General features: G+C 65.4%; 102 protein-coding genes and 5 pseudogenes (2 of these 107 cut by a window edge). 60 read left to right on the forward strand and 47 right to left on the reverse strand.

The features are described 5' to 3' along the window. On the forward strand, window positions 1-1055 hold the 3' portion of the coding sequence (locus FCN77_RS21750) for an SLC13 family permease (protein WP_137323944.1). Its footprint begins 202 nt before the window's first position; 1055 of the gene's 1257 nt are visible here — the last part of the coding sequence; its start codon lies beyond the left edge, outside the window; the stop codon is at window positions 1053-1055. 49 nt (window positions 1056-1104) lie between these two features. On the opposite strand, the gene FCN77_RS21755 is transcribed toward FCN77_RS21750, so the two are convergent. Continuing rightward, the gene (locus FCN77_RS21755; RefSeq protein ID WP_137323945.1) at window positions 1105-1746 is read right to left on the reverse strand and encodes a GntR family transcriptional regulator; all 642 of its coding nucleotides are present in this window, start codon (window positions 1744-1746) and stop codon (window positions 1105-1107) included. Window positions 1747-1930: 184 nt separating this feature from the next. On the opposite strand from FCN77_RS21755, the pseudogene FCN77_RS27840 reads away from it, so the two are divergent. After that, window positions 1931-2428, forward strand: a pseudogene (locus FCN77_RS27840) (alpha/beta fold hydrolase); the annotation flags it as partial. A 97-nt stretch (window positions 2429-2525) separates the two neighbouring features. Continuing rightward, on the forward strand, window positions 2526-2654 hold the full coding sequence (locus FCN77_RS27430) for a hypothetical protein (RefSeq protein ID WP_302646255.1): 129 nt from the start codon (window positions 2526-2528) through the stop codon (window positions 2652-2654). 46 nt (window positions 2655-2700) lie between these two features. Here the strand turns inward: FCN77_RS27430 and tcuA are convergent, their stop codons facing one another. From tcuA to FCN77_RS21775, 3 genes are all read right to left on the reverse strand, one after another. Next, window positions 2701-4170 (reverse strand): FAD-dependent tricarballylate dehydrogenase TcuA, encoded by a 1470-nt coding sequence (tcuA, locus tag FCN77_RS21765; protein WP_137323947.1) that lies wholly within the window; start codon window positions 4168-4170, stop codon window positions 2701-2703. Window positions 4171-4345: 175 nt separating this feature from the next. Continuing rightward, window positions 4346-4768 (reverse strand): universal stress protein, encoded by a 423-nt coding sequence (locus FCN77_RS21770; RefSeq protein WP_137323948.1) that lies wholly within the window; start codon window positions 4766-4768, stop codon window positions 4346-4348. Window positions 4769-4860: 92 nt separating this feature from the next. Beyond that, complete coding sequence (locus tag FCN77_RS21775) at window positions 4861-5559, reverse strand: GntR family transcriptional regulator (RefSeq protein WP_254678682.1); 699 nt, start codon at window positions 5557-5559, stop codon at window positions 4861-4863. 282 nt (window positions 5560-5841) lie between these two features. On the opposite strand from FCN77_RS21775, the gene FCN77_RS21780 reads away from it, so the two are divergent. The 5 genes from FCN77_RS21780 to FCN77_RS21800 all read left to right on the forward strand — a co-directional run bounded on the left by FCN77_RS21780 (window position 5842) and on the right by FCN77_RS21800 (window position 11580). Beyond that, window positions 5842-6960 (forward strand): PrpF domain-containing protein, encoded by a 1119-nt coding sequence (locus FCN77_RS21780; protein WP_137323949.1) that lies wholly within the window; start codon window positions 5842-5844, stop codon window positions 6958-6960. A gap of 36 nt (window positions 6961-6996) precedes the next feature. After that, complete coding sequence (locus tag FCN77_RS21785) at window positions 6997-8094, forward strand: ABC transporter ATP-binding protein (protein WP_137323950.1); 1098 nt, start codon at window positions 6997-6999, stop codon at window positions 8092-8094. Beyond that, on the forward strand, window positions 8091-9878 hold the full coding sequence (locus FCN77_RS21790; protein ID WP_137323951.1) for an iron ABC transporter permease: 1788 nt from the start codon (window positions 8091-8093) through the stop codon (window positions 9876-9878). The genes FCN77_RS21785 and FCN77_RS21790 overlap by 4 nt, the downstream gene beginning before the upstream one ends. A gap of 37 nt (window positions 9879-9915) precedes the next feature. Then, the gene (locus FCN77_RS21795; RefSeq protein WP_137323952.1) at window positions 9916-11028 is read left to right on the forward strand and encodes an ABC transporter substrate-binding protein; all 1113 of its coding nucleotides are present in this window, start codon (window positions 9916-9918) and stop codon (window positions 11026-11028) included. A gap of 276 nt (window positions 11029-11304) precedes the next feature. Then, on the forward strand, window positions 11305-11580 hold the full coding sequence (locus tag FCN77_RS21800) for a hypothetical protein (RefSeq protein WP_137323953.1): 276 nt from the start codon (window positions 11305-11307) through the stop codon (window positions 11578-11580). A gap of 224 nt (window positions 11581-11804) precedes the next feature. On the opposite strand, the gene FCN77_RS21805 is transcribed toward FCN77_RS21800, so the two are convergent. From FCN77_RS21805 to FCN77_RS21820, 6 genes and pseudogenes are all read right to left on the reverse strand, one after another. Further along, window positions 11805-13958, reverse strand: coding sequence for a site-specific integrase (locus FCN77_RS21805; RefSeq protein WP_137323954.1), 2154 nt, complete (start codon window positions 13956-13958; stop codon window positions 11805-11807). A gap of 158 nt (window positions 13959-14116) precedes the next feature. Then, a complete protein-coding gene (locus FCN77_RS26105) occupies window positions 14117-15184 on the reverse strand; it encodes a site-specific integrase (RefSeq protein ID WP_175417352.1) in 1068 nt (355 codons plus the stop codon). Between the two features lie 98 nt (window positions 15185-15282). Next, window positions 15283-15663, reverse strand: coding sequence for a hypothetical protein (locus FCN77_RS26110; protein WP_175417353.1), 381 nt, complete (start codon window positions 15661-15663; stop codon window positions 15283-15285). Between the two features lie 385 nt (window positions 15664-16048). Then, on the reverse strand, window positions 16049-16252 hold the full coding sequence (locus FCN77_RS26420) for a hypothetical protein (protein WP_217496178.1): 204 nt from the start codon (window positions 16250-16252) through the stop codon (window positions 16049-16051). 95 nt (window positions 16253-16347) lie between these two features. Beyond that, on the reverse strand, window positions 16348-16983 hold the full coding sequence (locus FCN77_RS21815) for a hypothetical protein (RefSeq protein ID WP_217496179.1): 636 nt from the start codon (window positions 16981-16983) through the stop codon (window positions 16348-16350). Between the two features lie 58 nt (window positions 16984-17041). Further along, window positions 17042-17995 (reverse strand): annotated as a pseudogene (locus tag FCN77_RS21820) (ParB/RepB/Spo0J family partition protein); the annotation flags it as partial. 505 nt (window positions 17996-18500) lie between these two features. On the opposite strand from FCN77_RS21820, the gene FCN77_RS27135 reads away from it, so the two are divergent. From FCN77_RS27135 to FCN77_RS21835, 4 genes are all read left to right on the forward strand, one after another. Further along, complete coding sequence (locus FCN77_RS27135) at window positions 18501-19019, forward strand: transposase (protein ID WP_254678683.1); 519 nt, start codon at window positions 18501-18503, stop codon at window positions 19017-19019. Continuing rightward, the gene (locus FCN77_RS27140; RefSeq protein WP_254678684.1) at window positions 19016-19723 is read left to right on the forward strand and encodes a transposase; all 708 of its coding nucleotides are present in this window, start codon (window positions 19016-19018) and stop codon (window positions 19721-19723) included. Before FCN77_RS27135 ends, FCN77_RS27140 begins: the two co-directional genes overlap by 4 nt. Before the next feature lie 642 nt (window positions 19724-20365). Then, on the forward strand, window positions 20366-21688 hold the full coding sequence (locus FCN77_RS21830) for an ISL3 family transposase (protein WP_175417334.1): 1323 nt from the start codon (window positions 20366-20368) through the stop codon (window positions 21686-21688). A gap of 20 nt (window positions 21689-21708) precedes the next feature. Further along, window positions 21709-22533, forward strand: coding sequence for a hypothetical protein (locus tag FCN77_RS21835; RefSeq protein ID WP_137323957.1), 825 nt, complete (start codon window positions 21709-21711; stop codon window positions 22531-22533). A 247-nt stretch (window positions 22534-22780) separates the two neighbouring features. Here FCN77_RS21835 and FCN77_RS21840 read toward each other — a convergent pair whose 3' ends face one another. From FCN77_RS21840 to FCN77_RS27150, 3 genes are all read right to left on the reverse strand, one after another. Beyond that, window positions 22781-23092, reverse strand: a complete 312-nt coding sequence (locus FCN77_RS21840) for a hypothetical protein (protein WP_137323958.1) — start codon at window positions 23090-23092, stop codon at window positions 22781-22783. Between the two features lie 263 nt (window positions 23093-23355). Beyond that, window positions 23356-23622, reverse strand: coding sequence for a hypothetical protein (locus tag FCN77_RS27145; protein ID WP_254679085.1), 267 nt, complete (start codon window positions 23620-23622; stop codon window positions 23356-23358). Then, on the reverse strand, window positions 23552-23821 hold the full coding sequence (locus tag FCN77_RS27150; RefSeq protein WP_254679051.1) for a ParA family protein: 270 nt from the start codon (window positions 23819-23821) through the stop codon (window positions 23552-23554). Before FCN77_RS27150 ends, FCN77_RS27145 begins: the two co-directional genes overlap by 71 nt. Window positions 23822-24219: 398 nt before the next feature. Here FCN77_RS27150 and chvE point away from each other — a divergent pair, with 398 nt between their 5' ends. From chvE to FCN77_RS21870, 5 genes are all read left to right on the forward strand, one after another. Continuing rightward, the gene (chvE, locus tag FCN77_RS21850) at window positions 24220-25344 is read left to right on the forward strand and encodes a multiple monosaccharide ABC transporter substrate-binding protein (RefSeq protein ID WP_217496180.1); all 1125 of its coding nucleotides are present in this window, start codon (window positions 24220-24222) and stop codon (window positions 25342-25344) included. Window positions 25345-25444: 100 nt separating this feature from the next. Then, entirely contained in the window at window positions 25445-26974 is a 1530-nt protein-coding gene (mmsA, locus tag FCN77_RS21855) for a multiple monosaccharide ABC transporter ATP-binding protein (protein ID WP_137323960.1), read from the forward strand. A 5-nt stretch (window positions 26975-26979) separates the two neighbouring features. Then, a complete protein-coding gene (mmsB, locus tag FCN77_RS21860; RefSeq protein WP_137323961.1) occupies window positions 26980-28293 on the forward strand; it encodes a multiple monosaccharide ABC transporter permease in 1314 nt (437 codons plus the stop codon). Between the two features lie 44 nt (window positions 28294-28337). Continuing rightward, window positions 28338-28547, forward strand: a complete 210-nt coding sequence (locus FCN77_RS21865) for a hypothetical protein (protein WP_137323962.1) — start codon at window positions 28338-28340, stop codon at window positions 28545-28547. Window positions 28548-28562: 15 nt separating this feature from the next. Further along, window positions 28563-28772 (forward strand): hypothetical protein, encoded by a 210-nt coding sequence (locus FCN77_RS21870; protein WP_137323963.1) that lies wholly within the window; start codon window positions 28563-28565, stop codon window positions 28770-28772. Window positions 28773-28868: 96 nt separating this feature from the next. Here FCN77_RS21870 and FCN77_RS21875 read toward each other — a convergent pair whose 3' ends face one another. The 3 genes from FCN77_RS21875 to FCN77_RS21885 form a co-directional block, all read right to left on the reverse strand. Then, on the reverse strand, window positions 28869-29900 hold the full coding sequence (locus FCN77_RS21875) for an aldo/keto reductase (protein ID WP_137323964.1): 1032 nt from the start codon (window positions 29898-29900) through the stop codon (window positions 28869-28871). Between the two features lie 8 nt (window positions 29901-29908). After that, window positions 29909-30781, reverse strand: a complete 873-nt coding sequence (locus FCN77_RS21880) for an NAD(P)-dependent oxidoreductase (RefSeq protein ID WP_137323965.1) — start codon at window positions 30779-30781, stop codon at window positions 29909-29911. Between the two features lie 157 nt (window positions 30782-30938). Then, window positions 30939-31256, reverse strand: a complete 318-nt coding sequence (locus tag FCN77_RS21885) for a DUF3040 domain-containing protein (RefSeq protein ID WP_137323966.1) — start codon at window positions 31254-31256, stop codon at window positions 30939-30941. A gap of 202 nt (window positions 31257-31458) precedes the next feature. On the opposite strand from FCN77_RS21885, the gene FCN77_RS21890 reads away from it, so the two are divergent. Continuing rightward, on the forward strand, window positions 31459-32172 hold the full coding sequence (locus FCN77_RS21890; protein WP_137323967.1) for a hypothetical protein: 714 nt from the start codon (window positions 31459-31461) through the stop codon (window positions 32170-32172). Next, window positions 32153-32791 carry a response regulator transcription factor gene (locus FCN77_RS21895; protein WP_137323968.1) on the forward strand — a complete coding sequence of 213 codons (639 nt, stop codon included), beginning with the start codon at window positions 32153-32155 and terminating at the stop codon, window positions 32789-32791. The genes FCN77_RS21890 and FCN77_RS21895 overlap by 20 nt, the downstream gene beginning before the upstream one ends. A 44-nt stretch (window positions 32792-32835) precedes the next feature. On the opposite strand, the gene FCN77_RS21900 is transcribed toward FCN77_RS21895, so the two are convergent. Further along, window positions 32836-34506 (reverse strand): GAF domain-containing sensor histidine kinase, encoded by a 1671-nt coding sequence (locus FCN77_RS21900; RefSeq protein WP_137323969.1) that lies wholly within the window; start codon window positions 34504-34506, stop codon window positions 32836-32838. A gap of 374 nt (window positions 34507-34880) precedes the next feature. Here FCN77_RS21900 and FCN77_RS21905 point away from each other — a divergent pair, with 374 nt between their 5' ends. Continuing rightward, window positions 34881-35918 carry a glycosyltransferase family 4 protein gene (locus FCN77_RS21905; RefSeq protein WP_137323970.1) on the forward strand — a complete coding sequence of 346 codons (1038 nt, stop codon included), beginning with the start codon at window positions 34881-34883 and terminating at the stop codon, window positions 35916-35918. A 17-nt stretch (window positions 35919-35935) separates the two neighbouring features. Here FCN77_RS21905 and FCN77_RS21910 read toward each other — a convergent pair whose 3' ends face one another. Beyond that, the gene (locus tag FCN77_RS21910) at window positions 35936-37285 is read right to left on the reverse strand and encodes a phosphoribosyltransferase (RefSeq protein WP_137323971.1); all 1350 of its coding nucleotides are present in this window, start codon (window positions 37283-37285) and stop codon (window positions 35936-35938) included. Window positions 37286-37657: 372 nt separating this feature from the next. Here FCN77_RS21910 and FCN77_RS21915 point away from each other — a divergent pair, with 372 nt between their 5' ends. The 7 genes from FCN77_RS21915 to FCN77_RS21945 all read left to right on the forward strand — a co-directional run bounded on the left by FCN77_RS21915 (window position 37658) and on the right by FCN77_RS21945 (window position 44974). After that, a complete protein-coding gene (locus FCN77_RS21915; protein ID WP_137323972.1) occupies window positions 37658-38401 on the forward strand; it encodes a GAF and ANTAR domain-containing protein in 744 nt (247 codons plus the stop codon). A 256-nt stretch (window positions 38402-38657) separates the two neighbouring features. Next, window positions 38658-39680 (forward strand): LacI family DNA-binding transcriptional regulator, encoded by a 1023-nt coding sequence (locus tag FCN77_RS21920; protein WP_137323973.1) that lies wholly within the window; start codon window positions 38658-38660, stop codon window positions 39678-39680. A gap of 91 nt (window positions 39681-39771) precedes the next feature. Continuing rightward, window positions 39772-40947, forward strand: a complete 1176-nt coding sequence (locus FCN77_RS21925) for a sugar ABC transporter substrate-binding protein (RefSeq protein WP_137323974.1) — start codon at window positions 39772-39774, stop codon at window positions 40945-40947. A 69-nt stretch (window positions 40948-41016) separates the two neighbouring features. Continuing rightward, the gene (locus FCN77_RS21930) at window positions 41017-42042 is read left to right on the forward strand and encodes a carbohydrate ABC transporter permease (RefSeq protein WP_137323975.1); all 1026 of its coding nucleotides are present in this window, start codon (window positions 41017-41019) and stop codon (window positions 42040-42042) included. 160 nt (window positions 42043-42202) lie between these two features. Continuing rightward, window positions 42203-42955, forward strand: a complete 753-nt coding sequence (locus FCN77_RS21935; RefSeq protein ID WP_254679052.1) for a carbohydrate ABC transporter permease — start codon at window positions 42203-42205, stop codon at window positions 42953-42955. Between the two features lie 112 nt (window positions 42956-43067). Continuing rightward, window positions 43068-43856 carry a ThuA domain-containing protein gene (locus FCN77_RS21940; protein WP_137323977.1) on the forward strand — a complete coding sequence of 263 codons (789 nt, stop codon included), beginning with the start codon at window positions 43068-43070 and terminating at the stop codon, window positions 43854-43856. Then, window positions 43853-44974: a Gfo/Idh/MocA family protein gene (locus tag FCN77_RS21945; RefSeq protein WP_137323978.1), complete on the forward strand. Its 1122-nt coding sequence runs from the start codon at window positions 43853-43855 to the stop codon at window positions 44972-44974. The genes FCN77_RS21940 and FCN77_RS21945 overlap by 4 nt, the downstream gene beginning before the upstream one ends. Window positions 44975-45000: 26 nt before the next feature. Here FCN77_RS21945 and FCN77_RS21950 read toward each other — a convergent pair whose 3' ends face one another. Further along, the gene (locus FCN77_RS21950) at window positions 45001-45405 is read right to left on the reverse strand and encodes a hypothetical protein (protein ID WP_368074296.1); all 405 of its coding nucleotides are present in this window, start codon (window positions 45403-45405) and stop codon (window positions 45001-45003) included. 137 nt (window positions 45406-45542) lie between these two features. Between FCN77_RS21950 and FCN77_RS21955 the strand changes: the two genes are divergently transcribed. The 5 genes from FCN77_RS21955 to FCN77_RS21975 all read left to right on the forward strand — a co-directional run bounded on the left by FCN77_RS21955 (window position 45543) and on the right by FCN77_RS21975 (window position 51648). Then, window positions 45543-47960, forward strand: a complete 2418-nt coding sequence (locus tag FCN77_RS21955; protein ID WP_137323980.1) for an HAD-IC family P-type ATPase — start codon at window positions 45543-45545, stop codon at window positions 47958-47960. A gap of 131 nt (window positions 47961-48091) precedes the next feature. Continuing rightward, window positions 48092-48268, forward strand: a complete 177-nt coding sequence (locus FCN77_RS21960; RefSeq protein WP_137323981.1) for a CsbD family protein — start codon at window positions 48092-48094, stop codon at window positions 48266-48268. A 182-nt stretch (window positions 48269-48450) separates the two neighbouring features. Then, window positions 48451-49398 (forward strand): ABC transporter ATP-binding protein, encoded by a 948-nt coding sequence (locus tag FCN77_RS21965; protein ID WP_137323982.1) that lies wholly within the window; start codon window positions 48451-48453, stop codon window positions 49396-49398. 2 nt (window positions 49399-49400) lie between these two features. Beyond that, window positions 49401-50651, forward strand: a complete 1251-nt coding sequence (locus tag FCN77_RS21970) for an ABC transporter permease (RefSeq protein ID WP_137323983.1) — start codon at window positions 49401-49403, stop codon at window positions 50649-50651. A gap of 13 nt (window positions 50652-50664) precedes the next feature. After that, entirely contained in the window at window positions 50665-51648 is a 984-nt protein-coding gene (locus tag FCN77_RS21975) for a CapA family protein (protein WP_137323984.1), read from the forward strand. Here FCN77_RS21975 and FCN77_RS21980 read toward each other — a convergent pair. The 13 genes from FCN77_RS21980 to FCN77_RS22035 form a co-directional block, all read right to left on the reverse strand. After that, the gene (locus FCN77_RS21980; protein ID WP_137323985.1) at window positions 51645-51851 is read right to left on the reverse strand and encodes a hypothetical protein; all 207 of its coding nucleotides are present in this window, start codon (window positions 51849-51851) and stop codon (window positions 51645-51647) included. The two genes, FCN77_RS21975 and FCN77_RS21980, sit on opposite strands and share 4 nt — an antisense overlap. A 69-nt stretch (window positions 51852-51920) precedes the next feature. Further along, complete coding sequence (locus FCN77_RS27155) at window positions 51921-52100, reverse strand: hypothetical protein (RefSeq protein ID WP_254678685.1); 180 nt, start codon at window positions 52098-52100, stop codon at window positions 51921-51923. An 87-nt stretch (window positions 52101-52187) separates the two neighbouring features. Further along, a complete protein-coding gene (locus FCN77_RS27160) occupies window positions 52188-52649 on the reverse strand; it encodes a hypothetical protein (protein WP_254678686.1) in 462 nt (153 codons plus the stop codon). 36 nt (window positions 52650-52685) lie between these two features. Next, complete coding sequence (locus tag FCN77_RS21990) at window positions 52686-53564, reverse strand: CPBP family intramembrane glutamic endopeptidase (RefSeq protein WP_137323986.1); 879 nt, start codon at window positions 53562-53564, stop codon at window positions 52686-52688. An 85-nt stretch (window positions 53565-53649) separates the two neighbouring features. Further along, window positions 53650-56373 (reverse strand): magnesium-translocating P-type ATPase, encoded by a 2724-nt coding sequence (mgtA, locus tag FCN77_RS21995; RefSeq protein ID WP_137323987.1) that lies wholly within the window; start codon window positions 56371-56373, stop codon window positions 53650-53652. Between the two features lie 44 nt (window positions 56374-56417). Next, on the reverse strand, window positions 56418-58511 hold the full coding sequence (locus tag FCN77_RS22000) for a S8 family serine peptidase (RefSeq protein WP_137323988.1): 2094 nt from the start codon (window positions 58509-58511) through the stop codon (window positions 56418-56420). Window positions 58512-58655: 144 nt separating this feature from the next. Next, window positions 58656-60488 (reverse strand): FAD-dependent oxidoreductase, encoded by a 1833-nt coding sequence (locus FCN77_RS22005; RefSeq protein ID WP_137323989.1) that lies wholly within the window; start codon window positions 60486-60488, stop codon window positions 58656-58658. Window positions 60489-60535: 47 nt separating this feature from the next. Next, window positions 60536-61372, reverse strand: coding sequence for an aldo/keto reductase (locus tag FCN77_RS22010; protein ID WP_254678687.1), 837 nt, complete (start codon window positions 61370-61372; stop codon window positions 60536-60538). After that, the gene (locus tag FCN77_RS22015) at window positions 61369-62205 is read right to left on the reverse strand and encodes a sugar phosphate isomerase/epimerase (RefSeq protein WP_137323990.1); all 837 of its coding nucleotides are present in this window, start codon (window positions 62203-62205) and stop codon (window positions 61369-61371) included. Before FCN77_RS22015 ends, FCN77_RS22010 begins: the two co-directional genes overlap by 4 nt. After that, window positions 62202-64286, reverse strand: coding sequence for an FAD-dependent oxidoreductase (locus FCN77_RS22020; protein ID WP_137323991.1), 2085 nt, complete (start codon window positions 64284-64286; stop codon window positions 62202-62204). The genes FCN77_RS22015 and FCN77_RS22020 overlap by 4 nt, the downstream gene beginning before the upstream one ends. A gap of 3 nt (window positions 64287-64289) precedes the next feature. Beyond that, window positions 64290-65414, reverse strand: a complete 1125-nt coding sequence (locus FCN77_RS22025) for a Gfo/Idh/MocA family protein (protein ID WP_137323992.1) — start codon at window positions 65412-65414, stop codon at window positions 64290-64292. Window positions 65415-65482: 68 nt separating this feature from the next. Next, the gene (locus tag FCN77_RS22030) at window positions 65483-66856 is read right to left on the reverse strand and encodes an MFS transporter (protein WP_217496181.1); all 1374 of its coding nucleotides are present in this window, start codon (window positions 66854-66856) and stop codon (window positions 65483-65485) included. Window positions 66857-67014: 158 nt separating this feature from the next. Further along, the gene (locus FCN77_RS22035) at window positions 67015-67845 is read right to left on the reverse strand and encodes an IclR family transcriptional regulator (RefSeq protein WP_137323993.1); all 831 of its coding nucleotides are present in this window, start codon (window positions 67843-67845) and stop codon (window positions 67015-67017) included. A gap of 252 nt (window positions 67846-68097) precedes the next feature. Here FCN77_RS22035 and FCN77_RS22040 point away from each other — a divergent pair, with 252 nt between their 5' ends. From FCN77_RS22040 to FCN77_RS22065, 6 genes are all read left to right on the forward strand, one after another. Beyond that, entirely contained in the window at window positions 68098-68994 is an 897-nt protein-coding gene (locus FCN77_RS22040) for a LysR family transcriptional regulator (protein WP_137323994.1), read from the forward strand. A 176-nt stretch (window positions 68995-69170) separates the two neighbouring features. Further along, window positions 69171-69491: a YciI family protein gene (locus FCN77_RS22045; protein ID WP_137323995.1), complete on the forward strand. Its 321-nt coding sequence runs from the start codon at window positions 69171-69173 to the stop codon at window positions 69489-69491. 12 nt (window positions 69492-69503) lie between these two features. Continuing rightward, window positions 69504-70607, forward strand: coding sequence for an alcohol dehydrogenase catalytic domain-containing protein (locus FCN77_RS22050; RefSeq protein ID WP_137323996.1), 1104 nt, complete (start codon window positions 69504-69506; stop codon window positions 70605-70607). Beyond that, window positions 70604-72271, forward strand: a complete 1668-nt coding sequence (locus FCN77_RS22055) for an FAD-dependent oxidoreductase (protein WP_137323997.1) — start codon at window positions 70604-70606, stop codon at window positions 72269-72271. Before FCN77_RS22050 ends, FCN77_RS22055 begins: the two co-directional genes overlap by 4 nt. 364 nt (window positions 72272-72635) lie before the next feature. Beyond that, window positions 72636-72866, forward strand: coding sequence for a hypothetical protein (locus FCN77_RS22060; RefSeq protein WP_137323998.1), 231 nt, complete (start codon window positions 72636-72638; stop codon window positions 72864-72866). Window positions 72867-72999: 133 nt separating this feature from the next. Continuing rightward, on the forward strand, window positions 73000-73239 hold the full coding sequence (locus FCN77_RS22065) for a hypothetical protein (protein WP_137323999.1): 240 nt from the start codon (window positions 73000-73002) through the stop codon (window positions 73237-73239). Between the two features lie 90 nt (window positions 73240-73329). Here the strand turns inward: FCN77_RS22065 and FCN77_RS22070 are convergent, their stop codons facing one another. Further along, a complete protein-coding gene (locus tag FCN77_RS22070; RefSeq protein ID WP_137324000.1) occupies window positions 73330-73896 on the reverse strand; it encodes a type 1 glutamine amidotransferase domain-containing protein in 567 nt (188 codons plus the stop codon). A gap of 289 nt (window positions 73897-74185) precedes the next feature. Here FCN77_RS22070 and FCN77_RS22075 point away from each other — a divergent pair, with 289 nt between their 5' ends. Further along, complete coding sequence (locus FCN77_RS22075; protein WP_254678688.1) at window positions 74186-74698, forward strand: hypothetical protein; 513 nt, start codon at window positions 74186-74188, stop codon at window positions 74696-74698. A gap of 62 nt (window positions 74699-74760) precedes the next feature. On the opposite strand, the gene FCN77_RS22080 is transcribed toward FCN77_RS22075, so the two are convergent. The 4 genes from FCN77_RS22080 to FCN77_RS22095 all read right to left on the reverse strand — a co-directional run bounded on the left by FCN77_RS22080 (window position 74761) and on the right by FCN77_RS22095 (window position 79489). Then, window positions 74761-75417 (reverse strand): response regulator transcription factor, encoded by a 657-nt coding sequence (locus FCN77_RS22080; protein ID WP_137324001.1) that lies wholly within the window; start codon window positions 75415-75417, stop codon window positions 74761-74763. After that, entirely contained in the window at window positions 75414-77255 is a 1842-nt protein-coding gene (locus FCN77_RS22085) for an ATP-binding protein (RefSeq protein WP_254678689.1), read from the reverse strand. Before FCN77_RS22085 ends, FCN77_RS22080 begins: the two co-directional genes overlap by 4 nt. A gap of 127 nt (window positions 77256-77382) precedes the next feature. Continuing rightward, the gene (locus FCN77_RS22090; protein WP_254678690.1) at window positions 77383-78063 is read right to left on the reverse strand and encodes a response regulator transcription factor; all 681 of its coding nucleotides are present in this window, start codon (window positions 78061-78063) and stop codon (window positions 77383-77385) included. Beyond that, on the reverse strand, window positions 78056-79489 hold the full coding sequence (locus FCN77_RS22095; RefSeq protein WP_254678691.1) for a sensor histidine kinase: 1434 nt from the start codon (window positions 79487-79489) through the stop codon (window positions 78056-78058). Before FCN77_RS22095 ends, FCN77_RS22090 begins: the two co-directional genes overlap by 8 nt. 350 nt (window positions 79490-79839) lie before the next feature. Here FCN77_RS22095 and FCN77_RS22100 point away from each other — a divergent pair, with 350 nt between their 5' ends. Then, complete coding sequence (locus FCN77_RS22100) at window positions 79840-80313, forward strand: sensor histidine kinase (protein ID WP_137324004.1); 474 nt, start codon at window positions 79840-79842, stop codon at window positions 80311-80313. Between the two features lie 90 nt (window positions 80314-80403). Further along, entirely contained in the window at window positions 80404-81768 is a 1365-nt protein-coding gene (locus FCN77_RS22105) for an LssY C-terminal domain-containing protein (protein WP_137324005.1), read from the forward strand. A gap of 64 nt (window positions 81769-81832) precedes the next feature. On the opposite strand, the gene FCN77_RS22110 is transcribed toward FCN77_RS22105, so the two are convergent. Continuing rightward, window positions 81833-82768 carry a threonine/serine dehydratase gene (locus FCN77_RS22110; RefSeq protein WP_137324006.1) on the reverse strand — a complete coding sequence of 312 codons (936 nt, stop codon included), beginning with the start codon at window positions 82766-82768 and terminating at the stop codon, window positions 81833-81835. Window position 82769: 1 nt separating this feature from the next. Beyond that, complete coding sequence (locus tag FCN77_RS22115) at window positions 82770-83567, reverse strand: IclR family transcriptional regulator C-terminal domain-containing protein (protein ID WP_137324007.1); 798 nt, start codon at window positions 83565-83567, stop codon at window positions 82770-82772. A 271-nt stretch (window positions 83568-83838) separates the two neighbouring features. Between FCN77_RS22115 and FCN77_RS22120 the strand changes: the two genes are divergently transcribed. Further along, a complete protein-coding gene (locus FCN77_RS22120; protein WP_137324008.1) occupies window positions 83839-85167 on the forward strand; it encodes an MFS transporter in 1329 nt (442 codons plus the stop codon). A 69-nt stretch (window positions 85168-85236) separates the two neighbouring features. Here FCN77_RS22120 and FCN77_RS22125 read toward each other — a convergent pair whose 3' ends face one another. Both FCN77_RS22125 and FCN77_RS22130 read right to left on the reverse strand, forming a co-directional pair. Continuing rightward, window positions 85237-85710, reverse strand: a complete 474-nt coding sequence (locus tag FCN77_RS22125; RefSeq protein WP_254678692.1) for a hypothetical protein — start codon at window positions 85708-85710, stop codon at window positions 85237-85239. Between the two features lie 9 nt (window positions 85711-85719). Next, entirely contained in the window at window positions 85720-87639 is a 1920-nt protein-coding gene (locus FCN77_RS22130; protein ID WP_137324009.1) for a primary-amine oxidase, read from the reverse strand. 122 nt (window positions 87640-87761) lie between these two features. Here FCN77_RS22130 and FCN77_RS22135 point away from each other — a divergent pair. After that, a pseudogene (locus tag FCN77_RS22135) lies at window positions 87762-88357 on the forward strand (TetR/AcrR family transcriptional regulator). 127 nt (window positions 88358-88484) lie between these two features. Next, window positions 88485-89444, forward strand: a complete 960-nt coding sequence (locus tag FCN77_RS22140; RefSeq protein WP_137324010.1) for a helix-turn-helix domain-containing protein — start codon at window positions 88485-88487, stop codon at window positions 89442-89444. Between the two features lie 32 nt (window positions 89445-89476). On the opposite strand, the gene gdhA is transcribed toward FCN77_RS22140, so the two are convergent. After that, window positions 89477-90814: an NADP-specific glutamate dehydrogenase gene (gene gdhA, locus FCN77_RS22145; protein ID WP_137324011.1), complete on the reverse strand. Its 1338-nt coding sequence runs from the start codon at window positions 90812-90814 to the stop codon at window positions 89477-89479. Window positions 90815-91017: 203 nt separating this feature from the next. On the opposite strand from gdhA, the gene FCN77_RS22150 reads away from it, so the two are divergent. Then, window positions 91018-91707, forward strand: coding sequence for an AmiS/UreI family transporter (locus tag FCN77_RS22150; RefSeq protein WP_137324911.1), 690 nt, complete (start codon window positions 91018-91020; stop codon window positions 91705-91707). On the opposite strand, the gene FCN77_RS22155 is transcribed toward FCN77_RS22150, so the two are convergent. Further along, complete coding sequence (locus tag FCN77_RS22155) at window positions 91684-93159, reverse strand: APC family permease (protein WP_137324012.1); 1476 nt, start codon at window positions 93157-93159, stop codon at window positions 91684-91686. The genes FCN77_RS22150 and FCN77_RS22155 overlap by 24 nt on opposite strands. Before the next feature lie 299 nt (window positions 93160-93458). On the opposite strand from FCN77_RS22155, the gene FCN77_RS22160 reads away from it, so the two are divergent. Beyond that, window positions 93459-94868, forward strand: coding sequence for an aldehyde dehydrogenase family protein (locus FCN77_RS22160; RefSeq protein WP_137324013.1), 1410 nt, complete (start codon window positions 93459-93461; stop codon window positions 94866-94868). A gap of 30 nt (window positions 94869-94898) precedes the next feature. On the opposite strand, the gene nagB is transcribed toward FCN77_RS22160, so the two are convergent. The 3 genes from nagB to FCN77_RS22175 are packed head-to-tail and all read right to left on the reverse strand — an operon-like array spanning window position 94899 to window position 98257. Further along, window positions 94899-95717, reverse strand: coding sequence for a glucosamine-6-phosphate deaminase (gene nagB, locus FCN77_RS22165; RefSeq protein ID WP_137324014.1), 819 nt, complete (start codon window positions 95715-95717; stop codon window positions 94899-94901). Next, on the reverse strand, window positions 95698-96993 hold the full coding sequence (locus tag FCN77_RS22170; protein WP_217496182.1) for an N-acetylglucosamine-6-phosphate deacetylase: 1296 nt from the start codon (window positions 96991-96993) through the stop codon (window positions 95698-95700). The genes nagB and FCN77_RS22170 overlap by 20 nt, the downstream gene beginning before the upstream one ends. Beyond that, a complete protein-coding gene (locus FCN77_RS22175) occupies window positions 96983-98257 on the reverse strand; it encodes a PTS transporter subunit EIIC (RefSeq protein ID WP_217496183.1) in 1275 nt (424 codons plus the stop codon). The genes FCN77_RS22170 and FCN77_RS22175 overlap by 11 nt, the downstream gene beginning before the upstream one ends. Window positions 98258-98443: 186 nt before the next feature. Between FCN77_RS22175 and FCN77_RS22180 the strand changes: the two genes are divergently transcribed. From FCN77_RS22180 to FCN77_RS22195, 4 genes are all read left to right on the forward strand, one after another. Beyond that, a complete protein-coding gene (locus FCN77_RS22180) occupies window positions 98444-98674 on the forward strand; it encodes a glucose PTS transporter subunit EIIB (protein WP_137324015.1) in 231 nt (76 codons plus the stop codon). Next, complete coding sequence (locus FCN77_RS22185) at window positions 98671-99186, forward strand: PTS glucose transporter subunit IIA (RefSeq protein ID WP_254678693.1); 516 nt, start codon at window positions 98671-98673, stop codon at window positions 99184-99186. Before FCN77_RS22180 ends, FCN77_RS22185 begins: the two co-directional genes overlap by 4 nt. A 5-nt stretch (window positions 99187-99191) precedes the next feature. After that, a complete protein-coding gene (locus FCN77_RS22190) occupies window positions 99192-99911 on the forward strand; it encodes a GntR family transcriptional regulator (protein WP_137324016.1) in 720 nt (239 codons plus the stop codon). Window positions 99912-100032: 121 nt separating this feature from the next. Continuing rightward, a complete protein-coding gene (locus tag FCN77_RS22195) occupies window positions 100033-100890 on the forward strand; it encodes a prephenate dehydratase (RefSeq protein WP_137324017.1) in 858 nt (285 codons plus the stop codon). Here FCN77_RS22195 and FCN77_RS22200 read toward each other — a convergent pair. Continuing rightward, complete coding sequence (locus FCN77_RS22200; protein ID WP_137324018.1) at window positions 100872-102797, reverse strand: FAD-binding monooxygenase; 1926 nt, start codon at window positions 102795-102797, stop codon at window positions 100872-100874. The two genes, FCN77_RS22195 and FCN77_RS22200, sit on opposite strands and share 19 nt — an antisense overlap. Before the next feature lie 222 nt (window positions 102798-103019). Between FCN77_RS22200 and FCN77_RS22205 the strand changes: the two genes are divergently transcribed. From FCN77_RS22205 to FCN77_RS22250, 10 genes and pseudogenes are all read left to right on the forward strand, one after another. Continuing rightward, window positions 103020-104531, forward strand: a complete 1512-nt coding sequence (locus FCN77_RS22205) for a fumarylacetoacetate hydrolase family protein (RefSeq protein WP_137324019.1) — start codon at window positions 103020-103022, stop codon at window positions 104529-104531. Continuing rightward, a complete protein-coding gene (locus FCN77_RS22210; protein ID WP_137324020.1) occupies window positions 104528-105253 on the forward strand; it encodes a GntR family transcriptional regulator in 726 nt (241 codons plus the stop codon). Before FCN77_RS22205 ends, FCN77_RS22210 begins: the two co-directional genes overlap by 4 nt. Window positions 105254-105262: 9 nt before the next feature. Next, complete coding sequence (gene hpaE / locus FCN77_RS22215) at window positions 105263-106777, forward strand: 5-carboxymethyl-2-hydroxymuconate semialdehyde dehydrogenase (protein ID WP_137324021.1); 1515 nt, start codon at window positions 105263-105265, stop codon at window positions 106775-106777. A 51-nt stretch (window positions 106778-106828) separates the two neighbouring features. After that, window positions 106829-107914, forward strand: a complete 1086-nt coding sequence (gene hpaD / locus FCN77_RS22220; RefSeq protein WP_137324022.1) for a 3,4-dihydroxyphenylacetate 2,3-dioxygenase — start codon at window positions 106829-106831, stop codon at window positions 107912-107914. Between the two features lie 2 nt (window positions 107915-107916). Next, window positions 107917-108702 (forward strand): 2-oxo-hept-4-ene-1,7-dioate hydratase, encoded by a 786-nt coding sequence (gene hpaH, locus FCN77_RS22225; RefSeq protein ID WP_137324023.1) that lies wholly within the window; start codon window positions 107917-107919, stop codon window positions 108700-108702. Next, window positions 108687-109520, forward strand: a complete 834-nt coding sequence (locus FCN77_RS22230) for an HpcH/HpaI aldolase/citrate lyase family protein (RefSeq protein WP_175417355.1) — start codon at window positions 108687-108689, stop codon at window positions 109518-109520. The genes hpaH and FCN77_RS22230 overlap by 16 nt, the downstream gene beginning before the upstream one ends. Before the next feature lie 51 nt (window positions 109521-109571). Continuing rightward, on the forward strand, window positions 109572-111077 hold the full coding sequence (locus FCN77_RS22235) for an NAD-dependent succinate-semialdehyde dehydrogenase (RefSeq protein WP_137324024.1): 1506 nt from the start codon (window positions 109572-109574) through the stop codon (window positions 111075-111077). A gap of 65 nt (window positions 111078-111142) precedes the next feature. Continuing rightward, window positions 111143-112539, forward strand: a pseudogene (locus FCN77_RS22240) (MFS transporter). 204 nt (window positions 112540-112743) lie between these two features. Further along, window positions 112744-114922 (forward strand): annotated as a pseudogene (locus FCN77_RS22245) (transglycosylase domain-containing protein). Window positions 114923-115296: 374 nt separating this feature from the next. Then, window positions 115297-115343: the 5' portion of an ammonium transporter gene (locus FCN77_RS22250; protein ID WP_254678694.1), read on the forward strand. Its footprint extends 1336 nt past the window's final position; only the first 47 of its 1383 coding nucleotides appear in the window; its start codon is at window positions 115297-115299; its stop codon lies off the right edge, out of view.

A 115343-nucleotide genomic window follows, 5' to 3' on the forward strand; every position in this document is an offset into this window, starting at 1 on the left:
TCAGCATGGCCCAGCGGAACGGGACCATCGACATCATCGTCCAGAACTGCGTGCGCCTCGTCAGGGGAAAGACGATGCTGCTGCCCTGGGTGTTCTTCCTGATCGCAGCGGCGCTGACCTCACTGGGCACCTTCTCACCGGCCGCCGTCGCGCTGCTGGCACCGGCGGCAATCGGATTCGCCTATGAATTCCGCATCCATCCCGTACTGATGGGCGCGTTCATCATCAATGGAGCACATGCGGGCGGCTTTTCGCCGCTGTCCGTAGCTGGCGTGCTTGTACACGACATCGCCCTTAAGAACGGCTTTCCCGTCTCCCAGGGCGCACTCTTCATGGCCAGCTTCGCCCTCAATCTCATTCTCTCCGTACTGACAACTGTCCTGTTCGCCCTCATCGGCCGGCTCCGTGACGGCGAAGGCGGCCACCGTGCTGACCTCGACGGCCCCCGCACCACCCGTCCCCGCGGCCAGCAGATCCTCACGCTGGCCCTGATCGCTGTGATGCTCGTGTGCACCCTGAGCTTCCACATGCCGATCGGTTTTGTTGCCCTCTCCGCCGGACTCCTGCTGGCGCTGGTCAACGTCAAGGAACATCAAACGTTCATCAGCGGCGTCTCCTGGTCCACCGTCCTGCTGGTGGCCGGCATGATCACCTACGTCTCCCTCCTCCAGCACGTAGGAGTCATCGATACCCTCGCCGAGCAGGCCCTGGCACTAGGTGCACCGCTGCTCATCGCACTGGTCCTCTGCTACGTCATCGGCGTAGGATCAGCCTTCGCCTCCTCCACCGCGTTGCTGACCGCATTCATCCCCCTGGCCGGCCCACTGCTGGCCACCAGTTCACTGAGTGCCTCCGGAACGGTCGCAGCGCTGGCTATCGCCGCCACCGTGGTGGATGTCTCGCCGTTCTCCACCGACGGTGCGCTCGTCGTCGCCAACGCCCGCGACGACGACAGGCAACGCGTCTACAAGCAGCTGATGGCCTACGCCGGGGGCGTGGTCCTGGTGGCGCCGGCCCTCGCCTGGGCCCTGCTGGTACCCGCCGGCATCATGTAACCGTCCCGCCCCGGCGATCCGCAGCCCTATACTCAAAGATCGGGCCGGTCTACAGGTGGTCCGGGTCCGCGGCGTACATCTTTAGCCGGATCTCCAACGCTTCGTTCATGTGTCGTGCGGCGATGGTACCTGCCGCTTGCGCGTCACCCTTTTCGATGGCAGCTGTCAGCGCCTCATAATCGGCAAGCACCGCCGGCCATCTGCCCGGGTAAGTCAACGTCGTCAGGGTGTATCGGCGAACCTGCTGATCCAGGCCGGTCAGCAGGCGCACCAGTGACGGGCTGTGGGCCGCAGCCCAAATAAGGGTGTGGTACTGCCTGTTTGCTTCGGCGAGGGATTGCCCCTCGGTGGGATCGAGATCAAGCATGCTCTCGAACTTGGCCCGCAGCATTCTGACGTCCAGGTCCGTCCGCTTCCGTGCCGCTTTGGATGCGGCTGCCTCTTCGAGGACGATCCGGGACTCGTAAATGTCCACGATTTCCTCGGCCGTGTGTGTCCGCACTGCAAGCGCCTTGCCGCGGCGTTCCAGTAAGCCGTCCTGCTCCAGGCGCTGCAGGGCCTCCCGTACCGGCGTGCGCGAGGCCCCGTATCGCTGGGTGAGCTTCACCTCGGTCAGGGTCTCGTCGGGGGAAACGGCCGAACTCAGGATGTCCTCCCGCAAGCGGCTGTATACCGACTTGTCTATAGCCAACCCATGCTCCTAGCCGAGTTTTCGGTGCCCTTTGCCAAACTACATGTTGCCCGGATTCCTTTTGCGTAACCAGCAGTATACATTTGCATCCATTCCGGAACGGCCGGAGCGGACGAACAGCAATGCCCACGAAGGGCGGAAGGGGGGCGAGGTGGCGCCACGGGTCCTTTTGGTGCATGGCAGTATGCTCGGCGCTTGGTACTGGGAATCGACGATCGACGAGCTCGCGCACTACGGAACCGAGGCTGTGGCGTTCGATCTGCCAGGCCATGGCGAGGACCAGTCACTGCGAGGTTCAATTACTGCCGCGGACTACGTCAGGGCAGTTGTAGAGCAGGTGGACGCGGCCCCGTCCCCGGTGATCCTGGTAAGCCACAGCATGGCCGGTCAAGCAATCGCCGCGGCGGCCCTGCAGCGGCCCACCCGGGTCAAGCACCTGGTGTACTTGAGCGCCCAAGCGCGAGCCTTCGGTCAGTCCTGGGCCGACACGCTGGACCCCGGCATCCGGGCAGCCTATGAGGAGTCTGCTGCGGAGCGCGGAGACGGCAGCTATGTCGTGCCTGAGAAGGTCGTTACCACCCGCTGGCTCTCCTCACTGGCTCCGGACGCGCCGTTGGCCCGCTCCATCCGTTCCCGTCTCACTCCCCAACCGGCCGGCCCCCCCCTTCGAGCCTTCCGACTTCGAGCCTTCCGACCTTTATGCCGGATCGCTGGCCGATATACCAGTGACGTATATCTGGCCGGTAGACGACAGGCAAAATACCGAACGACGTATGCGCATGTCGCTGTCCAACCTCCCGGCGGCGACCCGCCTGGTCAGAATCGGCGGCGACCACTGCGCAATGCTGACCAACCCGAGGGAGACCGCGGCCGCCATCAACGACGTTTCCACCAGGCACCCGGGCTAAAAGCCGGTTCGCGTTCCCGTCGCCGGCACCCGGCCCCGGCCCCGTCTCAGGCTACGGATCCGGCCCGTCTGCCGAAAACGGCACCCGCGGCAAGTCCGCTGCCGCCCGGGTAATTGCCGCTAAACAGTCCTCCGAGGGCTTCCCCGCACGCCAACAGACCCGGAACCGGGTTGCCTGCACTGTTCAGCACCCGTCCGTACGTGTCCGTCTTAAGCCCGCCGAAAGTGAAGGTCACCCCGCAGGTGACAGGGAAGGCGTAGAAGGGTGGCGTGTCCAGCGCCAGCGCCCAGTTGCTCTTACGCGGCTCCACCCCGGATGCCCTGCCGTCTTTGATGTTGGGGTCGAAAGGTTTCGTCGCGTCGATCCGGGAGTTGTAGTCACCGACCGTGCGCTCCAGCACCACGGGGTCAATACCCGCTCTCGCCGCGAGGGCAGGAAGCGAATCTTCCCTCATCACTGATACCCCGGGCATGTCGTACTCCTCCGCACGGAGCATTGGGCGGGTCGTTGCGTCGAATATCTGAAAGGCTACGGAGCCTGGCTGGTTGAGGATGTCCTGTCCGTAGCGCGCATACGTGTAATTGCGGAAGTCAGCGCCTTCGTCGATGAAGCGTTCACCGTTTCGGTTGGCGACTATGCCCAACGGGTATCCGCCGCGGGTCAACTGATTGGTCAGTTCGAAGTTGCTTTCGTTCTCTGCAAACCCTGCATCCCACGCGACGCTGTGGCAGGTAGACCAGTCCCCGCCCTTAGCTGCCCCGGCGTCCAGTGCAGCAAGAATCATTTCCCCGGTGTTGCCGGGAGTTCCGCGTACCTTGGCGTTCTGCCAGCCTTCGCCGAGGTAGCGCCGACGCATTTCCGGATTGGCCTCAAACCCTCCCGAAGCCAGGATCACAGATTGGGCCCGTACCTCTCCACTTTCACCCGTGTCAGTCCGGTAGCCGGCCCCGACCACACGTCCACCGTCAATGATCAGACCGGTCCCGGCGTGACCGTAACGAACAGCAACGCCGGCACGGGCGGCGGCCTCCCTATGGTCTTCCATCAAGCCTTTTCCGCCACCGACGTTGCCGATGTGCAGGCCGCCCCAAAACAGAAATGATCCGTCCGGCCGACTGTAGGCCTGACGTTCATACATCAGCCGGTATTTCAGGCCCTGCCGCTGGAGCCAGCGTAGGGTTCCATGGCTTTCTTCGACCAGTACGCGGGAGAGTTCGGGGTCATTACGGCCCTCTGAAACTTTCTCGAGATCCGCGAGGTAGTCTTCCGCAATGTACGGGGGAACCTCCGTGGCGGAATGTCGTTCGTCGGGCTCAATGAAGTCGGTGATGTCGGCGAGACCCCCATGCGGAATGCGGGTGGCTCCGGCGGTGTAGTAGCTGTTGCCTCCCGCGAGGTCTCGAACGGCCTTCTCCAGCAGCACCACGGAGCGTCCCCGCTCGGCCGCCGCCAGCGCGGCCGTAAATCCGGCGTTGCCGCCGCCAACGACCAGCACGTCAACCATCTTGTCCATCATTCGTTCCTCCACATCGGTTGTATGAATACCACTGTATACAGTCGTATTCTGCTGGTCAAGGTACGGTGCCTGGACGTGAATGACGGTTAACGGGCGCAGGGAACCCGACCGGTGTGCGGTCAGGCTCCCTGCAGATTTTCGGGACGAGCGGCCGCTGCTGCGGCCGTGATGGGGATCAGTCGGTCTTGGCTACGTATACGTCGCATGGCGCGTTGTGGGCGACGGTGTTCGCGACGCTGCCCAGTACCCGCCCCAGGCCTTGCATCCGGCGGTTCCCGACGACAATGAGCTTTGCAGCCAGGCGCTCGGCTTCTGCGATGAGAACCTCGTGGGGTCTTCCCAGTGCGGCGGTATAGGTGGTGGCGACGCCGCTTGCTCCCAATTGGGTTGCTACACGCTGTGCAACCTTTGTGGCCTCGGCCGCATTAGAGACCGTCCAGTCCTCGCCTGCTATTTCCACCACCTCGGTCTTGTCGCTAGCGTAGGCCGTCACGACATTCAGGGTTGCGCCCATGCCTGCGGCCAGGTCCGCTGCAGTGCGGGCAGCCCGCATTGCCGTCTCTGATCCGTCGACTCCGACAATAATGATTCCGGACATGGTAAATCTCCTCTAGCTCGAACGTGGTTCTGCCGCCCGCCCCCTTGGGACAGGCCGGTGCGATGAAACGGCGGCCAGCATGGACTGCGCCGCTACGGAGCGGGGATCTCCTGCGCATCGATATACATTTCGATGCGAATGTTCTTTGCAACTTCCAGGTGGGCGCTGGCGATCCTCCCGGCCCTGTCTGCATCACGGTCCCGGATAGCGGCAACCAGCTCCTCGTGCTCCTTGAGGACCTGGTTCCAGCGGGCAGGCGTGGAGAGTGTGGTCCCGGGATAACGGATGAAGTGCACCAGGATGCGGTCCAGCAGGTCCAGCAGCGCCGCGCTGTGGCTGGCAGCCCAGATGCGCTCGTGAAAGGTGCGGTTGACCGCGGCGAGCTGTGCGGCGGTGGCTTCCTCGAACTTCAGATCGACCATGCTTTGGTGGGCACGTTCGATCAGCATGAGATCCATGTCCGTGTGACGCAGCGCGGCGGTCTTCGCCGCAGCCTCTTCAAGGAACGATCTGACCTCGTACAGGTCCAGCATTTCCTCGGGCCGGTACTCCCGGACCTGCATGCGGGAGCCGATGCGCTCCACGAGCCCTTCGGTTTCGAGCCGGCGCAACGCTTCGCGGATCGGAGTGCGGGACACGCTGTATTTTTTGGCCAACGCATTTTCCACCAGCTGGGCCCTGGGTGGAAGCTCCTGGGCAATGATGGCGTTTCGAATCATCAGGTACGGACTCATCAGTGCCGGATTGCTCATCAGGTTCTCCTCTTCAACGGTGGCGATGGCTGTGCACATAAAGCCGAGCTTGGTTCAAACGCCATACATCCCGTGGATATTTTAACACGCGGTATACATTCAGGACAGCCTGTGGACATGACGCATTCTAGACGACTCACCAAAGATCTCATTTTGGTAACGAGAGTGTCCCAAGCCACATTTTCGTTGCCCACTCACTCCAAACGGTATACATTTAAGCGAAAGCGAGAACATTCGACCTAAAATGTATCGCAACTGACTGAATAATCGACAGGTCGCAGTGACGGTACGCACGCACCAGTCGTCATATAGGAGGTACCCATGACCAGTCCAACCGGCACCGTCGCCGTAGGAGGATCGGACGCGTCGTTAAGCTCGGTGACCCAGGTCCCGGCGACCCTCGTCCGTGGCGGAACCAGCAAGTGCTGGATATTCCGCCAAAGCGACCTGCCGCCCGATACTTCAGAGGTGGAACGGCTGCTGGTCCGCACCTTCGGTTCACCGGACCTGCGCCAGATCGACGGAGTTGGCGGTGCGTCCTCCACGACCAGCAAAGCAATCATCGTCGACGACGAAAAAGCTGCAAATGGCATCGTCGAATATCGATTCGCCCAGATTGCCATCGACAACCCGTCGGTGGAGTGGGACAGCAACTGTGGCAACTGCGCGACCGGCCTCGGGTTGTATGCCCTGCACGCGGGGCTTGTCCTACCGACTGAGGACGTTTCCCGCGTCACGATCGTCAACACGGTCACGGGGCTCAGCCTGGTGTGCGAGATTCCCACTCCCGGCGGACAGGTCCCGGCCTATGGAGCGCGACAGCTCCCAGGGCAGCACTATCCCGGGGTCCCGGTGGACATCATCTTCGAACAGAACAGCTGGTCAAGCTTCGGTGCCGAATTCCCCAGCGGCAAACCCTTGGACGAGGTCACCCTAAGAGGAAACACCTACCGCGCAACACTGATTGATGCCGGGGCGCCAGCGGCCCTCTTCGACTCCCGAGATCTAGGAGCGACCGGCCAGGAAGGCGCGGAGGACCTTCAGCACCTGGTCGACTTGGCTCCTGAACTTCGCGCCGCAGCCGCAAAACTCATGAACATCCCGGATCACCTCACCTCCATTCCCAAAGTCGGAATCATCGGACCCCCACCTGCAGGCGAAACCGGCGTGTCCGCGCGGATGATATCCATGGGCGCCCTGCACCCCGCCATCGGCCTGACCAGCGCAGTAGCGGTCGCCGCAGCCTCGGGGCGCCAAGGTTCCGTGGTGGACCAATACCTCGTCAGGCCGGAACATCAGAGCGATCCCAACGGCCTGGTGATCCACATGCTTAACGGCGTCACCAGGTCCGCGCTCAACACCCCAGCCCCCACCAAAGTCTCATTCCAGCGATCCGCCCGGGTCATCAGCGAAGGAACGGTCCTCGTCCCGGGTGACTGACCGGGCGAGAGATCCTCACATTCACAAGGACGTGTCATGAAAATCAGCATCCAGAATCTGCAACTCAAATACGGTGATTTCGTCGCCATCGAAAACCTCAACCTCGATATCGGAGACGGTGAGGCACTGGTACTCCTGGGCCAATCGGGCTGCGGCAAGACCAGCACCATGCGCTGCCTGGCCGGTTTGGAGGAGCCGAGCGCCGGCAGGATCATCATCGATGACGTCGTCGTATTTGATTCGGAAAAAGGCATTAACCTGCCTCCCAATAAGCGCAACGTCGGCATGGTCTTCCAGTCCTACGCCGTTTGGCCCCACATGACCGTCTTCCAGAACGTTGCCTATTCCCTGAACCTGCAGAAACTCTCCAAGAAAGGGGTCAAGGAACGCGTGACGGAAGTCCTGACGATGGTCGGACTGGAAAAATTTGCCGAGCGTGGCGCCAGCCTTCTGAGCGGCGGGCAGATGCAGCGCGTGGCCTTGGCCCGCAGCCTTGTCATGCGCCCCAGCGTGCTGATGCTTGACGAGCCTCTCTCGAACCTGGATGCAAGGCTTCGTGACAGACTCCGCGTCGAACTTCGTGAAATCCAGCTGCGCCTGGGCCTGACATGCGTTTATGTGACGCACGACCAGCACGAAGCCTTCGCCCTGGCCGACCGCATTGCCCTGCTGCAAGGGGGCAAGATCGTTCAGATCGGAGGCCCGCGCGAGATGTACGAAACGCCGGCCAGCGCCTCCATCGCCCACTTCCTCGGCGTCTCCAACGTCATGGACTGCGAGACTGTCGCCGCCGGAGACGGTTCCTCGTCCGCGACGGTCGCCGGACACGACTTCACTGTTCACTCCTCGCAACGCATCCCCTCCGGCACCCCGGAAATGAAGGTATGCATGCGGGCGGAAGACCTCCAGATCAGCGCCCAGCCCAAAACTGCAGCCAACGCGTGGAAGGGGAAAGTCATGGTCGCCGGGTTCCAGGGCAACGATGTCCGATACGCCGTCGAACTGGACAGCGGTCTTGAACTTGACGCCCTCGGAACGGTCAAGCGCGGGGAACAACACGAAGTGGGGGACTCCGTCTGGGTCACCATCGAGCCCGGTCAGGTCCAGATCCTCCCCGCGGAGGTGCTCGTATGAGTATCAAAACGCCTCTGGCAGCCCCCACCATCGCAGCCGGGGAACGGAACACCGGACCGGCACGCCACCGCCGCGTCAAAGCACTGGCAAATCTGCGCAAAAGCACACCTGCGATGATCATCATCGCAATACTGAGTGTCCTGGTAGTGCTCCCGCTGGCGCTGGTCCTGCTTGCTGCGTTCTCGGACGCAGTTCCCCGCCCCGGAAACATCTCCCTCGGCGGACTGACCCTTGAGAACCTCGTGCTCCTGGCCACTCCCGAGGCCCTCGGAGCCCTCGGCAATTCGCTCATGGTAGGCGCCGGTTCAGCGGTCGTGGCACTGATCATCGGTGCGTTTCTCGCGTTCGTCTGTGCACGCACCGACGCCCCGATGCGCAAGTTCATCTTCTTCATCGGCATGGCTCCCATGTTCATTCCGGCACTCGTCGGGGCCCTGGCCTGGTCACTGCTCTCCTCCCCCAGCGCCGGCTACCTCAATATTCTGCTCCGGGACCTGGGCGTGGACTTCGTCATCAACATCTACAGCCTGTCTGGCCTGATCTTCGTACTCGGCATTTTTTACGCCCCGTATGCTTTCCTCCTCATGCACAGCTCGTTGTCCATGATGAACGCGGACCTCGAAGAAGCCGCGACAGTCCATGGGGCAACACTGAAGACCATGTTGCGGACAGTCACCCTCCCGTTGGCGCTGCCGGCTGTCCTCGGGTCAGCAATTCTCGTTTTCGCCCTGACCATGGAAAACTTTCCCGTCGCCCAAGTGATCGGTAACCCGGCAGGCATCGACACACTGCCCACGTACATCTACCGGCTGATGAACGCGACACCGGCCAAGAGCAACCAGGCAGCCAGCATCGCCATCGTTCTGACCGCAGCCCTGCTCATCATCACCGTCGTTCAGCAGCGCATCATCAACAAACGTAAGTTCACCACCGTGACCGGAAAAGGTAACAGGCCCCGACAAGTACCGTTGCGGAACCTGCGCTGGCCGTTCACCATCATCGCCCTGGCCTACTTTGCGGTCGCGGTCATCCTTCCGATGCTTGCACTGCTGACAGCCTCAATGCAGGCCACACCGTTCGTCGCCTCAATTCCACAGCTCTTTGAAACCGGGGCGCTCAGCTTCTCCAAGCTCGGTGACGTCCTTATCTCCCACGATTTCCAGCTCGCTCTGCGCAACAGCGTCCTCGTGGCGATTTTCGCCGCCGCGGCAGGGACAACGCTGAGCTTCGTCGCCTCCTACGTCCGCTACCGGACCAAGTCCCGCGGCGGCCAACTCATCGAGCTGATAGCCATGACCCCGCTGGCGGTCCCCGCCATCGTTATGGGGATCGGACTGCTCTGGACGTGGCTGCTACTGCCCGTGCCTGTCTACGGAACACTGGCCATCCTCGCCATAGCCTGTGTGGCAGTCTTCCTGCCCCAGGGCTACCGCGGCATCTCGGCCTCGATGCTGCAAATGGACCAGGACCTGGAAGACAGCGCCGTCATGCTCGGTGCCCGCCGGGCGAAAGCCATCATCTCCGTCACTCTTCCACTCATGCGCGTCGGCATCACGTCCTCATTCCTCCTCTTCCTCATGCTCTCAATGAGGGAGCTCAGCGCCTCAATCTTCCTCTTCACATCCAATACCCGGATCCTCTCGATTCTGGTATTCGACAACTTCGACAACGGACAAAGCCAATCCGCCGCCGCGGTCAGCGTTCTGTACATCGTCGTCATCGCCGTGCTGGCCGTGATCGCCCAAAAAGTGGGCGCCGACCGCAAGCTCGACACCATCAAATAGAGCTGCTCCACCCAAAACAGTTGAAAGGGTCTACACAATGAAGTTAGCGTCCAAAATCCCCCTGATCGGAGCAAGCGTCCTTCTCTCCCTGGGCATGGCCGCCTGCGGGACACCCCAAAGCAGCAGCGTCGTCACTGCCACTGCCGAAGTCAAAACCGACGACGGGCTCGTCATCAATGGCGAGTCCATCACGGACAAGGCGACCTATGACAAGGCCAAAACCCAGACGCTGAGCCTCTACTCGGGCTACACCGAGTCATCCGAAAGCGCACTCGTCGCTGCCTTCACCAAGGACACCGGCATCAAAGTCAACGTCGTGCGATTGACCCCAAACAAACTCGCAGAACGCGTCCTGTCCGAACAGGGCGCCGGCAAGCTCGGGGCTGACGTGATCCGCACCTCGGACTACCGGATCGCGAAGTCCCTGGAGGACGCCAAAGTCTGGCAGACCTACGACGTCCCCGGCGCCGCGCAGTTCGAGGACGTCTCGGTCGACGGCGGACAGTTCACCCGGATGTTCAACTCCATCTACACCATCGGCTACAACACCCAACTGGTAAAGGAGGCCGACGCCCCCAAGTCCTGGGCCGACGCCGTCAGCGGAAAATATCAGGGCAAGCTCGGCATCGTCCAGGGCGGCTCAGGTGGCAGCACCGCGGCGCTGAACCGGTTCATGGAAACAAAGATGGGCACGGACTACTTCCAGAAGTACGCGGCACAGAAACCCACCATCTACGACTCCCTCGGCGCCGAAGCCACCGCCCTCGCCCGCGGCGAGGTCGCCGTAGGAACCGTAACGGTCAGCGGAACCAACATCTCCGCAGTCCAGGACAAAGCGCCCGTAAAGTTCATCGTCCCGGAAGAAGGCCTCGTCGCCTACGACTACTACCTCGGCATGGCAGCCTCAGCAACGAACGTCGAGGCCGCCCAGGTATTCATGAATTACAACCTTTCCAAGCACGGACAAAAGGTCTTCGCCCAACTCGGCGAATACCCCGCCCGAACCGATGTTGAACCCCCCACGATCATGGGCGTCCAGCTCCCTGCAGTCGACTCCGGCAAGGTCTACCGCATGCCAAACACCGACGCCACCACCTTTGGCAAAGAAGACCTCGCCAAGTGGAACAAGGTCTTCGGCTACAGCAAGTAACCGCCGATAGCCGCCCAGGCCATTTCGGCCCGGGCCGAAAGACGCAGTGGGGCGGCGAATGATGATCACCGGGATCATCGCCAATTCGCAACGCGCGCCGCCCCACTGCACTGACCCGCCACCACAAGAGCAACCGCATGAACTGAGTCCAGACGGTCAGTCCGGGGCGCAGAGCATGCAGCCCACCCCTCCCTTCGAGGAGCAAAGTCTCAACAGCGAGAGCCCTGCCGGGTCCCCGCGGCTGATGTCCAAAGCTGCCAACTGCAAGGATCACCCATGACTACGCATTCGCGCGTCCCCCTGCCGCGAGCAACAACCCCGTCACTGGAACCAGTACCCAACTGGACCAAGCTCTCCCGCAACGACGAGATCGAAGTGTACGAAGACGGAAAAATCGTTGCATCCGGGACAGTCGACATGATGGCCTTGGACGGATCTCTCTTCTGGCTCCTCCAAGACAGCGGAAAAGGCCGCGCCCTATTTCTCCACGGCGACGGGTTGCTTGTCCGCAAGCATTGCCGCCCGCATACTCACAGGAATTCCCGGTCGTGACGCCACCATCGCTTTGAAGATCCGCAACCGCGATCAGTGACCATACCTGTCCCGGGTCCAGCAGATATCCGGCTATCGCGCACCGCCACGAACGAGGAAGCCAGGACGCCGAGCGCTTAGAAGGCCTGACGGGAACCACTCCGGGCCGACAATAAGGGTCCTCCCGGGGCCAAAAGGACCTGACACAGTCAGCCCGGCGCTTGCGCTGAAGAGCAAGCCATACGTCAGGGTGATGGGAACGTCGGGAGGCCAAGGGACACCTGTGTCCTCATTTGTACGAGCTTGTCCCGAGCGGCGTTCAGGCTGATCTCTATCCCTTCGAGCTCACCCAGCCATCCGCGTTCTTCGGCCTCGATCTTCCGGTTCATGAGCGCCTCGATCAGTTCCTCCAACCGGGGACGTTGCAAGGGATCGGGGCGGAGCACGGGACACCGTATGCATGCGTGCTCGTGAATGCACGGTGTCCCGTAGGCCCGTCCGCAACTTCCCAGCTCGACCTTTCGTTTCTTGAAGTGATCATGAAATTCCTGGATCTCTGCAGAGCTTGGATCCAGGTAGTCTTCCCGTGGCCGCAACGCCCGTCGTCTGTCCACGAATCTTCGGAAGTGCCGGAAAGTCTCCTCATCGTGAACGGCAGCGTATCCCTGAGTTGTGACAATGTTCTGATGCCCCATCAGCTTCGCGAGAATATGGATCGGCAACCCTGCGGCCAGGGCGGATGTTGCGAAGAGGCGTCGAAAATCGTGCGGAGTGAACCTGTACTCGGCGCCTGTCTCGTCCCTGAGGCCGGCCCGGGCGACAGCGCTGCGAATGGCGATCCTCACCCGGCCCGGAGACATTGCCCGGCGTTCGCTCCCGATGTGTGTCTGGAACAGGTGAGGCAGTGGAGCGCTGTAGAGGCGCTCAGCCTCGTCATAGCGGATAGTCAAAGGGACAATGCCATCGGCACGGGAAATGCGTTTCTTCACCAATGCGAAGACATGTGCGAGCTCGGGCGAGACGAGCAGGACCCGTTCCCTGTCGGTCTTTGAGGGAACGGTCTGCAGAAGCGGAAGCGCTTCGCCGCTCCCGGGAAGCCTGTAGATGGACAGTGCGAGCGTTGTGATCTCGACAAGTTCCTCGATACGGACTCCTGTCTCGTTCAACGTGTTGACGAGCGCCCAGCTCCAGAAACAGTTCTCCTCCAGCTGGGTCAGATCCACCCGACGCTCGAAGCGGCCGCCGGATATCCAGACCCGGCCTGCGCCCCGGGGAGAGCTGCTCGTTCTCTGGCTCAAGGGTTGCCGCTGGTAGACGATCCCTTGATGCTCAAAATCATCCCCAGGGCCAGTGGCCGTCCCAGCGGCCAGTAGCGCTTGAGCGGACTTCAATTCCGTTGCAGTGCTCGACAGCAGCCGCGGGAGCAGTGGTCCAAGATCCCGGATCCTTTGATGGATCCGGGCCTGTGTCCGCAGTTTGTGCTTCGCGGCCCCCTTGGTATCTTCACGGGTCAGGAAAGATGGCGCCGCCCACTGGGCCCAGTACGCGTCATCGGTGGCCCACGACGCGATGTCCAGATACAGCGCCCGCACGGCAAAAAGCGAGCGGTGCTTGCCAGCCAAAGGTCCCTGTAGAAGCCGATTCAGCCACGCCCTCCCCTCATCGAAACCGATATGGAGGCTGTGAGCCCCCGGATTGTGGGCCTCGATGTCGCTCCAGAAGTTCTTTGCCAATTCGTACACCAGCCACCGAAGAGTCGAGTAGTCCAGCGACACAGCCCTCGATTTCAGGTAGCGGATGAGCATCTCCCGAACGGGTCCGCTTCGGATCTCGTATGCGTCGATCATCTGCTCGACCGAAGGCCGCTCAACCGAGACCGCCTGCAGCAATCCAGGTGTCGACACATCGAAGACGCCGAGGTCCTTGAGCATGGACCAGGCGTAGGTCAGTCCGTCAGGCTTCTGTCCACGCCCGATCTGGAAATCGCGGTACTCAAGAAGGTGTTCAGGGAGCAGCTGCTCGACCGGCAGGCCGGTGCGTGCGAGGACCTTCGTCATCACCACCAGGCTGTTGCCGAAGTTCGGCGGCGCCACGGCACGGGCCGTCCCGTGTTCAACCATTCGCGCAAAAAATTCCGGATGCCGGTTCCGGCGAATCCGATGGAACCGCGGCAATGCTCTCCGGAGCCAGGTGTAGCTCGGGCGGATCACGTCCATCGCAATCAGGTCCGCAATTCCATGCCCGGACTCGTCCGCCGATCGCTTCACATGGATCCCCTCCCAGGGGCCGCCAATTCTCTGCCTCCAATCGACGCCGGCGTCCTGGCATCCGGCGCTCTCCCACCGCGCCTGCCATGTGTCGCCTTCAAACACCGACAACGCCGCGAGGATGACGCCCACGCCGCGTACTGACACCCCATCCGCGTCATTCAATGCCGCAGCCCGCTCCAGGATCTCGTCCCGGGACAGCGGGGACAGCAGTGGAGCGGCGTCTTTCCAAGCGGCGCGCTTCTCCGCGAGAGGCAACAGAATGACCCGGGCAGGGACATAGTCCCTGACTACTGCCACCGGGTGCCGCCAAAAAGATCGGTCATGTCTTCGGCTGAGTAGCGTGACGGGGAAGCCGGTACCCCGCCGGCAGCAAGGATGTCGGAAGCACGCGATGAAAGATGCCGGTTCACGCTCTCGATCACTTCGTCATTACGTGGCTTCAGATACGCTTCGGTCGTCGAGAGATGGACATGGCCAAGAACCGCCTGAATGTCGGTGATGGACACCTTCGGGTCCTGAGCCATACGCATAGCGGCGGTGTGACGGAAATCGTGAAGCGTCCAGTTCGCGCCAAGCACAACGTTCACCCGGCGGATGACTGCCCGGGCCGCCTCATAGTTCAGGGGCCGATAGGGCCTTCTGAGAGTCCACCACGCCGAGAGCCCGGAACGGGTGAGCTCTTCGGGGAGAGCTTCCTGATACAGCCGGAACCAACTGAACGCCTCAGGGGATGCGGGAATCCGCTGAACAGCTCCCGAGCCCTTCCGCGTCACCGAAATGCACTGCTGACCTGCATCCACCCTCCTGTTTGTCAGCCCGACGAGCTCGGAAGGACGCGCGGCACTTGAGACATAGAACGCCACCAGCGCCCGGTCCCTGTCCGTGCCGAGGGCGGTGAACAGATCTTCGAACGCTTTGTCCGGGATGGAACGGGCCGCCTGAATCGGAACCTTTTGCCGGTAATCAGCCCGCCGTCCATGTCTGTACTCGTCTTCGGGGTTGTGGTGGGCACCGAAGCGCCCGCCCTGCGTGAGCCTCTCCGGAACGGGATTGCGCAGAGGCCCCGTCAACGCCCGCAGGTGGTAGTCGTAAAACGCGCTGATCACCGAGAGGTTGTGATTGATGGTCCGGGGAGCGTAGACGTCGCTTAAATAGGGTTTTCCTGAGACTTCATTGACGGCAGGCCCAGCTGGCCGGCGGATCTCCGCGGGGCGCTTGAACGTTTCGCGCAGACTCATCACAAAATCCCGGACATCATCCCGGGTCACCCGGTCCCAGTCCCGATCGGAGCGCCACAGAAAGCGGAACCACCGCAATAAATCCCTGGCATACGATTCAACGCTGGACGAGCTCATCCCCCGCACCCAAAAATCCTGGAGATACGACTCAACGCTTGGTACCGGCACCCCGTCGCAGCCCAACACTTCCCAGTACGGGGCCACCGGTATCGCCCTCACCCGCCCGGCCAGGCCGGCCGCAGCAGAGCTCCGCGCAACGTGGCGGGAACGTGCGCGGGGAAGTGCCCGGACTCGGCCATCACCTGCCAGGCGAGGTGACCGACGTAGGATTCGTAGCCGGCGCCCCAGCCGCCCTCGCGTGTGGCGATCGCATAATGCAGCAACGCTTCCGCGCTCAGGTCGAAAGCGATGCCCTGGGTGGTCAAGGCGGCGGCAACGTCGAATCGGGCGCACCGCTTGAAATGCCCTGTGGCTTCGTGCCCGTCGACCAACGCCAGAAACCGCTCCAGATCCGGATCGTTCTGCGCAACCTCGAAATGTTCGTGATAGCGCACGAAGCTGTTGACCCGGAACGCCGCCAACGACGGCCGGATCACGCGCAGGCAGCACAGCAGCAGGAGCGAATGGCCCAGCTCCCCGTCCAGACGAAGATCTCCCTGTGGTCAGTTCACGGATCCTGCGGTCCCCGTCGTTCAGGCCCGATGCCACCCATCGATCCTGCCATGACCGGCCCGGGTGCCCCTCGAGGTAGCCAAGCAGCCACCTCAAACCCGCGCGGCGCAGCGAGCACCTCGGTTGAGACCGCGGCCAAATCTCATCGACCAGACCGTTGATCGTCTCGAGAGTCGCCGTGTCCAGGTCTCCTTGCGGGCGCGGCGGGATCGCTGGCGGGGTTGCCGGGGCGGGCATAAGACGCTGCGGGTCCGCGTTCTTCCGGTCGATGCCGGCTCGAGGCGCCGCTGTTCGGGGTGCTTGAGTGCGCTAACCACCGAACACGACCGTGAAGTCGTCCGCGTCATAGCCGGGCGTCAGCGTCGGTACCGGCCGCGGTGCGGCAAAGTGCTCCTGTACCTTTTGAAAGACCTCGTCAATCCGCGGCCGCAGATACGGTGCCATTGACGACACCCGCCGGTGGCGGGTCACAGCCATCACCTCGGGCAATGTCAGATTCGGGTCCGTCACCATCCGGTCTATTGTCGTGTGCCGCCGATCATGCAGCGACCAGTCCGTTCCAAGCGCCGTGTTCGCGCGCTGAAGGACCCTGCGTGCCGCGTGGTAATTCAGTGGTCGTGGCGTCCCATGCAGGGCACGCCAGATCGGCTCGCCGGGTCCAGGGGTGCCGTGCTCATGGAAATACGCCTCTGCCTCAACGGCGCACGACGCATTCCCGGGGTCTCCTCCAACGGGCTGCGGTGCGCCAGTCTCGCCCGACGGCCCGGACTCTCCGGCACCGGGTTCATCACCGGCCCGCGCCCAAAGCGGGCATGGAACGCGTAAAAGGAGGCGAGAACAGCCAATGCGTGATTGATTGTCGCCGGCGCATACCCCTCAGCCAGCGGCCGCTTCCCGGTCCGCGGATTCATCACCCGGCCCCCGCTCCCCCGCTGAGGATTAACGGCCGAGCGCATCCAGCCCACCATGACCTCGACCTCCAGACGGCCCGCCTGGTCCCACGGGATCCCGATCAGTTCCAGCACCCGCCACCAGCGCAGCAGGTCGTTGCCATACGAACGCACCGTCAATGGACTCATGTCCGTCAACAATAGATCGCGAAGAAACACCGAGAACACCTCGATCTCCCGCCCCGCCTCGTCGACCACGGCGTAGGGCAGCAGGCCTGCCGCCTTTTGCCAGACCGCGCCAATGCCGGGTAACCCGATCTGACCCTCGAGCAGCTTCAGCCGCATTTCGTCCACGATAACCAGCTCTCCGGAAAGCCTGGGTTCAGTCTCCCCGAAGTTCAGTCAACAGGACGGATTCCATCGCGCGATTGTTTGCGATGAGGGTTTTCCGTTCGGCTTTCTGGTCCTCGGTCATCGGTCCTTTCTGGGCCTGGGTGCCGCCGTCGTGGCGTTCGTACTTCGGTGTGAACCCGAGTTCTTTCCAGTCGCTGATGACGGGAACGGTACTGTGCTCGCCCCGGTAGTTGGTGTTGATCAGGTAGGCGTTGGCGTCCTCGTCTGTGGCCGGTTCACCGTCCGCCCGGTTCAGCGCCGAGACGTAGATGGTGTCAGTGTCGGCGTAGTGTCCGGCTTCCTCCACGATGGCCTTGCTCTGGGCGACAAGCTCCTCGAGCAGTACCGCGAGCCGGGCCTTGGATTCCCGGTCGTCCCGGAGCTTCTGCGCGATGTGGTCGAAGTAGTCCGGTTCGTCCCGGATGACGGACTCGAGTTCCTGCTGGGCGTCGTCGTCTCCTTCAAATTCTGCCAGCACGAGGGCCATCTCCACGGTGAAGCCGTTGTCCAGGGCTTTGGCTCCGGTGGTGGAGGCCTTGGCTTTCAGGGCGCTTTCCACGACGGTTTTGGTCCGGCCTGTCTGCTTCGCGATCTTCGCCGCTGACACGCCGATCAGGGACAGCTGGTGGTAGGCGTCGGCTTCCTCGGCCTCGGTCAGTTCGGTGCGCTGGATGTTCTCCATGGCCTGGGTGACGATGCGGTCCGCTTCCTCGGGGGTGGCCACGATCATCACCGGGATGCTCTGGCGTCCGGCTTCGACGGCGCCCAGGGTCCGTCGCTGGCCCATCAGCACATGCACGGTGCCGTCGTCCTTGCGGTGGGCGATGACGGGCTCGAGGACGCCGAGTTCCTTGATGCTGGCGATGAACTCGGGCTTGAGCGAGGCGTCCTTGCGGACGTTGATGTCGATGTCGATGGTCAGGGTGTTCGGGTCGAGCATTTCCAACACGGGTGCGGTAGCGATTGCGTTCATGGTTGTGTGTCCTTTGCTGAGGATTTGGTGGGTGGGGTGCGGTTGGTGACCGGCCAGCTTCCCCTCTCCCCCGTTTTTTGCCTGCTGGCGAAGCTTGCGTAGCTGTGTCCGACGGAGGCCCGGTCCACCCGAAGGGCCAGGGACGTGCAATCTGCGGGAGGAAATATGCGACGAAGGAGCGCCGGAGCCGATTGTGCGGGCCGCAGGCCTCGACGAAGGAGGGGCTGGATGGGGCCGGAGCGGGCACGATAATTTGACAGCAGCAAAGAACGGTAATACTGGAAAAGGTCTTGAGCCGGCATGACCCAGCAAAAACTGAAGCGCTTTCCAGCACTGTCTAACCGACGATCTGTCTGCCGGCTCAAGGTCCGTAAAAGGGGTGTTGAGCCAGGCGGACATGATTTCATAGGAGCCTGATTCGACCAGTCCCATTACCGTTTTGTCTGCCCACCTGGCCCGCGCCCCATTCATCAGCCATCGATCTCGACTGGGAGCAACTTCCATCTTGGCAAACGAAACAACCAACATCACCGGTATCGACACCCACGCCGACACACACCACGTGGCCATCATCAACGAACACGGCAAGCCCCTGGCGGACAGGGAATTCCTGGCAGTGGGATCGGGATACCGCAAGATCGTGGAGTTCATCACCAGCTACGGCACAGTCACCGCCGTAGGGGTCGAAGGAACAGGATCCTACGTGGCCGAAATCGCCAAGACCCTGCGCGGTGAGGGTCTATGTGTGCTGGAGGTCAACCGACCAAACCGGGCCGCGCGCCGGCTGAAGGGCAAATCCGATCCGCTGGATGCCTACCAAGCCGCCCAATCGGTACTCGACGGCCGGACCACATCGATTCCGAAAGCCAAAGATGGTCCCGTTGAATGCCTGCGAATCCTGCGTGCCGGCCGCACCTCGGCCCTAAAGGCCCGCACCGCAGCCATCAATCAGATCAAGGGCCTGCTCGTTTCAGCTCCGGACAAACTCCGGTCGAAATACAGGGGGCTGGGACCTCGGCGATGATCACGGCCCTGCAGCGCACCAGGCCTTCGGGCCATATGGCTGACCCCGAGTACGTGTGCCTGCTGACATTGAAAGCCCTGGCCACCCGTTGCCAGTCACTCGCCGCAGAAATAGCCACCGCTGACGCCGCGCTCCAGGAAATCCTTGATACCTACGCGCCGATGCTCTGTGACCTTCCAGGTGTAGGAACGGAAGTGGCAAGCCAGCTCCTGGTCACCGTCGGAGACAACCCGGACCGCCTTGGAAATGAGGCCAAGTTCGCTGTCCTCGTCGGGGTCGCCCCCATACCTGCATCCTCGGGTAAAACGACCCGTCACCGGCTCAGCCGAGGCGGCGACCGCAACGCCAATCACGCCCTGTACCAGGTCGTCCTGGTCCGCATGGCCTCGTGCCAACGGACCAAAGACTACGTGGCCAAACGCACCACGGAGGGCAAAAGCAAACGGGAAATCATGCGCTGCCTCAAACGCTACGCAGCCCGGGAAATTTACCGTCAGATCACCAACCCCCAAGCAGCTCCAAACAACGCCGATCTTCGCCACAGGCACACCACACTCGGTGTCACCATCACGGCCGCAGCCCGCGAACTTGGCCAATGGCCCTCGAAAATTTCCCTCCTGGAACGGGACCTGATCCGAAACGACGCTCTCGCCACGAGCTACCGCCAGTGGCTGGCCGAGCAAGCTTCGGCAATCCCGATTTGACCAGCGCACCGACCAAGACCGCCGAGACAGCTAGAGTCAAGACTCACGCCATTCGGGGACTTCGTTACGGGATTACATTTGTCGTTGGCTCTGCGGTTCAGCGCGCAGGCAAATACCCCCAAAAAAGGGAGGCCGAAAGGCAGATACGAGTCGAGATACCGATACTGTCACGTTGGGGAATTCGAGTTTCGAACCCAGCGATTCAACGAGCCCACCACGGATCCTCAGGGCAGCATGACCAAGGAACGCTCCGGGGAAGATATCTGTGCTCGATCAGGTATCTCAGCCAGCAGCCTTAGAAACTTTTCTGCCTCATAAATGGCCTTCATTGCTTTACTAAAGACGCTTGAATAATAATCGCGCCGTCATTATGCTTCGGGTCAGGGTTTGCGCAACTCGTCGCGACTCCTTCGCTCGGGGACATGAGATCAAGCATTGCCGACTCAGGCCTGCCAAAATACGATACCGCACACGGTTTTAGGGGAAATACGGCCCTTCGCATTTAGGCATGGTTAGGGCTGGCTGAGAGCACCGCCGCGTGGCATGGTGCGGAGCGGTGCGGCGTGGTGCGGCTGGAAAGAGGTCAGGGCCTCTTTGAATTGGTAGCGACCAAGCAAACCAATACCCAAAAGAGACCCTGACATGAATAACTCTATGTCTTGTTCCGGTGGCCGCTGGTGCACGCGCGCTGATGCTCTGCTCGGTGTCGAGGGCATCCACATCAGCTCCGTCACGGCAACCGAGAACGGCCTGGTTCTGCGCGTCGAAACCGGGGAAACCCTCAGCGGCTGCCCGGACTGCGGCGTCATCGCGATCGGCCACGGACGCCGGCAGGTCCAGCTTCATGACATTCCCTGTTTCGGCAGGCCGGTGCGGCTGCTGTGGGCAAAGCGGGTCTGGCGCTGCCCGGACCCAGACTGTCCGGGGAACACCTTCACCGAGGAACACCCACTGGCAGGGCCGCGGGCGAAACTCACCGCCCGAGCAGTGGCATGGGCGACCGACGCGCTGGCCCGGTTCGACACCTCAGTCTCAGCCCTGGCCCACCAGCTCGGCGTCTCCTGGCACACCGTCTGGGACGCCGTCAAGGCAGAGGCCACCAGACGCATCGGAATCACGGACCGGCTCGCCGGCGTGGACGCGCTTGGCGTCGACGAGCATGTCTGGTCCCACACTGGCCCGCCCGGATCGGGCATGGTCACCGGCATCGTGGACCACACCCGCGACGCCAACGGCACTGTCCATGCACGGCTTCTCGACCTCGTGCCGGGACGGTCCGGGAAGGCCTACGCTGACTGGCTCAGAGCGCGCGGCGAGGAGTTCACTGCCGGTATCAAGACCGCTGCGTTGGACCCGTTCCGCGGCTACGCGAATGCGATCCGCGACGAACTACCCGAAGCCATCACCGTCCTGGACGCGTTCCACGTCGTCAAGCTCGGGACGGCCATGGTCGATGAGGTCCGCCGCCGGGTCCAGCAGGACACCCTCGGGCACCGCGGACGCAAGGGGGACCCGCTCTACGGGATCCGTCGGACCCTGCAGATAGGCGCCGAACACCTCACCGACAAACAAACCGCAAGACTCGATGCCAAACTCACCGCCGGGGATCCGGACCACGAAGTCACTCTGGCCTGGCAGTGCTACCAGAAGGTCCGCAACATCTACCATGCCCTTCCGTCGCGGGGACGGGAACTCGTGACCGAAGTGATCTCCTCATTCCCGACGTGCCCGATCCCGGAAGTGGCCCGGCTCGGCCGGACACTCAAACAATGGAAGACCGCGGTCCTCGCCTACTTCGACACCAACGGCGCCTCCAACGGGCCCACCGAAGCAATCAACGGCGTCATCGAAACCACCCGCCGCATCGCCCGCGGCTTCCGCAACTTCACCAACTACAGACTCAGATGCCTACTCGCCGCCGGCGGCCACCGGCCCTACCGGACCAAATCGACCAACCATGCCTAAATGCGAAGGGCCGGAAATACGTGGGTAATGAAAAGTTGATTCGCCGCAATATCATTGCTGCGATTGTCAGTTTGATACTGATAGTGGGCTTGGGCGGCGCAGCCCAGGCAGCCGAGCTAGAAGGGCCACAAACCTGCACAAAGGTAGAAGTCAACGCAGGTCTATGCGTAGTCGCGGCAGTCACTGGAGACGAGGATCCAGTGGTCGCTGGTGTCATCCAGTCTCTTAAGAGTGGAGTGGATCCCACCGCGGTGGACAGATTCATCCAACTACGCGGAAACAAGAAGGCGGACAAATCGCAGCAGGAGATTCATAAGATCTCCCAAGCGTTCAAAGCCGCAAAGACTGCCAAGGAGAAGGATGCGGTTCTGACGCCCATGAATGCCGGGGGCGTTGGAACCGTCTACGGGTCTACGCTGTACATGAACGACACCGTCACGTACCTCTACTGCGGTTCCGGTTCCTGCTCGATGATCGGCAAGGTAGCCGTTGAGTATCGGATGGGCATTACTGGGAACCTATCGTTCACCCTCAGCGGGGACCTCAACGTGACATATGGCCCGAGCGTCCAGTTTAAGGATCTCAACTGCTATACCTACTACGACGGCCCTTTCAACATCGACTCTGTGGTGAAAACCTGGAACAACTGCAACAGCGCCGAAAAGTACAACTTCAGCACATTTACTCAGATATGGTCAGAGAACTGGTCGGGTGGAACTCTTGGAGAGGTCTACTACCCGACCTACACGCTGAGATTCGTCAACGCGGGCGGAGCGGAGATCTATTTCGGTTGGGATGCCAGAGAGTACAAGATCGACAGCAGCGGCTGGACGCACTGGACGTAATCAGACTATGCGTCTACATGTTTAGTTAGTTCTTGTCGCAGCGCGGGAAGTTCCTCTCGAAGGCGCTGGATACTATGCGGTGTTAGCCGATCCAGCGACAGATGGCGGACCTCCCGCGCTGCTCCAAGGCTGCAGCCGAGCAAGGAGCTCAAGTCCTGATCTATGGTTTCGTAGTCAGACGTTCGAATCACCCGAATTACGTCGAGGAGCCTGTCTGAAGCCGCGATGCATGCCTCATACGAGGCAATCATCTGAAGAATCTGAGTTTGTGCATCAAGTCTGGGCATATTACGACCGTACACACTCTCCAAGAGACGTGGGAAGTAGCCACGCGGACCAACGGGAGGACCTTGACGCCCTGCAGGACCAGGGCGAAGAAGACCAGCCCCAGGGCGGCCGCCGGCAGAATCTCGGCCACAGCGACGCCCGTCACGAGCGCCAACAGCAGGGCGCTCTTCTGGTCGAAATGGCGCTCCTCCAGGATAAAGAGCGCCCCCGTCAGCAGCACGGCCGTGGCCGGTGCCGCGAGAGGTCTCAGAGACTGGATCGTTTTGAACATGCCTTCACCTTAAGCGGGCTCTCACAACGCTAGGGCCAGTTTCGAGCGAGTTCCAACCCAATGATGAACAAGTTCCACCTACCGGATGACTGCTCCGCCGACCCTCCACCAGCATCGAGGTCTCTTGTGCGGCAGGCTCCGGAGGAACGGGAGCTGGCTGCCGAAGGGCTTGGGTCTGTTGTGGTCCTTGCTGCGCCGGCTGCAACGGACAGTATCAAGGGCACTGGGGGTGCCTCCGCGCTCCGGGGCGGGTCCTGGGCGGTTCACGATTCGGCGCCTTTCCAGATAATAGTGGCTAACTGGACCAGGTCGGCCCGGTGCGGGGCGGCTTCGGAACCCCATGCACGCAGCGGCTTTGAGGCGGCTTGCGCCTTGGCGAATACTTCGCGGTCCTGAAGCATCGGTTCTAAGACGAGGTCACCGAAGTTGGCGTTGATCTTCTCAATCCAGTGCATCTGATCAGCGCGCTTCTTCTGCTTGTTGACGACAACGCCCAGGAGTTCGATGTCCTCGTTCAGGTTCTCTTGCACTTCGCCAAATGGTCGTGACGATTTCCGATAGCCCCTCTACCGAGGCCACCCGGGGCTCGGTGATCAGCAAGGCATGCGTAGCGGCAGTCAGGGCGTTGACCATCAGAAGCCCCAGCGAGGGTGCACAGTCAATCAGGACGATGTCGTACTCCTCCGCGACACCCTTCAGGGCGATTCGCAGCCGGTGCTCGCGGGCCATTATGGAATCGCGTTCGCGGGAGGCCAGGTTGCGCTCGGCCGCGATCAGGTCCGCACCGAGTTCGTGGTGGAAACGTGAGCCCCGGCAGCCTGCGCGGCCGGGCGGACCGGATACGGCCCGCACCAACGACCCTTTGCATAAATGTGATTTGACTCACAAGATTGGGCCCGTTATGCTCAATTTCGTTGTTAGCGCTAACATTGCAATCATCGTTGTGAAATAAGATCGCTGGAACGGGCCAAGGGGCCAGTCCCGGCAACGAAGTACTTTTGGTGACGGATCTCCGGGTCAGGCACCAATCGACCGGATCCCACCGGCCGGCCCCCGGCCGGGAAGCGCAGATGCCTCCCGGCTCAGTACCAATTCGCGGACTGAGTTGTCCGCGGAAGGAGAAAAGCGTGAGAATCAAGAAACTCCTGGGCGCACTCGCCGTCGTCCTCGCAGTCACAGTGGGGGCCACGGGGTGCGGAAGCCGGGGCGGAGCAGCGGCTCCTTCCGGCAGCGCCGATGCAGCGGGCGCGCTCGTTGGCATTTCAATGCCCACCCAGACCTCCGAACGCTGGATCGCGGACGGCAAGAACGTCTCCGATTCGGTCACCAAACTGGGCTACAAGGCGGACCTCCAATTCGCCAATGACGATATCCCCACACAGGTCTCGCAGATCGAAAACATGCTGACCAAGGGCGCCAAGGCTTTGATCATTGCGGCCATTGACGGCACCACGCTGACCGACGTCCTCGCCAAGGCGAAGGAGCAGAACGTGAAGGTCATCGCCTACGACCGCCTGATCAACGGCACGCCGAACGTGGACTACTACACCACGTTCGACAACTACACGGTGGGCGTCCAGCAGGCCACGTCACTGCTCACCGGGCTTGGCCTGGTTGATGCCAGCGGTAAGAAGGTGGAAGGCAAGGGCCCCTTCAACGTGGAGCTCTTCGCCGGCAGCCCGGATGACAACAACGCCAACTTCTTCTGGACCGGCGCCATGGACACGCTAAAGCCGTACCTGGACGCCGGAACCCTCAAGGTCCCGAGCGGCCAGACCAAGTTCGAGCAGGCAGCCATCCTGCGCTGGCAGGCCCCCGTTGCCCAGAAGCGCATGGAGGACATCCTGACCGCGGCTTACAGCTCCGGCACCAAGCTTGACGGTGTCCTCTCCCCCTATGACGGCCTGTCCATCGGCATCATCTCCGCACTGACCAGCACCGGCGGCTACGCCAAGGGCAACCTGCCGATCGTGACCGGCCAGGACGCAGAGAAAGGCTCGGTGAAGTCCATTATCGCCGGCGAGCAGTACTCCACCATCTTCAAGGACACCCGCAAGCTCGGTGAGCAGGCAGTGAAAATGGTTGACGCCGTCCTGAAGGGCCAGCAGCCCGAGACCAACGACACCAAAACCTACAACAACAAGGTCAAGGTGGTCCCCGCCTTCCTGCTCCAGTCCGTAATCATCACCAAGGACAACTACAAGCCGGAACTGGTTGATTCCGGTTACTACACGGAAGCAGACATCAAGTAGCCACCGTGCCGGGTGCGGCCGGGCCGGGTCCCGGCCGCACCCCAACCGGGGACCCTGCATCCGCAGGAGTCCGGCTCTGACAAGTCATCGGGAAATCACCATGAACGTACCTATTCTTCAAATGCGGGGAATCACCAAAACCTTTCCCGGGGTGAAAGCCCTCCAGGACGTCACCCTGGACGTGAACCGCGGCGAGGTGCATGCCATCTGCGGTGAAAACGGCGCAGGAAAATCCACCCTCATGAAAGTCCTCTCCGGGGTGTACGCGCACAACACCTTTGAGGGCGACATCCTCTTTGAGAACGAACCGTGCGACTTTTCCACCATCAGCGACAGTGAAAAGCGCGGCATCGTGATCATCCACCAGGAACTGGCGCTGAGCCCCTACCTTTCCATTGCCGAAAACATCTACCTCGGCAACGAGCTGGCCAATAACGGCTGGGTGGACTGGCGCAAGACGAACCTGGAAGCCGCCAAACTGCTCGCCCGCGTCGGGCTGAGTGAAAACCCCGTGACCCCGATTCAGCACATCAGCGTCGGTAAACAGCAGCTGGTCGAAATCGCCAAGGCGCTCTCGAAGGAAGTGAAGCTGCTCATTCTGGATGAGCCCACGGCGGCGCTCAATGATGAGGACTCGGACCATCTGCTGGACCTCATCCTGCATCTGAAGGGCCAGGGCGTCACCTGCATCATCATCAGCCACAAGCTCAATGAGATCCGCAAGGTCGCCGATGCCGTGACCATCATCCGCGACGGCAAATCGATTGAGACCCTGCGGCTCGACCAGGGGCAGATCACCCAGGAACGCATTATTCGCGGCATGGTTGGCCGCGACCTGGAAAGCCTGTACCCGGACCGCACGCCCAGCATTGGAGAGGAAGTCCTCCGGATTGAAGACTGGACCGTGCAGCATCCCCAGGATCACAGCCGCACGGTGGTCCACAATGCCAGTCTGAACGTACGGAAAGGTGAGGTCGTGGGGCTTGCCGGACTCATGGGCGCAGGCCGGACCGAACTGGCCATGAGCGTCTTCGGCCGGACCTATGGCCGTGCAGTGTCCGGCAAGGTGTACAAGTACGGCAAGGAAATCAACACCGCCACAGTCTCCGATGCCATTCGGCACGGAATCGCCTATGCCACCGAGGACCGTAAGCACTACGGCCTGAACCTGATCGAAGACATCAAGCGCAACATCTCGATGGCAGCCTTGCACAAGCTCGCCAAGCGCGGCTGGGTGGACAAGAACGAAGAAACCACCGTGGCCAACCGCTACCGGAAGAGCATGAACATCAAGGCGCCGTCCGTGGCAGCCATCACCGGAAAGCTCTCCGGCGGGAACCAGCAAAAAGTCGTGCTGAGCAAATGGATGTTCTCGGACCCGGACGTGCTGATCCTGGATGAACCCACCCGCGGCATCGATGTCGGGGCCAAATTCGAGATCTACACGATCATCGCCGAGCTCGCAGCCGAGGGGAAGGCCGTGATCGTGATCTCCTCCGAGCTCCCGGAGCTCCTGGGCATCTGCGACAGGATCTATACCCTGTCCGCAGGCCACGTCACTGGCGAGGTTCCGATCGCCGAGGCCACCCAGGAATCCCTTATGCATTTCATGACCCAAGAGAAGGAATAGCGAACATGTCCGCCCTACGAGAATCCCTTGGCTTCCTGACAAGCCGCCTCCGCCAGGTTGGCATCTTCGTCGCCCTGATCCTGATCGTCCTGCTTTTTCAGGTCCTGACTGACGGCATCCTCCTGGAACCGCAGAATGTCACCAACCTGGTGGTCCAGAACAGCTACATCCTCATCCTGGCCATTGGTATGGTCATGGTCATCATCGCCGGCCATATCGACCTCTCCGTGGGGTCCATTGCCGGCTTCATCGGCGCCGTCTCGGGTGTGATGATCGTCCACTGGGGCTGGGCCTGGTGGATTGCCATCCCGGCCTGCCTGCTCGTCGGCGCCCTTGTGGGTGCCTGGCAGGGCTACTGGATCGCCTACGTGGGCATTCCCGCCTTCATCGTGACCCTGGCGGGCATGCTGATCTTCCGCGGACTGACCCTGATCACCCTCAAGAACCAGCAGATCACCCCGTTTCCGGCCGAACTGCGCGCCCTTGGCGGCGGCTTCCTGCCGGACATCTCCGGCGGCACCTCCGTGCTCGAATGGCTGACGGTCATCCTGGGCGTCGGAGGCACCGCAGCCATCCTCTTCCAGGCCATCAAGGAACGCCGCATCCGCCGCAAGTTCAGCCTCGAAAACGAACCCATGGCATGGTTCGCCATCAAAACCGGGTTCATCGCGCTGCTGATGCTCACCATTACGTTCCTGCTTGCCAGCTACCGGGGAACTCCGATTGTGCTGATCGTGCTGGCCGTCCTGGTCATCGTCTACTCGGCACTCATGAACAACAGCATCTTCGGCCGGCACACTTACGCGATCGGCGGCAACCTGCACGCGGCCGAACTTTCAGGCATCAAGACCAAGGCCGTGACCTTCCGGCTGTTCGTGAATATGGGCGTGCTGGCCGCGCTGGCAGGCCTCGTGTTTACGGCCCGCCTGAACTCCGCCCAGCCGGCCGGCGGCACGGGCTTCGAGCTGGACTCCATCGCTGCCGCTTTCATCGGCGGGGCCGCAGTCCAGGGTGGCATCGGCACCGTGGCCGGCGCCATGGTGGGCGGCCTGATTATGGGCGTGCTCAACAACGGCATGTCAATCCTCGGACTCGGCACCGACTACCAGCAGCTCATCAAGGGCCTGGTGCTACTCCTTGCCGTCGGCTTCGACATCTTCAACAAGAACCGCAGCAGCGGCGGCGGATCCGCGATCGGTAAGCGGTTCAGGCTCAAGACGACACCACCTGCCGGTGCAGAAAGCAAGGAACCGGCCAAGGACCGCCCGGTGGCTGTGCCCGCCGGCACCCAGCAGGCAAGCACCGCCCGGAACCCCTGAGACAGTCCCTCAACCGGAACCCCGACCAGCGAAAAGGACAGCCCATGCCCACACTCATTGAGCCGATCGACATTCAGGTCACCAGTCGGCGCGTCCTGGACGAACGCCTCGAGGCCGCCGTCATTGGCCTTCGGGAGGCGGCGATGCTGACGGGGACCCACGGAATCCTGATCACCCGCAACCGGCCCGGACACTACACCGTGGCCCTTTCCGAAGAGGTTCCGTTCGGAACGACCCGCGAACTGATTCGCTGAAGTCGGGTGCTCTCCGTGCCCGAACCACCGGAAGACTGGCAGCACCTGATTGGTAGCTGGGTGGAGCTGCGGCGCGGAGGCAAAGTTATCCGCACCGGCGAAGTTGAAGACGCCACGCCGGACTCATCCGTCCTGTGGCTGAAGTTCGACGGCATCAACGGCCGACAGCTTGTAGCCAGATCCGACGGCTACGAGGTCCGCCAGGTCCGCTGCCGGCAGGATTAGAGGCACTGACAACACGAGGGAGGCCGACGGCGGCAGTCACATGCCGCCGTCGGCCTCCCTTTTCAGTGGTTCGAACCGCTGAGTCGCGTGGGCCGCCTAGCGGCCGCCTTCGATCTTCCGGCTGCGCTGCTCGTGGGCCATCGGGCCGTAGGGGTACACTCCCACCCGGGGCTCACTGGCCTCGGTCAGCCGCCGGGTTTCGTCCTCCGACAGTCCCAACTCCGCCGCGGCGAGGTTGTCCGCGAGCTGCTCCGTGGTGCGCGCGCCGAGGATCACGGACGTAACGGCCGGGCGGTCCGCCAGCCAGGCCAGCGCAACCTGCGAGGCGCTCACGCCGTGGTCCGCCGCAATCTTCTCAACGGTTCCGATGACCTCCCAGGTGCGCGGATTGTCGTTGCGTGCCTGCCAGGCTTCCATGCCGCGCTGGGGATTCTCGCCGAGCCGGGTGGCCCCGGCAGGCGGCTCGTCCCGCTTGTACTTGCCGGAGAGCCAGCCGCCGCCTAGCGGTGACCAGGGCAGCAATCCGATCCCCGCGTCCAGCGACGCCGGAACAATCTCCGACTCAATTTCCCGGACCAGCAGGCTGTACTGCGGCTGCAGCGTCACCGGGGCGCTCCAGCCGTGGGCCTTGGCGAGGTGCACCGCCTTCGTCAGTTGCCAGCCCAGGAAGTTGGAGAAGCCGTAGTAGGCAATCTTGCCGTTGCTGACGGAGTCGTGCAGGAAGCGCAGGGTCTCCTCAAGGGGTGTGATGGGGTCCCATGCATGCATCTGGTACAGGTCGATCTGCTCCACGCCGAGGCGGCGCAGCGAATCGTCGAGGGCACGCGTCAGGTGCCGGCGGGAGGTACCGAGGTCGTTCGGGGCCTGGCCCATGGGGAACCGGCCTTTGGTGGCCAGAACGGCACGGTCCCGGACATCGGGACGGGCCGCCAGCCAGCGGCCTATGATCTGCTCCGAGACCCCTTGGCTGTAGACATCCGCGGTATCGATGAAGTTGCCGCCCGCCGCAAAATAGTCATCAAGGATGGCGAAGGAGGTGTCCTCGGTGGCCTCAGCACCGAATGTCATGGTGCCCAGCGCGTAGTTGGAAACGACGGCGCCGCTGTTGCCTAGTGTGCGGTATTGCATAGTGCTCCTCAGTCCTCGGTGGGCGTGGTGCGGTTGGGGTGGTAGCTGCGCCAGCTGTGCTCGGGGGCGTATCCCAGCAGGCGTTTGGCCTTGTCGATGGACAGCATGGTCTCGTGCTCGCCAAGGTCCTTGGTTACCGTGACGCCGGGGAAGACTTCCGCTGCCAGGCTCGCGCTGGATCGGCTCATGACCGTGTCCTCGTTGGCGATAATGAAGGCCTCGAAACCGGGCTTGCCGTGTTCCAGGGCACGGGCAACGGCCTGCGCGCCGTCGCGGCCATCGATGTAACCCCACAGGTTCCACTTGCGGAGCTTCGCATCGGAGTCGAACGAAGGGAACGCCTCGTAGTCTTCCGGATCCATGACGTTGGAAAACCTCAGGCCCACGATGCTCAGTTCCGGGTCCCAACGGGTCAGCTGGATGGCCATCTGCTCTTCCAGGTGCTTGACGAGCGAGTATGTGCTCTCCGGCCGGGCCGGATAGTCCTCATCCACCGGGATGTAGGGAGGGTCGACGTCGAACGGCAGTCCCAGCACCGTCTCACTGGAGGCGTAGACAATCCTCTTGATCCCTGCCCGGCGGGCGGCCTGGAACACGTTGTAGGTGGCAAGCATGTTGTTTTCGAAGGTGGCTGCGTCCGGCGCAAGGCCGGGCGCCGGGATGGCCCCCAGGTGCACGATCGCATCGAAGCCGTTGTGGCGGTCGTCCAGTCCAAGAAGGACATCCAGGACCTGCCCGTAGTTGCGCAGGTCCACTTCGGTGAAGCCGCGGCCCCTGGTGCCGGCACGGTCCAGGTTCAGGACGTCGTAGCCGTCCGCCGCGAGCCGGCGGACCACGCTCCCGCCCAGCTTTCCGCTTCCTCCGGTAACAGCAACTCTCATCAGGAACTCCTCTGGGTTGTAGGCGGCAGTGGTTACCCTGCGGACTTCTGCCGCCGCCGTCGTTATTCAACCCTAGGGGCGCGCTGGCACGCGCGCAGCCCTTCTGGCTGGCCCTGTGAGTCCTAGGAAGGCACGGCCCTGCCTGCGGGCAGCCGTGTCAGATGTGCTGCGACTGGCCCGGAAGGCCGAGGCTTGGGCGTCCGAACGGGAGCCTGCTCGGGCCGATACCGAGGGAGGCGTAGTAGCCGCCGGCCACCATCACCGCGAAGCCGGAGACGCCTAGGTACAGCAATTGCAGGACGGCGCCGGCAAGCACCAGGAGGAATCCACAGACCACGCACAGTGCGCCGAGCACCACCCGGCGCATCAGTGAACGGTGCCGGCCTTCCATGCGCGCGGCGAATCTCGGATCATCCTCGAGAAGCGACTGTTCGATCTGCTTGAGGACGTCCCTTTCATGTTCAGAAAGCGGCATCGTTACCTCCGAACTGGATTGATATTAAGGATCGTCCAGTCTGCCGTTATGTCAATAGAGCCAAAAGTCATGGACGAAGGGTGGGTGACTTGGGACCTCCCATGTTCAGTGACTTTGTGCCCTAATCCCGCTTGGTGTCCAAGCCCTAACCTGAATTCATGAGCGCGGTAAGCACTGCGCACCACATCCCGGGGGCATCGTCATGAAAGCAGCAACGGCCAGCATCATTGCAGGCGCAGTCCTGCTACTGGCGGGCGTCCTGTTATTGCTGGACTCGCTGCGTGTGCTCGACTCCGGAGTGCTTGTGTGGCCGTTTATCTTCGGCGCGGCCGGCGGCGCCTTCCTGGCGGTGTTTTCGAGGAGCCGCGCCAACTGGTGGGCCGCCATTCCGGGCTTTGTCCTGCTGGGACTGGCCGCGGTCATCATTGCCACCGAGCTGTGGCCCGGATCAGCGGGCGACTGGCCGGGCACGTTGTTCTTCCTCTTTATCGCCGCCGGCTTCGCAGCTGTGTACTTCCGGGAGCATGACAACTGGTGGGCGCTGATCCCCTGCGGTGTGATGCTCACACTGGCCCTGGTGGTGGCCCTGCCCCCTGGGCTGGACGGAACACCCGTGGCGTCAGTGCTGTTCCTGGGTCTCGCCGCGACGTTCGCAACGCTGGCTGCCATCCCGGAGCGGATGAAATGGCCCTTGATCCCGGCTGCAGTGCTTGCCGTCCTGGGTCTGTCCTTTGCTATTCAGTCCACGGTGGCCTTCGGCGCCATGGACTACATCACTGCCTTCGTCCCGCTGGTGGCTGGCCTGTGCCTGTTGTACTACGCCTTCCACAGCCGCCGGCAAGCGGCACACGGGCAGGGCAGGGCCGGTACCGATCCGATGAAACAAGGACTGGGTGATGCTCACGGTGGCCACTGACCCAGCACACGGGGACAACGTTGTTGGGGGGACGCGGGTATATATCCTCGACAGCCATGCCCTCGTCCGGCTGGGGCTCCGGGAACTGCTTGAAGAAGCGCACTTGGAGGTGGTTGGCGAAAGCGGTTCGGCCGCAGAGGCAAGCCGACGGATCCCGGAGTTGCAACCGGACCTGGTGGTGATCGGGGCGCACTTGCCCGACGGCACCGGCATCGAGGTATGCCGGGAAATACGCTCGGACAACCCGGATCTCCGGTGCCTGCTCCTGAGCAGTTACGACGACGACCACGCACTCCGCGGTGCGGTGCTGGCCGGGGCTGTGGGTTATGTGCTGCGGCAGCTGCCCGGGACCGCGTTAGTCGAGGGAATCCGCCGGGTGGCCATCGGTGAGTCCTTGCTGGCCCCCGGCGCCGAACGGGCGGTGATGGAAGGGCTGTACGCCTCGCAGGACAACGGCAAGCACATCGGCCTGAGTCCGGAAGAACTGCGGGTCCTGGCCCTGATGGGGCAAGGACTGACCAACCGCCAGATCAGCGAGGAAACCCGCTTTGCGGGAACCGCGGTCAAAATCCGAGTGGCCGCAATCCTCTCAAAGCTGGGTTTCGAGCTGCGAGGCTGACGGACACATCCCCTGCATCACCTCGAGGGCGCCCCCCGGCTACGTCACCCCGAGGGGGCGGTCCAGATCAGGCGGGTCCCGTGCCCGGGCGTGCTCTTGATGGAACATTGGCCGCCCAGTGCGGTGGCCCGGTGCTTCATGTTGGCAATGCCGCTGATCCGGGCAGGACTTTCGAACCCACACCCGTTGTCCACAATCCTTAGCTCCACGCGGTCAGGATGGGCAGTCAGGGAAATGTCGATTTCGTTTGCCCCCGAATGGCGGACAGCGTTGCTCAGTCCTTCGGACAGAACCGGGAGTAAGTGCTCGACGACGGCGTCAGGAACAGCTTCGTCCACCGGTCCCGTCAGCTGGACCTTGGGTGAAAATTCGGAATTCCGGATCCCCTCGTGGATGGTCCGCATAATGCGGCCGGTGAGCGGCTCCTTCTGGCCGTGGCCGGTCCGCATCGAGTAAACAGTGTCCCTGAGCTCGTGGATGGTGCCGTCCAGCTCCGCAGTGACTGCGGAGATGCGTTCCTGGGCCACTGGGTCCGGGACGTACCGGCGCAGACTCTGCATGCTCAGCCCGGCGCCGAAAAGGCGCTGGATCACAAGGTCGTGCAGGTCCCGGGCGATCCTGTCACGGTCGGTGGACAGCAGCTGCTCCTCCCGGCGTTCCCTCGCACGGGCCAGCCCCAGGGCCAACCCCACCCGCGAACCGAAAACTGCGCTGGACTGGAGATCCGACTGGAGGTACAGGGCGCCGCCTGCGGGACGGGCGAGAATCAGTACGCCACATTCACTGCTCCTGCGCCCAAGGGCGGCCACCAGCAACGGGCCCAGTTTCTCATCTGATCCGGCGCCGAAGACCTCAGCAGGGTCACGCACGAGCGCTGATGCTCCCGTTTCGAGAACTTCGGCGACGACCTTCGACGCCGGCAGCTCCTGGCCAGCGGGAAGGGACTGGACACCCACCATGGTCCGACACCGCTGGGTGCCGTCACAATCGGGGTAGGCAATCACTGCCAGGATCGAGTCCGAGACGGTCAGTGCCCGCTCGGCCACGAGGTCCAGGCTGTCGGTTTCACCCGGGTACACCGCCGAGCTCAGCTGGTCGCTGACCTCCAGCCCGGCCTCAAGCCACTGCTGGCGGCGGCGGGCGTCCTCAAAGAGGCGGGCGTTTTCGATGGCGACACCGGCGGCGGCCGCCAGTGCCGAGGCCAGCTCCTGGTCCTCCGGCGTAAACGGCCCGCCGTCGAGCTTCTCTGTCAGGTACAGGTTCCCGAAGACGGCGCCCCGGACCCGGACCGGAACGCCGAGGAACGTCTTCATGTCCGGATGGTTCGGCGGGAAGCCGCTGGCCATCTCATGCGTGCCCAGGTCGTCCAGCCTCAGTGCCTCGGGCTGGCGGATCAGGTGGCCCAGGACGCCGCGGCCCGTGGGAAGTTCGCCGATCAGCCGGATGCCGTCGTCGTCGATTCCCACCGTAATGAAATGGCCCAGTTGGTGGGCGTCGTCGATCACGCCCAGCGCACCGTAGCGCGCTCCCACCAGTTCGCAGGCGGACTGCACCACACGGTCAAGGACGGCTTCGAGGCTCAGGTCCTCGGTAAGGGAAACTACGGCCCCCAGTAGGCCCTGCATCTGGTCCTGGGCGCGCACCAGTTCGTCGGCCCTGGCAACGAATTCACGAAGCAGGTCCTCGGTGCGCCGGCGGATGGGATCACGCCACATGGCGCCGTCGGAGGCGACGCAGGAGAGAGGACTGGGGAAGGCAGGCCGACGCATCCAATGACGCATCCAATGCAGGAACACCGTGCGGGCACCCAAAAATCCGCCGGCCGGCACGGGCATCCGATCGAAACGGGTTGGAAACTGGTACGTCCAGGCTCATGCGACTCCCCAAAGACAGCGAGACTCTCACGGCGGACTGCCTCACCGATTCCTAATGCATCAACCCCAGACTGATGACAACACACTACCAAGCCGGGCACGGGGGCTCAAGGGAAAGCCCAGTGGGACTAAAGACACTGTCAAACCAAAGACCCGGCTGGGAATCTGGAGGAGCAGAATACCGAGACGTCCCCGGAGTGCGGAGGTGATCCAGCGTGCGCATCGGACTGATCGCCCCGCCCTGGTTAACGGTGCCTCCCCGCCGTTACGGCGGTACCGAAGTGGTGGTGGACGGGCTGGCACGCGGGCTCGCTGCGGCCGGTCACGAGGTGGTGCTGGCCGCCCCGTCCGGAAGCACCTGCCCCGTGACATTGGTGCCGGACATGCCGGAACCGTGCCAGGACACGTCCGAGCTGTGGACGGCCACCGCCGAGCTGTACCACGTGGCCCGCGCCTATGCTGCCCTGCAGGACATGGAACTGGTGCACGACCACACCGTGGCCGGTCCCTTTTTCCGCTACCGGCCGGATGCCTTGCCGGTAGTGACCACCAGTCACGGCCCGTTCAGCTCCCGCTTGGGCGATCTTTACGGGCTGATGGGTCCGGACGTTTCCCTCGTGGCCATTTCGCGTCACCAGGCAGCGGCCGCCAAAGTGAGGATCGCCCGGGTGATCCATCACGGCATTGACGTGGACGCGGTTCCGGTGGGTGACGGAAACGGCGGGTATGCAGTATTCCTGGGGCGGATGAGCCCTGACAAGGGGCCCAGGGAGGCCGTCCTGATCGCGCGGGAGGCCGGCGTCAGGCTGCTGATGGCCGCCCGCATCCAGGGCGCGGAGGAACGGGACTATTTTGATAGCCAGGTGGCACCGCTGTTTGGCCCCGGGGTGGAATTCCTCGGCGAACTGACAGTGGCGGAAAAGTACCAGCTGATGGGCGGTGCCGTGGCGTTCCTCAATCCGATCCAGTGGCCCGAGCCTTTCGGCCTGGTGATGATCGAGGCCCTCGCAACAGGCACTCCGGTAGTGGGCACGCCGTCCGGTTCGGCCCCGGAAATAGTGGACGACGGTGTCACGGGGTACCTTCGCGGCACAATCCGGGAACTGGCCGAAGCCCTGGTCCTGGCATCGGCCCTGGACCGGGGCGCGTGCCGGGGGGCTGCGGAGGCCAGGTTCAGCCTTGGCAGGATGGTGGCCGAACACATCGCCCTGTACCGCGACGTGCTGCAGGACAGGCGCCCGGACGGGGGCTAGGGCCACCGGAAAGATTCCTACGCGGTGTCCCCTGCCGGTTCACCGGTGCCTTCAGCGCTGTGGCCGGCCCGGAGATGACGCAGGAACCAGTCCCGGGCCAGAGCCGCAGCCTCGGACAATGTCCCGGGTTCCTCGAACAGGTGGGTGGCACCGGGGACCACCGTCAGCTGGTTGGGGCAGTCCATCATGGCCTGTGCCCGGCGGTTAAGTTCCAGGACTTCGCGGTCGGCACCGCCGACAATCAGGAGCGTGGGCGCGCGGACGGCCGAAAGCCTCTGGCCGGCGAGGTCCGGCCTGCCGCCCCTGGAGACAACGGCGCCAACCTGGTTTCCGGCTTCGGCGGCGGCCCACAAGGCAGCTGCGGCCCCGGTACTCGCACCGAAGTAGCCCACGCTGCTTGCCGACGTGTCCGGCCTGCTGCCGAGCCACGCCGTTACCCCCGAAAGCCGGCCGGCAAGCAATTCGATGTCGAACACATTGGCACGGTCGAGTTCTTCGGCGGGGGTGAGCAGGTCAAGGAGCAGCGTTCCCAGTCCCGCCCGCTGCAGGAATGCAGCCACGAAGCGGTTGCGTGGGCTGTGCCTGCTGCTACCGCTTCCGTGCGCGAATACCACCACGGGCGCCGCCGCCGCCGGCAGGTACAGATGCCCCTGGAGCCGCACCGTCCCCGACTCGATCTGCACGTCCTCGTCCACGCCGGTTCCGTCGGCGGGGGACTGGGCGCTCTGGAACCGCTTGGCCGCCGCATCAAGGAGCAGCACCACTTCGTCGTCGCTCGTGGGGGAAAAGTCCCGGTAGTGGTAGCCGACGGCGGTGAACTGGCGCGGCGTTGCAAGGCACACGATTTCGTCCGGTTCCTTTAGCTCGCGGAGCGTGTCCGCCGGAGCCACCGGCACCGCCAGAACCACTTTGGCGGCGCCCAACTGCCGGGCAATGAGGCAGGCCACGCGGGCCGTGGAACCTGTGGCGATTCCGTCGTCGACGATGACGGCGGTGCGACCCGTGAGGTCCGTGCGGGTCCGTCCCTTCCGGAACCGTTCCACCCGCGCCTCGAGCACGCCGCGCTCCCGGACCTCTACGGCCCTGAGGTCGGCATCGGCCACGCGGACGCGGGAAATAATGTGCCGGTCCAGCACCCTCGCACCGCCTTCACCGATGGCGCCCATGGCCAGCTCAGGCTGGAAGGGCACACCCAGTTTCCGCACGACGATGACGTCCAGCGGCGCATCAAGCGCCTTGGCGACTTCGAAGGCCACCGGAACGCCGCCGCGGGGCAACCCAAGGACCACGGTGTTTACGCCCCGCAGGTGTTCAAGGCGCTGGCCCAGCCGCCGCCCCGCTTCCACCCTGTCCTCGAAAATGCTCATTCGCCCAGCCGTTCGCTCGGTGACATTAGCCGCTGCGAGCCTGGCAGACGATCGGCATGCGGGAAGGAACGACGACGGCTTCTTTCTTCAACTATCCGTCAGGCCGTGACCGGTTTCGAGGGCCTTTTGGCCCGGATTCCGCGACAAGGGCGGCCAGGGCGGCCACAGCGGACGGGACCGCCACGGGCCTTGTCACACGCGCCGGGAGTCCTCCAACTGATGTATATACTTTCTCGGTACGGTTTAGCAGAGAGCCGTTGGATAGTTCTACGATCCGGCTTTCTCTGCCCACTCCCCCGCGTATCGAACGACGGGATGGATGTCCGTGATGCCGGATCGTTTTGACCTGAACGAAACGGCAGCAAGAACATCGTGGCCAGCGAGTCGACCGCAAACACCGGAACGTCCATCAGCCAGCACCTTCATGAAATGGTGCTGAACAGCTCCGACGTCGAGCAATTCCTTCACGAACTGGCACGGGTATCGGCGCGCAGCCTTTCCGAACCGGGAGACGCCGTCCTCTGCGGAATCACGCTGCTCCGGCACCGGAAGGCGGCCACCGTGGCCAGCAGCAGCCCGGAGGCCCAGGCCATGGACGAAATCCAGTACGCCTTTGGTGACGGCCCGTGCATGACCGCTTCGCGCGACCAGGTGACCGTCCACATCAGGGACCTTACGGACCACGGCCGCTGGCCGAAGTACACCACCACCGTCCTGGGACACGGCGTCCGCTCGATCCTGGCCGTGCCATTCCAGCTCGACGGCGACACCAAGGCTGCGCTGAACCTCTATTCCCACCGCCCCGGCCGGTTCGAGGGCAAGGCGCTTGAACTCGCGGAGGATTTCGTCAGCCAAACCTCCATGGCACTCCGGCTGGCTGTGCGGTTCGCCCACTACAGCGAGACCGCGGACAACCTCAAGGCAACACTGGAGTCACGTACCGCCATCGACGTTGCCATTGGCATCATCATGGCCCAGAACCGCTGCAGCCAGGAGGATGCCTTTGAGCTGCTCAAAGCAGCTTCGAGTGCCCGCAACGTCAAGCTTCATGGTGTGGCCGCGGCCATTGTCGATTCCCTCGGCCAGGGCCCGGCGAGGACGCACTTCGAATTGTGAAGGGACCGGCGCCTGCCGAAATGGGCCCAGGCAAAGGCCGTCCCGGCCAACGGCGCCGGATCAGCCGCGCACTGATAAGTCAGGCATGAATAAGTCAGGCACTGATAAGTCGCGCACGAAAGAGGCATTGCGCCGCGGTGTGATGCATGCCATACTTTTATCGATTCGCATCGACGATGCGTATCGATAGCCGAAGCAACCCGCTTGGGAATCCGGGGAACCACCAAGCCGGAAACCACAAAGGAGGTCAGGAAGCGTGCCAACCAGCAAAGACGTCGCGGAAGCAGCCGGCGTGGCCCAAAGCACCGTTTCCTACGTCCTGAGCGGCAAGCGGCCCATCTCCGAAAAGACCCGCAAAAAGGTCGAGGCTGCCATTGAACAGCTGACCTATCAGCCCAACGCCGGGGCACGGGCCCTCGCCAGCCGCAGGACCCGCGTCATCGGCCTGGTCATCCCGTTCATCCCTGAACTGGAGATGGCCTCGATCATGGAGTTCGTTTCCGTGATTGCCTCCACCGCCCGGCAGTACGACCACGACATCCTGCTGGTCACCGAGGACGAGGGGGCGGCCGGGCTCCGCCGGGTGGTCGGGCAGCAGATCTGCGACGGCCTGATCCTCATGCAGGTGGAAGACGAGGACGAACGCCTCCCCGTGGCCCGGACCCTCAACGTCCCGGTGCTGCTGATCGGCATCCCCCGCGATCCCTCCGGGCTGGTCTGCATCGACGCGGACTTCGAAATGGCCGGTGAGCACTGCGTCCGGGACCTCGCCGCCGCGGGACACTCGGTTATCTCGATCATCGATTGGCAACCTGCCGTAGTGAACCGGCACGTGAACTATGTGGACCGGTTCATGAGCGGCGCCGACGCAGCAGCCAGCGCCCTCGGTGTGACGGTGCAGCACCTGCCGGGCGGCCCGGACCAGGCCATTATTGCGGATTCCGTGGACAAGGCCCTGGCCGCAACCCAAGGCGTGCCGGCATTCATCGCGCCTGACCGCACCGTCCAGGACATCCTCCGCCGGGCCCTTGCCTCCCGGGGCCTGACTCCGGGGGTGAATGTCTCCATCATCGGCAGTGCCACCCCCACGCTGGCCGAACTCCAGCCCATTCCGCTCTCAACCATCGACCTGCGCCCCACGGAAGTTTCCCGCCGGGCCGTGAAAATCATCTGCCAACTCCTCGAAGCCGACTCCCAGGGACCACACGAATCCCTGGAGTTAGTACCCACGGTCATAACGCACCGTTCCAGCACGCTCCGTCCACCCCACGGCGCCTAGCTCCAATCGCACCACCCGACCTGGTTTCTTTTTTGAATATCGTCGATACGCATCGACGATTCGCAAAACCCAACAACACAAGGAACAGACAATGAAGTCAGCAATCAGAAAGAACCGGCCACTCGCCGCAGGTGTCACAGCCCTCGTTGGCCTGCCCATCCTGCTTTCAGGCTGCGGCACGGCCGCCTCATCCTCCTCGGCGGAGTCCGTCTCGGAGATCTCCGTCATGGACTACTACAACAACGAACCGGACAAGTCCTTCATCGGCGATGCCCTGACTGCATGCGGCACCAAGGCGGGCGTCACCATCAAGCGTGAGACGGTCCCGGGCAAATCACTGATCTCCAAAGTCCTCCAGCAGTCCTCATCAAAGACCCTGCCGGACGTGCTGATGCTGGACAACCCCGATCTGCAGCAGATCGCAGCCACGGGTGCCCTGGCTCCCCTCTCCGACTTCAACATCAGCACCGCCGATTTCGCTCCCGGCGTCCTTAGCGCCGGCACCTACAAAGACAAGGTGTATGGGCTGGCCCCGACGGTGAACACCATTGCCCTGTTCTACAACAAGGACCTCCTGGCCAAGGCCGGAGTCACCCCGCCCACCACGTGGGACGAGCTCAAAGCAGCGGCCACGAAGCTTACGGCCGGCGACCAGTACGGCCTGGCATTCAACGCCAACCCCACCTATGAAGGCACCTGGCAGTTCCTGCCCGTCATGTGGTCCAACGGCGGCAACGAGAAGAACATCGATACCGAGGAAACGGCACAGGCCCTGCAGCTCTGGACCGACCTGGTCAAGGACGGTTCAGTTTCGTCCTCGGCCCTGAACTGGACGCAGGCTGACGTCAAGGACCAGTTCCTGGCCGGCAAGGCCGCCATGATGGTCAACGGACCCTGGCAGATCCCTTCCCTCGACAAGCAGGCCTCGCTGCAGTACGGCGTGGTGAAGATCCCGGTCCGGGAAGCGGGCCAGACCGTGGTTGCTCCGCTGGGCGGCGAAGTATGGACCGTTCCGCAGACGGGGAACAAGGCCCGCCAGGCCAAGGCCGCCGAGGTGGTTTCCTGCCTCAACAGCGACGAAAACCAGCTGGGCATGGCCAAGGTGCGGAACACCATCCCGTCCAAGACGACCCTGGCTGCCAAGTTCGCCGACGAGAACCCCAAGCTCGCCGTGTTCACCGACCTGGTGAAGACGGCCCGGGCACGCACCGGCCAGCTGGGCGAGGGATGGCCGGCCCAGGCCACCAAGATCTACACCGCCATTTAGACGGCGCTGACCGGCAAGGCATCGCCGTCCGAGGCCCTCAAGCAAGCCCAGGGACAGTAAGCATCCGCCATGTCACTGTCCACTGATTTGTCGCAGGCCACTCCCCCGAACGGGAAACCCGGCGCCGGGAAGGCCGGGGTCCGCAAGCCGGGCTCCGGCCTGGCCGGGGACGGGTCCGGGGCCACCGCGCCGGCGCCGCGGCGGCGGACCCGCCAGAGCCGCGAGCGCCTCTTCCAATGGCTGTTCCTTGTCCCCGCCGTGGTCTACATGGCGCTGTTCTTCGGCTACCCCGTGGTGAAGAACGTTGTGATGAGCTTCCAGGACTACACCACCGCCACGTTCTTCACCGGAGAAGCCCCTTGGGTGGGGCTGGCGAACTACGCGAAGGTGCTGTCGTCGTCGTTATTTTCCACGTCCCTGCTCAACACGGCACTTTTCACCATCGGCTCGATCGCCGGCCAGTTCGTGATCGGCCTCGCGCTGGCTATCTTCTTCCAGCGGAAGTTCCCGCTCAACGGGATCCTGCGGAGCCTGCTGCTGCTGCCGTGGCTGTTGCCGCTGATCGTCTCGAGCGCGGTGTGGCGCTGGATCCTGGACAAGGACAGCGGCGCGCTGAACCGTTTCCTTGGCGATCTGCACATCGTGGACACCGGCGTGCCGTGGCTGACCAGCACATCGCTGGCGCTGATCGCCGTCGTCGGGGTGAACATCTGGATCGGCATCCCGTTCAACCTGACCATCCTTTACGGCGGCCTGCAGGAAATCCCGGACGAACTCTACGAGGCCGGCTCCCTGGACGGCGCCACCGGCTGGAAGGCGTTCCGGCACATCACATCGCCCATGCTCCGGCCGGTGGTGAGCGTAGTCCTGGTGCTCGGCGTCGTATACACCCTCAAGGTGCTGGACATCATCCTGGGCCTGACCAACGGCGGTCCTGCGAACTCCACGCAGACCATTGCGACACAGTCCTACGCGCTCTCCTTCCAGGAGTTCAAGTTCGGCGAGGGCGCCGCGCTGGGCAACATCCTGGTGATCATTTCGCTGGTGTTCGCTGTGCTGTACCTGCGTGCCAGCCGGCGAGCCGTTGATGAGTGAGGAAACCATGACGACGACGAATCCCACCTCCCGAACGGACGCCGCCGGCCGCGGCGGACAGAAGACCTCCGGCGGCGCACGCCGCCACACGGGGACCGGGCCTGCGCCGGACCGCAGGAACTGGGGATCCACGGCGCTGGCCATCCTCTTCCTGGCCATCATGCTGTTCCCGGTCTACTGGATGGTCAACGCGTCGCTGCAGCCCAACGGCACCACCCTGGAAACATCGTGGCTGCCGCTGAAACCGGACTTCACCGGCTATGCCACCGCCATCAGGGAACAGGGCGGCAACCTCGGCACCAGCCTGGTCATTTCGCTCGGCAGCGTGGCCCTGAGCCTGGCCATCGCCGCTCCGGCGGCGTATGCCCTGGCCTACTTCAAGGTCCGCGGCGCCGGCATCGTGCTGTTCGCCATCCTGATCAGCCAGATGATCCCCGGGATCGTGGTGGCCAACGCCCTGTACACGGCCTACAACGACCTGGGCCTGCTCAACTCCATCCCGGGCCTGATCCTGGCGGACTCGGCGCACGGCATTCCGTTTGCGATCCTGATCATCCGGGCGTTCATGAACGGCATGCCCGCCTCGGTCATCGAGGCGGCCCGGGTGGACGGTGCCGGCCACCTCCGCGCCTTCTGGTCCATCGTGCTGCCGCTGAGCCGGAACTCGCTCATCACCGCGGGGCTGTTCACGTTCCTGTTCGCCTGGAGCGACTTCCTGTTCGCCCTGACCCTGACCACCACCGAAGCCGTACGCCCGGTGACGCTGGGCATCTTCCAGTACATCGGTGCCTACGTGAACGACTGGAGCTCGGTCATGGCGACGGCGGTGCTAGCCTCCATCCCGGCCATCATCCTGCTGGTTGCCGCCCAGAAGTACATTGCGGCGGGCACAGCCGGCGGAGCCGTTAAGTGACAGCGCCGTTAAGTGACAGCGCCGTTAAGTGACAGCCGTTTAAGTAGCGGCGCCGGCACGTGACCAGTTTTTCAACTCTTCCGACCATCTATTTCTTTCAAGGAGAAACCCCATGACCACGCAGGCAACCCCGCAGGACGGACCCGTTCGCGTCACCGTCTGGAGCGAGAACCGGCACGAAAAGCGCGACGAACTCGTTGCCCGCCTTTACCCGGACGGCATGCACGGCGCCGTCAAGGCCGGCATCGAGGAGAACCTCGGCGCCAAGGTCAGCGTCCGCACCGCCACGCTGGACGAACCCGAGCACGGCCTCACCGAGGAAGTCCTGGCCAACACCGACGTGTTGACGTGGTGGGGGCACATGTCCCACGGCGATGTCGACGACGAGATCGTGGAGCGCGTGCACCGCCATGTCCTCGCCGGCATGGGCCTGATCGTCCTCCACTCCGGGCACTGGTCCAAGATCTTCACCAAGCTCATGGGCACGTCCTGCACGCTGCGCTGGCGTTCCGAGCAGGACCGTGAACTCGTCTGGACCGTTGATCCCACGCACCCCATCGCCAAGGGCGTGCCGCACCCCATCGTGATCGACCAGCAGGAAATGTACGGCGAATTCTTCGACATCCCCACCCCCGAAGAGCTCGTGTTCATCAGTTCCTTCAGCGGCGGCGAGGTGTTCCGCTCGGGATGCACGTTCCGCCGCGGCCATGGCAAGATCTTCTTCTTCAGCCCGGGCGACCAGGACTACCCCGTCTACCACCACAAGGACGTCCGCCGGGTCATCGCCAACGCCGTCGAATGGGCAGTCACCGACCGCCCCGAGCGCGCCTACCCCGAACTGCTGCGCTACGACACCAACGATTTCTTCAACGGCAAGAGCTACCAGGGAGCCAACGCGTGAGCACCCCCTTCGCCACCATCCCCGACGACGGCACTCCGCTGCGCGTCGTCGTCGTCGGCGCCGGCGGCATGGGCCGCGCCTGGCTGAACGCCGTCGAACAGTCGCCGCTGGCGGAACTGGCCGGCATCGTGGACCTTGACCTGGAGGCCGCCCGCGCGGCGGCCGTCGCCATCGGCCGGCCGGATCTTCCGGTGGGGACCGGCACCGCAGCGCTGGCATCCGACGTCGGCGCCAGGGCCGTCATCAACGTCACCGTCCCGGCCGCGCACCACCCAGTCACAACCGAGGCGCTGGCCGCCGGGCTGCCGGTCCTGGGCGAAAAGCCCGTTGCCTCCACGGTGTCGCAGGGCCTGTCCCTCGCCGCGGCCGCGCAACTCTCCGGCCAGCTCTTTATGGTCAGCCAGTCGCGCCGCTACAACCGGCAGCTGTTCGAGGCGAAGCGGCTGGCGTCCTCGCTGGGCAACGTGGGGATCGTGTCGGCCGAGTTCTTCAAAGCCCCGCATTTCGGCGGTTTCCGTGACGCCATGGACCACCCGCTGCTGCTGGACATGGCCATCCACCAGTTCGACATGGCCCGGTTCCTGCTTGACGCCGATCCGGTGTCGGTGTTCTGCGAGGAGTACAACCCGTCCTGGAGCTGGTACCGCGGCGATGCCGGGGCCAGCGCCATCTTCGAGATGACCGGCGGGGAGCGCTTCGTCTTCACCGGCAGTTGGTGCAGCCCCGGGCAGGAGACATCCTGGAACGCTTCGTGGCGGATCAGCGGCGAACACGGCACCGTCCTGTGGGACGGCGACAACGAACCCACCGTGGAATCCGCCCAGGCGGCCGCCGCGGCGCCAGGCGCGGATCCCGGGCAGGACATCGGCGGTTCGCTGCGGGACTTCGTGGCCGCGCTCCGGACCGGGAGCACCCCGATGGGACAGGTCCACCGGAACATCATGAGCTTGGCCATGGTGGAGGCCGCCGTCCTTAGCGCCGCGACCGGAACCAGGGTCTCCGTGGATGCCCTGCTGGAGGAGTCCTACGCGGAGGCCATCCTGGCTGAGCGCGATCCGGGAGTGCTGGAGATCCTGAAGGCCTGGCCGTCCGTCCGGGCCGCCCTGTCCGCGATCTAGCCTGTCCGGGCCGCCCTGTCCGCGACCTAGAACATCGGCAGCAGGAACCCGGACACCATGGCTGCCGCTCCGATGCCGGTCAGGATCCAGCCAAGGACGCCGGCTGCCTCCCCGCGGATCTCGGGCGCCGTGGTCCGCCAGCGGGTGGGCGTCTTCACGGCGTAATGAATGGTGACGGCGTCCCCCGGCGCCATGTGGCGGATGTCATGCGGGGACATGGGCGCGTTATGGACCTGGTAGTGGTGGTCGTACCAGCGGAACCCCACGCCGCTCTCGTCGGAGTACACCACGCCCTCCGACTCGATCCACTGATCATCGAAGCGCCTCATTGTCCCGACGACCACGAGGAGGATCAGGCCGGCAGGCAGGCAAATCCAGGTCAGCACTTCCAGGATGGGACCTGCAATGTCGAGAACTCCGGGCATGGTCATGATGCTACCGTTCCCGCGCATTTACGGGCCACATCCGCCGGACGCCCCAGGGCGGGCCACGAGCCCGGCCGACGTGCCACACCAAGGACCGTGCCACACTAAGGACTAAGAGCGGCGTATGCCTAAGGGAGCAACACATGGTGACGGGGCAACGCACCCACCGGTTTGGCAAAGACAGGTGGCGCGGGAACGGCCTATCCAGTGCGGACGTCTCCGAACGTGTCCGCGGAGGTTTGACCAACCTGGTCTCCAACGCATCAAGCCGCAGCCTGTGGGACATCTTCCGCGCGAACGTCCTGACCCTGTTCAATGCCATCGTGGCCGGGAGCTTCATGCTGCTCCTGGCCCTTGGGCGGTGGCAGGACGCCCTCTTCGGATTCGCCGCCGTCGGCAACGCCGTCATCGGGGTGGTCCAGGAATACCGGGCCAAGAAGTCGCTCGACCGGCTCGCGGTGCTGAACTCCCCGCACGCACGGGTGCTGAGGGACGGCGCCATTCAGGACATTCCGACGGCCGAGGTGGTCCTTGATGATGTCATCCTGCTCTTCGCAGGAGACCAGGTGCCCGCGGACGCCACCGTATACGACGCCAACGGGCTGGAAATCGACGAATCCCTGCTCACCGGCGAATCCAACCCCGTAGACAAAGCACCGGGGTCCGAGGTCCTGGCCGGGTCCAGTGTTGTGGGCGGCCAGGGCCGGGCCCAGGTGGTTCGCGTGGGGGACGACTCCTTCGCCGGCAAGCTCACGGCGGCGGCCAAGCGTTTCTCCCTGGTGAACTCGGAAATCCGCACCGGCCTCAACAGGGTTCTGCGCTGGATCACGTGGGGCCTCCTCCCTGTCATGGCCGTCGTTGTCAACGGGGAGATGCACGCCCAGGGGGGCTGGAGCCAGGCGCTGGCCACCGGCGCTTGGAAGACCGCTGCGGTCGGCGCCGTGGCAAGCGTCATCGCCATGGTTCCGCTGGGCCTGGTGCTCATGGCCAGCGTCGCTTTCGCTCTGGGCGGTCTGCGGCTCGCCCGCGACAAAGTCCTCATCCAGGAGCTGGCAGCGGTGGAAGGGCTGGCCCGGGTGGACATGCTTTGCCTGGACAAGACCGGCACCCTCACTGAAGGAAAGATCATTTTCGACGGCGTGCACGACGCCGGCGCCGCACCGGTGCGAGGGTGGAAGGAGGCGCTGGGCTGGTTCGGGGCCGACCCCAATGCCAACGCCACCGCCCGCTGCCTCGCCGCTGTCTACAAGTACGACGGCGGCCTCCGTCCGGCGTCGTCCGTCCCCTTCGCGTCGTCGCGGAAATGGAGCGCGGTCAGCTTCAACGAGGGGTCCGCGCCCGGCGCCTGGGTGCTGGGCGCCCCGGAACTGGTCCTCGAGGCCACGACTCCGGGACACGTCCGGGCCCTGGCCTCGGCAGGCGGGCTGGCATCGTCCGGCCTCCGGGCCCTGGTCCTGGCCCACGCCGAGCGGCCCATGGCAGACCGGGAAGCGGACGGGGCAGCCCTGCCGTCCATGCTGGTGCCTGCCGCGTTACTGACATTCCGCGAAAAGATACGGCCCGACGCCGCCACTACCCTCGCCTACTTCCGGGAGCAGGGCGTCGACCTCCGCATCATCTCCGGCGACGATCCGCGGACCGTGGCGGCAGTTGCCCGCGACGTGGGACTGGACTCCACTGACGGCTACGATGCCCGCGAACTGCCCGAAAATCCGGAGCTGATGGCCGACGTCCTGCAGAACCACAAGGTGTTCGGCCGGGTCACCCCCGCGCAAAAGAAGGCCATGGTCGCTGCACTGCGCAGCCGGGGCCACGTGGTGGCCATGACCGGGGACGGAGTCAATGATGCCCTGGCGCTGAAGGAGGCGGACATCGGGATTGCCATGGGCTCCGCTGCGGCGGCCACCAAGGCCGTCTCCCGGCTGGTGCTGCTGGACGGCCGCTTCGACAGGCTTCCCGGCGTCGTGGCTGAAGGAAGGCGGGTCATCGCCAACATCGAGCGCGTCTCCATGCTGTTCCTCGCCAAAACAGCGTATGCCATTGGCCTTTCGGTGGTCTTCGGCGGCTTGCTGTGGGGCTTTCCGTTCCTGCCGCGGCAGCTCTCCGCCACCGACGGGCTCACCATCGGCATCCCTGCCTTCTTCCTCGCCCTCATGCCCAATGCCCGGATCTACAGGCCCGGCTTCCTCAAACGCTCCCTGACGTTTGCCGTCCCAGCCGGGCTCATCATCACCGCGGCGGTCCTTGCGCTGAATACCTATGCGGTGATGGCGGGCGTGTACGGGGAGGACTCCGTGCGGACCGGGTCGGTCATGGTGCTCGCCCTCGTGGCGCTCTGGGTGCTGCTGGTGCTCTCCCGACCGCTGAACCGCTGGCGGCTCCTCATCGTCACCTCGATGTATGCCGGCCTGCTCGCGCTGCTCACCGTCCCCGTCATCGCGGACTTCTTCGGCATCTCGTGGCCGCCGGACGAGCTCCGCAACGCTGCCCTGCTGGCGGCCCTGGGCGGGTGCGCCGCCGTAGAGCTCGTGTTCCGGTTCCGCCGCCGCCGCAACAACTGACGCTGCGACGGCGCGACGCCATGGACGCAAAACTGCGTATGGCACTACTGGAAGCCGGTTGCACCTAGGGTGGAAGGGCAACGGTTGGCATCCGCCCGCCTGCGACTGATCAACTGATTGAGGAAACAAACATGGGTTTGGGCGACAAGATCAAGAACGCTGCCGAGAAAGCAATCGGCGAGGCCAAGGAAGCACTGGGCAAGCTGACCAACAACAGCAAGCTTGAGACCGAGGGCAAGATTGATCAGGGCACGGCCGAGGCCAAGCACGCCGCTGAGGACGTCAAGGACACCATCAACGACAAGTAGTCGTAATTTAGTGGCCGGGTCGCGGAGACTTCCGCTTCCCGGCCACTTCGTTTTTCCGGGCCGACCGGCCGGGACCTTCGCCCCTTCCGTTTGGGAGCATCCGCAGCCAGTCTGGTCACATGGCAGCCCGCCCCGGGGGAACAGACACCGGCGGGCAATGATGGGTACAGGCGGCGACAGCCATGGACGAGCCAGTTGTCCATATCAGCGGTTTCCGGATGGACTTCGGGGACACCACCGTGGTGCGCGACCTGTCCTTCGACGTCCGGGCCGGCGAGACGTTCGGGTTCCTGGGCAGCAACGGCTCGGGCAAGACCACCACCATCCGCGCGCTCCTTGGCCTCTACGAACCCACAGCCGGGGTCCTCCACATCAACGGGCGGCCCTTCAAACCCGAGCACGGCGGCAGGCTGGGCTATCTCCCGGAGGAACGCGGGCTCTACAAGAAGGAAAAGGTCATGGACGTCATGACCTACTTCGGCCGCCTCAAGGGAATGGACCGGCATTCGGCGCGGCAGTGGTCCCTGGCTTACCTCGACAGGGTGGATCTGGCCAGCAAGGCCGCCACCCAGGTGGACAAGCTCTCCAGCGGCGAGCAGCAGAAAGTCCAGCTCGGCGTCACCATCATGAACCGTCCGGAGCTCCTCATCCTGGACGAGCCCACCAAGGGCTTCGACCCTGTGAACCGCCGGCTGCTGATGGACATCATCGGGGAACAGAAGAACGACGGCGCCACCGTGGTCATGGTGACCCATCAGATGGAGGAAGTAGAGCGGCTTTGCGACCGCATCATCCTCCTGAAAGACGGCACGTCCGAGGCCTACGGCACCATCGATGAGGTCCAGAACAAATATGGCGGCCGGATCGTCCGCGTCCGGCACGCCGGGCCCATTCCGCCGTCGCCCCACTATGAGGTGACGTTGGAAGAAACCAACTACGCGGAGCTCTCCATCACGGACGCGACCGACGAGGCGGCCATTCTGCGCGAACTCCTGGACGCCGGCGTGGTGGTCCGAAGTTTCACCACCACCAAAATCTCCCTGGAGGACATCTTCATCCGCGTCTACGGCGACCAGAACACGCAGCCGGCCCGCATGCCTGCAAGCGATACTGCACGGGCGGGTGGTTAGTCATGGCACAGCACAACCTGGGCACCGTGGTCAGCTTCGAATTCGTCCGCACTGTCACGAAGGCGCGTTTTTGGATCGGCACCCTGTCCGTGCCAGTCATTATGGCCGTCGTGTTCGGATTGATTTTTCTCAGCAACACGGGCACCCGCACCGCCGCCGAGGCCCAGCAGAACGCCCGGTTCAGCATCTCCTACCTGGACGCTTCCGGCCTGATCACGCCCGGCGTCGCCGCCGCTTTCGGGGCCGTTGCCGTGCCGTCATCCGACGCCGGGATCAGGGAAGTGCAGTCGGGCGCGGTTCAGGCATTTTTCGATTTTCCGGCACATCCGGAAAACGCTGCGGTGAAAGTGTATGGAGCGGACAAGGGGGTGTTCGAGAACGGCAAGTACGCCGCCGTCGCCCAGGCCATGCTGGCACACGCCGTGGCACAGAAGATCGGTTCCCCGCAGCTTTCGAGCCTCGCCGCCGGGACGGCTGAGGTGGAAACCGTCACCTACCAGGGGTCGGCGGTGGCCGGCGGCATGAACTCCGTGATTCCGCCGCTCGCCTTCCTGGTGGTCTTTTACGGGCTGGTGGTGCTTTTGGCCGGACAAATGCTGAATTCCACCTTGGAGGAGAAGGAGAACAGGGTCACCGAAATGATCCTGACAACACTCAAGCCCACCACCCTCATCACCGGAAAGGTGCTGGCCCTGTTTATGGTGGGCCTGGTGCAGGTGGCCGTCTTCGCCTCCCCCATCCTGCTCGGCGCCCTTTTCTATCGTGACGCCATCAGCATCCCGGAGTTCGACGCGTCCCAGCTGGTCTTCGACCCCCTCCGCATGACCGTAGGCCTGCTCATCCTGGTGGGCGGCTTCGCCCTGTTCACCACCACCCTGGTGGCCATCGGCGCCGTGATGCCCACGGCCAAGGAGGCCGGGAACTTCATGGGCGTGATGATCGCCCTGATCTTTATTCCGTTCTATTCCGTCAGCCTGGTGGTGTCGGAGCCGCATTCGCCGATTGTCCAGGTGTTCACCTATTTCCCGTTCTCCGCGCCGGTCACTGCGCTGCTGCGGAACGGTTTCGGCTCGCTGGGCATCCTTGAAGCGGCGATTGTGATCGCAATCCTCTACATCGGGGCTGCCCTGATGCTCCGTGTGGCCGTGCGGCTCTTCCAATACGGCTCCATCTCCTACACATCGAAGGTCAGCATCAGGACCGCCCTCAAAGCGGGATCCCGGCATGCCGTGGCCGCTCCCGCGGAGAAGTAGACAAAGGCTCCGCATGCGCCTGGTGTTCCTGGGTGACGTGATGCTGGGCCGGCTGGTGAACGAGCGGCTCAGGCTGGCCCCGCCTGCCTTCCCCTGGGGCGACACGCTGCCAGTCCTGGCGCAGGCAGACATCAGGTTTGCCAACCTCGAGTGCGTCCTGGCCGACGGCGGGACGCCACAGCCGGGGAAAGTGTTCCATTTCCGCTCGGACGCCCGGAACGTGGCTGTCCTGACGGCGGCCGATATCAACTCCGTCTCCCTCGCCAACAACCACGTGCTGGACTATGGGGCGGATGCTTTCCGGGAGACCCTGCCTGCGCTTGACCGCAGCGGAATCCTTCACGCCGGCGCCGGACCCGACAGGGACGCCGCACGGCGGCCCTCGATCAGACGGGTGGGTCACACCGCCGTCGGGTTCATTGCCTTCACGGACAACCAACCGGATTGGGAAGCCGGGCCGCGGCAGCCCGGGGTCTACTACGTGCCGGTGGACGAGCGGCAGCAGGGCGAGACAAGGGTCGGGGACCTGCTTGCCCTGGTCCGCCGCACCAAGGCCAGGGCCGAACTCCTGGTGGTGTCGGCGCACTGGGGCGGCAACTGGGGCGCCGACGTTCCGCCCGCCCACCGGGACCTGGGCCGGGCGCTGGTGGATGCCGGGGCCGACGTCGTGTTCGGGCATTCGGCGCATATCTTCCGCGGCATCGAGCTCTACCGGGGCCGGCCCCTCATCTACAGCGCCGGCGACTTCATTGACGACTATGCGGTGGACCCCGAGGAGCGCAACGACGAGTCCTTCATCTTCCTGGTGGAGACGGCAGCCGGCGTTCCCTCACGGGTGCGGCTGTTTCCAACGGTAATCGCCGGTTTCCAGGCACGCCTGGCAAGAAAGAACTCACGGCGGATCGCAGGGCGGATGCAGCGTCTCAGTGCCCGGCTGGGGACGCCAAGCAGATGGGACGAGGACGCGGAAGCCCTCGAAATCCTGGTGGACGGTTAGTCCCGTTTGTCCCGTTCGCTGAATTCCTCGTCGAGGTCGTAGTGCCTGAATTCCGTTTCCGGGTTGGGTTCACCCTCAGCCACATATTCGTAGTCGAGCTGGCGCTGGACCTGGCTGTCGAGAACCTGGAGTTCCTTATCCCCAACCTCGGCGAGGTCGTCCGGGAAGTCGTCTTCAGGGGTGAGATGCAGCTTCTCTGTCATGTGTGCCTCTCTGGGCCAGGAACTGGGGTGCTGTTCTGGCAGCATCCTTACCTTCCACATTATCCGCCACTAGCGGCCGGCGGAAGTCTCAGCGAAGCGCTTGCTCCGCCAAGCCGCCACCATAAGCCAGACGGTCCACGCCAGGATCAGCACAATGCCCAACAACGTCGGCAAAGAGTTGGAAGCGGAAAACCCTTCCACGCCGATCACCCAGCCCTGCGCTATGTATGCCACGCCGGACAGCGCCATCAGGTATCCGATCAGCCCTGAGACCCTGCGTGTGGCGGCGACCGCGACGCCGAACAGCAGCAGCGCGGCCCCCAGGACGAAGCTCTGTTAGCTGCGCACGCCCCATTCCAGCCACCGGATGTCCTCCGCGGCGGCAAAGCGCAACGCCTTCTCCGGCTCCGCGGCGCCGGCCCAGGCGTCCACAGCGTGCTTGAGTGCCACACCGTCCACGCCCTGCAGGACACAGTAGAGTGCCAGCGCAGCGATGGCGGCCACAGCGCCCAGCCGGACGGCCCAGGCTGCCGGGCCGTTCCGGACATTGAGGGCGAAGGCCAGCACGATCAATCCGCAGATGAGCACCGCCATGCCAAGGAACTGCCCCAAGTGGACAGCGGTCCAGATGTTGCTGGCGGCATATTCGCTGAACGCTGCGGAATGGTCGTTGGCACTGGCGGCTTCCGGATGCAGGAGCCCGGACAGCGCTGAAACCACGACGCCGGCGAGGAGCAGGCTGGCGGACAGCCGCAGTTCCGGCCGGCGGACACTCACGTTGACCCTCGGATCTTCCATGGCTGCTGATCCCTCCTTTTCTCCCTCTTTTTCCGCCTAGGGGCTGGCGGGCCTGACCGGCCGGATACGCCGCCGGCGCAGGGCATGTCCGCTGCTGCCCTGGCCGGTGGTCCGGGCCCGTACGGCGAGGTAGGCCGCCACTGCCGCCGTCAGCACCACGACTGCCGGGATGTACTGCCACCAATCGGCTGCGTCCAGGCTGCCGGCGGCATTCATGGACCCGTGCAGGAGGCCCAGGATCAGGATGCTCCCGCCGGTCCCCACGTAGACCAGGCCCATCAGACAGCGCACCACGAGGGCAAAGCCGATCAGGACTCCCCACGAGAGGGCAACATCGGCCCAGGGGGTTGCCGTGAACCCGCGCTGGGCAAAAGCCTGGGGCAAATGGATCAGGGCGAACGGAACGGCGGTCAGCAGCGAGCCCGCCAGCACACCCTGCCGCTCCATGAGCCACCGCTGGACCACTCCCGCCCAGGCCAGTTCCTCCCAGACATTGCCCAGCACAGCGCCGATGATCACGGCCTTCAGAAAATACAGACCCGCCGTGGCCGCCCAGCCGCTGCCCGGCTCCCGGAGGGTCCCGGTCACGACGGCGGTCAGCAAAGTCAGGAGCGGAAGGGCAAGCAGCGCAATGACGTACCAGCCGGCGCCCACACGCCAGCGGACCACGCCGCTGAACAGGCGCCTGACGCCGGGACGGCCCTCCGCAGCCGCTGTGACCAGCACCGCGGTCCCGAGCAGGACCAGCAGTTCCACCAGGAGCCCGGGCGTCACGTCCCCCAGCAGCAGGATGGAAAGGCACTGCGCCAGCCAGGCCAGCGGAATGGCGATGATCAGGAAGGCGGCAACGGGGTGCCCGGCGATCCGTGAGCGGACGCTACCGGCGGCAGCGGATGCATTGGGGTCAACGCTCATGATGTGCCTCGGTTCAGGCGAATGTCACCAAGTGCTAACAGCTGCAGACTACGCCTGTTGCCCACGCGATTCCATGGCTCCCGGCTTACCGGGCGGGGGTTGTCCGGGCATGAGTGTTCTTGGTCTTTCTCTTCCGTCCGCCGCGGACCAGCTGTCCGCCGGGGATGCCGGCTTTAGGGGTGCTGAAGCGGGCAGCGCGGCGGGAGATGTGGTGCGAGGGCGCGCGGCGACGGACGGCTGGCGGCACGGCTGCCAGTTGCTGGGCGGCCCGGGAGAAGAACCACTTTTTGGCGAATTCAACCATGACCAGATAGAGCACGGTCATGCCCAGAAGCGCCAGGAAGAACGGCGCGGGCAACAGGTCGAATCCGAGCACACCCGCCAGCGGAGATAACGGAAGGAAGACACCCAGGCAGACCACTCCAAGGGACGCGCCCAGCAGCCCGATGGAAGGCCGGCTCCGCAGGAAGGGGACCCGCCTGGTCCGGATGGCAAAGATGATGAGCGTTTGCGTGGCAATCGACTCAATGAACCAGCCGGCCCGGAACTCTCCGGGAACGGCATTGAAAGCGAACAGCATCAGGGCAAACGTCGCGAAATCGAAGATGGAACTGATCGGACCGAAGAGAAACATGAAGCGCCTGATGAACGAAATATTCCAGTGCGACGGAGCCAGCAGCTGTTCCCTGTCCACACGGTCGCCCGGTATAGCCAGCTGACCGGTGTCGTACAGCAGGTTGTTGAGCAGGATCTGTCCGGGCAGCATTGGCAGGAAGCTCAGCACCACGGACGCCGTGGCTGCGCTGAACATGTTGCCGAAATTGCTGGACGTTCCCATGAGCACGTACTTGATGGTGTTGGCGAAAATCCTCCGGCCCTCCATCACCCCTTCGGCCAGGACGCCCAGGTCCTTGTCCATCAGAACGACGTCGGCCGCGTCCTTGGCCACATCGGTGGCGCTGTCCACCGAAATGCCAATGTCCGCTTTGTGCAGGGCCAGGGCGTCGTTGACGCCGTCACCCATAAAACCCACAGACCCTCCGCTCAGCCGCAGCAGGCCGATAATGCGTGCCTTTTGCTCCGGCGAGACGCGGGCGAAAATGGTGGCCTGCCTGGCGGCGGCGGCCAGTTCCTCATCGGACATGGCCTCTACCTCGGCACCGGTGAGCGTTCCGCCGGAGAGCACCCCGAGCTCGTCACAGACCTTCTCGGCCACCTTGGCGTTGTCCCCCGTGGCGATCTTGACTGTGATGCCCAGGGACTCCAGCTGGTCCAGGGACGCCCTTGCGTTGGCTTTGGGACGGTCCAGGAAGACGAGGAATCCGGCCAGGGTCAGGTCTTTTTCGTCAGCGGGGCTGATATCCGTCAGTGCGTCGGCGGCCCGGGTGGCCACGGCCACCACGCGGGACCCGGCGTCGAACTGTTCATCCAGCAAGGCACGCACCCTGGGCGACGTCCCGCCGCACAGCGCCAGGACGTCCTCCGGCGAACCCTTGGTGACCATGCGGACCCGGCCTCCGGCCTCGCGGACCAACACACTGGTCCTCCGCCTCAGATGGTCAAAGCCGATCACGTCCAGCCGCTCATAACGGGCAGGTTCAAACGCAGCGGCGTCACGGCTTTCCCAGAGCGCGGCGTCCAGCGGATTTTGCCCCACGCTCGAACCCTTTGCCTCCGAGTAGTCGGTCTCGGTCGCCAGCAGGCCCAAGGTCAGCAGCTCGCCTTCGGACATCTCCGGAAATGCCGGCAGGGCACCGGTGAAGCTGATTCTTCCTTCGGTCAGTGTGCCCGTCTTGTCGGTCACCAGGATGTCCATGTCGCCGAGGTCTTCAATGCAGACCAGGCGCTTGACCAGGACCTTCCGCCGGGCAAGCTGTCGGGTGCCCGTGGACAGGCTGGTGCTCACGATGGCGGGCAGCAGCTGCGGGGTGATGCCGACGGCGATGGCCAGCGAGAACAGCAGGGACTCGATCAACGGCCGCTGAAGCAGCAGATTCGCGATGAAGATCAGTGAGGTGAGGACGACAGCGACCTGCAGCAGCAGGAACGAAAATTTCTTAAGTCCCAGCTGGAATTCCGTTTGGGGCTGACGTTCTCCCAGGCCTAGCGCGATCCGGCCGAATTCGGCGTGGCCACCGGTGGCGACCACCACCCCGGTGCAACTTCCCGACTGGATGACGGTACCCATGAAGGCACAGGACGCCAGCTCTGCCAGCACCGTCCCGGCAGGAACCTGCGCCGGATCCTTGCTGGCCGGGAGCGACTCCCCCGTCAGTATGCTTTCGTCACACAGCAGATCCTTGCTGGTAAGCAGCCGGATGTCTGCCGGGATGATGGCCCCGAGTCCCAGATGCACGACGTCGCCCGGCACCAGGGCGGTGACATCCACTTCGCGGGTGGTCCCGTCGCGGAGAACCACGGCCCGGTGGGTGACGCGCGAGTGAAGGGCCTCCGCTGCGCGTTCGGCCCGGAATTCATTGGCGAAGCCCAACCCCACGCTGACCAGCAGGATCACTCCGATCACAATGGAGTTCGTGGCATCTCCCAGGAACAACGACAGCCCTGCCGTGATCAACAGCAGAATCAGGATCGGGCTGCCCAACTGCCGGCCGAACACGGACCAGCCGCTGGCCTGATGCGTGCGTACGGCGTTGGGACCAAGTTCAGCCAGGCGATTGGCGGCCTCACCGCTGTTCAGGCCCGCCCTGCCGGAGCCCAGCTGTTCCAGGACCTGGTCCGAGGGAAGCTGGGCGGCGGTGTAGATCGATATTTGCCTTGGATCCCGTTCCTGGCCGTAGACGTCCGACATGCCGCATCCGTTCGAAAGAGTGGAGTTACGGCTAAGCGTACGGCCTAGGACAGCCGCCACGCGTACGCGTAGGGCTGCGGGAACTGGGTGATCCGGAACGCCCGGATCACGATCTTCGCCTCACCCGGCGGCATGCCCGTCCAGAGCACCTGTTCGACGTTGTTCTGGCGGTCGAAGCCGGAAGAGGCGGAGGAATTTCCGTGCCGCTCGCTGCCGTCCGGCGCGAAGACCAGGAGGTCCAGGTCGTTCTGCAGCTGGGGACCGGGCGGGTCGGACCACACCAGGGTGATCTTCAGCGTCACCCCGGCCGCGGCAAGTTCCGGACTGCCTGCGGCGCCGCGGTGGCGTCTCCCCTGGCCAGTCCGTTTGGGGACCTCTCCCGGGATTTCGATGGTGAAGGAGTCCTCCTGGCCCTGTTCCAACGGGCCGCCTTCGCCCAGGCCGGCGTTGCCGGGCGCACCGGGAAGAACCACCGACCGTGCCAGGTTCACCCTCCCCCAGCCGGAGTTGCCGTTGGGCGAGTCCCCGGCTTCACTGGGGTTGTACTGGCCGGACAGGGTGTCGGCGCCGTTGATCAGCAGGGCCTTGATCAGTGCGGCGCTGGGCGCGGCCAGGCCATTCTTCACCAGGGTCTCGCGGAGCACGGCGGCGCAGCCGGCAACCAGCGGGGTTGCCATGGAGGTGCCGGAATCAAAGAAGAACAGCGGGTCGGTGGAGGTGCCGAAAGTGTTGCTCATCGGGGCGTTCCGCGACAGGGTGGAAAGGATGCTGGTTCCCGGCGCCACGACGTCGGGCTTGATGCGCCCCTCCTTTGTGGGCCCGCGGCTGGAGAACGCCACCATCCCGTCCGGGTTGTTGGCCTGCTTGTCCCGCTTGACCGGATTCGAGGGGAAGTCGCCCGGCCAATAGGTGCCGTAGGATGGCGCGAATTCCTTGCGGAGGCTTTCGCTGGCGCCCACCGTAATGCAGTTCTTGGCCGCCGACTGGGATCCGATGGAGTTCGAGTCCACCACGCCGTCGCTATTGCCGTCCACGCCGTCGTTCCCGGCCGCAAAGCAGATCACCTGGTCCTGGTGGTTCCACACGAATTCGTCGATTTCCCGTGAGCTGGCGTCATAGGGAAGATTCAGTCCGGGCACGCCCCAGGAGTTCGTGTGCACGCGTGCGCCGTCCTCGTACGTGGTCTGGAAGAGGTCGTTGAGGTTTACCGGGATGCCGCCGAGGCCGCCGTTGGAGTCGAGGACACTCTGCAGGATCAGCTGCGCCTCGGGCGCCGTTCCCTCAATGTCCCCGCCCATGGTGGCCGAGTTTCCCCGGCCCAGCACCGAGCCGGCCACGTGGGTGCCGTGGCCCTGCGGATCGTCCGCTTTGTCCGGCGCCGTCCGGCCCAGGGCGTAGAGCGTCCTGACCCGCCCGGTGAACGCCGGGTGCGGGTTGGCGCCGTCGCCCTTGTCGAAACCGGTGTCGGCGACCGCCACCACCTCACCGTCGCCGCGGTATGTTGTCCCGTTGAGCTGCACCTGGGCGTTCAGGATCTCCCGCGCCACGTTGTTGAACAGCTGCCGCTCGCGCACCGGATGGATCTCGCGGATTTCGTCGATCCTGGCCAGCTCCGGAAGCTGCCCCACCGAGGTGGTGATGCGCAGTTTCCCGGGTGTTACGGCGACGGCGTCGGGTTCCACCCTGGCTGCCGCGGCAACCCGCGCGATCAGGTCCGGGCCGGCCTCGATACCCGGGTGCAGGAGCAGGTCCACGCGCTCCAGCCGGCGGTCCGGATGGGGTTCGTGGTCAGCCAGGGACCGGACGTCGCCCGTGTCCGCACCGCGCGGCAGCAGGGGCGGCGGGATCTTGAAGACACGCGAGTACACGTCGGCCCAGCTTACGAACGGCAGGTCCCGCAGGCGGTTCAGGTCTTCCGGGGGGAACGAAACGAGGTAGGTGTTGTCCGAGACGTATTCCTGCATGCGGACGTCGAGGCCCTCAAGCTCTGCGCGCTGTTCCGCCGTCAGCGGTTCGGCGGTCTGGATGAGGATGTGGTCCGACTCCGAGGCGTCCTCGGCAACCAGCCCGGCATCACGCAGGGCACGGTTCTGTTTGATCGGATCAATGGTGATGCCGTTGATGGTGATTTCAGACATGGAATTGTGCCTCCAGGCGATCCGCCGGAAATAGGCCGCCGGCAACTGCTTCGGCACCCGGTGGCCGGGTGCGCTTTAGAAGGAGACCTGGGCCTCCGCCGAGCGACGGCCCCGGAAGGTGAGCGCCAGCATACGCTCGGCTCCCTAGGCGGTCAATGGCGCGCGAAAGGCAGGCTCAGCAGCGGGCCTCGCCTGCGGCAGGTTGCCGTCGTCCTCGTAGGCGGTGGCTCCGGCGAGGTCGCGGCCGGCGATGTAGCCGAACGTGAGGGCGGGTCCCAGGTTGATGCCGCCGGCGGGGTAGTGCCCGCCCATCACATTCGCCTGGTCATTGCCCGCCACGTACAGGCCGGCGATCGGTTCGCCGTCGTTGTCCAGCACCCGTGAGCTGCCGTCGGCGTCGAGTCCGGCGAAGGTCCCGAAACTGCCGGGCACCACGCGGACCGCGTAGAACGGCCCCTTTTCGATGGGCCCCAGTGACGGGTTGGGCCGCGTCCTGGCATCGCCGCCGTAACGGTTGAAGGCTGTCTCGCCGCGGCCGAAGTCCGGATCCACACCGAGGCGGGCGTTGCGGTTGAACTCCCCGACGGTCGCTTTGAGGCCGGCGGGGTTGATCCCGCATTTGGCGGCGAGTTCCTCGATGGTCCTGCCCTTCTTCAGGTAGCCCGAACGGAGGTAGGGGAACAGCGGCACCGGCAGCGGCTTGGCCATGCCCAGCGGGAACCTCCGGACAAACGTGCTGTCCGCGATCTGCCAGGACTCGGCCGTCCCGCCTTCGGGGGTGGCCGCCATCAGCGCCGAGACGTAGTCGTAGTAGCCGTTGGCCTCGTTCACGAACCGCTTGCCGGTGGCCAGGACCCCGATGCTGCCCGGTTTGGCGCGGTCCATGATGTGCGGGAAGATCCCGGTCCGGCCGTTGCTGTACGCCACCAGCGAAACGGGGCACCAGGCCGCCGGGGATTTCACATCGGTCCTGAACCGGGCACCCACGGCCTGGGCCAGGCTGATGCCGTCCCCGTTTGTTTCCCTCGGTGCCAGCGTCCAGTGTTCGCGGCCGGTGGGAGTATGGGGAAACAGCTCCTTCCGGCGCTGGACGTCGTTCGGGAATCCGCCCGCCGCCAGCACGACGCCGCGTGCGGCATTGATCTGCAGCTCACCTTCCGGGGAGCCGACGACGGCGCCGGTCACCTTACCGGTGTTGTCGGTGAGGAGCCGTTTGGCGGGCGTGGAGACGCGGAGGTCCACGCCCAGGTCATCAGCTGATTTCATCAGGCGCCCGGTCAGGGCGGTGCCGTTGACCAGCTGCATGTTCCGGCGGTGCGTCAGCAGGTCCAGGAGATGGAGACCGAAGCGCCAGCCGGCGTGGAAGATCCCTTTTGGGTTTCCCTGCGAGGCGGAGAGGAACTTGGTGAGGTCCGGGCCGGCCATGATGCCCATGCCCAGGAAGGATGTCTCGTAGAGCTGGTGGCGCATCTTCCGCCGGAGCTCCGGACGGATTTTCCGCGCGTTGATCGGCTTGGGACCCACCGAGCGGTTGCCCCTTCCTGCGCCCGGAACCTTGCCGTAGATGTCATTGATCCTGGCGCCGGGGACGAACTGCAGGGACGTCTTGTCCTGGAAGAATCCCACCATGTGCGGCACGCCCTCGAGGAAGGCGTCAACCCTGTCCGCCTGGTACTCCTCCCCCAGCGTGTGACGGAGGTAGGTGCGCAACGTTTCCCTGTCCTCTTTCACGCCTGCAGCCCTCGCCAGGGGGTTCCCGGGAGTCCAGGCCCAGCCGCCGGACCAGGATGTGGCTCCGCCGCACACCCCGGCCTTTTCCACCACGATGACGGTGAGGCCGTGGTACGCCGCCGTCACGGCGGCCGACAGGCCGCCGGCTCCGGAACCGACCACCAGGACGTCGCAGTCAAGGACGGGAAGCCGGTCCTGCTCCCGAATAGAGGCCGGGGCCGGTGTGGAGGCGGTGCTCGTGTTCATGGGATTCTCCATAGTGGTTCTCTCGGTGTCTCTCAGTGGCCGCGTTGTTAGTGGCCGTAGTTGTCTGAATCGAGGCGCGGCGGGGCGCCGGTCTCCAGTGCGTTGATGGCCGCCAAGTGGGCCGGTGTCAGCTCGAAACGGAAGACATCCAGGTTTTGCCGTTGCCGGGAGTCGCTGGCGGATTTCGGCACAGCGATGCGGCCCTGCTGCACGTGCCAGCGCAGCACGATCTGGCCCGGCGTCCTGCCCAGTTCCTGCGCCGGCCCGGTGATGGCGGGGCTGGCCATGAAGTCCCCGTTCCGGCCCAGCGGGCTGTACGCGCCGGTGATGATGCCGTGCTCCCGGTGGAAAGCGAGCTGTCCGGGCTGGCCGTGGGCAGGGTCCACCTGCACCTGGTTGACCGGCACAGTCAGCCCGGCAGCCAGGACCTGGCGCAGGTGGGTGGGCTTGAAATTGGAGACACCCCAGGCACGGATGGCGCCGTCGTCCGCCAGCTGCTGGAGGCCTTCACAGGCCGCGACGAAGCGGCCCAGCGAGGGGTTGGGCCAGTGGACCAGGAACAGGTCCAGGTAATCCACGCCCAGCCGCCCCGCGGAGCGGTCAAAAGCGGTGCGGACGCCGTCCCGGCTGTGCCAGTCCTTATTGAACTTGGTGGTGAGGAAGAGGTCTTTCCGTGCGATCCCGCTGCGTCGGATTCCCTCCCCGACGGCGTCTTCGTTGCCGTAGTTTTCGGCGGTGTCGATGTGGCGGTAGCCGTTGGCGATGGCGCGCTCCACGGCATCGGCGGCTGCCTCGCCCACCATCGGCCAGGTGCCCAGCCCGATCAGCGGGACGCGGACTCCGGCGGCGAGTTCCGCCGTCGTGCTTTCCAGCACTTCGCTCACTTGCTTCCTGCTTTCTGGAGGTTGTCCGCTGCCTGCAGTACCGCGTCGGCTGCAGTTTTGAGGTTCCGGGCCCAGCCAAGTTCCCCGAGTTCGGCAACGCGCCGGTCCGACGGCGTTTCCACGCTCACGGGCGTTCCGGCGGGGAAGGCGGCCACCAATGAAGCGAGATCGAACCCGCCCTCGCCGGGGACGCCGCGCTCCGAACGGGACTCGGTGACGAGGCCGTCGCGGCTTGCGGGCCGCAACGCCGGACCGTCGCAAAGCTGCAGCAACGGGACCAGGTCCTGGCTGCCTGCCAACTGTTCGTACGTGCCGCCGAAACGGTTGAAATGCAGGGCGTCCACCACTATGTTGCAGCCTGCGTGGCGGGCAAGCGCCGCCGCGGCGGGGATGGAGCTCACCGGCTGGTAGGAGATCGGTTCCAGCGTGGGCACGATGCCGAAGCCCCGCCCGTCTTCCGTCATCCGAGCGAGGGTGTCCGCCAGTCTGGCAGTGTCCGCGTCGGCGCCGGCGACGGTCAGCGAACTGGCGCCCAGTGCCTGGCCTGCTGCCATCATGCGCAGCCAGGCCTCACGCTGCTCGCTGCCGTCCAGGAGCAGGAACTCAATGTCCTTCACTGCCACCCCGGTGTCCCGCATCCGGGCCAGGGTTTCCTTGAGCATGGGCGAGCCCGGCTGCAGGTCGTAGGCGCGTTCGGTGGCAGTGACCGGCCGCACCCGGGCGCCGATGAAGTCGAAGCCCGTCTGTGCGGCGATGCTCACGAGCTCCGGCGGAGCCGTTCCCACCAGGGACAACTGGGCCAGGCCCACTTGGCGGTGTGGATACGTGGTCATGATGCTGCTCCGTTCAGGGTGAGTTCACGGTTCCCGGTGCGTCCTGCAGGCGTGCCGGCGGCGAGTGCAGCGGCCACGCGCTGGGCGGCGTCGTAGCCGCTCTTCACGGCGTTGGACGCGGTGGCCGGCGTCTGGTCGACGACGGTTCCGGCAAGGGTCACCGGGACTCCGGCCGAGAGGCTCAGCGCGGCGTCGCGGTCCCGGGCCGGCACCGAGCCGTCCAGCGGGGCGACAGAGCGGGAGACCAGCAGATCGCCGGGGGCGTCCAGCCACTCGCCGGAAGCGTCCGGTCCGGCGCCGCCGGCCGACCTGACCCGGACCCGGGCGCCGTCGTACTCCTCGATGGTGGCGCCGAGGCGGATCCGGACCCGAGGATTGGCCTGGAGCCGGGGCACGGCCAGGATCTTGGCGCGGCGGCCGGATTCGGGCGCGATGACCTCCTGCGGGCCCACCAGCAGCACGGCAGTACCAAGGTCCGCGAGGGTGTCCGCCACGGTCATGGCCACGGAATCGGCGCCCCAGATGGTCACCGCCCCGGGAATGTCCCCACCGTTCAGTACCTCAGGATGGGCAGCCAGCCACTCGCGGATGTCCAGGACGCTCGGGGACTCCGCGCCGGGGAACCTTGCGGCAGGGCGCGACCCGCCCGTGGCCAGGACGACGGCGCCCGCGCCGGTTTCGCGGACCAGCGCACCGAGGCTGCCGGTGTCCACCTGCGTGCCCGGCCGGACCTCGATGCCGAGCCGGGCGTTCTCCTCCGCCGACCATTCAAGGAAGCGGTGGAAGTCCGGGGTTGACTTCATCCGCTCGGCCAGGGCGAACTGGCCGCCCGGGCGGGCGCCGCTGTCGAGCACGGTCACCTGCGCCCCGGCTTCAGCGAGTTCGCGGGCCGCGGTGAGGCCTGCGGGACCGGCGCCCACCACCACCACGCGGGAGCCTTCGCGTACGGCGGGCGTGGGGACCGGCACGCGGGAGCGGCCGACGGCCGGGTTGACGGTGCACGTGACCTGGCCGAGTCCCAGGTTGTCGATGCAGACATTGCAGGCGATGCACGGGCGGTAGCGCCCGCCGCGCAGCACGCCCCCCACGAAGGCGGGGTCGGCGTGGATGGCGCGGGCCAGGCTGACGAAGTCGCAGGTGCCCTCGCTGAGGACCTCTTCGATGATGGCCGGTGAGTTCAGCCGGCCGGCCATGCCCAGCGGAAGCCCGAACCGGCGGTAGGTCTTGGCGTAGTCAGCCAGGATGCCCGGCTTCCATTCGCCGGACTGGACGATCCATTCGCCGGCTTCGTAGCTGCCGGCGGAGATGTCCAGGAAGTCGAGCCGGTCCAGGTGCGCCCTGCCGATGATCTCCAGCTGCTGCTCCGCCGTGATGCCGTCCGCTGGTCCTTCCACCACGGAGACGCGCATGCCGACGATGGCATCCGGGGCGGCCCGGCGGACTTCGTCGATCACCAGGTTCATGAACCGTTCCGGGGCGGCGAACTCGTCCGTGCGGTGGTTGGAGATGGGGGACATGAACTGGTGGATCAGGTAGCCGTGGGCGCCGTGGATGTTGATGACGTCGAAGCCGGCTTCCACCGCCCGGCGGGCAGCCTGGCCGTACGCCGCCACGAGATTGAGGCACTCCGCGACGGTAAGCTCCCGCGGCACCTCGCCGCCGGCCGCCCCACATGGCACCGGCGACGGCGCCAGGTTCTTGAACCCGGACACCGCGGCCTGGGCGGTGCGGCCACCGTGGTTAAGTTCGACGGCGGCCAGCGCGCCTTCGGCGTGCAGCGCGTCGGTGAGTTTGCGCAGGCCCGGGATCACGGCATCGGTGTGCAGGCCCAGCTGGTGGGTGCGGCCTTTTCCGTCGGCGCGCACGTAGGTGGCCTCGGTGGTCACCATGCCCAGGCCTGCTTGGGCGCGCGTGACGAGGTAGTCGATGTACTGCCCGGTGATGTGCCCGTCGGTGGTGCCGTAGTTGCGTTCCATGGGGGCCGACGCCAGCCGGTTGCGGAGGGTCCGGGGGGTGCGACCGTTGCGCCCGAGGGTGAGCGGGCGGGCTGCGTAGCGTTCCTGAATGCTGTTCCCAGCCATGCCCTAGCCTGCGACTTTCGCGGCGGCCCCGGCAGGGACCTGAACGGCGGCGAAACGGACAGGAAGACCGGTACGGGAGGATTCGTAGACCGCCAGAAGGATCCTAAGCGACTTCAGGGCATCCCTACCGGTGATGGCCGGTTCCGCGCCGGTTTCCAGGGCCCGCACAAAGTCCCGTACCTGGCTGGTGTGGTGTGGAATCAGCTGGCTGTTGATCGTCGAGAGATCAACATTGGGCTCCACGCCTTCGGGGTGAACGGGGTCCACGACGATCTCTTCGCCGACCGCCCACAGGTCAAGCCGCCCGTCACTGCCTTCAGGGAACTCCGTCAGTGATGCCGAGGCGCCGGTTTCACCCGTGACCCGAAGCTGGATTCCCAGGTTGGGTGAGACTGCCGTCGATGCTTCCAGGGTTGCCATCGCTCCCGACGTGAAGGTGATGACCGCCGTGGCCGAATCTTCCACCTCGATGTAGTCTCCGTGCCGGTAGGTACTGACCTTCCCGTACACCTCGGCAACATCGCCGAGATACCACTGCAGCAGATCGATCTGGTGGATGGCCTGCGTCATCAGCACGCCGCCGCCGTCGTTCTCCCAGGTGCCCCGCCATGCGTCACGGGAATAGTACTCCGGGGCGCGGTGCAGCATCACGGAACACTGGGCCATGATCACCTGGCCCAGCGTTCCGTCGTCGATGGCGGAACGGATCCGCTGGGCCGCGGGCCAGAAACGCCGCTGGAAGAGCACCCCCAACCGGACCCCGGCCTCCTCGCAGGCAACGACCATTCGCTCCGCCGCGTCCAGCTTGGTGGCTACCGGCTTTTCGCACAGAGCGTGGACTCCGGCGGCGGCGGCCTGCAGCACCACCTCCTCGTGCGTGCGGTGCGGAGTGCACACGGAGATGATGTCCAGGCCGAGGTCCAGGAGCCCCGCCACGGTGTTCACCGCGTTCGGGACATCCCAGGACTCGGCGGTGGCACGGGCCCGGTCCAGGTCGATGTCGCAGACTCCGACGATCCGGACGTTGTCCAGGGTGCCAAAGGCCTCGAGATGGTTGCGGGAGATGGCGCCGCAGCCGACGATGCCGACGCGGAAGATGCGGGTGCTGGCGGATGCTGATGGAGTCACTGGAGGATCAACTTTCTGGTGCGTGGGTGGGCGGGCGGGGACGGCGGCGCTGATGGCGCCGTCGGGCGCTAGGCGGAAACGCGGCGCTTCCCGGGCAGGCCGAGCTCTTCGAGCGGGGTCTTGTGGGTTTCCTGCGCCGTCGCTATGGCGATGGCGGAGACCGTAAGGCAGACCACGGTGAAGCTGGCCACCGGAATCCAGCCGCCGGGGCCGGGCTGTGCCAGCATCGTGGCGATGACTGGGGCGAACCCGGTGAGGATCAGGCCCACCTGGCTGCCGATGGCCATCCCCGAGTAGCGGACCGCGGCGGGGAACATCTCGGGGAAGAAGACCGTCCAGACGCCGTTCCAGCAGGAGTAGAACACGGACATGTTGAGGAACCCGAAGACGAAGATCAACGGCACGTTGTGCTCACTGATTGCCCAGAAGTAGCCGAACGACGTGGCAGCGCAGCCGAGGGCACCCACCAGGAGCACCTTCTTGCGGCCGAACCTGTCAGAAATGATGCCCGCAAGCGGGATGGTGAACATGGACAGCCCGATGGTGACGGCGTTGACCGTAAGCATCAAGGTCCGGTCCAGCCCGATGGAACTTCCTGTGGCGTAGGCCAGGGCATAGACGGTGAACGTTGTCTGCATGACGGAGAACAGCATGACGAGGGCGACCCGCAGCACGTCGCGCCACTGGGTTTTCAGTACCTCGGCCGCCGGGATGCCCTTGGGCTTTGTCGATTCCACGGCCCCTTCGAAGACCGGCGGCTCCTCCAGCCGGGTGCGGATCCAGTAGGCGACGCCAAGGACCACGACGGACAGCCAGAAGGGGACGCGCCAGCCCCAGCTGAGCAGCTGATCTTCAGGCAGGGCGGCCAACGGGATAAAGACCACGGTTGAGAGCACCATGCCGGAGGCGTAGCCGGTCATCACAAAGCTGGTGAAGAAGCCGCGGCGCCCTTCCGGGGAGTGCTCCATGGTGAGGGTGGACGCACCGGCGGCCTCGGCGCCGGCGGAGAAGCCCTGCGCCAACCGGCCCACCAGCAGCAACGCGGTAGCCCAGTAGCCGACCTGCCCGTACGTGGGCAGGAAGCCGATGCCGATCGAGGCGACGCCCATGATCACCAGCGTGATCATCAGGGCCTGTTTGCGGCCGATCTTGTCTCCGAAGTGGCTCATCACGATGCCGCCAAGAGGCCGGGCGAGATAGCCGACGCCGAACGTTGCCATGGCGCCGAGCAGCGCCACTACGGGATCGCCGCCGGGGAAGAAGATCTTGGGGAAGACGAGGGCTGCGGCCGTTCCGTAGATGAAGAAGTCGTAATACTCGAGGGTGGATCCCAGGAAGGAGGCCAGGGCTGCCTTCTTGGGCATTTTGGCGGGAAGGGTTTCCGCCCCGTCCAGGACGGCGGCCTGGGCAGCTGGCGTAGGGGGCTGCATTACGTGTCCCATAGTGTGTCTCCTCATTGAGTGTCACGGGGTTGAATGGTGGTGGCCGGCGCCATCTTGGAGTGGCGTTCCGGTGGAAGTTTCGAAGCCGCGGCTCTGAAGAAGAACTGTATGAGCGGCGTCACGAACTCCGGTCCGGAATCCCATTCAACGGGACGGAACTAGTTCGCCGCGTCCCTGGTCTCAGTCTCCTGGCGGCCGGACTCCAGCCACGGCCGGGTGCCGTAGGGGCGCCGTTCCGCGCCCATGGTGCGGGACAGGCCACGGCCGGCCGCTACCAGGACGGGAAGGATGACGTGGGGGTTCTCATGTGCGGTGGGGAGCACGACGGCGATGGCACCAATCACACGGTTGCCCTCACCGAAGACGGGCACCGCGTAGGCGGTGTTCTCCGGTACCAGGACCCCGGCCATCCGGACATAGCCCCGCTCCCTGATCAGTGCCAGGTGCGCCCGGACCTTCACTGGGTCCGTTTCCGTATTTGGCGTGGTCTTCTCCAGCGGGCCGGCGAGGAAGCGCTCCTGCACGTGGCGGGGCATGTGCGCCAGCATGGCCATGCCGGACGTGGTGTTGTGGATGTCCAGCCTGCCCGCCACCGCTGCCAGGTTGGTTGCCGTGCCGTGCTGGTCCAGCTGTTCCAGGTACAACACGCTCCGGGATTCGACGTCCGGAATGGACAGGGATACCTGTTCCCGGACGGCGGCGTGGACGCCTTCCAGGAAGGGAAGGCCCCTGCGCCGGAACTCCTCGAGCGGGTTGCTGCGGGAGGCGAGCTCCCACATCTTCATGCCCACGCCGTAATCCCCGGCCTCGCCGCGGTTCAGGAGCCCGTTGTCCACGAGATCGTTGGCCAGCCGGTGGGCCGTGCCGCTGGACATCCCGGTAATGCGCACCAGGTCGCGGAGCGTCAGCCGCGGATGGCCCTTGGAGAAGGCGTCCAGGATCTTCACGACGCGCTGGATGACGGACTCCCCCGATGCGGAGTTCGCCATGGTTCCTCCCGGGTTGCCGTCTGCGTTGGTACCGCCCGCGGTATTGCAGCCTGCGTTCGTACCGCCCGGGGTCGCCCGCACTTCGGGACCCGGGACTGTCTTGCCAATATAGCCCGGTGCCCGCAGGACAACGCGCGAACTGGAACGCGATCTGGAAGTAGCCTTGGGGTGACAACACCGGCGTCCGGTTGCCACCGCGGTGCAGGCAACCAAGGGCGCAGGTAGCCAGGGGAATTCAGCGGGAGGAACGGCGTGGAGCTGCGGCAGATCGAGGCCTTCCTGGCAGTGGCCGAAGAATTGCACTTTGGCCGCGCCGCCCACCGGCTCCGCATGGCGCAGTCGCCGCTGAGCCAGACCATCAAGAAGCTGGAGAAGAGCCTCGGCACAGCACTTTTCGAACGCAACACCAGGGCCGTCTCGCTGACTACCGCCGGATATGCCTTCCTTCCGCATGCACGGAAGATCCTTGAGGAGTTCGACCTGGCACGGCGGGCTGCCACGGCAGACAGCGGGGAGGTATACGGCCGTCTCAGCATCGGCTTCTCCGGAGCTCTGAACCACAAGACGCTTCCGCCACTGACCAGGGCATTGCGCAACCGCTACCCCCGCCTGGAGCTGACTCTCACCGGCGGATTGCTCACCCAGGATGCCCTCGACCAGCTGGGAAACGGCTCCCTGGACCTGTCCTTCATCGGGCTTCCGGTGGATGCACCCTCCCTGGCCACCCGGAGCATCGCGGTGGAGCCACTGGGCGCCGTATTGCCTGAGGACCATCCCCTTGCGGGCCGGGCCTCCATCAGCCTGGCCGAACTGGCAGTGGACGGATTCATCACCATGCCGGCCGCCCAGGGCTCCACCCTGCGGGAGGCCATCTTCTCGGCTTGCACGGCCGCCGGCTTCCGGCCCCGCGTGGTCCAGGAAGTCTCCGACCCCTACACCGCCCTGTCCCTCGTAGCCGGCGGCGTGGGGGTCAGCCTGATGCCCGACTCGGTCGCCGGCATCATGCCGGGCGGCACGGTGTTCCGTCCGCTCTCCGGCGCGGTACCGCTGCTGGATTCGGGCATCGCATGGAATCCCGCCCTCATCTCGCCAGCCTTGAAGCTGGCCCTGGAGCTCGCCGACACCGTGCTCCCCACGCCGGCGCGCTGACGCCGCTCCGAGGATGACTATGTGCCTTTCGCACATAGTCATTGACCAAGTAAGTATTGGACTTGTCTCAATTCCGACTCCACCATTGAGTGACATCAAGGCGTGACCGGCCCGGAAAGAGGGCCGCTGCATCACCGCTCAATAAAGTCACCGCTCAATGAAGAGGAAACCGCCCCATGGCAACTTTCGCCGTCACCTACGCTTACGCCGACGCCACCGCCGCCAGCCGCGATGAGCACCGTCCGCGCCACGTTGAGTTCCTGAAAGCACAGTTCGACGGCGGCCGGCTGGTCAGGAGCGGCCCGTTCGGTCCTGAAGAAGCTCCGGGCGCCCTGCTGATCATCAAGGGCGACTCCAAGGCCGACGTCGAGGCCCTGATGAACCAGGACCCGTTCTTCATCAACAACCTCATCGAAGCGCGGAACATCCGGCAATGGAACATCGTCTTTGGCGCCGACCCAGTCGGCGCTGACGCGGCCAACGCCGTCCGGAACTAGGGCGGCCGCACCATGCTGACTGCACGGACCGTCGCCAAGGAAACCATCCGCTACGAGGAAATGGCCGAACCAACCCTGGACGCGGGCCGGGCCTTGGTCCGCGTGCACAACGTCACCCTCTGCGGCACCGATCTGCACATCTGGGAGGACGACTACCCCACCGGGCTCCCGATCGTCCAGGGCCACGAGTTCTCCGGCGTGGTCGAAGCCATCGGCACCAACGCCGCCGGCATCCGCGTCGGGGACCGGGTTGCCGTCAGTCCCATGACTTACTGCGGCCACTGCCAGCCGTGCCGCTCGGGCCGGTTCAACGTCTGCCGGAACATCGGCTGCATTGGCTGCTACTCCGACGGCGCCCTGGTGGAACTGCTCAGTGTCCCGGTGGACAAACTGTGCCCGGTTCCCGACGGTCTGGCGCTGGAGCTCGCCGCTATGGCCGAACCGGCGTCCATCGCCATGCAGGCCGTCAACCGGGGCCGCCCTGCGGCAGGTGAAACCGCCCTGGTCCTGGGCAGCGGCCCTATCGGACTGCTCGCGACGCTCTACCTGACCGGCCTGGGCGTGAACGTGGTCTGCGCCGACACCGAAGCAGACCGGCTCGAACTGGCAGCCGCCTTCGGCGCAGTGGACACGCTGCTGGTTGAACCCGCGGCCGGTTTCCCGGATGCCGAGCAGGCAGCGCGGCTGGATCAGCTCACCGACGGCTACGGCCCCGGCCTGGTGCTCGAGGCCACCGGTGCACCATCCTCGCTGGAGAATGCCATCCGACTCGTGGCCAGCGCCGGCCGCATCGTCCTGGTGGGCATCTCGGCGCGTTCGGCCACCGTGTCCATGAAGGACATTCCCTTCAAGGAACTGGACCTGATGGGCAGCCGCAACAGCCTGAACCTCATCCCGGACGGGCTGGCCCTCCTGGCCCGTCATCCGGACGCGGCCCGCGCCCTCCTGACCCACCGCTTCGCCTTCGAGGAGCTGCAGCAGGCCTACGAGCTGATGCGCAACCGCTCGGAGAAGGTGGGCAAGATCCTGATCGAGATGCCGGCCGCCCGCCCGCCCGGCTCGGTGGATGCCTCAGCAGGCGCGGCAGGTACAGCACTGGCGGGGGCGTCGGCATGACCACCGGCCCGGAGCCGGGTTCCCTCCTCACGCCGGTGGGGCAGCTGGCCGCCGCGTATGACGTCGTGGTGGTGGGCAGCGGCGCCGCCGGGCTGGTCTCGGCGGTCCGGGCGGCAGACGCCGGACTGAGCGTGCTCGTCGCCGAGAAGGCGGCCCTGCTGGGCGGCACCACCGCCGCGGGCGGCGGGGTGATGTGGGCTCCGAACAACCACCTGGCCCGGAAGGCCGGCTTCCGCGACAGCCATGACGACGCCGTCGCGTACCTCAGCGAGGCAGCCGGCCATGCGCTGTCCGCGGAGGAAATCGACTGGTACGTCCGCACCGCACCGCGCGCCGTCGAATACCTCAACGGCAGCACCAGGGTGTCCATGACCCCGATCGCCCGCCCGGATTACCACATGGAGTGGAACGGAGCGGCCGACGGCGGACGCGGCCTGGACAACGACGCCTTCGATCCGTCGGCGTACCCGGGCCTGGCGGAGGCCATCCGGCCGTCGTCGTACTTTCCGCTGCTGACCATGACCGAACGGGACGAGCTCAACGGCCGCGCCGCGGACCCCGGACTTCTCGCCCGCCGGGCAGCCACCGGCGTCCGGACGATGGGAGGAGCCCTCGTGGGCCGGCTGCTCGCGAGCGCCCTGGACCGTGGCGTCCACATCGCCGCCCAATCACCTGTTGCGGACCTCGTCCGCAACGGAACCGGCTGGACGGTGACGCTGGGAGATGCGCCGGACAGCAACCGAACCGCCAGCACAACCCGCGCCGTCAAGCAGGTGGAGGCAGCCGCCGTCGTGCTGGCCTCCGGAGGGTTCGAGTGGAATCCCCGCCTGCGCAAGGCCTTCCTGGCGTTCCCCGTGACGCCCATCAGCGCCCCGTCCAACGAGGGCGACGGGCTGGAACTGGGCCTCAAGAACGGGGCGGCCGTGGCGGACATGACGGCCATCTGGGGCGTCCCGGTGATCTCCGCGCCCGAGCATCAATACGACGGACGGCAGTCCGGCCGGATGGGCAACGTGGAGATGACCCTGCCGGGTTCCATCCTGGTAAACGCCGCGGGACAGCGGTTCGTCAACGAAGCGCTGAACTACCACGACGCCTGCCGCGTGTTCGCGTCGGTGGACCCGCACACCGGGCGGCAGCAGAACAACCCGGCCTGGCTGGTGTTCGACTCCACCTACCTGTCCAAATATCCGGTGGCCGGCTCCATACCGGGGTCTCCGGCCGGCTGGATGACCTCGGCCGGGACGGTGGAGGAACTCGCCAAAAGACTCGGGATCGACGCTGCCGCGTTCAGCGCCACGGTGGCGCGGTTCAACGCCGACGCTGCCGCCGGCATCGACCCGGAGTTCCACCGCGGCGCCACTCCCCAGGACCGCTTCCTGGGCGATTCGGGCAACACCCCGAACCCCTGTTTGGCTCCCCTGGCCACCGGGCCGTTCTACGCAGTGCCCGTTTCGGCAGGCGTGCTTGGCACCTCAGGGGGCCTGGAAACCGACCTCGACGGCCGGGTCCTGGACCGCCACCGGCGGCCGATCCCCGGGCTGTACGCCGCAGGCAACGTCTCGGCCGGCGTGTTCCGCAACAACTACCCCGGCGGCGGCGCCACGCTGGGCTCGGCCATCACCCGCGCCTTCGCCGTTGGCGAGCACCTGGCGAAGCGCTAAGAGCACTAACGAACACCAAGGCAAGGCGCCGACGGCGGGAGCTACCCGTCGTCGGCCCCTTGCCTTTTTGCTTCAGGCAGGCCGCTGGTGTGATGCAGGACACAAAACAATTTTCACCGAATTGATTGCCTTGCTGCCCGGCGGTCCGGCACACTAAGGGAGGATCCGCAGGAACGGAAAGTTCCCGGTCCCTCCGCCGGACGCATTGCGCCGGCCCCGCCCCATCACAGAATGCCGGGCATCCTCGAATCACTTCCAGCCTTCGCCGGCACTTCTCTGCCCTCCCATTTTCCCTACCGGAAACAGCCCTATCCATAATCTGCCCAGGATGCCCATGCCCCTTCACCGCGAAAGAGAGCTCCCCATGATCAAGCACCACTCCGACATCCTCCTCGAGATCATTGCCCACGATCCCGCAACGATCGAAAACGACCTCAACAGCGCCGTGGACATCGCGCTACGGCACGCCATGCAGGAACGCCGCCACGGCGTGCTGGTGACCCAGACCGGTTTCTCCACCTACACCGTGGCCGTGAGCCGCGACGTCCCCTACGGCGAAACCCGGGAACAGCGGCAGTGGGCGTCGATGGCGTAAGGACACGCCGCGGGACGCGCACCTGTACTCACCGTGCGCCCCGGCTGTAGCGTGGAACGGAAAGTCCGCCTAGTACGGGCCGGCGCTTGGAGCAGGCCGGACAGATCCGATACTTCAAGATCAGGAGCAGTCCATGAGCACTGAACACAACGAGCCCGAAGACATCGTGAGCGACGGAGTCGAGGACAAAACAAGCCCGCTGCCGAAGGAAAAGCCTGCGGGCCAGGCCTCCGGCCGCCACGCAGCATCCGGCCCCGCTGATAGCGGCCCCGCCGGGGCGGGCGGCACCAAACCCCCGGGACCGGCCGAGGAGCAGAACAGCGAAACCGGGGACAACCGGGGACTCACCACGGAACCCAGCTCCAGCGACTGAACAGCAGCAAAGAGGAGGGGCCCGACGGCGGCAATTGCCGCCGTCGGGCCCCTCCTCTTTTGTTCGCTGCGATTTGTTCGCGCCTGCCGGTTAGGGCGTCTGGCCGGCGTGCTCGCCTTCTTCGATCTCTTCGAGCAGTTTGTCGTTGAAGGCCTCGAGGTCGCCGGGGTGCCTGCTGGTCACGAAGCCCTGGTCCACCACCACTTCCTCGTCGCGCCAGTCCGCACCTGCGTTCTTCAGGTCGGTCTGGAGCGTGTGGTACGAGGTCAGCTTGCGGCCGCGGACCACACCGGCGTCGATGAGCAGCCACGGGCCGTGGCAGATGGACGCCACCGGCTTGTGCTGTTCAAAGAAGCTCCGGGCGAAGGCCTGGGCGTCCTTGTCCACCCGGAGGTGGTCGGCGTTGACCACCCCGCCGGGGATCACCAGGGCGTGGAAATCGGAGGCGTTGGCCTCGGCCACAGTGATGTCGACGTCGAACTTCTCGCCCTTTTCGGTGCCGTCGTAGCCCTGCAGCTTGCCGGCCTTGGGCGCCACCAGGGTGGGCTCACCGCCGGCTTCCTTCACGGCGTTCCAGGGGCTGGTCAGCTCCACCTGCTCCACGCCGTCGCTCAGCAGGAACGCAACCTTCTTGCCTGCAATATTGTGCGCTGACATATGTCCTCCTCTTGCCGGAGCGGGGGGGTGATGCAGCCGCTCACCGGCCGCACTGTCCCCCGCCGAGGGTTGATGCCTTACGGGTTAAACACTATGAAGCCCGGAAATAATAAGCAAGCTGACTATGCATTCTGGGCGCCGGGAACAGTTCCATCAAACAGCGCCAGCAAACAGTGCTAGCACGGAAGCCACGGGCAGGGCCCCGCGGGCACCATGGAAGCACCGGAACCGGAGAGAGCATCCCGGAACCGGAAACCCCACTCACCGCAACAGGAGCAACAAAATGTCCATGACCGCCGGAACAAAGAAGTCCCGCACCTCCCGCGCCAAGATCGCACTCGTCTCAGCAATGACGCTGGGGCTGGCTGCGGGTGGCGTGGCCCTGGCCGCACCTGCCCAGGCCGCCGCCACCAACTATGCCTGCACCGTCGTCCCCCTGAAGCCCATCTTTGCGGGCTTCAACTCTTCGGGCACCAAGCTGGTGGACTACCGGATCAATGTCTACTGCGCATCTAACCGTTCCGTCTACATCGAGCAGCAGCGCTGGGAGAGCGACGACTGGCCCAACGGTGATGACCACCTGGGCGACTCGGCGTTCAGCCGCTATCTCGGCCCCGCCAACGGCTGGCACACCATCCACAATGTCCGCACCCTGACCAACACCGAGATCGGCAACGAGGAGGTCTACCACAAGGTTCGCCACCAGGAAGGGCCAGCGGTGTCTGGTCGCCGTTCACCGGCTGGACCGGCAGCGGCACGACCTCGATGTCCAACTAGCTCCGTCCAACCAGCTCGATGTTGAATTAGCCCGACGTCCAGCCAGCAAACCGGCGGCAGCCCCGAAAAGGGCTGCCGCCGGTTTTGCTATTGCTGGCGCAGGTAGGTGAGCACGGCAAGGACCCGGCGGTGGTCCTCGGGTTCCGGCCGCAGCCCGAGCTTAAGGAAGATGCTCCGGATATGGGCTTCCACCGTCCGCTCCCCCAGGAACAGGGTCTTCCCGATCGCCTGGTTGGTGCGCCCCTGGGCCATCAGCTCCAGGACGTCCTTTTCCCGGCTGCTGAGCTCGCCTTCCCGCTGCTGGCCGTTGTGCGGCCGGGCCACCATGCGTGCCACCAGTTCAGGGTCGACGGCGGTGCCGCCGGCCGCCACGCGGTGCAGGGCGTCGATGAAGTCGTCGATGTCGGACACGCGCTCCTTCAGGAGGTAGCCGAGTCCCTTGGCGCCGTTCCCCAGCAGCGCCATCGCGTTCTCCGTCTCCACGTACTGGGACAGCAGGAGCACCCCGGTTTCAGGATGGTCGCGCCGGATGGCCGCGGCGGCCTGGATGCCTTCGGTGGTAAAGGTGGGCGGCATGCGGATGTCGACGACGGCGGCATCGGGCCGGTGGGCAGCGATGCAGGCCAGCAGTTCCTCGGCATCCGCCGCCTCGCACACCACCTCCAGCCCTTCGGAAGCGAGCAGGGCGGCAAGGCCGCGGCGGAGCAGCGCCGAGTCGTCGGCGATGGCGACGCGCAGTTTCATGGCATGTCCTCCGTTGGATCGGCCGAGAACGGCAGGACTGCCGCCACGGTGGTTCCGCCGCCTTCCGGGCTGGTGACAACCAGGGAACCGCCCAGCGCCGCCGCCCGGTCGGCCAGCCCCAGCAGGCCGCCGTCGGAACCGGGGCTGGCACCTCCGATCCCGTTGTCCGTGACGTGCAGGCTAACCCCGCCGTCCGTGCCCTTGACGCCGATCCGCAGGTGCGAGGCACGGGCATGCTTGGCCGCGTTGGTCACGGCTTCGGCGCAGATGAAATAGGCGGCGAGCTCAACCTGCGGCGGAGGCCGCACCGGTAGCTCGACCTCCAGCTCGATGGGCAGCGGGGAGCGTTCCGCGAGGGCAGTGAGGGATCCGCCGAGCCCCCTTTCCCGCAACGACGGCGGGTAGACTCCCCGCGCCAGTTCGCGCAGTTCCGCCAGTGCCACGGCAAGGTCGCGGCCGGCCTGTTCCACCAGCTCCTTCATTTCCCCGGCGCCGGCGGCACGCCGTGCCCGGGCCAGGTCCATGGATACCGCAACCAGGCGCTGCTGCGCGCCGTCGTGGAGGTCCCTTTCCAGTTCGCGGCGCCGGGCGTCCCCGGCAGTGACGATCCGTTCCCGGGACCGGCGGACCTCAACGAGCTGGTCCCGCAGCTGCTGCTCCATGTTCTGGTTGTCCAGGGCCAGGGACGTCGCACTCCGCACCGCGGCCAGCAGCTGCGGCTGGTCCCGGAGTGCTTCATCGAAGACCAGCGCGCCTACCGGGCTGCCGTTGCGCTCCAGCACCATCGCCGCCCGGCCGGATCCGTCCTCCGGGACCGCGCGGGGAACGCCGTCGTCGTCGACGAATCCTGCCAGGGCTGGCGACCAGCGCCACAGGCTGAGGGTGGGGTCCCGGACCGATCTGCGCAGGGCGCGGATGAGCCGGTCGCTGACCGGTGCCATTCCGATCTCCACCATCAGGTCGCTCAGCGCACCGCGCGCGAACCGGTACCGCCACAGGCCCAGCAGGACGGCGAGCGGCACCATCGCCGTCGCCGGGTACTGCCACAGCAGGGCCTCGTTGGACAGCGATCCCGTCAGCTGGACCACGGCCAGCGTTGCCCAGACCGTGGACGCCGTCTTAATGATCACGGCCAGCCACAGTGGCAGGAACGCGGCGCGGTAAGCGGGGGAACCGGAACGCCAGCGGGAGACGAGGACCGCCACGATGGCGAGGCCGATGCCCACCTGCGCAACGCGGGCAGCGTCCCCGATGGCGCTGGTGAGCTGCGGGCCGTCCCACAGCAGCAGCAGGTTTTGGGACGTGGACTGACCTGCCGCAACATGCAGTCGCGGATCGAAGAAGGCCCAGCTGGCGACGGCGATGGCCACCCAGGCGGCGAAGAAGAAAACCACCGCCCACCGTTCGGCCCTCGAGCGCAGGACCCCCGACGGGAAGCTCAGTGCAAGCTGCAGCAAGGGCGGCTGGTACATCAGCGTCAGCGTCACGCCGAGGGTGAAGAGGAACGGGTCGCTGGACCGCCTGACCCCGGCAGCCAGCCACAGCAGCCCGGCGACCACCAGGAGCAGGCCGGGGTTCCGGTTGGGGCGGGTCTGCCAGGCCGTGACGCCCGCCAGCACGAATGCCAGCCCCACGCCGATGAACATCGACAGTTCGAAGACCGAAAAGGAAGCCCGGTCCGGGTTCTCGCCCATGCGGATGACGCCCTGGGCATTGAGGACTCCGAGCGTCCGGGCCGGATCCTGCAGGGCCTCCGGCCGCCAGTCAATCGACAGCAGCACCAGGGCCAGGACGCCCACGGTGGCAGCCACTACCAGAACCAGTTGCTTGGGGGTCACGGTGCTTCCCTCCGCCAAGCTTAAGAATCCCACGCAGCCCCGCGGCGGGCCATAGCAGAGGGCCGTAGCAACGGGGTCATGGCATCGGAGCCGCAGCCCCCGAGCCGCCGCCTGGCCGGCGGCGCAGCTACCCCAGCAGCCGCCGTTCGTGGGCGAAGGCCACCAGCTGGAGCCTGGTGCGGAGTCCCAGCTTGTCCAGGACGCTGCGCAGGTGCGTCTTGATGGTGGCTTCGGAGACGAATAGGCTTCCGGCCATTTCAGCGTTGGCCAGCCCTTTCGCCGCAAGGAGGAACACGTCGCGCTCACGTGCTGAGAGCACCTCGAGGACGGAGAGGTCCGGCCCCGCGGAGGGCATGGTGCGTGCTGCGTGCTGGAAAAGCCCATGGACGGAGCCGGGTGCTATCACGGAGTAGCCGGCATAGACCGTGCGGATGGCGGCCAGGAGGAATTCCGGTTCCGCACTTTTGAGCAGGTACCCGCTGGCGCCGGCCTGGACGGCTTCCACCACCGCCTGGTCCCGGTTGAAGGTGGTCAGGGCGATGATCTTGGGCCGGTCTCCGCCCCCGGCGTCCTGCATCTGCAGGATGCGCCGGGTGGCGCTGACCCCGTCGAGGACCGGCATCCGAAGGTCCATCAGCATCACATCCGGATTCTGTTCGGACGCGAGCGCCACCGCCTGTTCGCCGTCGCCGGCTTCCCCGCAGAGCTCCATGTCCGCCTGGCTCTCGATCAGCATCCGGATGCCGGCGCGGAAAAGCGGCTGGTCGTCCACGAGCGCCACCAGGATGCGTCCTCCCGCATCAGCCACGGAGGGCCGCTTCCGGTTGGGACTCTTCGGGTTGGGTGCCTTCCGGCCGGGTTTCATCGTGCCGGGTCTCATCGTGCCGGGTTTCCATCGGCTTCGCTTCGAGGGGCGTGGCGCCCTCTGGTTGCGCAGCGGACGCCTCCTCGTCTGCGACTCCGCGGGAGTCGGAGGACCGCAGCCCGTAGGGAACGAAGGCAGTCACGCGGAACTGCTCACCGTCCGGCCCCGCCGTCACCCAGCCTCCGGCCAGATGCGCCCGTTCACGCATACCCGGTATACCCCTGCCCACGCGCTCCGCACCGGCCGCATCGCCGGCTCCCCCACTGGCTGCCCCGCCGGCCCCCTCGGCGGCGGCCATGGCCGAGGCCACGTGCAGGGTCAGTCCGGGGCCGCTCCAGTCAAAATGCAGCCGGACCGCGGTGCCGCGGCCGCCGTGCTTGAGGGCGTTGGTGAGGCATTCCTGGACTATCCGGAACACGGCCAGCTGCTGGCCGGCGGTGAGCTCCACGGGAGTGCCCGATTCGCTGCGCCGGATCGCCAGGCTGCCCTGGCGCATCCGCTCCACCAGCGGCGCAACATCGCTGAGCCGGGGCTGGGGCGCCATCATGCCGTCGTCGCGGACCCCCTCAATCACGCGTTGCGCGTCCACCAGGGCTCCGCGGGCGGAACTCGCGATGTTCTCCAGCGCGTTCAGCACGGCCCTGGGCTGGTCCGAACTCAGGTAGCGGGTACCGTCGGCCTGGGCCGCGATGACGGCCAGGGAGTGCGCCAGGACATCATGGAGGTCCCGTGCGATGCGCGTCCGCTCCTGTTCGACAATGAGGTCGATTTCCGCTTCCTTCAGGCCTGCCTGGGCGATGTTCCGGGCCCGGAACAGGCTGCCGCGTTCCTGGTACAGCTTCACAGCAATTCCGACGGCGGCGCAGCCCGCGGCGATGAGCGTCAGGATGGAGAAGAGCTGCCCGCCGTAAACCCGCAGGGCCACGCGGTCGCCGCCGTACAACGGGTAGAACCAGCCCACCCCGTAGCTGTACCGCCACGAGATCATCAGGAAGGTCATGGCCACGATGAAGACCGCGTTGGCCCCGGCCGCAACCAGGGCTGTCCTTTTGCCGGCCGTCCAGAGGATAAACGCCAGGGCGATGAACGACCCGATGTAGATGGGCCAGTGGTTGGCGTACATGGCCGGGATGAGGTAAAAGAACTGGCCAATCAGCAGGAGGGCCGTCAGGGCTAGCGAGGCGATCGGTTGCCAGACCGCCACGGCGATGGCCGCCGTCGTAAGCACCAGCGGGACCGTTCCTGCCCAGACGTTGAGTCCGGGCCACGGCCCCATCCTTCCTGCTTCGCCCACGCACCACAGCGTGAAGAAAAGAACGGCCGCCACGGGGGCGCCCCAATGCCGCATGACTTTCAGAAGTGGTTCCATGCCTGTCACCCTATCCACGCGGGGCGGCGCGCCCCTGCCGGCACCTGCCGTTTCCGGCTGAGCTCAACCTCAAAGCCAGCAGATTCATCCTTCGGGCCAGTACGGTGGCCGGAGTTGCGGAAGAACGGATTTTGCGAGTTTGTGCGGGTCCATCCCGGGATGGCCGGGTAAACAACGGCAAGGATGGCTCGACGGGCCCCTCCTTGCCCGGCCGCCCTGAACTTGAGCCAAAATTGCGCAAACCCAGCGGAGCCCCTGATTCTGCCGGTTCACCCTTGAAACATAACAAGGCGGGAACCCAGCACCCGTGAAAAGGAAGAATCACAGGCTGCAAGGAAGCAGGACTGGCCATGAAAAAGGCTCCAGCTGTCAATAAAGTCACCGCGATCCATGGCGTCATCACGGATCAAAGCCCGGTGGATTTCCACACCCTCGGGCTCGCCGGCTGCATCGACCGGCTGGCCGCGCCGCTGCGCGAACAGGGAACCTCGGTGCGGTGGGAAACCCCGCACCATGGCATTGAAATTCCCGCGGGCAGCGCCACCCTGCTGTACCACGTCGCCCAGGAAGCCCTGAGCAACGCGTTGAAGTACGCGGGCGCCACGGAACTTACCGTCCGGCTTGCTGCCGTGCATCACGGCATCCGGCTGACGGTGGCTGACAACGGCACGGGCTTTGACGGCAACGACCACACCGGCAACCGGCCCCACGGGTTCGGGCTGCTGCTGATGTCCATCGCCGTCGACGACGCAGGCGGCGACGTGACGGTCGAATCGGCGCCCGGCCAGGGCACCTGCGTTACGGTCACTCTTCCGCTCGACTGACAACACAATTCTCAGGGGGGATCACATTGCGTATCAGTTCGAATCACTGTGTCCACGGATCCGCACGCCGGTTCCAGTATCATCTTGGTCATGACCAGGCCTGCGGTGAGGGTTTCCGTCACCGGCATTGCACGCGCAGCAATGGATACCGTCTGGGACCGGATCTTCTTCCTGGTGGGTGGTGTCGCCGCCGCCTGGTTGACGTACCTTCTCCTTGAGCTCAGCTTCCAGTGGGGCTGGGGCCAGATCTGGTTCACATTCATCTTCTGGGCCATGCTCGCCTACCTCGTCCTGCCCAGGCTGCATTCAATCCTGACCCGCGTCTACGTCCCCGATTACTTCATCGGGCGGGCCCGCACCAGCGACGGCCTGTTGGGCGATCCGGTGAACGTCGCCCTGCTCGGCACCGAAGCGCAGCTGCACCAGGCAATGCGCCGGGCCGGCTGGACCATCGCCGACGACGTGACGCTGGCAAGCGGCTGGAGAATCGTCACCTCCACCCTCCGGCGCAGCAGCTACCTGGAGGCCCCGGTCAGCCCGCTTTTCCTGTTCGGCCGGCAGCAGGACTTCGCCTACCAGCAGGAAGTGGACGGAAGCCCCGGCAAACGCCACCACGTCCGTTTCTGGCGCTGCCCTCCCGGGTGGCTGCTCCCCGGCGGCCTGGCCGTGGACTGGCTGGCCGCCGGTACGTACGACCGCAGCGTCGGCTTATCACTGTTCACCCTCCAGATCACGCACAAGATCGACGAGCACACGGACGATGAGCGGGACCACGTGGTGAAGTCCATTTCCGACGCCGAGCCGTCCGCCGCCGTCAGGGTGGTCCGGGATTTCTCCACCGGCTACCACACCCGCAACGGCGGGGGCGATGAGATTGCGACGGACGGTGACCTCCCCATCGTCGACCTCCGCGGAACGCCGGTGCCCGGCGGCGCCACGCCCCGCCTCCCGAGCGACAGCCGCAACAGGCGCCCCGCCCCCACCATCATCGGGGCGGCACTGGTGGCCGCACGTGCCGTGGCCGCAGCGGCACTGGCCATGTCCATCGCCCTCTTCCCCGGCGAACACCTGGAGCCGCTCCTGCAGTCCGGTGCCGGCGCTGGTTCCGGTCCCGGGCTGACCCAGGGCCAGGCCCAGCTGGTTCTGTATCTGGGCCTCGCGGTGGTGGTCCTCTTCGCCCTCGCGGAACTGCTGCTCGCCTGGCTGGTTTTCCTGGGCCGGAACTGGGCGCGGACCCTCGCCATGGCTGTGAGCACTGCCGCGATCGGACTTCAGGTCATTGACGTGGCACGCGGCGGCCCCGGGATCACGCTGCAGTCCAACCTTCCCGGCCTCACGCTGGACATCCTGCTCATCCTCGCCCTGTCGAGCCGGCGGTCGCGCGTCTACGCGCGGCGCGACCGCAAGGAACCAAAGCGGATCGCCGCCCGGCCCGGAGGCCGCGCAGCGATCTAACGCGCGCCGCCACCTGAACGCGCGAGGCTACCTCAGTGCGATCCCAGCTGAGATTCGGGGACGGTCAGACGGTGCAGGGGTCCGTGTTGGCGCCGCACAGGATCACGGCAACACGTTCGCCTTCCCCCGGAATGTACGCCCCAGCCGTCAGTGCGGCAAAGGCGGCCGCCGCACCGTGCTCCACCACCATCCGGTATTCGGCCCACAGCTGCGAGCGCGCGGCGGCGATCTCGTCGTCGGACACCAGTACGCTTTTCACGCCGGTCCGAACCGCCACCTCAAAGCCGATCTGTCCGATCCGCCGCGCCCCGAGTGAATCCGCGGCGATCCCCGAGACAGCCACGTCTATGGGGGTTCCCGCCTCCAGGGCAGCATGCAGCGTGGGTGCGGTGGCCGGCTCCACGCCCACCACATTGGCCAGGCCTTCGACGGCGGCCGCGATCCCCGCCATCAGTCCCCCGCCGCCCACAGCCACCAGGACGGTGTCCACGCCGCCGCCCAGCTGTTCCAGGAGCTCGGAGCCTACGGTGCCGGCACCCGCGGCAATTTCAGGCTGGTCGTAGGCATGGCAGTACACGGCACCGGTTTCGGCCGCATAGGCGATCGCGGCGTCGTAGGCGACGGCGTATTCGGCTCCGCGCTGGATGACGGACGCCCCGGATTCCCGGAGCTTCCTCACCTTCATGGCGGGGGCGGTCTCGGGGACAAAGACGGTGGCAGGCACACCTGCCTGCGCCGCGGCGTAGGCGTTGGCGAGGCCGGCATTCCCGCCGGAGGCCACAACGATTCCGACGTCCTCTTTAAGTTCGCCGCGTTCACGGCAGGCCAGCATCCGGTTGAACGCGCCCCGGGCCTTGAACGTACCGGTGTGCTGCATGTACTCGCACTTGAACCAGACAGTCCCGGAAAAGCTCCCCCGGTCCGATTCGATGACCGGTGTGCGGCGCACCAGCCCGGCAATCCTTGCAGCGGCTTCATCGACGTCAGTACGTGTGATCATTTCATCCCCGGATGGCAGTGTTGAGTGGTTCGGTGGCGCGGCCGCCGTAGTCGTGGCCGATCTGGCGCGCGGCGTCCTGCAGGAGCGGCACCACGGTTTTTTCGATGTCCTCCGCGGGCGCCCTGTGGGTCTGGAGGGAAACGTTGACGGCGGCGACCACGTCGTTGCCGTGCCAGACAGGGACAGCCACTCCCCGGAGTCCTTCCTCCAGTTCCTGCGACACCATGGCCCACCCCTTGGCCCGGGCCTGTTCCACTTCCGCCTTGAGCTGTCCGAGGCTTCCGATCGAGCGCTCGGTGAACCGCTGCAGCTGGACCGAGTCGAAGTACGTCTTCAGGTCCGCGTCGGACAATGCGCCCAGCAGCACCCGCCCCATGGAGGTGGCCCAGGCCGGGAACCTGGTGCCCACGCTGATGGAGACGCTCAAGAGCCTGGGCGACGGGAGGCAGGCAACGTAGACCACGTCGGTGCCGTCGAGGATGCACAGCGATGTTGTTTCGTTGAGCTCGGCGGCCAGCGACTTGAGGTGCCGCTCGGCAATCCTCGGCAGCGCCAGGTTGGCCAGGAAGGACTGGCCGATGTCCAGGGACCGGGGAGTCAGTTCGAAGTACGGGCCGTCGGCGCGAAGGTAGCCGAGGTCCGTTAACGTCAGCAGGAACCGCCGGGCGGAGGCCCTGGTCATGTCCGACTTCGCGGCTATGCGGGAAACGGTCAGGCGGGGTTCATCCGGGGTGAAGGCCCGCAGTACGTCGAAGGTCTTCTCCACCGACTTCACGAAGTACGCGGGTTGCTCCGCCATCGAATCGCTTGCCCTCCCTGAAGCTGACTTTCGGCGCCCGCAGGCGCTCGGCCGTGGACTTATTTCGATCATATCCGGATAAACCGCGACGCCGGCCCGCGGCATGGTGGCACCTCTCAGTTGGGAGATGCAGCCGGAAGGCGTTGTGAGGCACCTCACTCTGCGGTACGCTATTCCTAGTCGCATATCGCACAGCTGTTCGTAATGCGCACAAATCAGATCGCATCCATGCACCGGAGCACCTGTCTTTCAGTGTGGAAGGACCATCAGAATGACCAATCTTGCAACCACCGCCGAGACCGCCGAGACGCAGCGAAAGCTCAAGCGGGCCAAGAAGGCAGCGCTCGCCGCATTCCTCGGCGGCGCCCTCGAGTACTACGACTTTTTCATCTACGCCACAGCGGCGTCACTGATCTTTTCGAAGATCTTCTTCCCGTCGGGTGACCCCACCGTCGCGCTGCTCGCCTCCTTCGCCACCTTCGGCGTCGCCTACGTGGCCCGCCCGTTCGGCGCCGTGCTCTTCGGCCACCTCGGGGACAAGATCGGCCGCAAGGCAACCCTGGTCCTGACCCTCGTACTGATGGGTGCCGCCACGTTCCTGATCGGCGCCCTGCCCGACTTCAACACGGCCGGCTACTGGGCGCCCGCCCTGCTGGTGCTGCTCCGGCTCATGCAGGGCCTCTCGGCAGGCGCTGAAACCGCCGGGGCTTCGGCCCTGACCACCGAGGAAGCCCCCACGGGCCGGCGCGGCTTCTTTGCGAGCTTCGCGATGAGCGGCATTTCCTTCGGCATCGTGCTGGCCTCCCTGGTCTTCCTTCCGGTGGCCGCCATGAACGAAGCGGACCGGCTCGCGTGGGGCTGGCGCATCCCGTTTTGGCTCTCGGTCATCGTGCTCTTCGTGGCCTACATGGTCCGCCGTTCCCTGGAGGAACCCGAGGTCTTCGAGGAGAAGCACGATCACGGCGAGCTGGTGAAGCTCCCGTTCGCCAAGATGTTCAAGACCCACCCGGCGCAGTTCTTCCAGGTGGCCCTGATGTCCTTCGAAACCGTCACCAACACCTTTATGCAGTCCTTCGGCCTGGCCTACGCCGTCTCCGTCGGCGTTCCTGCCTCCACGATGCTGTGGGTCAGCATCCTTGGCAATGTGATCGCCATTGGCTCCCAGCCGCTGTTCGCGCGCCTCTCTGACAAATTCGGCCGCCGCCCGGTCTTCATCGCAGGCGTCCTCGGCTCCGGGGCGATGATCTTCGTGTATTTCTCGGTCATCTCCACCGGCAACATCCCGATGATCTTCCTCGCCAGCACCCTCATCACAGCCGGTACCTACTCGATGTCCAACGCCATCTACCCGGCGTGGTTCTCCGAGCTGTTCAACGTCAAGGTGCGCTACTCCGGTATGGCCATCGGGCTCCAGATCGGCATCCTCTGTGCTGGTTTCACGCCGCTGCTGGGAACCGCGCTGGTGGGTGCCACCAAGGCCAACTGGGGTCCGGCCGCCTGGATCGTGGCGGCATCCTCGCTGCTGGCGGTCGCCGGCGCAGTGTGGGCCCGGGAAACCCACAAGACGCCGCTGCGCGAACTGGGCAACCCCGTCCGCTGAGAGACCGGTGGTTGGGCCTTTCGAAACCCCGGATCCCGGCAAGCTCAATCACAGGACCGGCAAGCTCGATCACCGGCGCCGCAGCCGGGCCAGCAACGTGGCGGCGAGCAGCGCCGTCGTAATTTCCAGCACCACGATGGCCAGCAATCCCACGGCCGCCGACCCTGAGTCCCCTGCTGCCGGGAGGGCAGCCACCCCGTGGTTGTGGCCGGCCGCCCCGCTGCCGGAACCGGAACCGCCCAGTAGCAGGACGGCGTGCAGCACAGTCATCGCCAGCGCACAGCCCATCACCTGGCGCAGGGCTCCTGTCCTCCCATCTCGCCAGATGTGGACAGCGCAGGGCAAGCAGACGGCCACCATGGCGAGCATCAGCAGGTTCAGCCAGAGCCCGTGGAGGTTGCCCGCGACGAGCCAGAGGTGCACCAGGCAGGACGCGGCAGTCACCGCCGCCACCACACGGGTATGGACAACACGGGTATGGACAACGCGGCGAGGGCCGGGGACGGGACCGGCGGGCCGGCCCCATCCCCGCAGGGCTGTCACGGCCTCAGCCTAGCCGTGGCAATGTCCGCCGGCGGCGGGCTGCGCACTGGCCGGCACATCCAGCACGGGGCTGCGGTCGAAGAACCCGTCCGGGCGCAGCTTGAAGCCGACGGTGTCCACGGGCATGATGGGCCAGTCCTCGGTCCGCGGGAAGTGGGTCAGGCCGAAGGTGTGCCACACCACGATGTCCTGGCCGTCGATGTCGCGGTCCTGGGCGATGTAGGCCGGCAGGCCCGCTCCCCCGGAATGCTGGTTGACGAAGTCGCCGGTGGGGTAGCGCTCGTCCTCCGCGAACCGGGTGACCCACAGGTCCTTGGTGGCGAACGCCGCACGCCGGGCGATGGAGGACTCCGGAGCGGCGAGCAGCGTGGGCTGGCCCTGGGCGTGGAGCTTGTAGCCAACGGGTTCGCCCAGCCGGTTGCGCGATTCCGGGTTGGAGATGATCCAGGTCCGGCCGCTGCGCGCATCGGCCTCACGGACGCCGTCGGACTCGCGGCGCAGGACGCTCCGCTTCCGGGAAAAGGCGTTGCCGCGTTCGTTTCCCTCCCCCATGGGCTGCCGGACCACATCCTCTTCCTCCACCCGGTTGGTGAAGCCGTCGATCGCCATGTCCAGCCGGGCGCTGAAGAGGTGCTGGTGGAACGGTGCGCCCAGCCCGGGGGCCAGTTGGGAGATGTTGTCCGAGCCGCCGTCGGGGAAGGCGCTGGTGAACACCACGCCGGTGGCCTTGGCCTCGAATTCGATGGTGCCGTCGAGGTAGAGGTACCAGTAGAAGCCGTAGTCGTAGTTGCCGATGGTGGTGAAGAAGGAGATCACCAGGCGGCGGTTGCGTCGGGTGTAGGTGACGCCGGACCAGAGGTCGCTGTGCTTGGCCAGGATGCCCCAGTCCTCCTCGTGCATGCAGATGCCGTTGCGGATTTCGCGCGGATTGCCGAACGCGTCGCTGATCACAGGGCTGAGGTAGGTGATGTCGCCGAGGCAGTCGCAGCCCAGCTCGAGGGAGTTGGCGTACTGGCCCACCAGGTATTCGCCCGTGTCGAAGTAGTTCTGCCAGGACCGGATGGGCGACGGGTCACCGTAGGGGACCACCATCTCGGCAATGGAGGCGCGGTTGATGATGGGCCGCTTTCGGTCGCCGTCCCGGAACGCGATGTTGTGCAGCACCACGCCCTCGCGGACGTCGAAGCCGACGTCCACGCTCCACTTTTCCCACTCAACGTGGTTGCCGCCGGTGACCGTGAAGCTGGGCCCTTCGGGCTGGGTGATGCTGATGGGCTTCTGCGTGGTGCGCAGCGGGCCGGTCAGCTCCGGGTCGGTAAAGTTGCCGTGCTCTGCGGGAATGGGAACGGCGCCGGTGTCCAGGACCTGAGTGACTTCCTTGCTGACGACGTCAACGTAGGCCACCAGACCGTCCACCGGATGCGCCCAGGCGCTGTCCTCGGGAAACTCCTGGACGAAGGCCAGCCCGCGGAGGATGCGGCGGCCCTTTTCCTCCGGGTATTCGAAGACGCCGGCGGACAGCGGGGCAACGCGGACCTTGCTGACGTCAAGGTTTCGGTCGGCGAGGGCCTTGAGCCACCGCGCGTCGGACGCCAGCAGCTCCTCGACGACTTCAAATTCCTCTTCCAGGACGGGCAGCTCGCCAGTGGCGGCGGTGTCGAGTTCGACGGCGGAGGTCACCGTGCCGCCCGTGGCGGAGACCGTGACGTCCAGGGGCCGCCCGCCGGAGACATCGTGGATGAACACGCGGAAGCGCCGGTCCCCGGAATCCGGAACCGCGCCCCGGGCCGGATCCAGCAGGCCAAGGTAGGCGATCCGCTTCTCCGGGCCAAGAAGTCCCCCGCTTCGGAGGATGGCCTGGACGTCGGTGATTTCAGCGCCCGTTGCCAGGCGGTACTGGGTGACTGTGTCAGCTGGTGCGAGTGTCATGGGCGACCTTTGTCCGGGACCGTGTTCGGTCGGAATTTTTATATTCTATAGTTGTAGAGAATAACCGTCCGTAAGATGGCTCACAATAGCCAGACGCGAAATATTTCCCGGGGAGCGGCAGCGTGCCAAAGATTGTTGACCATGACGAGCGGCGCCTGGAGCTGGTGGATGCGACCTGGCGGATCATCGCCCGGCTGGGCATTGAAGGCGCCACTATGCGGGAGATCGCCCTCGAGGCCGGCTTTGCGAATGGCGCCCTGAAGCCGTATTTCCCCACCAAGGACACCCTGCTGACGTTCGCCTTCGGCCACGTCTTCAACCGGACCAATGAACGCATCAGGGAAGTGACTGCAGGCAAGACCGGCATCCCGGCGCTGCGGGCCTTCTGTGACGAGGTGCTGCCGCTGGACTCCGAACGCGTCAGCGAAGCGCGGATTGTCATTCCCTTTTGGCAAAAAGCCATCAATGATCCGGAAAAGGCAGCCATCCACCGGGAGTCCATGGAGCAGTGGCACGCGGCGATCCTGGAATACCTGGCGCAGGCCCGGGAGCTCGGATCCGTCAGTGCCGCCGTCGAGGACGCGGCCGTTGCCGGCCACTTGCTGAACATGCTGCTGGGGGCGCAGATTGCCGCCGCCCTGGCCCCGAAGGGCAGGCGGATCCGGGCTTGAGCCAACAGCTGGAGGCATTCCTGACCCTCCTGGAGGCGAAGAAGTGATCTTTTTTCGACAAGTGTTGAAAAAAGATGACAACGCGGAATTTCGGCGCTAATCTGAAATGACTGTGTCCCAGGACACAGTCTTGGGGACCGAAATTCAGATGGCCGTCCGTCGTCAGGAACATCCATGTCTGCAACAACAGCCCGCCCGGCGGGCCAGGACCTCACCTCCAGCGTGGCCGCGTCGTTTGACCACTGGAGACACCTCGTGGCGCAGTCCTTCGTGCCGCTGACCGCGGAGACGGACCGCCCCGACGCCTTCCGGGGCCGGATGCGGTCCAGGGTGCTGGACCGCATGTGCATCGTGGAGGTGTCGGCCACGTCCCACAGCGTCCACCGCACGCCGGCCCACCTGGCGCAGCCCGGCCAGCGCTATTTCAAGCTCAACCTTCAGCTGGAGGGCACCGGCCTCCTCATCCAGAACAACCGCGAGGCCGTGCTGCGCCCCGGCGACCTGGCCATCTACGACACCAACCGGCCCTACACGCTCGCCTTCGAAGAGCAGGCCCGGATGATGGTGGTCATGTTCCCGCACGACTCACTGTCGCTGCCGCCGGACTACGTGGGGCAGCTTTCCGCCGTCCGCCTGGCCGCTGGGCACGGGCTCACCAGCATCGTGGGACCGTTCATCACACAGCTAGCCGGCAACCTCGAAGCACTCAGCGGCCCCAGCGGTTCCCGGCTGGCCGCCAATACGCTCGATCTCGTGTCGACGATGCTCCATTCCGAACTGGACCTGGCCCCGGACACCATGAAGCCGCAGATGGTGCTGGCCACGTCGGTCCGCGAATACATCGACGCGAACCTCGCGGATCCGCAACTGTCACCGGCCAGCATTGCGGCGGCCCATTTCATTTCGACGCGCCACCTGCACAACGTCTTCCACGAGTCCGGCACAACGGTTGCCAGCTGGATCCGGAACCGGCGGTTGGAACGGGTTCGCCGCGACCTCAGGGACCCGCTGCATTCCGGAACCTCAGTGGGCGCCGTGGCAGCGCGCTGGGGATTCCTGGACGCGGCCCATTTCAGCCGCACTTTCCGGGACGCCTACGGCGAATCTCCCAGCGACTGGCGCCGCGGCGCGTAAATCGGCGCGGCCATGCGCCCAGGTCGCGACGCCTAGATCAGCCCCTGGGCGAGCATGGCGTCGGCCACCTTGACGAAGCCTGCGATGTTCGCGCCCAGCACGTAGTTGCCGGGTTCGCCGTACTCGTCCGCAGTCGAGGCGCAGCGGTGGTGAATGCCCACCATGATGTCCGTGAGGCGCTGTTCCGTGTGTTCGAAGGACCAGGAATCACGGCTCGCGTTCTGCTGCATCTCCAACGCCGACGTGGCCACGCCGCCCGCGTTGGCGGCCTTGCCGGGTCCGAACAGCACACCCGCGTCCTGGAACACCGCCACGGCCTCACGGGTTGAGGGCATGTTGGCACCTTCGCCGACGGCAAGCAGCCCGTTGCGGACCAGCCTCGCGGCAGCGTCGCCGTCGAGCTCGTTCTGCGTGGCGCACGGCAGCGCCACCGTAGCGTCGACGTCCCAGACGGAGCCGGCCTCCACGTAGGAAACACCGGAACGGCGGAGCACGTAGTCCTTGAGGCGTCCGCGTTCCACTTCCTTGACCTGGCGGAGCAGTCCGACGTCGATGCCCGCCTCATCCACGATGTAGCCGGAGGAATCCGAGCAGGCCACCACTGCGGCGCCGAGTGCCTGCGCTTTCGCGATGGCGTTGATGGCCACATTGCCGGAGCCGGATACCACCACGCGCTGGCCGTCGAAGGACGCTCCGCGGGTCTTGAGCATCTCCTCGGTGAAGATCACGGTGCCGAAGCCGGTGGCTTCGGGCCTGACCAGCGAGCCTCCCCAGGAGATGCCCTTGCCGGTCAGGACGCCTGACTCATAGCGGTTGGTGATGCGCTTGTACTGACCGAAGAGATAACCGATTTCGCGGCCGCCGACGCCGATGTCGCCCGCCGGCACATCGGTGTACTCGCCGATGTGACGGTACAGCTCGGTCATGAACGACTGGCAGAACCGCATGACTTCGGCATCACTGCGGCCGCGGGGGTCGAAGTCGGAGCCCCCCTTGCCGCCGCCAATCGGCATGCCGGTAAGCGCGTTCTTGAAGATCTGCTCGAAGCCGAGGAATTTCACGATGCCGAGGTAAACGGACGGGTGGAACCGGAGGCCGCCCTTGTAGGGGCCAAGTGCCGAGTTGAACTCCACACGGAAGCCGCGGTTGATCTGTACCCGGCCGGAATCGTCGGTCCACGGCACGCGGAAGATGATCTGGCGTTCGGGCTCGCAGAGCCGCTCCAGGATGGCGGCTTCGAGGAACTCGGGGTGCCGGTCGTGCACGGGGCCAAGGCTTTCGAACACCTCCACCACGGCCTGATGGAACTCGGCCTCGCCCGGGTTCCTGGCCAGGACGGTATCCCTGATGGCTTCCAGCCGTGCGTCCATGCAACTCTCCCTGCCTCGCGGCCAACGGGGACGGCCGCATAGGCAATGTTGGCCGTCCGGTGTGCTTCCTTTCCAACCTAACCGATTGCGACTGACTCTCAGTAGGCAACAGGAAAGAGGTCCACTAATCTCCGTAATGTGACATCCGAATTCCACAAAACGAAAAGTATGTGCGCAAGATTTCGCTGCCGGAGGGCCGTCTGATGGCGTACATTTGCCTGCTTCTCTCCGGAGCCGCGCTCTTGACCAACGGACTCGCGGCGCTGAATTTCCTCCCCCGCCGGGACGCGGCCCTGTTCAGCCTGGTCATCGGCAGTACCCAGTTGGTTCTTGGCGTCACCTACCTGGGCGTCACCTCTGCGGGTGTCGCCTCGCCGGGTGACGACGGCGGCCCGCACCTGCTGCTGGGAGCGTCCGGGATGTTCCTGTTCGGCCTGACGTACGTCTATGTGGGCCTTGATTCTCTGTTGGAACTCGGCTCCCGGGGCCTCGGCTGGTTCTGCGGGATGGTGGGCGCATGCGGCCTCCTGCTCGCCGCGGCCTGGTCCGGGGAGGATCCTCTCCTGGCCGTTCTCTGGCTCTGCTGGACCTACCTGTGGCTGCTGTTCTTCCTCCAACTGGCGCTGGGCTTCTGGCGCCTGACGCCCCTCATTGGCTGGTCCCTCGTACTTACGAGCCAGGCAACAGCCACCGTGCCGGCATTCCTGGGGATCACCGGGCAGTGGCCCCACGGTCCCGAAGCGGCGCAAGCCGCCGCCGCAACAGCCGCATCCCTCGCCGCACTCCTGCTGCTGGCAGGCGGTCTCGCCTGGCGCGGACGGCACCAAACCGCCGCCCGCGCCATCTCCGCCGCCGTCGTCGGAAGTCCGTTACCCGGCGAACTCAGGCTCTGAGGCCCGGACCCGCTTCTCCACCCGGATCTCCACCAGGACTCCGGCGAGAAAGAGCGCGGGGACGGCCACCAGCAGCCCCACGGCCGTTTCGGCGCTGCCGCCGATGAGGGACGTGAAGTTGCTGACCACCAGATAGAGCACCCAAGCCAGCAGCACGGAGGCGAGCACCGGGGCAATAAGGGTCTGCCATAGCTGTCCCTTCACCCGTTCCCGGCGGAAATAGCCGACGACGGCGAGGGAGGACAGCATGTACAGCACCAGCAGTGCCGCAACGGCCAGGCCGCTGAACCAGGAGAACAGGGTCAGCACCGGGTCCATGCCCAGCAGCGCAAACGGCGCCACCAGCAGGACCGCGACGACGGTCTGGATCCACGCCGCGGTGGCGGGCGCACGGTGCTTGTTGGTCCGGGCTATGACGGCGGGCATGGAGCCGCGCAGCGCCAGCGAGTGGAGGTAACGGTTGATGCCGTTGTGGAACGCGATGATGCCCGCCAGCAGTGAGGTCACCAGCAGGACTCCGGCGGTGACGCCGGCCCACGGTCCGAACATCTCCACGATCGGGCCGATCACGAACGACGTCGCGTCCCCGGATTCCAGCGCCGCTCCCGCGGCATCGACAACGTGTGACGGGCCGTAGAAGCTGACAAGCATCCAGGTGATGAAGGAGAAGAAGACAGCGATGATCCCCACGGACAGGTAGGTGGCCCGCGCAACGGTCCGGTGCGGGTCCTTGGCCTCGGCGGAGTAGATGGCCGTGGATTCGAAGCCGAACATGGAGGCCACCGCGAACATGATGGCAACGCCGGGAGCTCCGCTGGCGATGGCTTCCGGCGCGAACGAAGCGGCGAGGTTCAGCCCCTCGGGGCCGCCGCCGTGGAACAGGACAGAGAATCCGAACATCAGGAGGATGGCCACTTCCAGGCCCACCAGGACCGCAAGGACGCGGGCGCCCAGCTCGATGTTCTTCGATCCCAGGACCTGGACACCGGCCATGGTGACCACGGCGAGAAGCCACCACGGAACCGTAACCCCGGCCGATGCCAGCAGGCCGGAGAACGCGGCACCGTACAGCCCGTACATTGCCGCCTGCACCGTGCTGTAGGCCAGCAGGGCAAGCCACGCCGCCCCGGCGCCGACTTTGCGTCCGAACGCTGCCGTGACGTAGGCGTAAAAGGCGCCGTTGGTCTGCACCTTCCGGCTCATGGCCACAAAGCCGACAGCGAAGATCACAATGACGATGCCGACCACGAGGTAGGCGCCCGGGGCGCCGGCGCCGTTGCCGAGCGCTGCAGCCAGGGGCGCTGCTCCGACGATTCCCGTCAGCGGGGCCTGCGCGGACAGGACAAAGAACAGAATGCCCAGGACTCCGATGCTGCCTGCGCGCAGTGCAGTGGAGTGTTCCTGGCGGGAGCCGGGTTCCGCGGTCCGGGATTCGGGATTCGAAATACTCATTGGATCCTTCTTAACAGTAATGAGTGCTGGGGAAAAGAGCTAGGGACAGGTGCTGGGGCCCGGGCAAAGGTGCACCGTGAAATCCAGCATGGCAGTCGGCTCCGGATGCGCTTTGTCTTGCAGCGATCAGTTCTTGTTCCTGAGCGCAGTCACGCCCACGGACTCCCGTTCTGTTCGCTCCCGCACAACAGCTCTTCACGCATACACAAGACGCGCGGCGTCCGCCGGAGCACGCTTGAAGCAGCGCTGACAGGCCGCACCGGCCTGCGGTCCCTGACCTACTCGAAGTGGAGTACCCCATGGAAACCTACGACGCCCTGCTGGCCTCGATCACCCCGGACGCCGGCGAAACCCGGACCATCCTTGACCCCGCCACGGGTACCTCAGTCGGCGAAGCCCCCGTCCACACCGTCGAAGACCTCGAAGCCGCCATCGCAGCTGCCGCTGCGGCACAGCCGGCGTGGGCAGCCCTGGGCCACGACGCCCGGAGCGCCGCGCTGCTCAAGGCAGCCGACGCCGTCGAACGTTCCGGTGAAGAACTCGCCCGGCTGCTCTCCCGCGAGCAGGGCAAACCGCTGAACGGGCCCAACGCCCGCTTCGAAATCGGCGCCTGCGTCGCCTGGCTGCGCGTCGCGGCCACCACGCCCCTGGACCCGGAAACCGTGGTGGACGACGGCGAAACCCGCGCCGAACTGCACTACCGGCCCATCGGCGTCGTGGGCGCGATCGGCCCGTGGAACTGGCCCATGATGATCACCGTCTGGCAGATCGCCCCCGCCCTGCGGATGGGCAACGCCGTGGTGGTCAAGCCCTCCGAATACACCCCGCTCAGCGTCCTGGCCCTTGCCAGGATCCTCAACGAGGAACTCCCCGAAGGCCTCCTCACGGTGGTTTCCGGCGGCCGCGAGGTCGGCGCCCGCCTGGCCGAACACCCTGCGATCGGCAAGGTCATGTTCACCGGCTCCACGGCAACGGGAAAGGCGATCATCAGGTCCTCCGCGGACACCGTCAAGCGGCTCACGCTGGAACTCGGCGGAAACGACGCCGGCATCGTCCTGCCCGATGCCGACCCCAAAGCCATCGCAGAAGGCCTTTTCTGGGGCGCCTTCATCAACACCGGCCAGACCTGCGCCGCCCTCAAGCGCCTCTACGTCCACGACGACATCTACGACGCCGTCTGCGAGGAACTCACCAAGGTCGCCGCCGCCATGCCAATGGGTGTGGGACTCGACGAGGCCAACGTCCTGGGCCCTCTGCAGAACAGGGCGCAGTACCACATCGTGGCAGGGCTCGTTGAAGCCGCCCGTGCCTCCGGCGCCCGGATCCTGCTCGGCGGGAACCCGGACACGGACCAGCCGGGCAACTTCTACCCCGCCACACTCGTGGCCGATGTCGACAACAGCAACCCGCTGGTCGCCGAGGAACAGTTCGGACCGGCCCTGCCGATCATCCGCTACAGCACCGTGGATGAGGCGGTCGCCATGGCGAACGCGCTCGACGTCGGATTGGGCGCCTCGGTCTGGTCCTCAGACACCGCCCGTGCGCGCGAAGTCGCCGCCCGGCTCGAAGCCGGCACCGTCTGGGTCAACAAGCACGGCGCCGTGGACCCGCGCGTCCCGTTCGGCGGCGCCAAGCAGTCCGGCTACGGCCTGGAATTCGGCGTCGAAGGCCTCAAGGCCCTCGGTGTTCCGCAGGTGATCAACGGCTGAGCGATCAACGGCTGAGCCGGCCCCGCTGACTCAGCCGCGCTGAACCAGCGGCTGCTGCAGCCAGGGCCGCGTGGGCGTCTGGCCGAGCTGGTCGTTGAACTCCTGGGCGTCCCGGTAGTACTCCAGCAGGCTCAGGCGGGACGCAGCCGCGGGGTCCAGGATGACCACGGTCCGGCGGTGCAGCTGCAGCACCGAAGCCGGGCAGTGTGCGCTGACGGGCCCCTCCACCATGGCCTGGACAGCAGCGGCCTTGTTCTCCCCCACGGCCACAAGCACCGCCAGCTTGGCTTCCCGGATGGTCCCCAGCCCCTGGGTCAGGCACAGCCGCGGAACGTCGCCCTCCGGAAAGAACCGGGCGTTGTCCGCCCGGGTGGCTCCGGCCAGGGTCTTCACCCTGGTGCGGGAGACCAGCGACGAGGTGGGCTCGTTGAAGCCGATGTGGCCGTTGGCGCCGATGCCGAGGATCTGGATGTCCACGCCGCCGGCTGCGGCAATGGCTGCGTCGTAGCGGTCGGCCTCGGCGATGAGGTCCGGAGCATCCCCCTGCGGGGTGACGAGCTGCTCCAGCGGAAGATCCACGTGATCGGTGAATTCCCGCCGGATGGTGGAGTAGTAGCTTTGTTCGTGCTCCGGCGGCAGCCCGGCGTATTCATCGAGGGTGAAGGCCGTGACCTGGCTGAAGCTCAGCTGCTCTTCGCGGTGCCGCCGGATGAGTTCCTGGTACGTGGACTTCGGCGAACCTCCTGTGGCCAGTCCCAGGACCGCCGGGCCCTGCCGGACCCGGGCGTCGATGATGTCGGCAGCCCGGCCCCCTATGTGTTCCGCGGACTCACACAGAATAATCTGCACGCGTTTTCCTTTCCTGCGTTAGTGGTGTGCCGGCCCGGTAGGCCTGCACCAGTTCAAGTTCTTCGGTGGTGACCAGCACGTCGGCGCGGTACCCCGCTGCCAACACGCCGACTTTGTCGGAGCCCGGCTTGTCGGAGCCCGGCCGGTCCAGGCCCATCAGCCGGGCCGGGGTGGCCGAAGCCGCCGTCACGGCATCGGCCAGCGGCACGCCCCATTCGACGCAGCGGCGGACATTTTCCAGCAGCAGGCTCGTGGCGCCGGCGATCGCCCCGGGACCGGCATCACCCTCGCCGGGGACCAGCCGGGCCACGCGGTCCTGCACCAGCACGTCCAGGCTGCCGAGCGTGTACCGGCCGTCTGACATTCCGGCCGCCGCCATCGCATCCGTAATCAGCGCGATCGAGCCCGGGCCCACCAGGCCAAAGACCATGCGGACGATCTCCGGGTCCAGGTGCACGCCGTCCGCTACCAGTTCCAGGACCATCTGTCCGGGTGCCTGCCGTGCAGCCTGCAGCAGGACCGGGATGGGTCCCGGCGCCCGGTGGCCCAGCGGAGGCATCCGGTTGAACAGGTGGGTGGCGGACCAGGGCCCGCCGTCGGACTCTCCCCCGGCGCCCCCACGGCCCAGGGCATCCCGCGTCCGCGACGCTGTGGCGTCCGTGTGGCCGAGGGACGGGACTACGCCGTACTTCCGGCAGAGGGAAACGAGTTCCGCAAAATGCGGGGTCTCCGGCGCCAGCGTGATGGACCGTACCGTGCCCTGCCCCGCCTCGAGCCACTCCTGCAGGAGCGCCGGGTCGCCGTCGATGATGGCTGCGGGATCCTGCGCCCCGCACATGTTCTTGGCGATAAAGGGTCCTTCCAGGTGCAGGCCGGCCAGTGTTCCGTCCTGCACCAATTCCCGCAGCACGGCGATCTGCTCCAGCAGTACCTGCGAAGGTGCGGAGACAAGCGAGGCGAGCACCGACGTCGTTCCCTGCCCGGCGTGATAACCCGCCGCCCGGCGGGCGCCGTCCGCGTCGGCGGAAAAGGTGTGCCCCACAGCGCCGTGGCAGTGCACGTCCACCAGTCCGGGCAGGATGAGCGGAACGCGTGTGGTTTCGACGTCGACGCCAGCGGGCAGCTCCGCCGTCGGGCCGCACCAGGCAATGGTGCCGCCGGCCACCAGAACGGTGCCGTCGCCGATCACTTCCTGGCCCGCCAGGCCGGTGACGAGGCGCCCCCGCAGCCCCAGTTGGACGTCGCCGTGCCCGGGCGCGGTCAGGTCAGCTCGCATCGGCTTTGGCCATCGAACCGTTCTCGTCGGTTTCATCTTCGCGGCCCATGGTGCGGAGGTTCCAGCGCCGGATCACGAAGCGGAACACCACGTAGTACACCGCGGCGTAACCCAGGCCGATGGGGATCAGCCAGAGCGGATTTTGGGCGATGCCGAAGTTGAGCACGTAGTCGATGGCTCCGGCGGAGAAACCGAATCCGTGGTGGATGCCCAGGAAGTTGACCAGCATCATGGAGGTTCCGGTCAGGACGGCGTGGACCAGGTAGAGCGGCCAGGCGACGAACATGAAGGAGAATTCCAGCGGCTCGGTGATGCCGGTGAGGAAGGCGGTGAGGCCGGTGGAGAGCATGACGCCGCCCACGATCTTCCTCTGGGAGGGCTTGGCCTCGTGCCAGATCGCCAGGGCGGCCGCAGGCAGGGCGAACATCATGATCGGGAAGAACCCGGTCATGAACACACCCGCCGAGGGGTCACCGGCGAAGAAACGGTTCAGGTCACCGTGGGCGCCGTTGTAGTCGCCGATGATGAACCAGACGATGGAGTTCAGGATGTGGTGCAGGCCCAGCGGGATGAGCAGGCGGTTGAGCGTGCCGTAGACTCCGCTGCCCACCACCGTGTTGTCCGCGACGGCATTGCCCACTGCAGTCAGGCCGGTGTTGAAGAAGGGGTAGATCAGCGCCATGACCACGCCGATCACAATCGCGGCGAACGAGGTCAGGATGGGCACCAGCCGGCGGCCCGCGAAGAATCCGAGCCAGTCCGGAAGGGTGGTCCGGTGGAACTTCTGCCACAGCCAGGCCGTGGTCAGGCCCATCACGATGCCGGCCAGCACGCCGTAGTTGATGACGGGATCCTTGCCGCCCTCCGGGGCGGCGCCGAGCACCAGGGGTGCCATGACTTTGAAAACGTTGGTCAGGACCAGGAAGCCGACGACGGCGGCCAGCGCCGTGGACCCGTCGCCTTTCTTGGCGAAGCCGAAGGAAATGCCGACGGCGAAGAGCAGCGGGAGGTTCTCAAACAGGGCTCCGCCGGCCGCGCCGATCACCTGGGCAACGGTGGTCAGGCCTTCGAACCGGCCCAGCAGGTCGTCCTGGCCCAGGCGCAGGAGGAGCGCGGCGGCGGGAAGGGCGGCGATGGGGAGCATGAGGCTGCGGCCGAAGCGCTGCATGTTCTGCAGCGCTTTTCCGCTGCCTTTGGCCTTTCCCGGGGCCGGCGCGGCCAGCGGGCCGGCCCCGGCGGAAGCGGACGGGTTTTCCGTGGACATGTGGTTCCTCGTTTCGAAAAGGGGGTGCTTGTGCGGGGATGCGGGATTCAGTAGAGTTTTGCTAACTGGTTATAACCAGTGACAATCATCACTGTGAAGTGCACCGGGCTTAGTTGTCAACCTCAGGCAGGAAAAAACCTCCAAAGCCGGCCGGACTCACCGCGAAAACGACCTACAGGAGTGGACATGTCCAAAGCAGAAATCATCCTCGCCGCCCTGGGCGGCGCAGAGAACGTTGAAGAGATCGAAGGGTGCATCACCCGCCTGCGCACCGAAGTGGTGGACGCCGGAAAGGTTGACGAGGCAGCCCTCAAGGCCGCGGGCGCCCACGGCGTCATGGTGGCCGGCTCGGTGGTCCAGGTGGTTGTGGGCCCCGAAGCCGAGAGCCTGGCAGAAGACATCCAGGACCTGATGTGAGCACGCCCGACGTGAGCACTACTGATGTGAGCACGGCAGCACCCGCCGAGGCCATCAGCGTGGCCTCTCCCCTGCCAGGACGCCTCATTGCGCTCAGTGAAGTGCCGGACCCCGTGTTTGCCAAGGGGCTCGTGGGCGGAGGTGCCGCCGTCGTCCCTGATGACGACGCCGGCGAACTGACCGCCGTCGCCCCTCTGGACGGACGCGTCGTCAAGGTCATGCCGCACGCCTACATCGTCCAGCACGCCTCCGGGTCCGCAGTGCTGGTCCATGTGGGTATCGACACGGTGGGCCTGAAGGGCGAAGGCTTCACGGTTCTGGCACAAAAGGGCGATCAGGTCCGCACCGGCGACGCGATGGTCCGTGTTGACGCCGCCCTGGTGCGTTCGAAGAATCTCAGTCTGTGCAGCCCGGTAGTGCTGCTGGACAGCAAGCCTGACGCCATCGAACCGCCTGTCCCTGGCGGGCGCGTGGAAGCCGGGGCACATCTGTTCAACCTGCCTGGAAAATAGGAGCCATGGATACGGCAGGGGAACTAAAACACGTCTGGGTGCGCCGGCAGCTCCAGGACCTTGTGGCCAGCACGCTGCGGCCCGGGGACGCGCTGCTGGGCGAACGCCAGTTGGAGGAGCAGTTCGGGGTCTCGCGCATTACGGTGCGCCGGGCCATCTCGGATCTCGTCCAGGACGGAGCGCTGGTCCGGATCAAAGGCAAGGGGACCTTTGTCTCGCACGGACTGGTGCGTTCAACCCTGCACCTGGCGTCCTTTAATGAGGACATGCGGGCAGCCGGTTTCCAGCCCAGCACCCGCGTCATCAACGCTGCCGCAGCGGAGCCGCATGCCGCGGCGGCCGAGCACCTGGGACTGCCTCCGGGACAGGAGGCGTTCCAAGTGCGCAGGCTGCGCCTTGCCAATGGAGCGCCCGTCAGCGTGGACGAATCATGGCTGCCGCCCGGGCTTCTGCCGAACCTGCTCTCGGAGGATCTGACCGGGTCCCTCTACCGTGTCCTCGCTGCCTCGGGTCATCCGGTGCAGCACGTGGAACAGACGGTCGAGGCCGCTGCCGCACCGGAAGAGACCGCCGCCCTGCTGGAGATCGAGCCCGGCGCCCCCGTGCTCCTTTTCAGGCGCCGCTCGTTCACCGGCCAGGATGACCCCGGCACACCCATCGAATACTCCATTTCGACCTACCGTTCCGACCGGTACCAGGTGTCGATGCGGCTGGCACTGGGCTGAGCCAGGACTGTTCACGTCTCACCCCAACCAGGTAGCAGCAGGTGTCGTTTTGGGCCCTCAAAACGACACCTGCTGCTACTCACTTGGGCGGATGGGTGTTAGGCGTGAAACCATACGGATCGTGACCCAGAAAATTGCGTACCAGGGTGAGCCCGGCGCCAACTCCAATATCGCGTGCAAGCAGATGTTCCCCGAGCTGGAAAGCGTGCCCTGCGCCAGCTTCGAGGACGTCTTTGAACTGGTGTCCGGCGGTGAGGCTGACCTGGCCATGATTCCGATCGAGAACTCCATTGCCGGCCGGGTGGCGGACATCCACGTCCTCCTTCCGCAGTCCCACCTGCAGATCGTCGGCGAGTTCTTCCTGCCCATCCACTTCGACCTGCTCGGCATCCCCGGCAGCACCATCGAGGGTGCCACCGAGGTCCACAGCCACATTCACGCGCTGGGCCAGTGCCGGCGCCTGATCCGTGAAGCAGGGCTGCGCCCCGTGATAGCCGGAGACACGGCCGGGTCTGCCCGCGAGGTGCGGGAATGGAACGATCCCGCCAAGCTCTCCCTGGCTCCCCCGCTCGCTGCCCAGATCTACGGCCTGGAAGTGCTGGCCTCCCGGGTCGAGGACGATCCGTCCAACACCACCCGCTTCGTGGTTCTGGCGCGCGAAGCGGAACTGCCGACCCGGGCTGAATTGCCCGGGCCGGCAGTGACCAGTTTCGTGTTCCGCGTCCGGAACGTCCCGTCCGCGCTCTACAAGGCCCTTGGCGGCTTTGCCACCAACGGCGTAAACATGACCCGGCTGGAGAGCTACATGGTGGGCGACGAGTTTGCTGCCACCATGTTTATGGCCGACGTCGAGGGCCACCCCGCGGACCTGCCGCTGAAGCTCGCCTTGGAGGAGCTGGCTTTCTTCACCACCGAGGTTCGCATTCTGGGTGTGTATGCTGCCGCAGAATACCGGACGGCTCAGACTGTCAGCGGCTGACCAGCCCTGTGACGCCGATTCAGGAGGGGTGCGAAGAACGCGGCGAGCTCCGCCGTCGCCGTCAGTGGCAGCACGTTCGCCACGTACTGGTCGGGGCGCACCACCACGACGGCGCCGCCGCGGTCAATGCCACGCAGTTCGAAGATGTCCGCAGCGGGGTCGGTGCCGTAGACGTTCTCAAGGTAGGTGAGCTTGAACGGGCCGACTTCCGGCTTGAACACCGCCGGGACCGTGCCGATGTCGATGCCCGTGTGGTCCTGCTGGTAGATGACCTTCACGTCGAACCACGCATCGCCGTCGGCCCCTTCGGGTGTGGCGGCGAGGGGCGAGTCCGGTGCGTTGGCCAGCCACGCGGCCAGGTCCGTGGTCGGCGACGTGCCGTTCTTTCCCGTGCCGGGCGCTGCCGGGTCCGCGAAGACGTAGATCCGCCAGCGGCCGTCCGCCGTGGCCTGGTGGCCGAGCTGGAGCGGGTTGGTGTCGCAGACGCGCTGCACGGGCGCTGACTTGAAACGCTTGCCGATGGTGAACCCGGTGGCCAGGTCCTGATGCGCCGGCTCTCCGATGAGCATGGAGGGGGCGTACTGGGTCATAAAGCCTGCCGGGAATTCGGCGGTGCTGACGTAGAAGTCCTCTAGCTCGGAGGGGCTGTCGAAATCCTCGGGCTTCTTCGCCATGAGCGTGGACCACTCCTTGTCGAAGTCGATGAGGTTCTTCGCGATGACCTGGCGCTCGGCCGAGTAGGTGGACAAAAGGCTCTCCGGGCTGCGGCCCTCGAGCACGTGGCCGAGCTTCCAGCCGATATTGAAGCCGTCCTGCATGGAGACGTTCATGCCCTGGCCGGCCTTGGCGCTGTGCGTGTGGCAGGCGTCGCCGGTGATGAACACGCGCGGCGTGCGGGTGCCCAGTTCGTCCGGCAGGACGTCGTCGAACCGGTCGGTGAGGCGGTGGCCAACTTCATACACGCTGTGCCAGGCGACGTTGCGCACGTCGAGCGTGTAGGGGTGGAGGATGTCGTTCGCCTTGGCGATGATCTGCTCGATGGTGGTGCCGCGAACGGCACCCTTGTCATTGGGGTCCACTTCGCCGAGGTCGACGTACATGCGGAAGAGGTGCCCGCCTTCGCGCGGGATCAGCAGGATGCTGCCGCCTGTGCCGGACTGGATGGCGCACTTGGTGCGGATGTCGGGGAAGTCCGTGACGGCGAGGACGTCCATGACGCCCCAGGCGTGGTTGGCCTGGTCGCCGGCAAGGGTGCAGCCGATCGAGTCCCGCACCTTGCTCCGGGCGCCGTCCGCACCGACGACGTACTTGGCCCGGACAATGCGTTCCCGGCCTTCGTCGGGGCCGGCCGTGTGGAGGAGCGTCACGGTGACGGGGTACTCGCCTTGGCCAGTGACTTCGAGGCTTCGGAATTCATAGCCGTAGTCGGGCGCCATGCGGGTGGGTGAGTTCGCCATGAACTCACCAAAGTAATCCAGCACGCGGGCCTGGTTGACGATCAGGTGCGGGAATTCGCTAATTCCCATCTCGTCGTCGACGGCGCGGGCGGCCCGGATGATGCGCGAGTGGTCCGCGGGGTCCGGCTTCCAGAACGCCATCTCGGTGATCCGGTACGCCTCGGCGATGATCCGCTCGGCGAAGCCGAAGGCCTGGAAGGTTTCGACACTCCTGGCCTGGATGCCGTCGGCCTGGCCGATGGCAAGCCTGCCGGCCCGGCGCTCCACAATGCGGGTGGTGACGCCCGGGAACTGGGACAGCTGCGCGGCCGTGAGCATGCCCGCAGGCCCGGTGCCCACAATGAGCACATCCACTTCGTCGGGAAGCTGTGTGGGCCGGTTGATGCCGACGCCGGCGGCCGGCTGGACTCGCGGGTCACTTGATACGTAACCGTGGTGGTGGAACTGCACGGGCTTTCCTCACTTCGTTGTGTGGCTGTCTACGGCCATTCTTGTGTTCGATATTAGAACTCGTCGTTCTATAATCGAAACATCGTCGTTGCTTCAGAACTGTACGCCAGGTATGACGTGGGTTACAAGTGCTTTCAAAACTCCCGGAAAAAGGGGTTGACGCACCGTAATTCATAGGCCATAGTTTTCGTATACGATTTCGTACTCGATGAGGAGTAACACTTGGAACAGGTCACCGACCACCTCCTGGCCGCGGCCCGCAAGGTCATCGCGGTGCATATCAACTACCCCAGCCGGGCGGCCCAGCGCGGCCGCACCCCGGAGCAGCCCTCGTACTTCCTGAAGCCATCGTCCTCCCTGGCACTCAGCGGCTCAACGGTGGAGCGCCCGGCCGGCTGCGAACTCCTCGGCTACGAGGGCGAGATCGCCCTGATCATCGGCAAGCCCGCCCGCCGCGTCGGCGTCGAGGATGCCTGGAGCCACGTCGAATGGGTTACGGCCAGCAACGACCTCGGCGTCTACGACCTCCGCTACGCGGACAAGGGCTCCAACCTCCGGTCCAAGGGCGGCGACGGCTTCACCCCGGTGGGCCCGGGCCTGATTGCCGCGGACGCCGTCGACCCTGCCGGGCTGCGGATCCGCACCTGGCACAACGGTGACCTGGTACAGGACGACACCACCGGGGACCTGCTCTTTCCGTTCGCCCGGCTCGTCGCCGACCTGTCCCAGCTGCTCACTCTCGAAGAGGGCGACATCATCCTGACCGGCACCCCTGCCGGCGCCTCAGTGGCCAAACCGGGAGATGTCGTCGAGGTTGAAGTCAGCGCCGTTGAGGTCAGTACTGAAAGCACGACGGCGGGCCGCGCCGCTTCCGGGCCCTCCACCGGCCGTCTGGTCACCCGGGTGGAGGAAGGCACGACGGCGTTCGCGGACTTCGGCGCCCGGCCCAGGACCGATGACATCCAGCGCGAGGAGGCCTACGGTTCCCGCGAAGCCGCCGGGCTTGCCGCGGTGGAAGCCGCCGCCGTCGGGCATGTCCTCACCCCGGAGCTGAAAGCGAAGCTCGAAAGCGTCTGCACGGCAACCCTGTCCTCCCAGCTGCGAAAGCGCGGCCTGAACAACGTCAGCATCGACGGCCTGTCCTCCACCCGCCCGGACAAGCGGATCGTGGGCCTGGCCCGGACCCTGCGCTACGTGCCCAACCGCGAGGACCTCTTCAAGACCCACGGCGGCGGGTTCAACGCCCAGAAGAAGGCGATCGATTCCGTCAACGAGGGCGAGATCCTGGTGATGGAGGCCCGCGGCGAAAAGGGCACCGGCACCATCGGCGACATCCTGGCCCTCCGCGCCCAGGTCCGCGGCGCCGCCGCCATCATCACCGACGGCGGCGTCCGGGACTTCTCCGCCGTGGCCGCCATGGACATGCCCACGTACTATTCCAACCCGCACCCAGCAGTCCTGGGGCGCCGGCACATCCCCTGGGACACGGACATCACCATCGCCTGTGGAGGCACCACCGTGCAGCCCGGGGACATCATCGTGGCCGACGCGGACGGCATCCTGGTGATCCCGCCGACCCTCGCCGAAGAGCTCGCGGATGATTCCATCGCCCAGGAACGCGAGGAAGTCTTCATCGCCGACATGGTCCAGCAGGGCCACAGCGTGGACGGCCTCTACCCGCTGAACACCGAATGGCGCGCCAAGTATGAGGAATGGGAAGCAGGCACCAAATGACTGAGACAGCCACAGCTGCAGGCACCGCGGCCGGAACCGGCGCCACCGGAAACGGGGCTGCCGGCAGCAAGTCCGAGCAGGCCTACGCCGCCGTCAAGTCCCGGATCGTGGACGGGACCTACTCCCCCGGCTACCGGCTGGTGCTCGCGAAGATCGCCGAGGACCTGGGCGTCAGCGTGGTGCCGGTCCGCGAAGCCATCCGCCGGCTCGAAGCCGAAGGGCTGGTGAAGTTCGAGCGCAACGTCGGCGCCACCGTGTCCGGGATCGACCCCACCGAGTATCTCTACACGATGCAGACCCTGAGCATCGTCGAAGGCGCCGCCACCGCCCTGTCCGCTCCCCTGATCGGGGCGGCAGACATCGCCCGGGCCCGGGCCGTGAACGCGGAAATGCGGGAATGCCTGCAGCACTTCGACCCCGTCCGCTTCACCCGGCTGAACCAGGACTTCCACAGCGTCCTGTTCGAGCACTGCCCCAACCCGCACATCCTGGACCTCGTCCACCGGGGCTGGAACCGGCTCGCGTCGCTGCGGTCCTCCACGTTCCGCTTCGTCCCGGGCCGCGCCCACGACTCCGTGGACGAACACGAGGTCCTGCTCCGGCTCATTGAAACCGGCGCCGGGGCCGACACCATCGAGAAGGCAGCCCGCCTCCACCGCTCCGCCACCCTGGACGCCTACCTGGCCCAGGCGACAACCGAACAACAGACCGCACAGCAGTAAGGAAAAACAATGACGTTCACTGCCGCAGAAACCACATCCCATTACGTTCCGCAGGACCTTCCCTCCCACATCCAGCACTACATCAACGGTGAATTCGTTGACTCCGTGGGCGGCAAGACCTTCGACGTCCTGGACCCGGTCTCCAACACCAACTACGCCACCGCCGCGGCCGGGCAGAAGGAAGACATCGACCTGGCCGTCGCCGCTGCCCGCGAAGCCTTCGTGAACGGCCCGTGGCCGAAGATGAAGCCCCGCGAACGCGCCCGCATCCTGAACAAAATCGCGGACGCCGTCGAAGCCCAGGAGGAACGCCTCGCCGAACTCGAGACCTTCGACACCGGCCTGCCCATCACGCAGGCGAAGGGCCAGGCCCTGCGCGCGGCGGAGAACTTCCGCTTCTTCGCGGACCTGATCGTGGCCCAGTTCGACGACGCCATGAAGGTCCCTGGCTCACAGATCAACTACGTGAACCGCAAGCCGATCGGCGTCGCCGGCCTCATCACCCCGTGGAACACCCCGTTCATGCTGGAGTCCTGGAAGCTCGCCCCGGCCCTGGCCACCGGCAACACTGTGGTGCTCAAGCCGGCCGAATTCACCCCGCTCTCGGCCTCGCTGTGGGCCACGATCTTCAAGGAAGCCGGGCTTCCGGACGGCGTGTTCAACCTGGTCAACGGCCTCGGCGAAGAAGCGGGCGACGCCCTGGTCAAGCACCCGGATGTCCCGCTGATCTCCTTCACCGGTGAGACCACCACGGGCCAGACGATTTTCCGCAACGCCGCGGCCAACCTCAAGGGGCTGTCCATGGAGCTCGGCGGCAAGTCACCCTGCGTGGTGTTCGCCGACGCCGACCTCGACGCCGCGATCGATTCCGCCCTGTTCGGCGTCTTCTCGCTAAACGGCGAACGCTGCACCGCCGGCTCCCGCATCCTTGTCGAACGCGCTATTTACGACGAGTTCTGCGAAAAGTATGCCGCCCGCGCGAAGAACATCGTGGTCGGCGATCCGCACGACCCGAAGACCCAGGTGGGCGCCCTGGTCCACCCGGAGCACCACGCCAAGGTGGCGTCCTACGTGGAGATCGGCAAGTCCGAAGGCCGGCTGCTGGCCGGCGGCGGCCGCCCGGAGCACCTCCCGGAGGGCAACTACATCGCCCCCACCGTGTTCGCCGATGTCGCCCCGGACGCGCGGATCTTCCAGGAGGAGATCTTCGGCCCGGTGGTCGCGATCACCCCGTTCGAGAACGACGACGAGGCCCTCGCCCTGGCGAACAATACAAAGTACGGCCTGGCGGCCTACATCTGGACCCAGAACCTCACCCGGGCCCACAACTTCTCGCAGAACGTCGAAGCGGGCATGGTCTGGCTCAACAGCCACAACGTCCGGGACCTCCGCACCCCGTTCGGCGGCGTCAAGGCCTCCGGCCTGGGCCACGAAGGCGGCTACCGCTCCATCGACTTCTACACCGACCAGCAGGCCGTGCACATCACGCTCGGAACGGTCCACACGCCCAAATTCGGCGCCTAGTTCCGGCGCTCCACAGACCCTCCAGACCCCTTTCAAAGAAGAGAGAACACCATGAACAACGTCATCCCGAAGCCCTCCGTCCCGGCACCGGACATCGTGCGCTGCGCGTACATGGAGATCGTGGTCACCGACCTCGCCAAGTCCCGCGAGTTCTACGTCGACCTCCTGGGCCTGCACGTCACCGAGGAAGATGAGAACGCGATCTACCTGCGGTCCCTCGAGGAGTTCATCCACCACAACCTGGTGCTCCGCAAGGGACCGATTCCGGCCGTCGCGGCGTTCGCCTACCGGGTCAAGTCCCCTGCCGAAGTTGACGCCGCAGAGGCCTACTACAAAGAACTCGGATGCCGCACCGAACGCCGCAAGGACGGCTTCACCAAGGGCATCGGCGACTCCGTCCGCGTCGAGGATCCGCTGGGCTTCCCGTACGAGTTCTTTTACGACGTGGAGCACGTGGAACGCCTCACCCAGCGCTATGACCTCTACTCCGCCGGAGAACTGGTCCGGCTGGACCACTTCAACCAGGTCACCCCGGACGTTCCCCGCGGCCGCAAGTACCTGGAGGACCTGGGCTTCCGTGTCTCCGAGGACATCAAGGACTCCGACGGCGTCACCTACGCCGCCTGGATGCACCGCAAGCAGACCGTCCACGACACCGCACTGACCGGCGGCAACGGCCCGCGTATGCACCACGTTGCCTTCGCCACGCACGAGAAGCACAACATCATCCAGATCTGCGACAAAATGGGCGCCCTGCGCATCTCCGACCGGATCGAACGCGGCCCCGGCCGGCACGGCGTCTCCAACGCCTTCTACCTCTACATCCTGGACCCGGACGGCCACCGCATCGAGATCTACACCCAGGACTACTACACCGGCGACCCCGACAACCCCACCATCACCTGGGACGTCCACGACAACCAGCGCCGCGACTGGTGGGGCAACCCCGTGGTCCCGTCCTGGTACACCGAGGCCTCCTTGGTCCTGGACCTGGACGGCAACCCGCAGCCCGTCATCCAGCGCACCGACGCCTCCGAAATGGCCGTGACGGTGGGCGCCGACGGCTTCTCCTACACCCGCAAGGACGGTTCCCCCGAGGGTGACCGGACCGGTTTCAAGCTCGGGGCCCAGGTCTGACCATGATGGACGCGAAGACGATCGAAGCCATTGCCGACGAACTGCTCGAGGCCGGCCGGAACCGCAAGCCGGTGCCGCGCCTGACTTCCCGCTACCCGCAGATGACCGTGGAGGACTCCTATGCCGTGCAGCAGTTGTGGCGGCGCCGGAACGAGGAAGCCGGACGCACGCTGGTGGGGCGCAAGATCGGCCTCACGTCCAAGGCCATGCAGGCCGCCACGGGAATCACGGAACCGGACTACGGCGCCATCTTTGATGACATGGTCCTCGAAACCGGCTGCTCGGTGCAGTGGGACCAGTACACCCACCCCCGGGTGGAGGTGGAGCTCGCATTCGTCCTGAAAGACGCGCTCAAAGGCCCGGGCTGCACCATCTTCGACGTCCTGAACGCCACCGACTACGTGGTTCCGGCCCTCGAAATCCTGGACTCCAGGATCGAGATGGAGGGCCGGACCATCGTGGACACCATCGCGGACAATGCCGCGATGGGCGCCATGGTGGTGGGCGGCAATCCCGTCCGCCCGGACGCCGTCGACCTCCGCTGGGTCTCCGCTATCCTCTACAAGAACCAGACAGTCGAGGAAACCGGCGTCGCCGCCGGGGTCCTGGATCATCCCGCCAACGGCGTGCACTGGCTCGCCAACAAGATCGCTGCGCACGGGGACTCCATGAACGCCGGCGACATCATCCTCGCCGGCTCCTTCACCCGCCCGCTCTGGGTCTACAAGGGCGACACCGTGCACGCCGACTACGGACCCCTGGGGAGCATCACATGCCGTTTCGAGTAGACCCTGACCCCACCTTCCGCGACGCCCTGCGCAACCAAACCGGCGCTGCCGGCCGGCCCCTGGCGGGAATGTGGGTGTGCTCCGGCAGCCCGCTGGTGGCCGAACTCTGCGCCGGGGCCGGCCTGGACTGGCTGCTGATCGACGCCGAGCACAGCCCCAACGGGCTCGAATCCATCCTCGCCCAGCTGCAGGCCGTCCACGGCTACCCGGTCCAGGTGCTGGTCCGGCCGCCGGTCAACGACACCGTGGTGATCAAGCAGTACCTGGACCTCGGTGTGCAGAACCTCCTGGTCCCCATGGTGAACTCCGCCGCAGAGGCCGAAGCCGCGGTGGCCGCCACCCGGTACCCGCCGCACGGCGTCCGCGGAGTCGGTTCGGCCCTCGCCCGGGCCTCGCGCTGGAACCGCATCCCGGACTACCTCGCCCGCGCCGGCGACACGGTCAGCCTCACCGTCCAGATCGAATCCGAAGCCGCCGTCGAAGTAGTGGAGAACATCCTGGCAGTGGACGGTGTAGACGCGGTCTTCCTGGGACCCTCCGATCTCGCCGCATCGATGGGGCTGCTGGGTCAGCAGGAACACCCGAAGGTGCGTGCCGCCGTCGGACACTGCCTCGCCGCCGCCCAAGCGGCCGGCAAACCCGCCGGCGTCAACGCCTTCAACAAAGACACCGCCCGCAGCTACCTCGCGGCCGGCGCGTCCTTTGTGCTGGTGGGTGCCGACGTCGCCATCCTGGCCCGAGGTTCCGAGGCACTCGCCGCGGAATACACCACCCGCGCCCCGGTGGTTGAGCCCGGCGAAGCCCCCGCCAGCTACTGACTCCGGCTCACCCGCCGCTGCACCACACACTTTTCCTGAGGAGACCCGCTCATGACCCTTGCCCCCGCACTTTCCCCTGCCGTCTCACCGGAGCGTGAGGCCGCGCTCGTCGCTTCCGTCCCCACCGGCCTTCTGATCGGCGGTCAGTGGGTGGATTCGTCCGACGGCGGTACGTTCGACGTGCACGATCCCGCTACCGGAGAGGTTCTCGCCACGCTGGCGTCTGCAACCAGCCAGGACGCCCTCGCCGCGCTCGACGCAGCCGACAGGGCCCAGGCTTCCTGGGCCCGGACAGCACCCCGTCAACGCGCCGAAATCCTCCGCCGCGCCTTTGACCTCGTGACAGAACGTGCTGAGGACTTCGCGCTGCTGATGACCCTGGAAATGGGCAAGCCCCTGGCCGAAGCCCGCGGCGAAGTCACCTACGGGGCCGAGTTCCTGCGCTGGTTCTCCGAGGAAGCAGTCCGCGATTACGGCCGCTACCTGACCACACCTGAGGGCAAGAACAAGATCCTCGTCCAGCACAAGCCCGTCGGCCCGTGCCTGCTGATCACACCGTGGAACTTCCCGCTGGCCATGGCCACCCGCAAGGTCGCCCCCGCCATTGCCGCCGGCTGCACCATGGTCCTGAAGCCGGCCAAGCTCACCCCGCTGACCGCACAATTCTTCGCCCAGACCATGCTCGACGCCGGCCTGCCCGCCGGAGTCCTGAACGTCGTCGCTTCCTCCAGCGCGTCCGGGATCTCGGGTCCGCTGCTGGCCGATCCGCGGCTGCGCAAGGTCTCCTTCACCGGCTCCACCCCGGTAGGCAAACGCCTCATGGCCGACGCCGCGCAGAACGTGCTGCGCACGTCCATGGAACTCGGCGGCAACGCCCCGTTCATCGTGTTCGAGGACGCCGACCTGGACAAAGCCGTCGAGGGTGCCATGGCAGCCAAGATGCGGAACATGGGCGAGGCCTGCACCGCCGCCAACCGATTCCTGGTCCAGGAATCCGTGGCCGCGGAGTTCACGAAAAGGTTCGCCACCGCCATGGGCGCCCTGACCACCGGCCGCGGCACCGCACCAGCCTCCCAGGTGGGTCCGCTCATCGATGCCGGCGCCCGCGACGACGTGCACGCACTGGTGAGCGCGGCCATCGACGCCGGGGCGACAGCCGTCACCGGCGGGGCGCCGGAAGAGGGTGCCGGGTACTTTTACCCGCCCACCGTGTTGGGGAACGTGCCGAACGATGCGCAGATCCTGCGCCAGGAGATTTTCGGCCCGGTGGCTCCCGTCACCACCTTTGCCACAGAGGAGGACGCCATCCGACTCGCCAACGCCACCGAATACGGCCTGGCGTCCTATGTTTACAGCCGCGACTTCAACCGGCTGCTCCGCGTGGCCGAACAGATCGAGTTCGGCATGGTGGGCTTCAACGCCGGCGTCATCTCCAACGCCGCGGCTCCCTTCGGCGGAGTGAAACAGTCCGGACTCGGACGCGAAGGCGGCTCCGAAGGCATCGCCGAATACACCACCACCCAGTACATCGGCATCGCCGACCCCTACGCTTCCTGACCTCCTGCAGCTCGACAAACCACCACGTGCGGGCACACCGTTGTGCCCGCAGTAAATGAGACACCATGAGCGCCCTACCGCTTCCCCAACGCAATTCGGCCCGGGACCACCGCCGCGTAGCATTCGCCACCATCATCGGGACCACTATCGAGTGGTACGACTTCTTCATCTACGCCAACGCCGCGGGCCTTGTCTTCGCAAAGCTGTTCTTTGAACCGGCCGGCAACGACATCGGCATCCTGATTTCCTTCGCCTCCGTCGGCCTCAGCTTCCTGTTCCGTCCGCTGGGCGCCTTCCTGGCCGGACACTTCGGTGACCGGCTGGGCCGCAAGGCAATGCTGGTTCTCACCCTGATCATGATGGGCGCCGCCACCACCCTGATCGGTGTGTTGCCGACGTATGAGACAGCCGGGATCATCGCGCCCGTGCTGCTGCTCCTGCTCCGGATCCTTCAGGGCGTCTCGGCGGGCGGTGAATGGGGCGGTGCGGTGCTGATGGCCGTCGAGCACGCGCCCCGTGGCAAACGGGGCCTGTTCGGTTCGTTCCCACAGCTCGGCGTTCCCCTGGGCATGCTGCTCGCCTCCGGGATCCTGGCTCTGATGTCCGGCGTGGTCTCGCCGGGTGCCGCCTTCGTGCAGTGGGGCTGGCGCATTCCGTTCCTACTCAGCTTTGTGCTGATTATCGTGGGGTTCATCGTCCGCCGGAGCGTGGAGGAAAGCCCGGTCTTTGAGGAGATCGCACAGACGAAGCAGCAGACCCGCGTGCCGGTGGTCGAGCTGTTCAAGAAGCATTGGCTGCTGGTCATCATCGCCGCACTGGTCTTTGCCGGTAACAATGCTGCGGGCTACATGACCACCGGCGGTTACATCCTCAGCTACGCCACTAATCCCAAGGGCTGGCCATGGACCGCACGGAGGTGCTCCTTGCTGTCACCGCCTCAGGCGCCCTTTGGTTCCTCTTTACGTTGATCGCCGGCTACCTTTCGGACAGCATCGGCCGGAAGAAGACCTACGTTATCGGCTACGTGTGCCTGATCCTCACCGTCTTTCCGCTGTTCTGGCTGGTCAACACGGGCAACATCTGGGCGCTTTTCCTGGGCCTGGCCATTTTCACGGTGGGTCTCGGACTCACGTATGGTCCGCAGTCCGCCCTATACAGTGAGCTCTTTCCAGCGTCCATCAGATTCTCCGGGGTCGCGATCTCCTATGCCCTGGGGGCGATTATCGGCGGCGCCTTCGCCCCAATGATCGCCACCGCCCTGGTGCAGGCCACCGGGACAACCACTTCCGTTTCGCTGTACTTGCTGATTGTCGCCCTGATTTCCCTGGGAGCAGTGCTGGTGATCCGGGAGCGCAAAGGCATCGACTTGGGCATTAGCAACCAGGCTGAGCAGGAAGTGGGCGCCACCGTGTTCGACAAGCGCAGCGCCGCCGCCGCTACGGACATCGCCGCCAAGGTCTGACGCAACGGCCCGATTCCCGGGCCCCCGAACCTAAGAGTGCGGGGGCCCGTTCGCGTCGAGCACTCCGGCCAGGGAGGCCCACTGGCTGGTTGATTTCGACAGGCGCGATCACCGGCGCGTCCCTAAGGATCGCCGTCGGGCTCTGGCTGGCTGGCGGCAGCCCGGCGTATTCTTGAGGCACTGGCACGCTCGATAGCTGGGAACATGGCGCCGAAGAAGCGATTGGGTTTTCGTCTGGCCGCAGCCTTGGGAAGGCTGGTCGGATTTATTGCCGTGAGCGCCATCTGCGGGGTCCTGGCTGCCAGCCTGGTGGCTCCCAGCGTAGCCGCCGCCGGGGTTGCGGTGAGCAACTCGATCACGTTCTTCAACAACCTGCCCGGTGACCTCACAGTCGATTCTCCGTCGCAATCAACCAAGATGCTGACCGCCGACGGTCAGACCATCGCCACGTTCTACGCGGAAAACCGGGTGCGGGTCAGCCTCGACCAGATATCGCCTTTTATGAAGGACGCGATCGTCGCGATCGAGGACAGCCGCTTCTATGAACATGGCGGCATCGACCCGCAGGGCATCCTCCGGGCGCTGTCGTACAACGCCACCCAGGGCGGCCGTCAGGGTGCATCCACGCTGACCCAGCAGTACGTCACCAACGTCATCAATGAGTCGTTTCTTTCCGCGGATCAAAGCGAGCAGGTCATCCTCAGCGGCCAGAAGAGCGTTGGCGACAAGCTCCGGGAGATGAAGCTCGCCGTCGAGCTGGAGAAGAAATACACCAAGGACCAGATCCTCGAAGGTTACCTGAACATCGTGTTCTTCAACCGGGACGCCTACGGCATCGAGGCCGCCGCGCGGCACTTCTTCAGCACCTCGGCCAAGGACCTCACGTTGCCGCAGGCAGCGCTGCTGGCCGGGCTGGTGAACAGCCCCACTTTCTACGACCCCGCCGTGCACCCGGAGAACTCGCTGCAACGCCGCAACCAGGTCCTGGGCAGCTTGCTGGAACAGGGGAAAATCACCCAGGCCGAACACGACGCCGCCGTGGCCACCGGTGTCGAGCTGAAGATCACCCCAGGCAGGCAGGGCTGCGCCGCCGCGGCCATCGCACCGTACTTCTGTGACTACGTATCCCATCTGATCCTCAACAACCCGGCCTACGGCGTGGACCCCAAGGACCGGGAGAGGCTGCTGTACCGCGGCGGCCTGACCATCATCACCACGCTCGACAGCAGGCTGCAGGCCGCCGCGCAGGCCCAGGTGGACGCAACCGCCGGAGCGAATCCGGACAAATGGGGCGCCGCCCTGGTCACTATCCAGCCCGGGTCCGGCAGGATCCTGGCCATGGCGCAGAACACTGTGTTCCTCCCGGCGGAAGGGAAATTCGACACCCAGCTGAACTTCAACGTCGACTCCAAGGACGCCAACGGCAACGACCTCAACGGGGCAGGCGGGTTCCAGCCCGGCTCCACCATGAAGCCGTTCACCTTCGCGGAATGGCTGAACGAGGGCAAACCGCTGAACGCGACGATCGACGCCTCCCGGCGGACCTATTCGCTCAACTTCCCGTGGCGTTCCAGCTGCGGAAAGGTGCTGGGCGCCTACAGCACGGCCGAGAAGAACGCCGGGCTGGGGCAGCGGACGATCTCCAGAACAATGACCCCGGCTACTACCGGCCCATGCCCGTCAACTACGGCCTGTACAACTCCATCAACACAGCAACCTTCGCCGAAGCCGCGCAGCTGGACTTCTGCGGCATCCAGAAAATGGTGGATGCGGTGGGCCTCCACAGCGGCCTGGACGGTGCCCAGGTGAACATGCACCAGCTCGGCAACCTGCTGGGCGCCATCGGCGTGGCCCCCTGCACCTGGCCAACGCCTTTGCCACGTTCGCCAATGACGGCCGCTACTGCACCCCGATCGCCATCGCGGACGTGACAGACACGGCAGCACGTCACCTCCCGTCCGAGTCCTCCCAGTGCCGCAACGCCGTCAAACCCGACGTGGCCCGCGGCGTCAACGCGGTGCTCCAGGACGTGCTGAAGATGGGATCCGGCGTTTACATCAACCCGAAGGTCCAGAGCAAGGTGCCGGTGGCGGCCAAGACGGGAACGTCCAACAACAACGGAGCCACCTGGGTGGTGGGCTACACGTCCGGCCTGGTGACCGCCTCCTTCTTTGGAGACACATTGGAGGGCCAAAACCGGGCCGGCCAGAACATCACCATCAACGGCAACTTCTACAAATCCATCGACGGCTACATGCTGGCCGGCCCGCAGTGGGCCAACTACATGCTGCAGGTGGCCGGGCTCTACCCGGCGGCCGCCTTTCCGCCCCCGCCGCCGGGCATGAGCAACCCGCCGGCACCGACGCCGGGTCCGTCCCGGTAGACCGCTTTCCGGTGCGTTGGCGGACGACGGCGGGACCACCCGCCGTCGTCCTCTCCCGTGCCGCCCTGGCTCGGTGAGCTGCCGGTCATCTTGCTGAAACGTGCCCGTTTCGCCCCTCACCTATCGGGTCAGCAAGGGGTTATACCCGCAAATTCCGTGCCATTGCAGGGAACCGGCACCGCAATGCCCCGGATTCGCATGCCACCGAAGAGCCCCCGTTAACATTCCCGAAACAAGCCAGTCACGTGATCTTCACGCTAGCGCCGTTCCTGTAACTTGCCTGCAACTTAGCGCCCCATTGTCGGAAACACGGAACGTGAAACATTGACCCGGGGCGTGACCCGAATCAATCGAGGTCCCGTACAGAAGACTTGATGAGAAGGGACACGCAGGTGGAAATCACTGCGGAACACGTCTGGGT

Origin of the sequence: Arthrobacter sp. 24S4-2 (assembly GCF_005280255.1) — a bacterium.
GTDB lineage: Bacteria > Actinomycetota > Actinomycetes > Actinomycetales > Micrococcaceae > Arthrobacter.

Bases quoted from the DNA above. Each gene is read 5' to 3' on its own strand.
- FCN77_RS27430 (WP_302646255.1), top strand. From the start codon at position 2,526: ATGTCGCTGTCCAACCTCCCGGCGGCGACCCGCCTGGTCAGAATCGGC.
- tcuA (WP_137323947.1), bottom strand. From the start codon at position 4,170: ATGATGGACAAGATGGTTGACGTGCTGGTCGTTGGCGGCGGCAACGCC.
- FCN77_RS21770 (WP_137323948.1), bottom strand. From the start codon at position 4,768: ATGTCCGGAATCATTATTGTCGGAGTCGACGGATCAGAGACGGCAATG.
- FCN77_RS21775 (WP_254678682.1), bottom strand. From the start codon at position 5,559: ATGTGCACAGCCATCGCCACCGTTGAAGAGGAGAACCTGATGAGCAAT.
- FCN77_RS21780 (WP_137323949.1), top strand. From the start codon at position 5,842: ATGACCAGTCCAACCGGCACCGTCGCCGTAGGAGGATCGGACGCGTCG.
- FCN77_RS21785 (WP_137323950.1), top strand. From the start codon at position 6,997: ATGAAAATCAGCATCCAGAATCTGCAACTCAAATACGGTGATTTCGTC.
- FCN77_RS21790 (WP_137323951.1), top strand. From the start codon at position 8,091: ATGAGTATCAAAACGCCTCTGGCAGCCCCCACCATCGCAGCCGGGGAA.
- FCN77_RS21795 (WP_137323952.1), top strand. From the start codon at position 9,916: ATGAAGTTAGCGTCCAAAATCCCCCTGATCGGAGCAAGCGTCCTTCTC.
- FCN77_RS21800 (WP_137323953.1), top strand. From the start codon at position 11,305: ATGACTACGCATTCGCGCGTCCCCCTGCCGCGAGCAACAACCCCGTCA.
- FCN77_RS26105 (WP_175417352.1), bottom strand. From the start codon at position 15,184: ATGAGCTCGTCCAGCGTTGAATCGTATGCCAGGGATTTATTGCGGTGG.
- FCN77_RS26420 (WP_217496178.1), bottom strand. From the start codon at position 16,252: ATGGTGACGGACCCGAATCTGACATTGCCCGAGGTGATGGCTGTGACC.
- FCN77_RS27140 (WP_254678684.1), top strand. From the start codon at position 19,016: ATGATCACGGCCCTGCAGCGCACCAGGCCTTCGGGCCATATGGCTGAC.
- FCN77_RS21830 (WP_175417334.1), top strand. From the start codon at position 20,366: ATGAATAACTCTATGTCTTGTTCCGGTGGCCGCTGGTGCACGCGCGCT.
- FCN77_RS21840 (WP_137323958.1), bottom strand. From the start codon at position 23,092: ATGTTCAAAACGATCCAGTCTCTGAGACCTCTCGCGGCACCGGCCACG.
- FCN77_RS27150 (WP_254679051.1), bottom strand. From the start codon at position 23,821: ATGGCCCGCGAGCACCGGCTGCGAATCGCCCTGAAGGGTGTCGCGGAG.
- mmsA (WP_137323960.1), top strand. From the start codon at position 25,445: ATGAACGTACCTATTCTTCAAATGCGGGGAATCACCAAAACCTTTCCC.
- mmsB (WP_137323961.1), top strand. From the start codon at position 26,980: ATGTCCGCCCTACGAGAATCCCTTGGCTTCCTGACAAGCCGCCTCCGC.
- FCN77_RS21865 (WP_137323962.1), top strand. From the start codon at position 28,338: ATGCCCACACTCATTGAGCCGATCGACATTCAGGTCACCAGTCGGCGC.
- FCN77_RS21875 (WP_137323964.1), bottom strand. From the start codon at position 29,900: ATGCAATACCGCACACTAGGCAACAGCGGCGCCGTCGTTTCCAACTAC.
- FCN77_RS21880 (WP_137323965.1), bottom strand. From the start codon at position 30,781: ATGAGAGTTGCTGTTACCGGAGGAAGCGGAAAGCTGGGCGGGAGCGTG.
- FCN77_RS21885 (WP_137323966.1), bottom strand. From the start codon at position 31,256: ATGCCGCTTTCTGAACATGAAAGGGACGTCCTCAAGCAGATCGAACAG.
- FCN77_RS21890 (WP_137323967.1), top strand. From the start codon at position 31,459: ATGAAAGCAGCAACGGCCAGCATCATTGCAGGCGCAGTCCTGCTACTG.
- FCN77_RS21895 (WP_137323968.1), top strand. From the start codon at position 32,153: ATGCTCACGGTGGCCACTGACCCAGCACACGGGGACAACGTTGTTGGG.
- FCN77_RS21900 (WP_137323969.1), bottom strand. From the start codon at position 34,506: ATGTGGCGTGATCCCATCCGCCGGCGCACCGAGGACCTGCTTCGTGAA.
- FCN77_RS21910 (WP_137323971.1), bottom strand. From the start codon at position 37,285: ATGAGCATTTTCGAGGACAGGGTGGAAGCGGGGCGGCGGCTGGGCCAG.
- FCN77_RS21925 (WP_137323974.1), top strand. From the start codon at position 39,772: ATGAAGTCAGCAATCAGAAAGAACCGGCCACTCGCCGCAGGTGTCACA.
- FCN77_RS21930 (WP_137323975.1), top strand. From the start codon at position 41,017: ATGTCACTGTCCACTGATTTGTCGCAGGCCACTCCCCCGAACGGGAAA.
- FCN77_RS21935 (WP_254679052.1), top strand. From the start codon at position 42,203: ATGCTGTTCCCGGTCTACTGGATGGTCAACGCGTCGCTGCAGCCCAAC.
- FCN77_RS21940 (WP_137323977.1), top strand. From the start codon at position 43,068: ATGACCACGCAGGCAACCCCGCAGGACGGACCCGTTCGCGTCACCGTC.
- FCN77_RS21950 (WP_368074296.1), bottom strand. From the start codon at position 45,405: ATGACCATGCCCGGAGTTCTCGACATTGCAGGTCCCATCCTGGAAGTG.
- FCN77_RS21955 (WP_137323980.1), top strand. From the start codon at position 45,543: ATGGTGACGGGGCAACGCACCCACCGGTTTGGCAAAGACAGGTGGCGC.
- FCN77_RS21960 (WP_137323981.1), top strand. From the start codon at position 48,092: ATGGGTTTGGGCGACAAGATCAAGAACGCTGCCGAGAAAGCAATCGGC.
- FCN77_RS21965 (WP_137323982.1), top strand. From the start codon at position 48,451: ATGGACGAGCCAGTTGTCCATATCAGCGGTTTCCGGATGGACTTCGGG.
- FCN77_RS21970 (WP_137323983.1), top strand. From the start codon at position 49,401: ATGGCACAGCACAACCTGGGCACCGTGGTCAGCTTCGAATTCGTCCGC.
- FCN77_RS21975 (WP_137323984.1), top strand. From the start codon at position 50,665: ATGCGCCTGGTGTTCCTGGGTGACGTGATGCTGGGCCGGCTGGTGAAC.
- FCN77_RS21980 (WP_137323985.1), bottom strand. From the start codon at position 51,851: ATGACAGAGAAGCTGCATCTCACCCCTGAAGACGACTTCCCGGACGAC.
- FCN77_RS27155 (WP_254678685.1), bottom strand. From the start codon at position 52,100: ATGGCGCTGTCCGGCGTGGCATACATAGCGCAGGGCTGGGTGATCGGC.
- FCN77_RS27160 (WP_254678686.1), bottom strand. From the start codon at position 52,649: ATGGAAGATCCGAGGGTCAACGTGAGTGTCCGCCGGCCGGAACTGCGG.
- FCN77_RS21990 (WP_137323986.1), bottom strand. From the start codon at position 53,564: ATGAGCGTTGACCCCAATGCATCCGCTGCCGCCGGTAGCGTCCGCTCA.
- mgtA (WP_137323987.1), bottom strand. From the start codon at position 56,373: ATGTCGGACGTCTACGGCCAGGAACGGGATCCAAGGCAAATATCGATC.
- FCN77_RS22000 (WP_137323988.1), bottom strand. From the start codon at position 58,511: ATGTCTGAAATCACCATCAACGGCATCACCATTGATCCGATCAAACAG.
- FCN77_RS22005 (WP_137323989.1), bottom strand. From the start codon at position 60,488: ATGAACACGAGCACCGCCTCCACACCGGCCCCGGCCTCTATTCGGGAG.
- FCN77_RS22015 (WP_137323990.1), bottom strand. From the start codon at position 62,205: ATGACCACGTATCCACACCGCCAAGTGGGCCTGGCCCAGTTGTCCCTG.
- FCN77_RS22020 (WP_137323991.1), bottom strand. From the start codon at position 64,286: ATGGCTGGGAACAGCATTCAGGAACGCTACGCAGCCCGCCCGCTCACC.
- FCN77_RS22030 (WP_217496181.1), bottom strand. From the start codon at position 66,856: ATGGGACACGTAATGCAGCCCCCTACGCCAGCTGCCCAGGCCGCCGTC.
- FCN77_RS22035 (WP_137323993.1), bottom strand. From the start codon at position 67,845: ATGGCGAACTCCGCATCGGGGGAGTCCGTCATCCAGCGCGTCGTGAAG.
- FCN77_RS22045 (WP_137323995.1), top strand. From the start codon at position 69,171: ATGGCAACTTTCGCCGTCACCTACGCTTACGCCGACGCCACCGCCGCC.
- FCN77_RS22050 (WP_137323996.1), top strand. From the start codon at position 69,504: ATGCTGACTGCACGGACCGTCGCCAAGGAAACCATCCGCTACGAGGAA.
- FCN77_RS22055 (WP_137323997.1), top strand. From the start codon at position 70,604: ATGACCACCGGCCCGGAGCCGGGTTCCCTCCTCACGCCGGTGGGGCAG.
- FCN77_RS22060 (WP_137323998.1), top strand. From the start codon at position 72,636: ATGATCAAGCACCACTCCGACATCCTCCTCGAGATCATTGCCCACGAT.
- FCN77_RS22065 (WP_137323999.1), top strand. From the start codon at position 73,000: ATGAGCACTGAACACAACGAGCCCGAAGACATCGTGAGCGACGGAGTC.
- FCN77_RS22070 (WP_137324000.1), bottom strand. From the start codon at position 73,896: ATGTCAGCGCACAATATTGCAGGCAAGAAGGTTGCGTTCCTGCTGAGC.
- FCN77_RS22075 (WP_254678688.1), top strand. From the start codon at position 74,186: ATGACCGCCGGAACAAAGAAGTCCCGCACCTCCCGCGCCAAGATCGCA.
- FCN77_RS22080 (WP_137324001.1), bottom strand. From the start codon at position 75,417: ATGAAACTGCGCGTCGCCATCGCCGACGACTCGGCGCTGCTCCGCCGC.
- FCN77_RS22095 (WP_254678691.1), bottom strand. From the start codon at position 79,489: ATGGAACCACTTCTGAAAGTCATGCGGCATTGGGGCGCCCCCGTGGCG.
- FCN77_RS22100 (WP_137324004.1), top strand. From the start codon at position 79,840: ATGAAAAAGGCTCCAGCTGTCAATAAAGTCACCGCGATCCATGGCGTC.
- FCN77_RS22105 (WP_137324005.1), top strand. From the start codon at position 80,404: ATGACCAGGCCTGCGGTGAGGGTTTCCGTCACCGGCATTGCACGCGCA.
- FCN77_RS22110 (WP_137324006.1), bottom strand. From the start codon at position 82,768: ATGATCACACGTACTGACGTCGATGAAGCCGCTGCAAGGATTGCCGGG.
- FCN77_RS22115 (WP_137324007.1), bottom strand. From the start codon at position 83,567: ATGGCGGAGCAACCCGCGTACTTCGTGAAGTCGGTGGAGAAGACCTTC.
- FCN77_RS22120 (WP_137324008.1), top strand. From the start codon at position 83,839: ATGACCAATCTTGCAACCACCGCCGAGACCGCCGAGACGCAGCGAAAG.
- FCN77_RS22130 (WP_137324009.1), bottom strand. From the start codon at position 87,639: ATGACACTCGCACCAGCTGACACAGTCACCCAGTACCGCCTGGCAACG.
- FCN77_RS22140 (WP_137324010.1), top strand. From the start codon at position 88,485: ATGTCTGCAACAACAGCCCGCCCGGCGGGCCAGGACCTCACCTCCAGC.
- gdhA (WP_137324011.1), bottom strand. From the start codon at position 90,814: ATGGACGCACGGCTGGAAGCCATCAGGGATACCGTCCTGGCCAGGAAC.
- FCN77_RS22150 (WP_137324911.1), top strand. From the start codon at position 91,018: ATGGCGTACATTTGCCTGCTTCTCTCCGGAGCCGCGCTCTTGACCAAC.
- FCN77_RS22155 (WP_137324012.1), bottom strand. From the start codon at position 93,159: ATGAGTATTTCGAATCCCGAATCCCGGACCGCGGAACCCGGCTCCCGC.
- FCN77_RS22160 (WP_137324013.1), top strand. From the start codon at position 93,459: ATGGAAACCTACGACGCCCTGCTGGCCTCGATCACCCCGGACGCCGGC.
- FCN77_RS22170 (WP_217496182.1), bottom strand. From the start codon at position 96,993: ATGCGAGCTGACCTGACCGCGCCCGGGCACGGCGACGTCCAACTGGGG.
- FCN77_RS22175 (WP_217496183.1), bottom strand. From the start codon at position 98,257: ATGTCCACGGAAAACCCGTCCGCTTCCGCCGGGGCCGGCCCGCTGGCC.
- FCN77_RS22180 (WP_137324015.1), top strand. From the start codon at position 98,444: ATGTCCAAAGCAGAAATCATCCTCGCCGCCCTGGGCGGCGCAGAGAAC.
- FCN77_RS22190 (WP_137324016.1), top strand. From the start codon at position 99,192: ATGGATACGGCAGGGGAACTAAAACACGTCTGGGTGCGCCGGCAGCTC.
- FCN77_RS22210 (WP_137324020.1), top strand. From the start codon at position 104,528: ATGACTGAGACAGCCACAGCTGCAGGCACCGCGGCCGGAACCGGCGCC.
- hpaE (WP_137324021.1), top strand. From the start codon at position 105,263: ATGACGTTCACTGCCGCAGAAACCACATCCCATTACGTTCCGCAGGAC.
- hpaD (WP_137324022.1), top strand. From the start codon at position 106,829: ATGAACAACGTCATCCCGAAGCCCTCCGTCCCGGCACCGGACATCGTG.
- hpaH (WP_137324023.1), top strand. From the start codon at position 107,917: ATGATGGACGCGAAGACGATCGAAGCCATTGCCGACGAACTGCTCGAG.
- FCN77_RS22230 (WP_175417355.1), top strand. From the start codon at position 108,687: ATGCCGTTTCGAGTAGACCCTGACCCCACCTTCCGCGACGCCCTGCGC.
- FCN77_RS22235 (WP_137324024.1), top strand. From the start codon at position 109,572: ATGACCCTTGCCCCCGCACTTTCCCCTGCCGTCTCACCGGAGCGTGAG.